101 protein-coding genes (1 of these 101 running past the window's edge) are annotated in these 112,154 nt (G+C 71.3%); 51 read left to right on the top strand and 50 right to left on the bottom strand.

Annotated features, from left to right (window positions below):
- The first annotated feature begins 678 nt into the window (after nucleotides 1-678).
- The 4 genes from F6X53_RS07170 to F6X53_RS07185 all read left to right on the top strand — a co-directional run bounded on the left by F6X53_RS07170 (nucleotide 679) and on the right by F6X53_RS07185 (nucleotide 5,065).
- Nucleotides 679-1,692, top strand: a complete 1,014-nt coding sequence (locus F6X53_RS07170; RefSeq protein WP_150998883.1) for a cytochrome-c peroxidase — start codon at nucleotides 679-681, stop codon at nucleotides 1,690-1,692.
- Nucleotides 1,693-1,759: 67 nt separating this feature from the next.
- Nucleotides 1,760-3,418, top strand: coding sequence for a methyl-accepting chemotaxis protein (locus F6X53_RS07175; RefSeq protein ID WP_191970732.1), 1,659 nt, complete (start codon nucleotides 1,760-1,762; stop codon nucleotides 3,416-3,418).
- 54 nt (nucleotides 3,419-3,472) lie between these two features.
- On the top strand, nucleotides 3,473-4,126 hold the full coding sequence (locus tag F6X53_RS07180; RefSeq protein ID WP_150999327.1) for a dihydrofolate reductase family protein: 654 nt from the start codon (nucleotides 3,473-3,475) through the stop codon (nucleotides 4,124-4,126).
- A gap of 186 nt (nucleotides 4,127-4,312) precedes the next feature.
- Complete coding sequence (locus F6X53_RS07185) at nucleotides 4,313-5,065, top strand: sulfite exporter TauE/SafE family protein (protein ID WP_150998885.1); 753 nt, start codon at nucleotides 4,313-4,315, stop codon at nucleotides 5,063-5,065.
- A gap of 169 nt (nucleotides 5,066-5,234) precedes the next feature.
- Here F6X53_RS07185 and F6X53_RS07190 read toward each other — a convergent pair whose 3' ends face one another.
- Nucleotides 5,235-6,521 carry an FAD-dependent monooxygenase gene (locus F6X53_RS07190; protein WP_150998888.1) on the bottom strand — a complete coding sequence of 429 codons (1,287 nt, stop codon included), beginning with the start codon at nucleotides 6,519-6,521 and terminating at the stop codon, nucleotides 5,235-5,237.
- Nucleotides 6,522-6,718: 197 nt separating this feature from the next.
- On the opposite strand from F6X53_RS07190, the gene tesB reads away from it, so the two are divergent.
- The 4 genes from tesB to F6X53_RS07210 all read left to right on the top strand — a co-directional run bounded on the left by tesB (nucleotide 6,719) and on the right by F6X53_RS07210 (nucleotide 11,181).
- Nucleotides 6,719-7,588: an acyl-CoA thioesterase II gene (tesB, locus tag F6X53_RS07195; RefSeq protein ID WP_150998891.1), complete on the top strand. Its 870-nt coding sequence runs from the start codon at nucleotides 6,719-6,721 to the stop codon at nucleotides 7,586-7,588.
- A gap of 347 nt (nucleotides 7,589-7,935) precedes the next feature.
- Nucleotides 7,936-8,274: a P-II family nitrogen regulator gene (locus F6X53_RS07200; protein WP_150962513.1), complete on the top strand. Its 339-nt coding sequence runs from the start codon at nucleotides 7,936-7,938 to the stop codon at nucleotides 8,272-8,274.
- An 83-nt stretch (nucleotides 8,275-8,357) separates the two neighbouring features.
- Nucleotides 8,358-9,860 (top strand): ammonium transporter, encoded by a 1,503-nt coding sequence (locus F6X53_RS07205; RefSeq protein ID WP_150998894.1) that lies wholly within the window; start codon nucleotides 8,358-8,360, stop codon nucleotides 9,858-9,860.
- A 319-nt stretch (nucleotides 9,861-10,179) separates the two neighbouring features.
- Nucleotides 10,180-11,181: a TorF family putative porin gene (locus F6X53_RS07210; RefSeq protein WP_244965535.1), complete on the top strand. Its 1,002-nt coding sequence runs from the start codon at nucleotides 10,180-10,182 to the stop codon at nucleotides 11,179-11,181.
- Between the two features lie 639 nt (nucleotides 11,182-11,820).
- Here the strand turns inward: F6X53_RS07210 and serA are convergent.
- From serA to trmD, 3 genes are all read right to left on the bottom strand, one after another.
- Nucleotides 11,821-13,413, bottom strand: a complete 1,593-nt coding sequence (gene serA, locus F6X53_RS07215) for a phosphoglycerate dehydrogenase (protein ID WP_150998897.1) — start codon at nucleotides 13,411-13,413, stop codon at nucleotides 11,821-11,823.
- 233 nt (nucleotides 13,414-13,646) lie between these two features.
- Nucleotides 13,647-14,816: a phosphoserine transaminase gene (locus F6X53_RS07220; RefSeq protein ID WP_150998900.1), complete on the bottom strand. Its 1,170-nt coding sequence runs from the start codon at nucleotides 14,814-14,816 to the stop codon at nucleotides 13,647-13,649.
- A gap of 163 nt (nucleotides 14,817-14,979) precedes the next feature.
- Complete coding sequence (trmD, locus tag F6X53_RS07225; RefSeq protein ID WP_150998903.1) at nucleotides 14,980-15,720, bottom strand: tRNA (guanosine(37)-N1)-methyltransferase TrmD; 741 nt, start codon at nucleotides 15,718-15,720, stop codon at nucleotides 14,980-14,982.
- A 73-nt stretch (nucleotides 15,721-15,793) separates the two neighbouring features.
- Between trmD and F6X53_RS07230 the strand changes: the two genes are divergently transcribed.
- Nucleotides 15,794-16,540, top strand: coding sequence for a class I SAM-dependent methyltransferase (locus tag F6X53_RS07230; RefSeq protein ID WP_150998906.1), 747 nt, complete (start codon nucleotides 15,794-15,796; stop codon nucleotides 16,538-16,540).
- Nucleotides 16,541-16,565: 25 nt separating this feature from the next.
- Here F6X53_RS07230 and rimM read toward each other — a convergent pair whose 3' ends face one another.
- Genes rimM through F6X53_RS07250 form a run of 4 tightly spaced genes read right to left on the bottom strand, consistent with a single transcriptional unit; the run spans nucleotide 16,566 to nucleotide 19,595 of the window.
- Nucleotides 16,566-17,297, bottom strand: coding sequence for a ribosome maturation factor RimM (rimM, locus tag F6X53_RS07235; RefSeq protein WP_150998910.1), 732 nt, complete (start codon nucleotides 17,295-17,297; stop codon nucleotides 16,566-16,568).
- 12 nt (nucleotides 17,298-17,309) lie between these two features.
- Complete coding sequence (rpsP, locus tag F6X53_RS07240; RefSeq protein WP_150998912.1) at nucleotides 17,310-17,672, bottom strand: 30S ribosomal protein S16; 363 nt, start codon at nucleotides 17,670-17,672, stop codon at nucleotides 17,310-17,312.
- A gap of 56 nt (nucleotides 17,673-17,728) precedes the next feature.
- Complete coding sequence (gene ffh / locus F6X53_RS07245; protein WP_150998915.1) at nucleotides 17,729-19,312, bottom strand: signal recognition particle protein; 1,584 nt, start codon at nucleotides 19,310-19,312, stop codon at nucleotides 17,729-17,731.
- 37 nt (nucleotides 19,313-19,349) lie between these two features.
- Nucleotides 19,350-19,595, bottom strand: a complete 246-nt coding sequence (locus tag F6X53_RS07250) for a glutathione S-transferase (protein WP_150998918.1) — start codon at nucleotides 19,593-19,595, stop codon at nucleotides 19,350-19,352.
- Between the two features lie 277 nt (nucleotides 19,596-19,872).
- Between F6X53_RS07250 and F6X53_RS07255 the strand changes: the two genes are divergently transcribed.
- Complete coding sequence (locus tag F6X53_RS07255) at nucleotides 19,873-20,394, top strand: hypothetical protein (protein WP_150998920.1); 522 nt, start codon at nucleotides 19,873-19,875, stop codon at nucleotides 20,392-20,394.
- Nucleotides 20,395-20,713: 319 nt separating this feature from the next.
- Here F6X53_RS07255 and F6X53_RS07260 read toward each other — a convergent pair whose 3' ends face one another.
- Complete coding sequence (locus F6X53_RS07260; protein WP_150998923.1) at nucleotides 20,714-21,586, bottom strand: transporter; 873 nt, start codon at nucleotides 21,584-21,586, stop codon at nucleotides 20,714-20,716.
- Between the two features lie 328 nt (nucleotides 21,587-21,914).
- Here F6X53_RS07260 and F6X53_RS07265 point away from each other — a divergent pair, with 328 nt between their 5' ends.
- The 3 genes from F6X53_RS07265 (at nucleotide 21,915) to F6X53_RS07275 (ending at nucleotide 25,921) form a co-directional block, all read left to right on the top strand.
- On the top strand, nucleotides 21,915-22,961 hold the full coding sequence (locus F6X53_RS07265) for an aromatic ring-hydroxylating oxygenase subunit alpha (RefSeq protein WP_150999331.1): 1,047 nt from the start codon (nucleotides 21,915-21,917) through the stop codon (nucleotides 22,959-22,961).
- 92 nt (nucleotides 22,962-23,053) lie between these two features.
- Nucleotides 23,054-24,115 (top strand): MBL fold metallo-hydrolase, encoded by a 1,062-nt coding sequence (locus tag F6X53_RS07270; RefSeq protein ID WP_150998926.1) that lies wholly within the window; start codon nucleotides 23,054-23,056, stop codon nucleotides 24,113-24,115.
- A 105-nt stretch (nucleotides 24,116-24,220) separates the two neighbouring features.
- On the top strand, nucleotides 24,221-25,921 hold the full coding sequence (locus F6X53_RS07275) for a methyl-accepting chemotaxis protein (protein ID WP_150998929.1): 1,701 nt from the start codon (nucleotides 24,221-24,223) through the stop codon (nucleotides 25,919-25,921).
- 146 nt (nucleotides 25,922-26,067) lie between these two features.
- Here F6X53_RS07275 and ppa read toward each other — a convergent pair whose 3' ends face one another.
- Nucleotides 26,068-26,604, bottom strand: coding sequence for an inorganic diphosphatase (gene ppa, locus F6X53_RS07280; RefSeq protein ID WP_150998930.1), 537 nt, complete (start codon nucleotides 26,602-26,604; stop codon nucleotides 26,068-26,070).
- A 122-nt stretch (nucleotides 26,605-26,726) separates the two neighbouring features.
- Nucleotides 26,727-27,236 carry a GNAT family N-acetyltransferase gene (locus F6X53_RS07285; RefSeq protein WP_150998933.1) on the bottom strand — a complete coding sequence of 170 codons (510 nt, stop codon included), beginning with the start codon at nucleotides 27,234-27,236 and terminating at the stop codon, nucleotides 26,727-26,729.
- Between the two features lie 228 nt (nucleotides 27,237-27,464).
- Here F6X53_RS07285 and F6X53_RS07290 point away from each other — a divergent pair, with 228 nt between their 5' ends.
- Complete coding sequence (locus tag F6X53_RS07290) at nucleotides 27,465-28,190, top strand: tyrosine-protein phosphatase (RefSeq protein ID WP_150998935.1); 726 nt, start codon at nucleotides 27,465-27,467, stop codon at nucleotides 28,188-28,190.
- A 42-nt stretch (nucleotides 28,191-28,232) separates the two neighbouring features.
- On the opposite strand, the gene F6X53_RS07295 is transcribed toward F6X53_RS07290, so the two are convergent.
- Nucleotides 28,233-29,090 carry a prephenate dehydratase gene (locus F6X53_RS07295; protein ID WP_150998938.1) on the bottom strand — a complete coding sequence of 286 codons (858 nt, stop codon included), beginning with the start codon at nucleotides 29,088-29,090 and terminating at the stop codon, nucleotides 28,233-28,235.
- Between the two features lie 44 nt (nucleotides 29,091-29,134).
- Nucleotides 29,135-29,878: a 3-deoxy-manno-octulosonate cytidylyltransferase gene (locus F6X53_RS07300; protein WP_150999334.1), complete on the bottom strand. Its 744-nt coding sequence runs from the start codon at nucleotides 29,876-29,878 to the stop codon at nucleotides 29,135-29,137.
- A gap of 337 nt (nucleotides 29,879-30,215) precedes the next feature.
- Between F6X53_RS07300 and F6X53_RS07305 the strand changes: the two genes are divergently transcribed.
- From F6X53_RS07305 to F6X53_RS07335, 7 genes are all read left to right on the top strand, one after another.
- Nucleotides 30,216-31,142, top strand: a complete 927-nt coding sequence (locus F6X53_RS07305; RefSeq protein WP_150998941.1) for a c-type cytochrome — start codon at nucleotides 30,216-30,218, stop codon at nucleotides 31,140-31,142.
- 436 nt (nucleotides 31,143-31,578) lie between these two features.
- The gene (locus F6X53_RS07310) at nucleotides 31,579-31,779 is read left to right on the top strand and encodes a hypothetical protein (protein WP_150998944.1); all 201 of its coding nucleotides are present in this window, start codon (nucleotides 31,579-31,581) and stop codon (nucleotides 31,777-31,779) included.
- Nucleotides 31,780-31,962: 183 nt separating this feature from the next.
- Nucleotides 31,963-33,885 (top strand): extracellular solute-binding protein, encoded by a 1,923-nt coding sequence (locus tag F6X53_RS07315; protein ID WP_150998947.1) that lies wholly within the window; start codon nucleotides 31,963-31,965, stop codon nucleotides 33,883-33,885.
- Nucleotides 33,882-35,774, top strand: a complete 1,893-nt coding sequence (locus tag F6X53_RS07320) for an extracellular solute-binding protein (protein WP_150998949.1) — start codon at nucleotides 33,882-33,884, stop codon at nucleotides 35,772-35,774. The genes F6X53_RS07315 and F6X53_RS07320 overlap by 4 nt, the downstream gene beginning before the upstream one ends.
- Nucleotides 35,775-35,782: 8 nt before the next feature.
- Nucleotides 35,783-36,886, top strand: a complete 1,104-nt coding sequence (locus F6X53_RS07325; protein ID WP_150998952.1) for a microcin C ABC transporter permease YejB — start codon at nucleotides 35,783-35,785, stop codon at nucleotides 36,884-36,886.
- A 109-nt stretch (nucleotides 36,887-36,995) separates the two neighbouring features.
- Entirely contained in the window at nucleotides 36,996-37,502 is a 507-nt protein-coding gene (locus F6X53_RS07330) for a GNAT family N-acetyltransferase (RefSeq protein WP_150998955.1), read from the top strand.
- Nucleotides 37,503-37,615: 113 nt separating this feature from the next.
- Nucleotides 37,616-38,506, top strand: coding sequence for an alpha/beta fold hydrolase (locus F6X53_RS07335; protein ID WP_150998958.1), 891 nt, complete (start codon nucleotides 37,616-37,618; stop codon nucleotides 38,504-38,506).
- 40 nt (nucleotides 38,507-38,546) lie between these two features.
- Here F6X53_RS07335 and F6X53_RS07340 read toward each other — a convergent pair whose 3' ends face one another.
- The 4 genes from F6X53_RS07340 to F6X53_RS07355 are packed head-to-tail and all read right to left on the bottom strand — an operon-like array spanning nucleotide 38,547 to nucleotide 45,424.
- Nucleotides 38,547-40,628 carry a hypothetical protein gene (locus F6X53_RS07340; RefSeq protein ID WP_150998961.1) on the bottom strand — a complete coding sequence of 694 codons (2,082 nt, stop codon included), beginning with the start codon at nucleotides 40,626-40,628 and terminating at the stop codon, nucleotides 38,547-38,549.
- A 31-nt stretch (nucleotides 40,629-40,659) separates the two neighbouring features.
- Nucleotides 40,660-43,491 carry a DUF4159 domain-containing protein gene (locus tag F6X53_RS07345; protein ID WP_150998965.1) on the bottom strand — a complete coding sequence of 944 codons (2,832 nt, stop codon included), beginning with the start codon at nucleotides 43,489-43,491 and terminating at the stop codon, nucleotides 40,660-40,662.
- Between the two features lie 10 nt (nucleotides 43,492-43,501).
- On the bottom strand, nucleotides 43,502-44,416 hold the full coding sequence (locus F6X53_RS07350) for a DUF58 domain-containing protein (protein ID WP_150998968.1): 915 nt from the start codon (nucleotides 44,414-44,416) through the stop codon (nucleotides 43,502-43,504).
- Between the two features lie 3 nt (nucleotides 44,417-44,419).
- On the bottom strand, nucleotides 44,420-45,424 hold the full coding sequence (locus F6X53_RS07355) for an AAA family ATPase (RefSeq protein WP_150998971.1): 1,005 nt from the start codon (nucleotides 45,422-45,424) through the stop codon (nucleotides 44,420-44,422).
- Nucleotides 45,425-45,662: 238 nt separating this feature from the next.
- On the opposite strand from F6X53_RS07355, the gene F6X53_RS07360 reads away from it, so the two are divergent.
- Genes F6X53_RS07360 through F6X53_RS07380 form a run of 5 tightly spaced genes read left to right on the top strand, consistent with a single transcriptional unit; the run spans nucleotide 45,663 to nucleotide 49,038 of the window.
- Nucleotides 45,663-46,157 carry a PaaI family thioesterase gene (locus tag F6X53_RS07360; protein WP_150998974.1) on the top strand — a complete coding sequence of 165 codons (495 nt, stop codon included), beginning with the start codon at nucleotides 45,663-45,665 and terminating at the stop codon, nucleotides 46,155-46,157.
- Nucleotides 46,158-46,215: 58 nt separating this feature from the next.
- Nucleotides 46,216-46,800, top strand: coding sequence for a DUF1285 domain-containing protein (locus F6X53_RS07365; RefSeq protein ID WP_150998977.1), 585 nt, complete (start codon nucleotides 46,216-46,218; stop codon nucleotides 46,798-46,800).
- Entirely contained in the window at nucleotides 46,797-47,468 is a 672-nt protein-coding gene (locus F6X53_RS07370) for a CoA pyrophosphatase (protein ID WP_238296075.1), read from the top strand. Before F6X53_RS07365 ends, F6X53_RS07370 begins: the two co-directional genes overlap by 4 nt.
- A gap of 38 nt (nucleotides 47,469-47,506) precedes the next feature.
- Nucleotides 47,507-47,764: a DUF6111 family protein gene (locus F6X53_RS07375; protein ID WP_150998980.1), complete on the top strand. Its 258-nt coding sequence runs from the start codon at nucleotides 47,507-47,509 to the stop codon at nucleotides 47,762-47,764.
- A 38-nt stretch (nucleotides 47,765-47,802) separates the two neighbouring features.
- Nucleotides 47,803-49,038 carry a CCA tRNA nucleotidyltransferase gene (locus F6X53_RS07380; protein WP_150999337.1) on the top strand — a complete coding sequence of 412 codons (1,236 nt, stop codon included), beginning with the start codon at nucleotides 47,803-47,805 and terminating at the stop codon, nucleotides 49,036-49,038.
- 57 nt (nucleotides 49,039-49,095) lie between these two features.
- Here the strand turns inward: F6X53_RS07380 and F6X53_RS07385 are convergent, their stop codons facing one another.
- The 7 genes from F6X53_RS07385 to F6X53_RS07415 all read right to left on the bottom strand — a co-directional run bounded on the left by F6X53_RS07385 (nucleotide 49,096) and on the right by F6X53_RS07415 (nucleotide 56,001).
- Nucleotides 49,096-49,497 carry a F0F1 ATP synthase subunit epsilon gene (locus F6X53_RS07385; RefSeq protein ID WP_150998983.1) on the bottom strand — a complete coding sequence of 134 codons (402 nt, stop codon included), beginning with the start codon at nucleotides 49,495-49,497 and terminating at the stop codon, nucleotides 49,096-49,098.
- Between the two features lie 113 nt (nucleotides 49,498-49,610).
- A complete protein-coding gene (gene atpD / locus F6X53_RS07390) occupies nucleotides 49,611-51,071 on the bottom strand; it encodes a F0F1 ATP synthase subunit beta (RefSeq protein ID WP_150998986.1) in 1,461 nt (486 codons plus the stop codon).
- A 45-nt stretch (nucleotides 51,072-51,116) separates the two neighbouring features.
- Entirely contained in the window at nucleotides 51,117-52,004 is an 888-nt protein-coding gene (locus tag F6X53_RS07395) for a F0F1 ATP synthase subunit gamma (protein ID WP_150998989.1), read from the bottom strand.
- Between the two features lie 95 nt (nucleotides 52,005-52,099).
- Nucleotides 52,100-53,629, bottom strand: a complete 1,530-nt coding sequence (gene atpA, locus F6X53_RS07400) for a F0F1 ATP synthase subunit alpha (RefSeq protein WP_150998992.1) — start codon at nucleotides 53,627-53,629, stop codon at nucleotides 52,100-52,102.
- 65 nt (nucleotides 53,630-53,694) lie between these two features.
- A complete protein-coding gene (locus F6X53_RS07405) occupies nucleotides 53,695-54,267 on the bottom strand; it encodes a F0F1 ATP synthase subunit delta (RefSeq protein ID WP_150998995.1) in 573 nt (190 codons plus the stop codon).
- Nucleotides 54,268-54,543: 276 nt separating this feature from the next.
- Nucleotides 54,544-55,239, bottom strand: coding sequence for a DsbA family protein (locus tag F6X53_RS07410; protein ID WP_150998998.1), 696 nt, complete (start codon nucleotides 55,237-55,239; stop codon nucleotides 54,544-54,546).
- Nucleotides 55,240-55,374: 135 nt separating this feature from the next.
- Nucleotides 55,375-56,001, bottom strand: a complete 627-nt coding sequence (locus F6X53_RS07415) for a 2-hydroxychromene-2-carboxylate isomerase (RefSeq protein WP_150999001.1) — start codon at nucleotides 55,999-56,001, stop codon at nucleotides 55,375-55,377.
- Nucleotides 56,002-56,190: 189 nt separating this feature from the next.
- On the opposite strand from F6X53_RS07415, the gene F6X53_RS07420 reads away from it, so the two are divergent.
- Nucleotides 56,191-57,432 (top strand): argininosuccinate synthase, encoded by a 1,242-nt coding sequence (locus F6X53_RS07420; protein ID WP_150999004.1) that lies wholly within the window; start codon nucleotides 56,191-56,193, stop codon nucleotides 57,430-57,432.
- A gap of 47 nt (nucleotides 57,433-57,479) precedes the next feature.
- Here the strand turns inward: F6X53_RS07420 and F6X53_RS07425 are convergent, their stop codons facing one another.
- Nucleotides 57,480-58,070: a hypothetical protein gene (locus tag F6X53_RS07425; protein WP_150999007.1), complete on the bottom strand. Its 591-nt coding sequence runs from the start codon at nucleotides 58,068-58,070 to the stop codon at nucleotides 57,480-57,482.
- A gap of 110 nt (nucleotides 58,071-58,180) precedes the next feature.
- Nucleotides 58,181-58,951, bottom strand: coding sequence for a monofunctional biosynthetic peptidoglycan transglycosylase (gene mtgA / locus F6X53_RS07430; RefSeq protein WP_280526006.1), 771 nt, complete (start codon nucleotides 58,949-58,951; stop codon nucleotides 58,181-58,183).
- Between the two features lie 48 nt (nucleotides 58,952-58,999).
- Here mtgA and F6X53_RS07435 point away from each other — a divergent pair, with 48 nt between their 5' ends.
- Both F6X53_RS07435 and leuB read left to right on the top strand, forming a co-directional pair.
- Entirely contained in the window at nucleotides 59,000-59,962 is a 963-nt protein-coding gene (locus F6X53_RS07435) for a polyprenyl synthetase family protein (protein ID WP_150999013.1), read from the top strand.
- 91 nt (nucleotides 59,963-60,053) lie between these two features.
- On the top strand, nucleotides 60,054-61,163 hold the full coding sequence (gene leuB, locus F6X53_RS07440; RefSeq protein ID WP_150999017.1) for a 3-isopropylmalate dehydrogenase: 1,110 nt from the start codon (nucleotides 60,054-60,056) through the stop codon (nucleotides 61,161-61,163).
- Nucleotides 61,164-61,297: 134 nt separating this feature from the next.
- On the opposite strand, the gene F6X53_RS07445 is transcribed toward leuB, so the two are convergent.
- Together F6X53_RS07445 and F6X53_RS07450 are read right to left on the bottom strand one after the other, a co-directional pair.
- Nucleotides 61,298-61,714 carry a hypothetical protein gene (locus F6X53_RS07445; protein WP_150999020.1) on the bottom strand — a complete coding sequence of 139 codons (417 nt, stop codon included), beginning with the start codon at nucleotides 61,712-61,714 and terminating at the stop codon, nucleotides 61,298-61,300.
- Nucleotides 61,715-61,860: 146 nt separating this feature from the next.
- Nucleotides 61,861-62,766 carry a hypothetical protein gene (locus F6X53_RS07450; protein ID WP_191970734.1) on the bottom strand — a complete coding sequence of 302 codons (906 nt, stop codon included), beginning with the start codon at nucleotides 62,764-62,766 and terminating at the stop codon, nucleotides 61,861-61,863.
- A gap of 382 nt (nucleotides 62,767-63,148) precedes the next feature.
- Between F6X53_RS07450 and F6X53_RS07455 the strand changes: the two genes are divergently transcribed.
- The 10 genes from F6X53_RS07455 (at nucleotide 63,149) to truB (ending at nucleotide 74,601) form a co-directional block, all read left to right on the top strand.
- On the top strand, nucleotides 63,149-64,183 hold the full coding sequence (locus F6X53_RS07455; RefSeq protein WP_150999022.1) for an aspartate-semialdehyde dehydrogenase: 1,035 nt from the start codon (nucleotides 63,149-63,151) through the stop codon (nucleotides 64,181-64,183).
- Between the two features lie 412 nt (nucleotides 64,184-64,595).
- On the top strand, nucleotides 64,596-65,192 hold the full coding sequence (locus tag F6X53_RS07460) for a hypothetical protein (protein WP_150999025.1): 597 nt from the start codon (nucleotides 64,596-64,598) through the stop codon (nucleotides 65,190-65,192).
- Nucleotides 65,176-65,334, top strand: a complete 159-nt coding sequence (locus tag F6X53_RS32215) for a hypothetical protein (protein ID WP_191970735.1) — start codon at nucleotides 65,176-65,178, stop codon at nucleotides 65,332-65,334. The genes F6X53_RS07460 and F6X53_RS32215 overlap by 17 nt, the downstream gene beginning before the upstream one ends.
- A gap of 187 nt (nucleotides 65,335-65,521) precedes the next feature.
- On the top strand, nucleotides 65,522-66,313 hold the full coding sequence (gene rimP, locus F6X53_RS07465; RefSeq protein ID WP_150999028.1) for a ribosome maturation factor RimP: 792 nt from the start codon (nucleotides 65,522-65,524) through the stop codon (nucleotides 66,311-66,313).
- Nucleotides 66,314-66,403: 90 nt separating this feature from the next.
- Entirely contained in the window at nucleotides 66,404-68,023 is a 1,620-nt protein-coding gene (gene nusA, locus F6X53_RS07470) for a transcription termination factor NusA (protein WP_150999030.1), read from the top strand.
- A 20-nt stretch (nucleotides 68,024-68,043) separates the two neighbouring features.
- The gene (locus F6X53_RS07475; RefSeq protein WP_150999033.1) at nucleotides 68,044-68,853 is read left to right on the top strand and encodes an RNA-binding protein; all 810 of its coding nucleotides are present in this window, start codon (nucleotides 68,044-68,046) and stop codon (nucleotides 68,851-68,853) included.
- Nucleotides 68,854-71,790: a translation initiation factor IF-2 gene (infB, locus tag F6X53_RS07480; RefSeq protein ID WP_150999035.1), complete on the top strand. Its 2,937-nt coding sequence runs from the start codon at nucleotides 68,854-68,856 to the stop codon at nucleotides 71,788-71,790.
- A 188-nt stretch (nucleotides 71,791-71,978) separates the two neighbouring features.
- Nucleotides 71,979-72,854 carry a hypothetical protein gene (locus F6X53_RS07485; RefSeq protein ID WP_150999039.1) on the top strand — a complete coding sequence of 292 codons (876 nt, stop codon included), beginning with the start codon at nucleotides 71,979-71,981 and terminating at the stop codon, nucleotides 72,852-72,854.
- A 179-nt stretch (nucleotides 72,855-73,033) separates the two neighbouring features.
- On the top strand, nucleotides 73,034-73,459 hold the full coding sequence (gene rbfA / locus F6X53_RS07490; RefSeq protein ID WP_150999042.1) for a 30S ribosome-binding factor RbfA: 426 nt from the start codon (nucleotides 73,034-73,036) through the stop codon (nucleotides 73,457-73,459).
- Between the two features lie 110 nt (nucleotides 73,460-73,569).
- Nucleotides 73,570-74,601 (top strand): tRNA pseudouridine(55) synthase TruB, encoded by a 1,032-nt coding sequence (truB, locus tag F6X53_RS07495; protein WP_150999044.1) that lies wholly within the window; start codon nucleotides 73,570-73,572, stop codon nucleotides 74,599-74,601.
- On the opposite strand, the gene F6X53_RS32220 is transcribed toward truB, so the two are convergent.
- The 21 genes from F6X53_RS32220 to bchF all read right to left on the bottom strand — a co-directional run bounded on the left by F6X53_RS32220 (nucleotide 74,592) and on the right by bchF (nucleotide 97,029).
- Nucleotides 74,592-74,747 carry a hypothetical protein gene (locus F6X53_RS32220; protein ID WP_191970736.1) on the bottom strand — a complete coding sequence of 52 codons (156 nt, stop codon included), beginning with the start codon at nucleotides 74,745-74,747 and terminating at the stop codon, nucleotides 74,592-74,594. The genes truB and F6X53_RS32220 overlap by 10 nt on opposite strands.
- Nucleotides 74,744-74,905, bottom strand: coding sequence for a hypothetical protein (locus F6X53_RS32225; protein ID WP_191970737.1), 162 nt, complete (start codon nucleotides 74,903-74,905; stop codon nucleotides 74,744-74,746). Before F6X53_RS32225 ends, F6X53_RS32220 begins: the two co-directional genes overlap by 4 nt.
- Nucleotides 74,902-75,993: a phytoene/squalene synthase family protein gene (locus F6X53_RS07500; RefSeq protein WP_373875954.1), complete on the bottom strand. Its 1,092-nt coding sequence runs from the start codon at nucleotides 75,991-75,993 to the stop codon at nucleotides 74,902-74,904. Before F6X53_RS07500 ends, F6X53_RS32225 begins: the two co-directional genes overlap by 4 nt.
- Nucleotides 75,974-77,512 (bottom strand): phytoene desaturase, encoded by a 1,539-nt coding sequence (locus F6X53_RS07505; protein ID WP_150999050.1) that lies wholly within the window; start codon nucleotides 77,510-77,512, stop codon nucleotides 75,974-75,976. Before F6X53_RS07505 ends, F6X53_RS07500 begins: the two co-directional genes overlap by 20 nt.
- A 61-nt stretch (nucleotides 77,513-77,573) precedes the next feature.
- A complete protein-coding gene (bchO, locus tag F6X53_RS07510; RefSeq protein WP_150999339.1) occupies nucleotides 77,574-78,491 on the bottom strand; it encodes an alpha/beta fold hydrolase BchO in 918 nt (305 codons plus the stop codon).
- A gap of 14 nt (nucleotides 78,492-78,505) precedes the next feature.
- Entirely contained in the window at nucleotides 78,506-80,320 is a 1,815-nt protein-coding gene (locus F6X53_RS07515) for a magnesium chelatase subunit D (protein ID WP_150999053.1), read from the bottom strand.
- A complete protein-coding gene (bchI, locus tag F6X53_RS07520) occupies nucleotides 80,317-81,330 on the bottom strand; it encodes a magnesium chelatase ATPase subunit I (protein ID WP_150999341.1) in 1,014 nt (337 codons plus the stop codon). The genes F6X53_RS07515 and bchI overlap by 4 nt, the downstream gene beginning before the upstream one ends.
- Before the next feature lie 122 nt (nucleotides 81,331-81,452).
- Nucleotides 81,453-82,670 carry a 5-aminolevulinate synthase gene (gene hemA / locus F6X53_RS07525; protein WP_150999056.1) on the bottom strand — a complete coding sequence of 406 codons (1,218 nt, stop codon included), beginning with the start codon at nucleotides 82,668-82,670 and terminating at the stop codon, nucleotides 81,453-81,455.
- Nucleotides 82,671-82,715: 45 nt separating this feature from the next.
- A complete protein-coding gene (gene puhE, locus F6X53_RS07530) occupies nucleotides 82,716-83,543 on the bottom strand; it encodes a putative photosynthetic complex assembly protein PuhE (RefSeq protein WP_150999059.1) in 828 nt (275 codons plus the stop codon).
- Between the two features lie 9 nt (nucleotides 83,544-83,552).
- On the bottom strand, nucleotides 83,553-84,641 hold the full coding sequence (acsF, locus tag F6X53_RS07535) for a magnesium-protoporphyrin IX monomethyl ester (oxidative) cyclase (RefSeq protein WP_150999061.1): 1,089 nt from the start codon (nucleotides 84,639-84,641) through the stop codon (nucleotides 83,553-83,555).
- The gene (locus F6X53_RS07540; RefSeq protein ID WP_150999065.1) at nucleotides 84,638-84,943 is read right to left on the bottom strand and encodes a hypothetical protein; all 306 of its coding nucleotides are present in this window, start codon (nucleotides 84,941-84,943) and stop codon (nucleotides 84,638-84,640) included. Before F6X53_RS07540 ends, acsF begins: the two co-directional genes overlap by 4 nt.
- Nucleotides 84,940-85,407: a photosynthetic complex assembly protein PuhC gene (puhC, locus tag F6X53_RS07545; protein ID WP_150999068.1), complete on the bottom strand. Its 468-nt coding sequence runs from the start codon at nucleotides 85,405-85,407 to the stop codon at nucleotides 84,940-84,942. Before puhC ends, F6X53_RS07540 begins: the two co-directional genes overlap by 4 nt.
- Nucleotides 85,408-85,423: 16 nt before the next feature.
- Nucleotides 85,424-86,080 carry a photosynthetic complex putative assembly protein PuhB gene (gene puhB, locus F6X53_RS07550; protein WP_150999071.1) on the bottom strand — a complete coding sequence of 219 codons (657 nt, stop codon included), beginning with the start codon at nucleotides 86,078-86,080 and terminating at the stop codon, nucleotides 85,424-85,426.
- Nucleotides 86,077-86,850: a photosynthetic reaction center subunit H gene (gene puhA / locus F6X53_RS07555; protein ID WP_150999074.1), complete on the bottom strand. Its 774-nt coding sequence runs from the start codon at nucleotides 86,848-86,850 to the stop codon at nucleotides 86,077-86,079. Before puhA ends, puhB begins: the two co-directional genes overlap by 4 nt.
- 17 nt (nucleotides 86,851-86,867) lie before the next feature.
- Nucleotides 86,868-88,316, bottom strand: a complete 1,449-nt coding sequence (locus F6X53_RS07560; RefSeq protein ID WP_150999077.1) for a BCD family MFS transporter — start codon at nucleotides 88,314-88,316, stop codon at nucleotides 86,868-86,870.
- Nucleotides 88,313-89,056 (bottom strand): magnesium protoporphyrin IX methyltransferase, encoded by a 744-nt coding sequence (gene bchM, locus F6X53_RS07565; RefSeq protein WP_150999343.1) that lies wholly within the window; start codon nucleotides 89,054-89,056, stop codon nucleotides 88,313-88,315. The genes F6X53_RS07560 and bchM overlap by 4 nt, the downstream gene beginning before the upstream one ends.
- Before the next feature lie 25 nt (nucleotides 89,057-89,081).
- Nucleotides 89,082-89,975: a ferredoxin:protochlorophyllide reductase (ATP-dependent) iron-sulfur ATP-binding protein gene (gene bchL, locus F6X53_RS07570; protein WP_150999081.1), complete on the bottom strand. Its 894-nt coding sequence runs from the start codon at nucleotides 89,973-89,975 to the stop codon at nucleotides 89,082-89,084.
- The gene (locus tag F6X53_RS07575) at nucleotides 89,972-93,682 is read right to left on the bottom strand and encodes a magnesium chelatase subunit H (protein ID WP_150999083.1); all 3,711 of its coding nucleotides are present in this window, start codon (nucleotides 93,680-93,682) and stop codon (nucleotides 89,972-89,974) included. Before F6X53_RS07575 ends, bchL begins: the two co-directional genes overlap by 4 nt.
- Nucleotides 93,657-95,234: a ferredoxin:protochlorophyllide reductase (ATP-dependent) subunit B gene (bchB, locus tag F6X53_RS07580; RefSeq protein ID WP_150999086.1), complete on the bottom strand. Its 1,578-nt coding sequence runs from the start codon at nucleotides 95,232-95,234 to the stop codon at nucleotides 93,657-93,659. The genes F6X53_RS07575 and bchB overlap by 26 nt, the downstream gene beginning before the upstream one ends.
- 2 nt (nucleotides 95,235-95,236) lie before the next feature.
- Complete coding sequence (locus F6X53_RS07585) at nucleotides 95,237-96,526, bottom strand: ferredoxin:protochlorophyllide reductase (ATP-dependent) subunit N (protein ID WP_150999089.1); 1,290 nt, start codon at nucleotides 96,524-96,526, stop codon at nucleotides 95,237-95,239.
- Nucleotides 96,523-97,029, bottom strand: coding sequence for a 2-vinyl bacteriochlorophyllide hydratase (gene bchF, locus F6X53_RS07590; protein WP_150999092.1), 507 nt, complete (start codon nucleotides 97,027-97,029; stop codon nucleotides 96,523-96,525). The genes F6X53_RS07585 and bchF overlap by 4 nt, the downstream gene beginning before the upstream one ends.
- 277 nt (nucleotides 97,030-97,306) lie before the next feature.
- On the opposite strand from bchF, the gene F6X53_RS07595 reads away from it, so the two are divergent.
- The 12 genes from F6X53_RS07595 (at nucleotide 97,307) to F6X53_RS07650 (ending at nucleotide 111,471) form a co-directional block, all read left to right on the top strand.
- Nucleotides 97,307-98,197 (top strand): cobalamin B12-binding domain-containing protein, encoded by an 891-nt coding sequence (locus F6X53_RS07595; protein WP_238297022.1) that lies wholly within the window; start codon nucleotides 97,307-97,309, stop codon nucleotides 98,195-98,197.
- A gap of 35 nt (nucleotides 98,198-98,232) precedes the next feature.
- Nucleotides 98,233-99,675, top strand: a complete 1,443-nt coding sequence (ppsR, locus tag F6X53_RS07600) for a transcriptional regulator PpsR (RefSeq protein ID WP_150999095.1) — start codon at nucleotides 98,233-98,235, stop codon at nucleotides 99,673-99,675.
- A gap of 147 nt (nucleotides 99,676-99,822) precedes the next feature.
- Nucleotides 99,823-100,707, top strand: coding sequence for a chlorophyll synthase ChlG (gene chlG / locus F6X53_RS07605; protein WP_150999098.1), 885 nt, complete (start codon nucleotides 99,823-99,825; stop codon nucleotides 100,705-100,707).
- Nucleotides 100,707-102,053, top strand: a complete 1,347-nt coding sequence (locus F6X53_RS07610) for a BCD family MFS transporter (protein ID WP_150999101.1) — start codon at nucleotides 100,707-100,709, stop codon at nucleotides 102,051-102,053. The genes chlG and F6X53_RS07610 overlap by 1 nt, the downstream gene beginning before the upstream one ends.
- 5 nt (nucleotides 102,054-102,058) lie before the next feature.
- Nucleotides 102,059-103,249, top strand: a complete 1,191-nt coding sequence (locus F6X53_RS07615) for a geranylgeranyl diphosphate reductase (protein WP_150999103.1) — start codon at nucleotides 102,059-102,061, stop codon at nucleotides 103,247-103,249.
- Entirely contained in the window at nucleotides 103,246-103,740 is a 495-nt protein-coding gene (locus F6X53_RS07620; RefSeq protein WP_150999105.1) for a TspO/MBR family protein, read from the top strand. The genes F6X53_RS07615 and F6X53_RS07620 overlap by 4 nt, the downstream gene beginning before the upstream one ends.
- A gap of 3 nt (nucleotides 103,741-103,743) precedes the next feature.
- Nucleotides 103,744-104,100 (top strand): hypothetical protein, encoded by a 357-nt coding sequence (locus F6X53_RS07625; protein ID WP_150999111.1) that lies wholly within the window; start codon nucleotides 103,744-103,746, stop codon nucleotides 104,098-104,100.
- A gap of 40 nt (nucleotides 104,101-104,140) precedes the next feature.
- Nucleotides 104,141-105,721 (top strand): c-type cytochrome, encoded by a 1,581-nt coding sequence (locus F6X53_RS07630; RefSeq protein ID WP_150999116.1) that lies wholly within the window; start codon nucleotides 104,141-104,143, stop codon nucleotides 105,719-105,721.
- A 199-nt stretch (nucleotides 105,722-105,920) separates the two neighbouring features.
- Nucleotides 105,921-106,727, top strand: a complete 807-nt coding sequence (locus tag F6X53_RS07635) for an SDR family NAD(P)-dependent oxidoreductase (RefSeq protein ID WP_150999120.1) — start codon at nucleotides 105,921-105,923, stop codon at nucleotides 106,725-106,727.
- Nucleotides 106,728-106,776: 49 nt separating this feature from the next.
- Nucleotides 106,777-108,180, top strand: coding sequence for a dihydrolipoyl dehydrogenase (locus F6X53_RS07640; RefSeq protein WP_150999124.1), 1,404 nt, complete (start codon nucleotides 106,777-106,779; stop codon nucleotides 108,178-108,180).
- Between the two features lie 142 nt (nucleotides 108,181-108,322).
- Nucleotides 108,323-110,890, top strand: a complete 2,568-nt coding sequence (locus tag F6X53_RS07645; protein WP_244965536.1) for a histidine kinase dimerization/phosphoacceptor domain -containing protein — start codon at nucleotides 108,323-108,325, stop codon at nucleotides 110,888-110,890.
- Entirely contained in the window at nucleotides 110,887-111,471 is a 585-nt protein-coding gene (locus tag F6X53_RS07650; RefSeq protein WP_150999134.1) for a biliverdin-producing heme oxygenase, read from the top strand. The genes F6X53_RS07645 and F6X53_RS07650 overlap by 4 nt, the downstream gene beginning before the upstream one ends.
- Nucleotides 111,472-111,578: 107 nt before the next feature.
- On the opposite strand, the gene gmk is transcribed toward F6X53_RS07650, so the two are convergent.
- Nucleotides 111,579-112,154, bottom strand: partial view of a guanylate kinase gene (gene gmk / locus F6X53_RS07655; RefSeq protein WP_244965540.1) — the 3' portion only. It continues 99 nt past the right edge of the window; 576 of the gene's 675 nt are visible here — the last part of the coding sequence; its start codon lies beyond the right edge, outside the window; the stop codon is at nucleotides 111,579-111,581.

Here is a 112,154-nt window from a genome sequence, read left to right on the forward strand (position 1 = left end):
ACCCACGCTCACCCCCGGGCTTGGTGTCCCTTGGGAGCAACGGTCTTCCGCCTGCCACCGCACCCACGACCATACCAGAGGCAGCGGAATTCAAGTTACAAGGGATGAGCGCCTTCAGGATGGAGCATGCGGTCGTATCGCCGGCTGGGCGCCGATCGGGCGCACCTCGTTCTGAAAGGTCTCGACCCTCACCCTGTCCCTCTCCCGCACGGGAGAGGGGATCCGCGCCCGCGTCAGCACGGGCCCGGCCGACGGTCCCGTCGCAACGCGATCGGGAACCGCTCTAGCCGAGCCGGCCTCCGAGCCTGAGCCGGACCCGCGCCGCTCGGGCGACGGGCCCCCGACGCGCGATCCGGCGGGCCGCGGCCCGTGAGCCGGCGGATGACCGCCGCGCCCGTGCGGGCTCGCGCCTGCTCCGGCAACGGACGCCAGAACGCTCCGCCGAATTGGGGGCCGGTTCGGCGCTGGGCAGCGCATAACATCGAAGATTGAGAGATGTTCTTGATTACAACCTGATCCGGCGCGGCCATGATGAGGCGTGTGTTATTTTATCAATACAATTAATACGTGTGTACTGACGAATCTACGTAGTTAACCAAGATTTCACCGGTCTCTGGTGTACTTTCCCCCGTCTTATCAGTTATGGCGGTCGCGGATCGCCCTCGGGGTTGATCCACCATGCTGCTGAAACTCGGACGCGCGGCGTCGGTGCTGGTTCTGGCAAGCCTGTGCCTGCCGGCACGCGGGACGGAGGACGGGATCGCGGCGCTCAAGGCCCAGTATCGGCGGCCCATGCAGGTGCCGTTTCCGGACGAGGCGCCCTACTCGCCCCAGATGGCGACGCTCGGCAAGATGCTGTTCTTCGATCCGCGCCTGAGCGGGATGCAGCACATGAGCTGCGCGAGCTGCCACAACCCTTCCTTCGGCTTCGAGGTGCCGGTGCCCGGAGCGATCGGGTCCACCAACAAGCCGCTGCCGCGCAAGGCCCCGACCGTGCTGAACGCGGCCTGGCTGCCGGTTTTGTTCTGGGACGGGCGCGCGCCCAATCTCGAGATCCAGGCGCAGGGCCCGATCACAACCCCGGCCGAGATGGACGGCAAGTTCCCGGAGATCGTCGCCCGGCTCAAGGGCATCCCCGAATACCGGGCCTGGTTCGGCAAGCTGTTTCCGCAGGAGGGGGTGACGCAGGACACCCTGCTCACCGCCATCGCCACCTACGAGCGCACCGTGGTCTCGGGCTGGGCGCCGTTCGACCGCTGGGTCGAGGGGGATGAGGCCGCCCTCTCGCCGGCGGCCCGGCGGGGTTTCGTCCTGTTCAACGGCAAGGCCGCCTGTGCCGGCTGCCACACCGGCTGGAACTTCACCGACAACAAGTTCCACGACATCGGCATCTCCACCCAGGATCTCGGCCGTGCCGCCTTCGACCCCGACAACCCCCTGGCCCGGCACGCCTTCAAGACGCCGGGCCTGCGCAACCTCACCCACCGGGCGCCGTTCGGGCATGGGGGCCAGTTCGCCGACCTCGACGCGATCGTCACCTTCTACGAGAGCGGCGGCATGAACCGCCCCTCGCGCTCGCCCCTGATGCGGCCGCTCGCCCTGACCCGGGCCGAGCACGAGGACCTGGTGGATTTCCTCAAGTCGCTGACGGCCGAGAAGACCGAGACGGCCCTGCCGAACCTGCCGAACTGACCGGCCCCGAACCCCAACCGAACCCGGCCGCGCTGCGGCCCCTTCCCAGGCTGCGGCGGAGCCGTCGATGTCGATTCGCATAAAGATCCTTCTGCCGATGCTGGCCTTCCTGCTCTTCGCGGCGGCGCTCGCCGCGGTGACGGGCCTCCGGGGACAGGCGGCCTTCACCGGGATGGCGACCCTGGCGGACCGCAATATCGCGGCCGACGAGGCCAGCCGCGGCGCAAGGCTGCTCTTCGAGCGGGGCGATCGCCTGATGGCCCGCGTGCTGGCCATGACGGACCTGATCGAGCCGGAGGCGATCGCGACGGAGTTCGGGGCGGTGGTGGCCGGGCTCGAGGCCAACATCGCGAAGCTCGGGGCCTCGGCGGTGTCGGCGCGCATTGCGGAGGTCGCCCGGGAGACCGGGGCGGCGGCGGCGCGCTGGCGCGACGATGCCGAGATCCTGCTCGGCATCCGCAAGGGCGCCGCGATCCCCACCACCGAGCTGATCGGGCGCCACAGCGAGCAGCTGCGCCGCCGGCTCGACGAGGCCATGGACCTCGCCGGCACCGAGGCGAAGGCCGAGATCGCCGCCGCGGGCCAGCGCATCGAGGACCAGATGCGGATCACGCTCGGGGTCGCCGGCGTGCTCTGCGCGCTCGGCGGCGCGGTGGCGGTGTGGCTCGCGGGCCATCTCTCCAAGCCCCTGGCGCGCCTCGCCGCCGATGCGGGCCGCCTCGCCGCCGGCGACCTCGACGTGCCGCTCGCGGGCGGCACGCGGCGCGACGAGATCGGCGCCATGGCGGCGGCCGTCCAGGTGTTCAAGGACGGGCTCCTGCGGGCCCGCGCGCTGGAGGCGGAGACCGCCCTCGCCCGCGCCGGGATCGACGCGCAGCGCAAGGCCGGGATGCGCGAGATGGCGGACCGGTTCGAGGCCGCGATCGGCTCGATCGTGGGCGGCGTCTCCTCGGCGGCGCTCCAGCTTCAGGAGACCGCCACCCATATGAGCCGCACCGCCGGGGACACGGCCGAGCGGTCCGGGGCGGTGGCGAGCGCGGCCGAGGCGGCGGCCTCCCACGTGGCCCGGGTGGCTGGGGCGGCCGAGGCCCTCGGCACCTCGGTGCAGGCGGTGGGGCGCCAGGTCGAGGATTCGGCGGGGCTCGCCCGCAGCGCGGTGCGGCAGGCCGACGAGACCGGCCGCCTGGTCCAGGCGCTGAGCGAGGCCGCCGACCGCATCGGCAGCATCGTGAGCCTGATCTCCAAGATCGCCGGCCAGACCAACCTGCTGGCGCTGAACGCCACCATCGAGGCGGCCCGGGCCGGCGCGTCCGGACGGGGCTTTGCCGTGGTGGCCACCGAGGTGAAGGATCTGGCGAGCCAGACCGCCCGCGCCACGCAGGAGATCTCCGCCCAGATCGGCGCGATCCAGGGCACGACCGATCAGGCGATCGGGGCGATCGACGCCATCGCGGCCCGGATCCGCGAGATGAGCGGCCTCGCCACCGCCATCTCGGCGGCGGTGGGAGAGCAGGGCGCGGCCACCCAGGCGATCGTGCGCAACGTCGCCGACGCGGCGTCCGGGGCGGGCGACGTCACCGGAAACATCGCCGGCGTGGCGCGGATTGCGGAGGATACCGGCGCCGCCGCCGGCCAGGTGCTGAGCGCGGCTTCCGACCTGTCCGGCCAATCCGGGCACCTGCGCGCCGAGGTCGACCGCTTTCTCGCCAGCGTGCGCGCCGCCTGATTGCAGACCCTGGCCTGCCGAGGCAGCATGGTGCGCGCATTCGGGGAGGCCGGGGTGGGACGTGTCAGAGTCGCGGGGTTTTCCGTGTCGCTCGATGGGTTCGGGGCGGGCCCGGAACAGAGCCTTCAGGATCCCCTGGGCCGGCGTGGGCCGGAGCTCCACCAATGGTTCTACGGAACGAGGACCTTCAGGGCCATGTTCGGCAAGGGCGGCGGCTCGGAGGGCGTCGACGAAACCTTTGCCCACCGCGCGATGGACGGCTTCGGTGCCTTCATCCTCGGCCGGAACATGTTCGGTCCCGTGCGCGGGGCATGGCCGGACGACAGCTGGAAGGGCTGGTGGGGCGACAATCCACCCTACCACGCGCCGACCTTCGTTCTGACGCACCATGCGCGCGCGCCGATCGTGATGGAGGGCGGCACGACGTTCCACTTCGTCACGGACGGGATCCACGCCGCGCTCGATCGCGCACGCGAGGCCGCGGGCGGACGTGACGTCAAAATCGGGGGTGGCGTCGCGACCATTCGCCAATACCTGCAGGCCGGCCTGATCGACGACCTGCACCTTGCGGTCACGCCTGTCCTGCTCGGGCGCGGCGAGGCGATGTTCGAAGGCCTGGACCTCCCCGGCCTCGGCTACCGCGCGGTGGATTCCACGCCCACCGACCTCGCGACGCATATCGTGCTCGGGCGCTCGCAGGACCCATGACCTCCGGGTCCGTGGGTTTGGCGCCTGACGCTGCCGGGGCCGCAGGCCATCCGTCGCGGAGACGGCTGATGCGCCGGCCGTGACGCGCTATTCCAGGCCGTGCCATGACGACGCCGAAAACAGGGGCGACGCCGGGAACAGGGGCGACGCCGACTGAGCCTCACGCATCTGGATCTTGCGGTCACCATGCCCATCGCGCTCGAACCCTTCCCCCTTGCGGTCGCGGGCTTCGCCTTCTTCCTCGCCGGGTTCGTCAAGGGCGTGGTCGGGCTTGGATTGCCGCCCGTGGCCATGGGGTTGCTCAGCCTCGTCATGATGCCGGCCCAGGCTGCCGCGCTCCTGGTGGTCCCGGCCTTCGTCACCAATGTCTGGCAGCTCGCGGCCGGTCCGCGCTTCGCCGCAATGGTGCGCCGCCTCTGGCCGATGCTCGCGGCGAGCACCGTCGGGACCCTGGCGGCGGCCGCCCTCCTTCACGGGGCGTTCGGGGGTGGGGCCATCGTGGCCCTGGGATTCGCCCTGATCGCCTCCGCGATCCTCGGGCTTGCTGCCCCGCGCCTCCGGGTGTCGCCGGGCACCGAGCGGTGGCTCGCGCCCCTCGCCGGGGCGGCGACAGGGTTGGTGACGGCGGCAACCGGCGTCTCCTCGATCCCGGCCGCGCCCTTTCTCGGGGCCCTGGGCTTCAACCGGGAGGACCTCATCCAGGCGCTCGGGCTCTCCTTCACGGTCTCCACCGTGGCGCTTGCCCTGGCACTCGCCGGCAGCGGCATTCTGAGCGTCGGCATCGCGGGCGTCTCGGCCCTGGCGCTGGTGCCGGCCCTCCTCGGCATGCGGTTGGGCGGCTGGATGCGCGGCCGGGTCAGCGAACCGGTCTTCCGGCGCTTCTTCTATTTCGGGCTCCTGGGGCTCGGGCTTCACCTCGCGGCCCGGGCCCTGGTCTGACGCGAGGCCCGCCGCGTTCTCCCGGGTAGCCGATCGCGATCCGGTCACCCTGCTGGCTGAAGGCCCGCTTGCCCGGTCCGACGTCCGGGACAGTCTGTCGCGCTCCCCAAAGCCGATCGATGCGAATCCCCAGCCTTCCGATGTCAGCGGATCGGCGCGCGAACCAACCTCACAGCGCCTCCCCGCGCATCAGCCGCGGCTGCGGCCCGCGCAGGCCCGCCGCCTCGTCGATGAAGAAGCGCTTGAGCCCCGGCATCCGGTCGACGAGGCCGAGGCCGAAATCGCGGGCGAGGCGGACCGGAAGCACGTCGTTCGAGAACAGGCGGTTGAGTCCGTCGGTGGCGGCCGCCATCGCCAGGGTGTCGAAGCGGCGGGCGCGCTCATAGGCCCGCAGCACCTCGGGGCCGCCCGGGTCCATGCCGAGGCGCAGGGCCTCGGTGACCGCCTCGGCCAGCGCCGCCGCGCTGGTGAGGGCGAGGTTGAGCCCCTGGCCGGCGAGCGGGTGGATGACGTGGGCGGCATCCCCCAGCAGCGCGAGGCGCTCGGCCCGGAAGCTGCGGGCGATGCCGAAGGCGAGCGGGTGGGCGCTCGGGCCGGCCTCGAGGGCGATCCGGCCGAGATTGGGGGTGAAGCGCCGCTCGACCTCAGCCAGCACCTCGGCCTCGCCGCCGCCGAGCAGCGCCGGCACGTCGGCCTCCCGCTCCGTCCAGACGATCGAGGCGCGGTGGCCGAGCGCGCCGCCCGGGGCCAGCGGCAGCATCGCGAAGGGGCCGCCCGGCAGGAAATGCTCGTAGGCCCGGCCGCCATGGTCGCGCTCATGCGCGATCGTCGCGACGATGCCCGATTGCGGGTAGCGCCAGCCGACCCAGCCGATCCGGGCGGCCTCGCGCAGGCGCGACCGCGCCCCGTCCGCCGCCACGACGAGCGAGGCCCGGAGCACCCTCCCGTCGTCGAGGATCGCCCGGATCGCCCCCCGCTCCGGCTCGGCCCGGCGGATCCCGGTGGGTTCGAGCACGATCCCGGCCGCGCCCGCCGCCGCGATCAGGGCCTCGACCAGGGGCTCGGCCTCGACCATGTGGGCGAAGGGCGCGGGCTCGCCGGCGCCCTTCGCGCCGGCGTCGTGGGCGGCGCCTTCCTGCGAAAAGGTGAGGAAGACCGGGCGGATTGGGTCGGCGAGGCGGCTGTCGCTCACCACCATGTCGGTGATGGGCTGGCGCGCCCCCGCGATACGCTCCCAGATCCCGAGCCGCTCGAACAGGTGCCGGCCCCCCGCCGCCACAGCGTAGGCGCGCCCGCGCTGGCGCGCGTTCCCGGCTTTGAGGCCCGGATCGCAGATCGTGACGGTTAGGGCCGCGCCGTGCGCCTGTTTCAGGGCGAGCGCCAGGGCGAGCCCCGGAATGCCGCCGCCCGCCACCACCAGGCTGCGGGCGCCCGCGCGCGCTGTCGAACCCACCACGCGTCCCACTCCCTCGTGCCCCGGCCTTGCCCCGCCGCAGGATAGGGCGCGCGGTGGCGCGAGACCAGCGCCGAGACCAGCGCCGAGACCAGCGCCGCCTGCGGGCGTGGCCTCCCGGGCGAAGCCTGCTATGTGCTGCCCCGCAGGCCAGACTGGCGCCGGCTCCGGCCGCCGCGCCTCGGAGCATTCGTGAGCGCATGACCGGAATCGTCGCCGAACTCCTCGACATCCTCGACCTCGAGCGCCTCGAGGTCGACCTCTTCCGCGGGGTCAGCCCGAATCTCGGCTGGCCCCGGGTGTTCGGCGGGCAGGTGGTGGCGCAGGCGCTCGTGGCCGCGACCCGGACGGTGCCGAGCACCCGGCCGCCGCATTCGCTCCACGCCTATTTCCTGCTCGGCGGCGACCCGAAGGTGCCGATCATCTACGAGGTCGAGCGCATCCGCGACGGGCGCAGCTTCACCACGCGCCGGGTCAAGGCGATCCAGCACGGGCGCGCGATCTTCGCCATGTCGATCTCCTACCAGGACCAGGAGGACGGCCACGCGCATCAGGCGCGGATGCCCGATGCCCCCGACCCCGACACCCTGCCGGAGACCCGCGCGCTGGTGGCGGCCGGGGGCGCCGGCATCCCGGCGGCGGTCGCGGCCTATTTCGCCCGCGAGCGCCCGATCGAGCTGAAGCCCGCCTCGATCAAGCGCTACCTCATCCGCGAGCCGCGCGATCCGCGCTGCCAGGTCTGGCTCCGCGCCGCCTCGGCCCTCCCGGACGATCCGGCGATCCACCAGGCCGTGCTCGCCTACGCCTCCGACATGACCCTCCTGGACGCCACCCTGATCGCGCATGGGCGGACCGTGTTCGACCCCGAGATCCAATCCGCGAGCCTCGACCACGCCCTCTGGTTCCACCGCCCGTTCCGGGCCGACGAATGGCTCCTCTACGCCCAGGACAGCCCCACCGCCGCCGGCGCCCGGGGCTTCGCCCGCGGCCAGATCTTCAACCGCGCCGGCGAGCTCGTCGCCTCCGTCGCCCAGGAAGGCCTGATCCGGCCGCGCGACGACCGGGCCTGAGGCGGGGCGCGAGCCGCCGGCGAGACCCGGCCCCGCCCTGCGACGATCCCACCCGAGGGCGTCGATTGTCGCCCGCATTGACTGCATAATGGCGTGCATTGCGCCTGAATGCTCAACAGATGGGCATTTTCCGTCGCGCCGGCGCCGATTGGCGCGGCAGGCGGCGTCCAATCCGTGGGCAGAACGGGCAGGTCCGAAAAGGTTCCGGCCGTCGCGGTGCTGGCATAGTCCTTGAATGAGGCCGGGCGAACGCGGGGCCATTCCGGCCGCGCGGGCAATCCGGACCGAGACGTCGCGCTCAAGACGGCTCCGGCAGCCGGCTCTCATTCCACAAGGGGGCGCCGCCCATGAAAATCGTGATGGCCATCATCAAGCCGTTCAAGCTGGAGGAGGTGCGCGACGCCTTGACCGGGATCGGCGTGCACGGCCTGACCGTGACCGAGGTGAAGGGTTACGGCCGGCAGAAGGGCCACACCGAGATCTATCGCGGCGCCGAATACGCCGTGAGCTTCCTGCCCAAGCTCAAGATCGAGGTCGCGGTCGCGGCGGACCTGACGAGCAGCGTCATCGACGCCATCGCGGGCGCCGCCCGGACCGGCCAGATCGGCGACGGCAAGATCTTCGTGATGCCGCTCGAGAAGGCGGTCCGCATCCGCACCGGCGAGACCGACGCCGACGCCCTCTGAGGGACAGCGCCGGGCCGCGCCGCCCGCCTGCCCAGAACACTCAAAAAACCGAACATCGCATCGCGATCAGGAGTCCCGTGTCCATGAAACTTCGCCATCTCCTCGCGCTCGGCTTGGGAGGCGCGACATTCGCCCTCCTCCTCGCCGAGCCGTCCCTCGCACAGTCGCCGGTGCCCGAAGCCGCCGCCGTGCCCGCCGCCGCGCCGGTGCCCGCCAAGGGCGACACCGCCTGGATGCTGATCGCCACCGCCCTCGTGCTGCTGATGACCGTGCCGGGCCTGGCCCTGTTCTACGGCGGCCTCGTGCGCACCAAGAACATGCTCTCGGTGCTGACCCAGGTCTTCGCCATCGCCTGCATCGTCTGCCTGATCTGGGTGTTCTACGGCTACAGCCTCGCCTTCACCAATGGCGGCGGCCTCAACGACTTCGTGGGCGGCTTCTCGAAGGCCTTCCTCAAGGGCGTCGACCCGAACTCGACGGTCGCGACCTTCTCGAACGGCGTCGTGATCCCCGAATACGTCTATATCTGCTTCCAGATGACGTTCGCGATGATCACCCCGGCCCTCATCGTCGGCGCCTTCGCGGAGCGGATGAAGTTCTCGGCCCTGATCGTGTTCACGATCCTCTGGGTCACGCTGATCTACTTCCCGATGGCCCACATGGTCTGGTACTGGGGCGGCCCGGACGTGGTCGGCAACGCCGCCAAGGCGCTTGCGGCGGCCACCGACGAGGCCTCCAAGAAGGCCGCGCAGGACGCCCTCGACGCCGTCAACGCCGATGCGGGCTTCCTCTTCAAGATGGGCGCCCTCGATTTCGCCGGCGGCACCGTGGTGCACATCAACGCGGGCATCGCGGGCTTCGTCGGCTGCCTGATGATGGGCAAGCGCATCGGCTACGGCCGTGACCTGCTCGCTCCCCACTCGCTCACCATGACGGCCATCGGCGCCTCGCTCCTCTGGGTCGGCTGGTTCGGCTTCAATGCCGGCTCCAACCTCGAGGCCAACGGCTCGACGGCGCTCGCCATGATCAACACCTTCGTGGCCACCGCCGCGGCCGCCGTGTCCTGGCTGTTCGTCGAGTGGGCGCTCAAGGGCAAGCCCTCGCTCCTCGGCATGCTGTCGGGCGCGGTCGCGGGCCTCGTGGCCGTCACCCCGGCGGCGGGCTTTGCCGGCCCGATGGGCTCGATCGTCCTCGGCCTCGTGGCCGGCGCGGTCTGCTTCATCATGTGCTCCACCGTGAAGAACGCGCTCGGCTACGACGACAGCCTCGACGTCTTCGGCGTGCATTGCATCGGCGGCATCCTGGGGGCGCTCGCCACCGGCATCCTGGTCAGCCCGGCGCTCGGCGGCGTCGGCATCCCGGACTACACCACGAAGCCCGGCGAGCTCGTGGTCGGCGCCTACGACATGACGGCCCAGCTCATCATCCAGGCGAAGGCCGTCGGCCTCACCCTGCTCCTGTCGGGCATCGGCTCGGCGATCCTGTTCAAGCTCGTGGACCTGACCATCGGCCTGCGCGTCACCCAGGAGGAGGAGCGCGAGGGCCTCGACATCGCCGATCACGGCGAGCGCGCCTACAACTACTAAGAGCATTCGCTCGTCGGCGGGGCCCCCGGGTCCCGCCGCTGAAGGCCCCGGTTCAGGCGAACCGGGGCCTTTTTTGATTCGCCGGCCCCACCCGCCTGGATTGAAATTTTCCGCCCGGCGGCCCGCCCGAGCGTACGTATGCCCGCGGGCGGCGCCCGGCTCAGTACGGCCACAATGTGGTCTCGATGCAACAACCCGAGGGCATCGCCACGGCCAAGCCTGAAATGCCTACAAACTGGGCAAATGCTCGAAACTTGGTTTTGCGATGCCTGGGCATTTTCGGCACCTTCCTCTCATCAAGAAAAAGGGGCTGATTTCCATGATCTCGAAGCTGTTCAAGCAGGGCGCCGCGGCGTCTCTCGCCACGTTCCTCTGCCTCGGACAGGTCCAGGCCGCCGACATGCCGGCTCCTCCCAAGGAGATGCCGCCGGAGGCCAAGGCACCGGATCCGCTGATCGGCTTCGCGTTCTACTCGCAATACGCCTCCGACTACAATTTCCGCGGCGTTTCGCAGTCGAACCTGCAGGGTAGCTACCAGACCTTCTTCGAGGCGCAGTTCTTCAACAACTTCGCCTATGCGGGCCTCTATACCTGGCAGACCCGCCTGCCGACCCGGCCCGACTTCGAGTTCGATCTCGTCGCCGGTATCCGGCCGACCTTCGACAAGCTCTCCTTCGATCTCGGGGTGATCTACTATTATTACCCGAACGAGCAGCGCATCTTCAACGCCGCGAACCTGGCCAGCGGCATCGGCAACCCCTTCTACACGACGGCCAACACCGACTTCATCGAGTATGCCGGCAAGGCGCTCTACCAGGCGACGCCCGAGCTCGCGATCGGCGCCAACGTCTTCTACGCCCCGAACTATCTCGGCCAGCACACCAACGGCACCTACACGTCGGGCACCCTCGCCTACACGCTGCCCGCCACGCTGTTCCCGTTCCTGCCGGAGGCCTATGCCGGCGGCTTCTCGATCTCGGGCGAGGGCGGCCACTACTTCCTGGGTGCGGCCAAGACCTCGGTCACGGGTCTGATCGACGGGACGAACCGCTTCGCCGCCGTGAACCTGCCGAGCTACAATTACGGCAATGTCGGCATCTCCTACACCTACAAGAACCTGCTGCTCGACTTCCGCTTCCACACCACCGACCTGACGCCGACCCAGTGCTATACGCTCACCGGCGATTATCGCGGCGCCATCAACGGCGGCACCTCCCGCTGGTGCGGCGACGCCTTCATCGGCTCGATCCGCTGGCAGGCCTCGACCGCCAGCCCCGGCGTCTACGCCGAGCCCGGCGGTTTCCTGAACCTCTTCAAGTAAGCCCGGCCCGCACGGCCCCCGAGAAGCCCCGGAGCGATCCGGGGCTTTTTCCTTGGGCGCCTTGCCACCGCGTCGGGGGTCCGAAACGGCGGCTCTGAGCGAGGTGCATCCCACTTTTCCCGTCCGGGAGCGGTCGAGTCGGCGCGAGCCGACCGGGTGAGGGGTGCGGCCTTTCCGGAGAGCGCGCACCCCTCACCCCAACCCTCTCCCGCACGGGAGAGGGGGCCGGTCGCGGCATCAGGGCTGGTTCTGGCGGCCCACGCATCCTGAGCTCGCCTCCCGCCCCCCGGAACGACGGTGGCGCTGAGCGAGGTGCGCATCACCTCTCCCGTCCGGGAGAGGTCGAGTCGGCGCCAGCCGACCGGGTGAGGGATGCGACTTCTCCGGATAATGCGCACCCCTCACCCCAACCCTCTCCCGCACGGGAGAGGGGGCCGGTCGCGGCATCAAGGATGGTTCTGGCGGCTGTTTGCGCGTCGCTGCCGATCGCGCGCACGCTCACCTCTCCCGTCCGGGAGTGGTCGAATCCGCGACAGCGGAACGGTGAGGGATGCGGCCTCTTCGGACAACGCGACCCGGAAAGAGCCGGCCCCGCTCGCGCGAAACCGGCCCCGGCCGTGGCGGCTTCGTCGGATCGGGTCAGAAGCTCACGGCCCGGACCCGCTTCACCTGCGGGATCGCGGCGATCTGCTCCAGCACCGCCGGGGAGACCGGCCCGTCCACCGCCACGAACGCGATGGCGTTGCCGCCCTCCTGCTCGCGGCCGAGATTGAACGTCGCGACGTTGACGCCGGCCTCGCCGAGCACCGAGCCGAAGCGGCCGATGAAGCCCGGCTTGTCGTGGTTGCGCACGTAGAGCATGTGCGGCGCGAAGGCCGCGTCGATCTCGATGCTGCGGATCTCGATCACCCGCGGCTTGCCGTCGTGGAAGACCGTGCCGGCGGCGTCGCGCGGCATGTCCTCGGCCTCGACCGTGATGCGCACCACCGATTCGTAATCGCCGTTGCCGCCCGCGCGCTTGACCTCGTCGATGACGATGCCGCGCTCGCGGGCGATGGCGGGCGCCGAGACCATGTTGATGTCGGCCAGGAACGGCCGCAGCACGCCGGTGACGGCTGCCGAGGTGAGCGCCCGGGTGTTCATGCCCGCCACCTCGCCCTCGTAGGTGATGCGGATGCCCTTGATCGGCGCGTCCGTGAGCTGGCCCAGGAACGAGCCGAGCTTGTCGGCGAGCGCCACGAAGGGCTTGAGGCGCGGCGCCTCCTCGGCCGAAATCGACGGGAAGTTGATGGCGTTGGTGATGGCGCCGCTGAGGAGGTAATCCGCCATCTGCTCGGCCACCTGCAGGGCGACGTTCTCCTGCGCCTCGTTGGTCGAGGCGCCGAGATGCGGCGTGCAGATCACGTTCGGGTGGCCGAAGAGCGGGTTCTCCCGCGCCGGCTCCTCCACGAAGACGTCGAAGGCCGCCCCCGCCACGTGGCCCGAATCGAGGGCCGCGCGGAGGGCCGCCTCGTCCACGAGGCCGCCGCGGGCGCAGTTGATGATGCGCACGCCGGGCTTCGTCCGGGCGAGCGCCTCGGCCGACAGGATGTTGCGGGTCTTGTCCGTCATCGGCACGTGCAGGGTGATGATGTCGGCGCGGGCCAGCAGCTGATCGAGCTCGACCTTCTCGACGCCGATCTCGAGGGCGCGCTCGGGCGACAGGAAGGGATCGTAGGCCACGACCTTGAGCTTCAGCCCGATGGCGCGGTCGGCCACGATCGCCCCGATATTGCCGCAGCCGATGACGCCGAGCGTCTTGGCCGTCAGCTCGACGCCCATGAAGCGGTTCTTCTCCCACTTGCCGGACTGGGTCGAGGTGTCGGCCTGCGGGATCTGGCGGGCCAGCGCGAACATCAGCGCGATGGCGTGTTCGGCCGTGGTGATCGAGTTGCCGAAGGGCGTGTTCATCACGATCACGCCCTTGGCGGTGGCGGCCGGGACGTCGACATTGTCGACGCCGATGCCGGCCCGGCCGATCACCCGCAGGCGGCTGCCCTGCGCCAGGATCTTCGGGGTGACCTTGGTGGCGGAGCGGATGGCGAGGCCGTCATAATCGCCGATGATCGCCGCGAGGGCGTCCTTGTCCTTGCCGAGTTCGGGACGGAAATCGACGTCGATGCCGCGGTCGCGAAAGATCTGGACGGCAGCCTCCGACAGGGCGTCGGAGATGAGAACCTTGGGAGCGGGCATGGGAGCCTCCGGCTCGTGAGGAATGGGAATGGGTGTGAGGCGGCCCCGTGGAGGCGGGCGCAGAACGCCGCGAGGCCGGCCAATCGCGTGATGCTCGGGCAGCGCAGCGCGCCCCCTCTCCCGAGCGGGAGAGGGCCGGGGTGAGGGATGCGACATCTCCGGAGAGGTCGCCCCCCTCACCCGTTCCGCTATCGCGGATTCGACCACTCCCGGACGGGAGAGGTGGGCCGGTCTCAGGCCGCCTGCGCGAGCTTCGCCTTGGCCTCGGCGAAGGCCCAGTCGAGCCAGGCCGTCAGGGCCGCGAGGTCGGCCTCCTCCACCGTGCCGCCGCACCAGATGCGCAGGCCGGGGGGCGCGTCGCGATAGGCGCCGATATCGAGGGCGACATTCTCGCGCTCGAGCAGGTCCCCGATATCCTTGGCCACCGACGCCACCGCCGCGTCGCCGCGGGCGAGCACGTCCGGGTCGGTGATGACGAGGCACACGCCCGTGTTCGAATAGGTGGCGGGATCCACCGCGAGATGGTCGATCCAGGGGGTGCGGGCGACCCAGTCGTGGATCACCCGCGCATTCGCATCGGCCCGGGCGTGGAGCGCGTCGAGGCCGCCGATCGCCTCGGCCCAGCGCAGGGTGTCGAGGTAATCCTCCACCGCCAGCATCGAGGGCGTGTTGATGGTGTCGCCCTTGAAGATGCCCTCGATGAGCTTGCCGCCCTTGGCGAGGCGGAACACCTTCGGGATCGGCCAGGCCGGAACGTGGCTCTCGATCCGCGCCACGGCGCGGGGCGACAGGATCAGCATGCCGTGCGCGGCCTCGCCGCCCATCACCTTCTGCCAGGAGAAGGTGACGACATCGAGCTTGTCCCAGTCCAGCGGCTGCGCGAAGGCGGCCGAGGTGGCGTCGCAGATGGTGATGCCCTCGCGGTCGGCCGCGATCCAGTCGCCGTTCGGCACCTTCACGCCGGCGGCGGTGCCGTTCCAGGTGAAGATGACGTCGTTGTGCTTGGTGTCGATCGCGGCGAGATCCGGCAGCACGCCGTAGGGCGTCTGGTGGATGCGCGGGCTGATCTTGAGTTCCTTGAGGGCGTCCGTGACCCACTCGGCCCCGAAGGCCTCCCAGGCCGCGACCTCGACGGTCTTCGGGCCGAGCATCGTCCACATCGCCATCTCGACGGCGCCGGTGTCGGAGGCGGGCACGATGCCGATGCGGTAATCGGCCGGCACGCGCAGGACCTTGCGCGTCAGGTCGATCGCGTCCTTGAGCTTGCCCTTGCCGAGGGGGGAGCGGTGCGAGCGACCGAGGGCGGCACCCGAGAGCGCATCGAGGCGCCATCCTGGGCGCTTGGCGCAGGGGCCGGACGAGAAATTGGGCACGCGGGGGCGCGTGGTGGGCCGGTTCATCATGTGATCCATCCTTACAGATGGGCGCTCCTCGTTGGGGAGGAGTGTCCCGCCGATGGGGATGCTCGCTCTCGCCCCCGAAAGCAAGAGCCAAAACTGTCAAAGTCTTGGCTTTCTCTCGCGGGACGCCGGGTTTGGCAGTTGTTATGTGTTTTGCATCACGGAGTTACGGATCTTTCCGCGCATCCGGTGCGAGAAGATCCGGCCCGAGAAGATCCGGGCGCCGCGCGCGGGTCAGGCGCAGGGATTCGGCGGCGCGCCAGCGGGCGATGGCGGCGTGGTTGCCGCCGGTCAGCACCTCCGGGATGGAATGCCCCTCCCAGTCCCGGGGGCGGGTGAAGTGCGGATATTCGAGGCGTCCGCCCTCGAAGCTCTCCTCGACGCCTGAGGCCTCCTTGCCCATCACGCCGGGCAGCAGGCGCACGCAGGCATCGACCAGCACCATCGCGGCGATCTCGCCGCCCGAGAGCACGTAATCGCCGATCGAGACCTCCTCGAGGCCGCGGCCCGCGATGACGCGCTCGTCCACGCCCTCGAACCGGCCGCAGACCACGACGAGGCCGGGCCCTCCCGCCAGCGCCCGCACCCGCGCCTGCGTCAGCGGGCGCCCGCGCGGCGACATCAGGAGGCGCGGGCGCGGGTCGTCGGGCGCTGCGGCCGAATCGATCGCCGCCGCCAGCACGTCGCAGCGCAGGACCATCCCGGCGCCCCCGCCCGCGGGGGTGTCGTCGACGCTGCGGTGGCGCCCGAGCCCGTGGTCGCGGATGTTGCGGGCCTCGCAATCCCAGGCGCCCCGCGCCAGCGCGTCGCCGGAGAGCGACAGGCCCAGCGGCCCGGGGAACATCTCGGGATAGAGCGTGAGGATCGTGGCCCGCCAGGGCGCCGTCGGGGTCAGGGCCGTCGTCATGGCGCTTGATGGCGCGGGCCCGGGGGCGCGGTCAATCGCCGGCACCATCCGGCCCGCCGCCCGTTGTCAGCCCATGTTCCGTCATCCCCTCCTCGCGGCCCTAGTCCTTCTTGCGGCGCCTGCGCTGGCGGCGGGCCCCCTTGGGCCGCCCGGTGCGCCGGCCTCGGCCTTCCCCAAGCCCGACCGGCCGGTGGCCGAGATCGTGGCGGCGCAATGGGCGCTGGAGAAGGAGCGCGAGAGGGCCGACGAGTTCGGGCAGGTGGCCCGCCTGATGCGGATCGCCCCGGGTGAGACGGTGGCGGATATCGGGGCGGGGAGCGGCTACTACGCCCTGCGCCTGTCGCGCCGCGTCGGGCCGGGGGGCCGGGTGCTCGCCGAGGACGTGACGCCCCGCTACCTGGCCGATCTGGAGGCGCGCATCCGGAAGGCGGGGCTCTCGAATGTCACGGTGGTGCGGGGCGAGCCGCACGATCCCCGCCTCCCACCGGCCTCGGTCGATGCCGCCCTCCTGGTCCACATGTATCACGAGATCAGCCAGCCCTACGGGCTCCTGCACAACCTCGCGGCCGCCATGAAGCCGGGGGGCCGCGTCGGCATCGTGGATGCGGACGACGTCCCGTCGCGCCACGGCACGCCGCCGGCGCTCCTGCGCTGCGAGCTCGCCGCCTCGGGTTATCGCGAGACCGGGTTCAGCACGCTCACGGGCGGGGTCGGGTACCTGGCCCTGTTCGAGGCGCCGGCCCCGGAGCGCCGGCCGGACCCCGGCACGATCAAGCCCTGCCGGGACGCGGAAAGCCGGGCCGCGCCGGCGGCGCGCTGAGCGCGGGCGCGCCGCGGGAACGGCTCTAGCCCGGCGCGTCGGCGGGCTTCGGGCCGGGGGGCGCGAACAGGTCCTCGGGCGGATCCACGACGATGCGGCGGTTCGGGATGTCGAGGCCCGGCACGAAGGCCTTGGTGAAGGGCAGGAGCGCGGTCGGGCCGCCGGCCTCGGGGCGGATCTCCAGGAGGTCGCCGCCGCCGTAATTCGGCACCGCCGTGACGGTCCCGAGCATCGTGCCCGCTCCATCCACCACCGCGAGGCCGACGAGGTCGGCGGTGAAGAACTCGTCCTCCTCCGCGGCCTCCCCGAGGCGGGCGCGGGGGACGTGCAGCGCGAGCCGGTTCAGGGCCTCGGCCTCGTCGCGGTTCCGGACGCCCTTCACCCGGACGACGAGGAGATCCGGGGCCGAGCCCGGCGCCGGCCGCGCGTCGGTGATCTCGATCGACCGGCCGTCGCGGGTGAGGAGCGGGACGTAGCGGGCGATCCCCACCGGGTCCGCCGTGTAGGATTTCAGCCGGACCTCGCCGTTGAGCCCGTGCGCCCGCCCGAACTCGCCCATGAGGACGAAATCTTCGGGAAGGACCGGCATCGCGCCGGCCCCCTCGGGCTGCGCCGACGGCTCCGCAGCTGCAGACCCATCTTGCCGCGCAGACCGATCTTGCCGCGCCGAGGTCTCGGCCGCCGGCGAGAGGCGGCCGGGCCGGGCGAGGCGCGCGCCGTCCTGGCGGGGTGGATGTCCTCCGGGACGGCGCGCCATGCTCGCCGGTCCTTAGGCCGCGGCATCCTCGGCCGGGGCGGCGGCCGCCTCGGCGCGCTTGGCCGCCCGCTCCTTGGCCTTCTCGCCGGGCTCGGCCTTCTGCGGGTTGTTGCGGGCCGGGCGCTTGGCGAGGCCGGCGGCGTCGAGGAAGCGGAGCACGCGGTCGGTCGGCTGCGCGCCCTTGGCGAGCCAGGACGTGATCTTGTCGGTCTCGAGCTGGACGCGGGCCGGATCGTCCTTGGGCTTCATCGGGTCGTAGACGCCGACCTTCTCGATGAAGCGGCCGTCGCGCGGGGAGCGGGCATCGGCGACGACGATGCGGTAGTACGGGCGCTTCTTGGCGCCGCCGCGGGTGAGGCGAATCTTGAGGGACATCGGTTTCTCCTAGGCTGTCAGTGTCGTGTGGATGGAGGGGCGCGCGACCGGCCCGCTCACTTCTTCTTCCCGAACGGGAACCCGCCGAGACCGGGCAGGCCCGGTCCCTTCGGTCCGCCCAACCCCGGAAGGCTCGGCATCTTTCCGCCGCCCGGGCCTCCGAGGCCTGGCGGCATCGGCGGCAGCTTGCCGCCGAATTGCTTCTGGATCTGCTCGATCTGCTCGGGCGTCGGCTCCGGCATCCCGGGCGGCAGCCCCGGCATCCCGCCGGGCATTCCGCCCATGCCCCCGCCCCCGCCGAGGCCGAACATGGAGCCAAGCGCCTGGCCGATGCCGCGCTTGCCCGAGCCCATCGCCTTCATCATGTCGGCCATGGTCCGGTGCATCTTGAGGAGCTTGTTGATCTCCTCGACCTTGACGCCGGACCCGGCGGCGATGCGCTTCTTGCGGGAATTCTTGAGGAGATCGGGATTCTTGCGCTCCTGCGCGGTCATCGACGAGATGATCGCCCGCTGGCGCCGGAACATCTTCTCGTCGAGATTGGCGCCCTCGACCTGCTTCTTGATCTGTCCCATGCCCGGCAGCATGCCCATCAGGCCGCCGATGCCGCCCATCTTCTCCATCTGGCCGAGCTGCATCGACAGGTCGTCGAGGTCGAACTTGCCCTTGCGCATCTTCTCCGCGGTGCGGAGCGCCTGCTCGTGGTCGATGGTCTCGGCCGCCTTCTCCACCAGGGAGACGATGTCGCCCATGCCGAGGATGCGGTTGGCGACGCGGGCCGGGTGGAACTCCTCCAGCGCGTCGACCTTCTCGCCGGTGCCGACGAGCTTGATCGGCTTGCCCGTGACGGCGCGCATGGAGAGCGCCGCGCCGCCGCGGGCATCGCCGTCCATCCGGGTCAGCACGATGCCGGTGACGCCGAGGCGCTCGTCGAAGGCCCGCGCCGTGTTGACGGCGTCCTGGCCCGTCAGCGCGTCGGCGACGAGCAGCACCTCGTGGGGCCTGGTCGCCGCCTTGACCTCGGCGGCCTCCGCCATCAGCGCCTCGTCGAGGGTGGTGCGGCCGGCGGTATCCAGCATCACCACGTCGAAGCCGCCGAGGCGGGCGGCGTCCATGGCCCGCCGGGCGATCTGCACCGCCGACTGGCCGGCGATGATCGGCAGGCTCTCGACCTCGACCTGGGCCGCCAGCACCGCGAGCTGCTCCATCGCGGCCGGGCGGCGGGTGTCGAGGGAGGCCAGCAGCACGCGCCGCTTCTCGCGGCTCGACAGGCGGCGGGCGATCTTGGCGGTGGTGGTGGTCTTGCCCGAGCCCTGCAGGCCGACCATCAGGATGGCGACCGGGGCGGGCGCGTTCAGGTCGATGATCTCGGCCTCGGCGCCGAGCATCGCCACGAGCTCGTCATTGACGATCTTGACGACCATCTGGCCAGGGGTGACGGACTTGAGGACGACGGCGCCCACCGCCTTCTCGCGCACCCGCTCGGTGAAGCCGCGCACGACCTCCAGCGCCACGTCGGCCTCGAGCAGCGCGCGGCGGACCTCGCGCATCGCGGCCGTGACGTCGGCCTCCGTGAGGGCGCCGCGGCGGGTCAGCCCCGAGAGAATGCCGGAGAGGCGGTCGGACAGGCCTTCGAACATGGTCAGGCGATCCCGTGCGGGCGCGTCTTCGGGCGCATCACTGGTGGAGACCCGCCTTCTCGACGCGGCGGGCCTGGAGCGCGTCCTCGAAGGCCTGGACGGCGCGGGCGAACTTGTCCCGGCATTCGGGCTTGCAGAACCCCACCACCGCGCCGCTGTAGAGCGTCAGCGAATCGGCCGAGATCGGCTTGCCGGACCACGGGCAGACGTCGTTCACCGCATCCTCGATGCGGAGGGCCTGTCCGGGCGTGGTCGCGTCTGCAGACGTGTCTGGCGGCGTCATGGCGTCTCTCAGCCGGGCGGGCCGGCTCGGGGACGGGACGAGGCCAACGCGGAACACGCCCGAGGGCGCGAACGCGCTGTCGGGCGTTGACCTCCGGCCTCGTGGGACCGGGCGGCTTCCAGGTTGACGTCGTCGCGTCGGATCGGGAGGGCGGGCCTTAGGCGCGCCCGGGGGAAAAGTCAAATTCTCGGCGCGGCACGCACCATCTTCGTTAAGATTTACGCTTCATTAAGCCTAACCTGATCGGATCGTCCTCGAGATCGCAAGGACGCCCGCCATGTCGGAACCCGCCCGTCACTACCCGCCGTCCGAGGGCGGCAGCCGTCCCACCCCCGGCCCGCTGCGGGATTGGCTCGCCGCCATGAAGGCGCACGCGCCGGCCGCCCCCTCCCCGCCTCCCGGCGCCGAGGCGCGGGTCCAGCGCCAGGATTATTCGCGCCAGGATCTGTCGCGCCAAGATCATTCGCGCCAAGATGCGTCGCGTGCCGAGGCGCATCGCCCGGCCGAGTCGAGCCCGAGCTGGGCGCCCCGCGTGGTGCAGCCCGCCGAGGCCGTCATCGGCGGCGTCGAGGCCGAGGACGTCTCCGAGCTGATGGCCGAGAACCTGATGCTGAAGGCCCAGCTGCGGCAGGAGACCGACCGCTACGCCGAGCTCCAGGCGATGCTGGCTCAGGAGATCCGCGACCTCCGCAAGCACGTCCAGGACGAGATGAGCGAGCTGCAGGCGATCCGCGAGGAGCGCGATCTCTGGCAGGCCCGCTGCGAAGCCCTGGCCCAGCCCCTGTTCCAGAAGCGCTGAGGCCGCGCCGCCGAGGCCGTCCCCGCCCCCCCGAAAAGCCGAAGGGCCGCCCCATGAGGGCGGCCCTTCCATTGCCGAACCGCGGTCCGGCCGAAACTGTCTCGCGTGCCTATAGCGCTTAGAGGAAAGCGCCGGAGGCGACGGTCCAGGTCCGGTGAGCCGACGACCGCGGCTGATGACAATGAGACACTGGATCACCTCCTTCCGTTTGTTGCTGGGATCCCGAAAGTAGGGAGCCGGACGCTGGATGAAAAGCCCCCGGCCTGCGCCCTCTCGCCGCTCCCCCGGCCGGCGGCCGTGGCGCCAGATCGGATTGCGGTCAGAACCGGCGCACCAGCGGGCGGGGCGCCTCCGCCGCCGGCTCCGTCGCGATCGGCACGATCGGCACGATCAGGCGCAGCCAGCCGCGGGTTTCGAGGCCGCCGTAATTGCGCTGGACCACGTCGCGGGTGACGTAGGCCTGGAGGTTCACAGGCCCGAAATTGTAGCCGACGAGCCCGCCCACCGCGAACTGGCCCTGGCGCCGGTAGGTCGGGTTCCGGGTCGGAAGGTCGGTCGAGCCGAAGGCGACGGGGCCGACCTCCCACTTGCCGAACTTCTTCGTGGCCGTGAGGTCGAGGTTGAGGAAGTCGGGATAGAAGGTCCCGCTCGGCGAGGTCGTGTCGAGGAGCGTCCCGTACAGGATATTCGCCGTGAGGTTCCAGCCGCCGCCGTTATAGGTGACCGCGAAGCGCTGGTGCAGCACCGGGTTCTGGATCACGATCCTGGTGTCGCTCGGCAGGTAGGCGCCGAGCAGGTAGCTGACATTCAGGTCTCTCCCGAGTTTCCAGGCGACCTGCGCGGCCAGCAGCGTCTGGCCGAAGCCGCTCTGGTAGGCGGCGCCCCGGGTGCTCGACGCGGTGATCGGCTGCAGCACGACGAATTGCAGGCGCCCTTCCGCGATGCTCCAGGGGGTCGCCCAGATGAAGGACGGCAGGTTGACGTTCGAATCCGTCGATCGGGGCCGGATGTCGCGGGAGCCGAAGCTCGACGTGTCGATGAAGGTCAGGCCGATCGGGAGCGGCGCGCCGGCCGGCAACCCCACCGTCTGGCCGGGCTGCGCCGAGGAGGCGGCCGAGGCCTGACCCGCCGCGAGCCCGAGGCCGATTCCGCACGCGGCCGCGAGCCGCAGGCCCACGCGCCTGGCCGTCATTCGAACGCGTCCCATCTCGACACCCTGCGCCGCACCGGAGCCCAGGCCGGCGCCAAAAGCCGGCGCCAAAAGCCGGCGCCCCGACCATGCACGCGCGGTGCCGCCCGCGCGCCCTCCTGTGTTGTGCGCCGCGCGAATGCTCCGGGGCCGTGGCGGCGCGGGCACAGCCGGGAGGCGGACCCGGGAGGGGCGGCGTCTGGCCAGGGCGGGCGCCGGGGCGTATGAGGGCGCCTTGCCCCCATCGGATCGCCGGAAGCCCGTGTCGCACGCTCCCCTGCCGAACCCGCGCGATCCGGCCGCGGACGCGGACGCCCTCGATCCGGAGGCCATGCGCCAGCCGCTCGGCAATGCCTGGTACTGCGTCGGCCGCAGCGCCGCGTTCGCGGGCGGGGGCCGGGCCAGCGCCAAGACCCTCCGGGCGGTCGAGCTCAACGGTGAGCAGATGGTGGTCGGCCGCGACGCGGAGGGCGCGCTGTTCGCGCTGCGCGACCGCTGCCCGCACCGGGGCATGGCCCTGTCCAGGGGGCGCTTCGACGGCGAGGCCCTGACCTGCCCGTTCCACGGCTGGCGCTTCGGCACGGACGGGCGCTGCCGGGACGTGCCGACCTTGTCCGCATCCGATGCCGCCGATTTCTCCCGCATCGCGGTCCAGCGCTTCCCCGTGCGCGAGAGCGCCGGCTTCGTCTGGGTCAATCCTTATCTCGGTCCTCCGGGCCTCGCCGACGTGCCGGCTCTGCCCGCCCTCGATTTCGAGGCGGCGGGCGCCTGCGTGGTGGAGCTCGAGGTCGAGGCCTCCTTCGACCTGACGACGCTCAGCCTCGTCGATCCGGGCCACGTCGCCTTCGTGCACGATTCCTGGTGGTTCCGGCCCTCCAAGGCTCTGCGCGAGAAGGTGAAGCACTTCGCCCCGACGCCGCACGGCTTCACCATGACGAGCCACGCCACCACGACGAGCTCGCCGGTCTACCGGCTGCTCGGCGGCGCGCCGGCGGTGGAGATCGAGTTCCGCTTGCCGGGCGTGCGGCTGGAGCGCATCGCGGCGGGGGCCAAGCGCGTGGCGAACTACACCTACGCGACGCCGATGAGCCACAACCGGACGATGCTGACCAACGCGCTCTACTGGAACATGCCGGCCCTGAACCTGCTGAAGCCCATCGCCCGGCCGCTGATGCGCCAGTTCCTGACCCAGGACCAGCAGGTGCTCCAGCACGCCCAGAAGGGCCTCGACCGCAAGCCCACCATGGTGCTGTTCGGCCAGGGCGACCTGCCCTCGCAATGGTACTTTCGCCTGAAGCGGGAAGCCCTCCAGGCGGCGCGCGAGACCCGCGCCTTCCACAACCCGCTGGAACCGCAGATCCTGCGCTGGCGCTCGTGAGCGCAATTCTGCGCTGGCGCGCGTGAGCGAATCCCTGCGTCACGGGCGCGCCGCGGCTTGACTGCGCCGGCGCCCCCGCCATCTCCGCGGCGATGAAACGGCGAAGCCTCCTCACGGCCGTCAGCGCGGCCACGGTGATGACCCTCGGGGGCGTCGGCTACGCCGCGCATCGGCGGGGCAACAACCCGTATTATTCCGGGCCGAAGAGCGACCATTTCGACGGGCTGCGCTTCCACAGCCCCGGTCAGGCCGCGGACAAGGACCTGGTGGACGTGATCCGCTGGCAATTCGCCCGCAAGGGCGAGGCCTGGCCGAAGGCGTTCCCGAGCCCCTTCCCGGCGGACACGCCGCCGGAGCGGGTCGCGGGCTTGCGGGTCGTGCTGATCGGCCATGCGAGCTACCTGTTCCAGGTGGCGGGCCGCAACATCCTGGTGGACCCGGTCTTCGCGCGCCGCGCCAGCCCCCTGCGCTTCGCCGGGCCCAAGCGCGTGAACCGCCCCGGCATCGCCTTCGCGGACCTGCCGCCCATCGACGCGGTGCTGATTACCCACAACCACTACGATCATCTCGACGGGCCCGCTCTGGCCCGGCTCTGGCAGGCGCATCAGCCGCTGATCGTCGCTCCGCTCGGCAACGACGCCATCCTGCGCAGCTACGACGAGACCATGCACGTGGAGAGCCGGGACTGGGGCGAGTCGGTCGATCTCGGCGACGGGCTGACGATCCACCTCGTGCCGGCGAACCACTGGTCGGCGCGCGGCCTGAACGATAAGCGCATGGCGCTCTGGTGCGCCTACGTCATCACCTCGCCCTCGGGCGTGCATTACCATGTGGGCGATACAGGCCTCGGCGACGGAGCGATCTTCCGCGACGTGCGCGCCCGGTTCGGGGTCCCGCGCCTCGCCACCCTGCCGATAGGCGCCTACGAGCCGCGCTGGTTCATGCGGCCGCAGCACATGAACCCCGAGGATGCCGTGGCGGCGGTCGAGCTCCTCGGCAACCCGCCGGCGCTCGGGCACCATTGGGGCACCTTCCGGCTCACCGACGAGGGCGTGGAGCGCCCCGCCGAGGCGCTGGCCGCCGCGCTCGCGGCCTCGGGCCGGACGCCCGAGAGCTTCCTGGCGCTGCGGCCCGGCCAGGTCTGGGAGGCCTGACGGCCGCGCCGGATCGTTACTACCGTCGCGTGCATTTAAGCGAAGCGTAAGGGCTTGAGCGTCATTGTGCGGAACGATTCCAATGTTCCCCCGACGAGCCGCCCCATGCATCGCTTTCGCAGCCTGACCACCAAGATCATCCTTCTCGCCGGCGCGGCCATCATCCTCACGGTCGGGGTTCTCTTGGCGGCGACCAGCCGCGAGATCTGGTCACAACTGGAGGCGAAGCAGCGCGCGGAAGCCGAGATGCACATCCGCACCCTGGCCCTCGTCTTCGGCGCGAAGGTACCGGGCGCGGCCGTGAGCCTCGACGGTCCCCACCTCGCCCGCGTCGTCGCCCCCGATCTCGGTGCGCTCAGCGACCTCTCGGTGGTCGACGACGTCACCGCCTATATCGAGGGCAACGCCACCGTCTTCGCCTTCGACCGGGGCAGCGACCGCTTCGTGCGGCGCATCACCAACGTCAAGAAGGAGAACGGCGAGCGGGCGGTGGGCACCGCCCTCGCCCCCGACAGCCCCGCCAACGCGGTGGTGCGCGCGGGCCAGGCCTATTCGGGGGCCGTGACCCTGTTCGGCCGCCCGTTCTGGACCGTCTACCACCCCACCGTCGACGCGGCGGGCCGGGTCAACGGCGTCCTGTATGTCGGCATCCCGCTGGAGCGCTACTACGCGGATTACAGCGCCACGATGGGCACCATGGCGCTGACGAGCCTCGTCGTGGCCCTGCTCGCCTGCCTGGTGATGGTGCCGATCGGCCTGCGCCTGTTCCGGCCCCTCACGGAGATCGCGGCCCGCACCACCCGCCTCGCCGAGGGCGACCTCGACAGCCCGATCCCCTCGCAAGGCCGCCGCGACGAGATCGGGGCCGTGGCCCGGGCCCTCGACGCCCTGCGCGGCACCAGCCGCCACGCCCGCAGCCTCGAGGCGGACCGGCACGAGACCAGCGCGGGCGAGCGCCGGCGCCGCCTCCACCTCGATGCCGAGGTGGAAGGCTTCCGCGTCGCGGTCCAGCGCTCGATCGCGGTGTTCAACGCCCGCACCGGCGAGATGCGCGAGCGCGCCGCCGCGATGTCGGCCCTCTCGGCCGAGGCGACGAGCGCGATCGCGGGGGCCTCGACGGGTTCGCGCGAGACCTCCGCCAACGTGCAGACCGTCGCGAGCGCGGCCGACGAGCTCGCGGCCTCCGTGGCGGAGATCCATGGCCGGATCGACCGGGCGAAATCGGATGTCGAGGGCGCCTTCGGGGAAGCGGCCGCCATGAACGCGCAGGTCGGCGACCTCACCGCCTCGGCCCAGCGCATCGGCGACGTGGTCGGGATGATCCGGGCGGTGGCCGAGCAGACGAACCTGCTGGCGCTGAACGCCACCATCGAGGCGGCGCGGGCCGGAGAGGCCGGGCGCGGCTTCGCGGTGGTGGCCGCCGAGGTCAAGGCGCTGGCGAGCCAGACCGCCAACGCCACCGACGAGATCGCCACCCAAGTCTCCCGGGTCCAGACGGCCACGAACGTCGCCGTCGAGGCGATCGGCCGGATGACCGAGCGCATGGGCATGATCAGCACCACCACCGCCGATCTCTCGGGCGCCGTGGCGGCGCAGGGGGCGGCCACCGACGAGATCTCCCGCAACGTCAACGCGACCGCCCAGACGAGCGTCGCCATCGCGCGCGACCTCTCGACGGTGGCGCAGGCCGCGCAGCGCACCGCCGAGGTGGCGGCGAGCGTCGAGGCGGCCGCCACCTCGGTCGAGGACGTGGCCGCGAGCCTCGAGGCCGAGATCGGCCGCTTCCTGCAGGCCGTGGCGGCCTGAACCGCCCCTCCGAAACGCCAGAACCCCGGACCGCTCGGGCGGTCCGGGGTTCTTTTTTCGTCTTCTCGCGGCGAGCCAGGCCTCGCGGCGAGGCAGGCTTCGCGGGGTGTGTCAGGCTTCGCGGGGCGTCAGGTCTTGCCGGCGCGTCAGGCCTTGGCGCCCTTGGCCCGCTCGACGCCCTCGAGGATCAGGCGCTGCGCCTCGGCCTTGTCGCCCCAGCGCACGACCTTGACCCACTTGCCGGGCTCCAAATCCTTGTAGTGCTCGAAGAAGTGCTGGATCTGGCTCAGGGTGATGTCGGGCAGATCGGTGTAATTCTCGACGCGGTCGTAGCGCATCGTCAGGTGGCGGGACGGGACCGCGATGATCTTCTCGTCCTCGCCGGCATTGTCCTCCATCACGAGAACGCCGACGGGCCGCACGCTCATGATCGCCCCGGGCGCCACCGCCCGGGTATTGGCCACGAGCACGTCGCAGGGGTCGCCGTCGCCCGAGAGGGTGTGGGGGATGAAGCCGTAATTGCCCGGATAATGCATCGCCGTGTAGAGGAAGCGGTCGACCACGAGGGCGCCCGACTCCTTGTCCATCTCGTACTTGATCGGTTCGCCGCCGAGCGGAACCTCGATGACGACGTTGACGTCATGCGGCGGATTCTTGCCGATCGAGATGGCGTCGATGAGCATCTGTCAGTCTCCCGGAGATCGGGGCGAATAAGCCCCGTTATGCGGGTCTCTTAGAGGTGTTGCGGCGCAAAGAAAATCACGCGCGCCGCGCCGTCGCGACGATTGCGGGGAAACGTCGCAAATCAACCGAAGCGGTAGCCGACCTTGGCGAGGGGCACGCCGGCGACGCGGTCGAGGCTCCGGGGGCCGGCAAGCCCGCCGAGGCTCTCGTAGAAGCCCGCCGCCCGCGTGTTGTCCTCCAGCGTCCAGACGCCGAGGCGGGTGAGGCCGTGGTCGCCGAGGTCGTTGCGCACGGCCCGGAACAGGCGGCGGCCGAGCCCGATGCCCTGGTATTCGGGGGTGAGGTAGAGCTCGTCGATCTCGCCCTCGGCCTTGAGCAGGTTGCTGCGGGCCCGCCCGTAGGCGGCGTATCCGACCACCGACCCGGCGGTCTCCACCACGGCGATCGGCCGGCCCCGCCGCAGGGCGCCGCGCCACCAGCGGGCATCGCGCTGCGCGATCAGGCGCTCCAGGGCCACGCCCGGGATCACGCCCCGATAGGCCTCGCGCCACGCCGCATCGAACACGCCCGAGAGCGCCCCCGCGTCGGCGTCGCGGGCCCGGCGGATGCTGGTCGTGCTGCGCGTGCTCATGGGCCGGATCCCTTTGCTTCGGAAGGTGTCTCGCGTCGTTGCCGGTCGGGTAACTGCCGTAGGGAGCCTCAGGTTCTGCCCCGATCCCGGCAAAGAGAAGGCAAAGCTGATGCCGCGGCGCGGATGGCAGGCGCCGGTCGCGCGCCCGGCTCCGGGGTGAATTGCCGGGATTCCGCCGGGCTGTTAGAGCCTCCTGCCCCGCTGCCCGAGCCCCGGCCTGCCCGAACCGTGTTCAAACGCTTCCTCAAGCCCGAGACCCGCTATGCCCGCCGGATGGCGCGCATCGCCCGGTTCGAGAAGCCGATCGCGGGGCGCCGCGCCCGGCTGATGGCCTGGGCCAACATGCTGCTGGTCGATCACGGGGTCTTCCGCCTCGCCTATCTCAACCGCCACCGGGTCGGCGCCGGCGCGCTCTGGCGCTCGGCCCAGCCGAGCCCGGGCGACCTCGCCCGGTTCCACCGCGACGGGATCCGCACCGTCGTGTCGCTGCGCGGCGGGCGCGAGCACGGCTCCTGGCCCCTGCAGCGGGAGGCCTGCGAGCGGCACGGGCTGCAGCTCGTGGAATTCGTCCTGCGCTCGCGCGAGGCTCCCTCGCGGGAGACGATCCTGGCTGCCAAGGCCTTCTTCGCCGGGATCGAGTACCCGGCCGTGATGCATTGCAAGTCGGGGGCGGACCGGGCGGGCCTCGCCGCCGCCCTCTACCTGATCCTGCACGAGGGGCGCCCCGTGGCGGAGGCCGCCCGGCAGCTCTCGGCCCGCTACGGCCATTTCCGCTTCGCCAAGACCGGCATCCTCGACGCCTTCTTCGCCCTCTACCTGCGGGACGGCGAGGCGAAGGGCCTCGATTTTCTGACCTGGGTCGAGACCGCCTACGATCCGGAGGCGCTCAAGCGCGATTTCCGGCCGGGATTCTGGTCGGACCTGATGGTCGACCGGGTGATCCGGCGGGAATAGCCGCGCCCCGAGCGCGCGAACGCCTCGGAGCGGGCGTCGCCCTCACTCCGCCGCGAGGCGGGTCGTCTCGCGGAACGGGTGGGCCGGGTAGATGCCGATGATCTTCAATTCGCGCGAGAAGTAGCGCAGCTCGTCGAGGGCGCGGGCAAGGCCCGGATCCTCCGGATGGCCGTCGACCTCGGCGTAGAACTGCGTCGCGGTGAACTGGCCCTCGACCATGTAGCTCTCGAGCTTCGACATGTTGACGCCGTTCGTGGCGAAGCCGCCGAGCGCCTTGTAGAGCGCCGCCGGGATGTTGCGCACCCGGAAGATGAAGCTCGTCACCATCGGCCCGTCGCCCGGCGCGGCGGGCACGGATTCGGGCGCGAACACCACGAAGCGGGTGGTGTTGTGGGCCTCGTCCTCGACGTCACGCGCCAGGATGTCGAGGCCGTAGACCTCTGCGGCGAGCGCCGGCGCCAGCGCCCCCCGGCTCGGGTCGCCGGCCTCCGCCACCTCGCGGGCCGCCCCCGCCGTGTCGCCCGCCACTACCGCCCGCAGGCCGAGGCGCCGGATGATGCGGCGGCACTGGCCGAGCGCGTGGACGTGGCTGTGCACGCTCCGGAGCGCCTCCACGGGGGTGCCGGGGAGCGCCATCAGCTGGAAATGGATCGGCAGGAAATGCTCCGCCACGATGTGCAGCGGCGAGGTCGGGATCAGGTGGTGGATGTCGGCGACCCGCCCGGCGATCGAGTTCTCGATCGGGATCATGGCGTGCGAGGCCCGCCCCTCCGTCACCGCCGCGAAGGCGTCCTCGAAGGTCGGGCAGGGCAGCGGCGTCCAGTCCGGATAGGCCTGGGCGCAGAGGATGTGCGAGTTGGCGCCGGGCTCGCCCTGGTAGGAGATGGTGCGGTTCGTCATCGCTGGCTCGGTCCGGGCTCTCTTCGTCAATGCGGGCGGAGGGGTCAGTTCAGGCGCCGCGCCGACATGACCGCGCGGGCGCGTTCGAGGTCGGCGGGGGTGTCGACGCCGAGCGGCAGGTCCTCGACCACGACCGCGTCGATGCGCATCCCGGCCTCGAGGGCGCGCAGCTGCTCCAGCTTCTCGCGGGTCTCGAGGGTGCCGGGGGGCAAGGCCATGAATCGGGCGAGCGCGGTGCGCCGATAGGCGTAGAGGCCGATATGGTGGAACAGGGGCCCCTCCCCCCAGGGCGCCTGAGCCCGGGTGAAGTAGAGCGCCCGCAGGCGATTCGGGCCGACCGGGTGGCCGACGATCTTCACCACGTTCGGGTCCGTCCGCTCCTCGGCCCGCGTGATCTCGGCGCAGAGGGTCGCGATATCGACGGCGCGGTCGGCGAGCGGCGTGATGGCCGCCCCGATGATCCGCGGATCGATGGTCGGCAGGTCGCCCTGCAGGTTCACCACCACGCTGTGGCGGCCCTCCGGGTCGACGATCTCCAGGGCCTCGGCGAGGCGGTCGGAGCCGGAGGGGTGGTCGGCCCGGGTCATCACCGCGACGCCGCCCACCGCCTCGATCGCCTCCGCGACGGCGTCGCTGTCGGTGGCCACCACGACGGGGCCGATGCCGGCCTCGACGGCGCGGCGCCAGACATGCACGATCATGGGCTCGCCCGCGATGTCGGCGAGCGGCTTGTTCGGGAGCCGCGTCGCGGCGAGGCGCGCGGGGATCAGGACGAGGGGGTCGGACATGATCTCTGTGGACTTCGGCTCGCGGGCCGGGTGCTTAACAGGCGCCGGGCGTGTTGTCATGGCGGCGCCCAAGGCGAAGTTCGAGGCGAGCTTCGGGGTGCGGGCGCGGCAGGATCCTGAGGCGGGTCCGGGCCGCGGATCGGGTGCGAGCCTGTCCTGGACAGGTTTCATGGGGGGCTCTGCGACTACGCGGACGTCACGTCCGCCATTGTCAAGATCGGGGCAGAGCGGCTAAGGCACCCTCGAATATTTCCAAGGTCCGGCGCTTCGATCCGCCGGTCGCTGCCATGCGCTGCCGGGAACCGTCTCCCGGACAGGCGCGCCGGAGTTGTCGAGAATGGACTCGTTCGAGCTGAACAAGGTTGCCGGTGCCGTGCTCGGAACCTTGCTGTTCGCCCTTGGATCAGGATTCGTGGCCGAGCTCATCTACCACCCCAAGCCCGCGGGCAATGCCGGGTACGAATTGCCCGAGCCGCAGGCCGAAGCCGCCGGGGCCGCCCCCGCCGTCAAGGCCGAGCCCATCGCGGTGCGCCTGGCCAGCGCCAATCTGGGCAAGGGCGAGGCCGGCACCAAGGCCTGCCATGCCTGCCACAGCTTCGACAAGGGCGGCCCCAACAAGGTCGGCCCCGGCCTCTGGGACGTGGTCGAGCGCAAGAAGGCCGGCCACGAGGGCTACGATTACTCGGCCGCCATGAAGGAGAAGGGCGGCACCTGGACCTACGAGGATCTCGACCACTTCCTCGAATCGCCGAAGGGCTACGTGAAGGGCACCAAGATGGCCTTCGCGGGCATCGCCTCGCCGCAGGAGCGGGCCAACGTCGTCGCCTACCTGCACTCGCTCTCCGACAGCCCCAAGCCGCTGCCGGCGGCCGAGAAGGCCGAGGCCAAGCCTGCCGACGCCAAGCCGGCTGAGGCCAAGCCCGCCGAGGCTTCCGCCGAGAAGCCGGCGGAGGGCAAGCCCACCGCCGAGACCCCCGCCACCGGCAAGCCCTCGCAGGGCAAGGACAGCCCGGCCAAGCCCGCCGATACCGGGAGCGCCAAGCCCGTGGGCGCGAAGCCCGCCGGCAGCGTCGAGGGCCACAACGAGGTCGATCCCAAGCAGGCGCCCGAGGCCAGCGGCCCGACCCCGACCGACGCCGCCAAGACCGCCCCGACCGCTCCGCCGGCCGCGGCCACCAAGGAAGCGCCGGCCCAGGCCGATCCGGCCGCCGAGCAGAAGGCGAACAGCCTGGAGATCAACAAGGACAAGCCGGCCCAGCAATAGGCCGGCCGAGCGGGCCATCCGCTTAGAGCTGTTCCCGATCGCGTTGCGCCGGGACCGTCGGCCGCGCCCGTGCCGAAGCGGGCGCGGATCCCCTCTCCCGTGCGGGAGAGGGACAGGGTGAGGGTCGAGACCTTTCAGAACGAGGTGCGCCCGATCGACGCCCAGTCGGCGATACGACCGCATGCTCCATCCTGACGGCGCTCATCCCTCACCCCAACCCTCTCCCGCACGGGAGAGGGGGTTCGTCGCGCCGAACCGGACCGGGGCTGCGTATTTTCCAGCCCGTTGCAACGCGATCGGGCGCGGCACTAAGGCCGCAGCCCGATCCGCAGGATCGCTTCTCGAAGGCCGGGCCGTTGCGCCCGGCCTTTTTCGTGCGCGGCGCGCTTTAACCCACGTGAATGCGGGGTTTGGCGGCCGGCGGCACAGAAGGGGGATGCGAAAGCTTGAGCAGCCTCCCCGCCTCGATCTGGCCTTCCAGGCGCGTACGGACCGCTCGCTCGCCCTGACGAAGCTCGCGGTCCAATCGAGCCGCGCCTGCATCGACGCCTCGATGAAGCTGCTCGTCCGCGTCGATCCCCACAGGAACGGGGAAGCCCCGCCCCCCAGCCCGTCCGGGACGCCCCGCCCGCGTTGAGGCTTGGGGCCCGGTCGCGCCGCTCTCCGCCTAGGTCGCGCGCTTGGCGCCAAGTCTGCCTCGATCGCGCGCTTGGCGCGCAGGCGCCAAGTCTGGCGTGCGTGCCCCGTCCGTCCTAGAACGGCCCACGCCGCCTCGCCCGGCGGCGCCAGCCCTGGACCGGATACGGGAGATCGCCACACCGTGAGAGCCAATGCCGTGATCGGACGCCTTCTCGCCGCGACGCTCAGCCTCGCCGTCCTCGGGCTTCCGGCCAGGGCCGCCCCCGCGCAGAATGCTGCGCCCGCGGAGACCGCGGCCCCGGCGGCCCTCACGGCCTCGACCGGCGAATGGACCCACGCCATCACGCTGATGGGCGAGCCCAAATACCCGGCCGGCTTCGCGCATTTCGACTATGCCGACCCGAAGGCGCCGAAGGGCGGCCTCGTGCGCCTCGGGGCGCAGGGCGGCTTCGACAATTTCAACCTGATCGTGTCGGGCCTGAAGGGCGATCTCGAGGGCGGGATCCTGTCGATCTACGACACGCTGATGACCGAATCCCTCGACGAGCCCTTCACCTCCTACGGGCTGCTGGCCGAGGCGGTGCGGGTGGCGCCCGACCTGTCCTCCGTGACCTACCGCCTGCGCGAGAACGCCCGCTGGCACGACGGTCAGCCGGTCACCCCCGAGGACGTGATCTGGTCCTTCCACATCCTGAAGGACAACAGTCCCTTCTACGCCGCCTATTACCAGACCGTCTCGAGCGCGGAGGCGACGGGCCCGCGCGAGGTGACCTTCCGCTTCTCCGAGACGGGCAACCGCGAGCTGCCGCAGGTGCTGGGCCAGATCCGCGTCCTGCCCAAGCATTGGTGGACGGGCAAGGACGCCGCCGGCAAGACCCGCAACCCGACCGAGACGACCCTGGAGATTCCCCTCGGCTCCGGCCCCTACCGGCTGGCGAAGTTCGATCCCGGCCGCTCGGCGACCTATGAGCGCGTCGCCGATTACTGGGGCAAGGATCTGCCGGTGAATGCGGGGCGCTCCAACATCGCCACCCTGCGCAACGAGTATTTTCGCGACGCGACGGTCCTGGTCGAGGCGCTGAAGGGCGACCTCTACGATTTCCGGGCGGAGAACATCGCCCGCAACTGGGCCACCGCCTATGACGACTTCCCGGCCGTCAAGGAGGGCCGCCTCGTCAAGGAGGCCTTCCCGGACCGGGGCAGCGGAAACATGCAGGCCTTCGTGTTCAACCTGCGCCGGGACAAGTTCAAGGATGAGCGCGTGCGCCGCGCCTTCAACCTCGCGATGAATTTCGAGGAGATGAACCGGGCCCTGTTCTACGGCCTCTACAAGCGGATCGATTCCTACTATTTCGGCTCCGAGCTCGCCTCCTCCGGCCTGCCCGAGGGCGAGGAGAAGACGATCCTGGAGAGCCTGAAGGACAAGGTCCCGGCTTCGGTCTTCACGCAAGCCTACCGCAACCCCGTCAACGACACGCCCGACGCCGTGCGGGCCAATCTCCGCGAGGCCGCGAAGCTCCTGCGCGAGGCCGGCTACGAGTTGCGCGGCGGCAAGATGGTGAATGCCAAAACGGGCGAGCCCCTCACGGTCGAGTTCCTCGAGTTCCAGAACGTGTTCGAGCGGGTGATCCTGCCCTTCGCGGCGCAGCTCCGGCTCATCGGCATCGATTCGACCCTGCGGGTGATCGACCAGGCCCAGTACCAGAACCGGATGCGGGGCTTCGATTTCGACATCACCACCAGTTCCTGGCCGGAATCGCTCTCGCCCGGCAACGAGCAGCGCGAGTTCTGGGGCTCGGCCGCCGCCGACAAGCCGGGGGCGCGCAACATCGCGGGCATCCAGGACCCGGCCATCGACGCGCTGATCGAGAAGGTCATCTTCGCCAAGGACCGCGCCGGCGTGCTGGCGGCGACGCACGCCCTCGACCGGGTTCTCCTCGCCCACAATTTCGTGGTGCCGCAATGGGCCTCGAACGTCTCCCGGACGCTGCGCTGGAACCGCTTCGGCCACCCGCCGACCCTGCCGCGATACGGCAGCTCCGGCTTCCCGACGACCTGGTGGTACGACGAGAGCCTCGCGGCCAAGACCGGAGCCCCCCGTTGAGCGGCGCCCCCACGCGCCGCACCCTCCTCCTCGGCGCCGGATGGCTCGGGGCCGGGACGCTCGCTGGCGTGGGCGGCCTGCCCCGCGCCGGCCGGGCGCAGGCGGCGCCCCCCCCCGAGGCGCGCATCGCCCACGGCCTGTCGAGCTTCGGCGAGCTGAAATACCCGGCGGGGTTCCAGAATTTCGACTACGTGAACCCGGCGGCCCCGAAGGGCGGCCGGTTCTCGGCGCAGCTCGCCGCGACCTTCGGCAACCAGGCCTCCGATACCTTCAACACGCTGAACGTCTACGTCCTGCGCGGCGAGGGTGCTGCCGGGATGAACCTCACCTTCGACACCCTGATGGTGCGGGCCCTGGACGAGCCGGACGCGCTCTACGGCCTGCTGGCCCGCTCAGTGGAGATCAGCCCCGACGGCCTCACCTACACGTTCCGGCTGCGGCCGCAGGCGCGTTTCCACGACGGCACGCGGCTGACCGCGCGCGACGTCGCCTTCTCGCTGAAGCTCCTGAAGGAGAAGGGCCATCCCGAGATCGCGCAGGTGATCCGCGACATGGCGGATGCGGTGGCGACCGACGACGCGACCGTCACGGTGACCTTCGCGCCCGGCCGCAGCCGCGACCTGCCCCTCGTGATCGCGACGCTGCCGGTCTTCTCCGCCGCCTATTACGCGGGGCGCGACTTCGAGGCCTCGACGCTGGAGCCGCCGCTCGGCTCCGGCCCCTATCAGGTCGGACGCCTCGATGTCGGGCGCTTCATCGAGTTCGAGCGGGTGCGCGATTACTGGGGCGACGATCTGCCGGTGACTGCCGGCCAGAACAATTTCGACGCCATCCGGTACGAGTATTTCCGCGATCGGCAGGTCGCCTTCGAGGCCTTCAAGAGCGGCGCCTTCACCTTCCGGGAGGAGTTCACCGCCCGGGTCTGGGCCACGGGCTACGATCTCCCGGCCGTCGCCGAGGGCCGCATCGTGCGTGCCACCATCGCGGACGCGACGCCCTCGGGCACGCAGGGCTGGTGGATCAACACCCGCCGCGAGGCCTTTCGCGATCCCCGGGTGCGCGAGGCGATCGGCCTCTGCTTCGATTTCGAGTGGACGAACCGCAATCTGATGTTCGGGGCCTATACCCGCACCGCCTCGTTCTTCGAGAATTCCGACCTCAAGGCGACGGGCAAGCCCTCGGCGGAGGAGCTCGCCTTGCTCGACCCGATCCGCCAGAACCTGCCGGCCGAGGTCTTCGACGACGCCTGGACGCCGCCTGTCTCGGACGGCTCGGGCCAGGACCGGGCGCTCCTCAGCCGCGCCGTGGCGCTCCTGCGCGAGGCCGGCTGCACCCGCGACGGCGGCACCCTCCGGCTCCCCGGCGGCAAGCCGCTCGAGATCGAGTTCCTCGACTCCGATCCGGCGCTGGAGCCGCACACCCACCCGTTCATCCGCAATCTCGGGCTGATCGGGATCAAGGCCGCGATCCGCAACGTCGACCCGTCGCAATACCAGTCGCGCCTGAAGGATTTCGACTTCGATCTCACGGTGCGCCGCTTCTCGAACGGGATGACGCCGGGCGCGGAGCTGCGCGAGGCCTATGGCTCGGGCTCGGCCGGGACCCAGGGCTCGAACAACCTCGCGGGCGTGGCGAGCCCGGCCATCGACGCCCTCCTCGACCGGATCGCCGACGCCGCCTCGCGCGCCGACCTCGTCAGCGCCTGCCGGGCCCTCGACCGCTGCCTGCGGGCGGGGCGCTACTGGGTGCCGATGTGGTATTCGGCCTCGCACCGCATCGCGGTCTGGGACGTCTATGGCCGCCCGGCGCTCGGCCCGAAATACGGCCTCGGCGTCCCGGGCGTCTGGTGGTACGAGGCAGACCGGGCCCGCAGGATCGGCCGGAACTGAGGGGGCCCATGCTCAGCTACGTCCTGCGCCGCATCGCCCTGATGATCCCGACCCTGTTCGGGATCATGCTGATCACCTTCGCGATCGTGCAATTCGCTCCCGGCGGGCCGGTCGAGCGCGTGCTGGCCCAGCTCCAGGGCCAGGGCGACGGCGCGCTCTCGCGGGTCACCGGCGGCGCGGGGGATCTTGGCGGCGGCGGCGCCAACCGGGCCGGCGGCGAGACGAATGCGAAGTATCGCGGCGCGCAGGGGCTCAGCCCGCAATTCATCGCCAAGCTCGAGCAGCAATTCGGCTTCGACAAGCCGGCGCCCGAGCGCTTCGCCAAGATGCTCTGGGACTACGCCCGGTTCGATTTCGGACGCAGCTATTTTCGCGACGTCACGGTGCTGCAGCTCATCCGCGAGCGCCTGCCGGTCTCGGTCTCGCTCGGCCTCTGGATGACGCTCCTGTCCTACGCGATCTCGATCCCGCTCGGCATCCGCAAGGCCGTCAAGGACGGCTCCCGCTTCGACCTCTGGACCTCCTTCGTGGTCATCATCGGCTACGCGATCCCGGGTTTCCTGTTCGGCCTGATGCTGATCATCCTGTTTTCGGGCGGCTCGTTCTTCCAGATCTTCCCCCTGCGCGGCCTCACCAGCGAGGGTTGGGAGAGCTTCAGCCTGGCCCAGAAGATCGCTGATTACGCCTGGCACATGGTGCTGCCGCTGACCGCCCTCGTGATCGGCGCCTTCGCGACCTCGACGCTGCTGACCAAGAACTCCTTCCTGGACGAGATCCGCAAGCAATACGTCATGACCGCCCGGATGAAGGGCCTGAGCGAGCGCCGCGTCCTCTACGGGCACGTCTTCCGCAACGCCATGCTGATCGTGGTGGCCGGCTTCCCCGGCGCCTTCATCTCGGCCTTCTTCACCGGCTCGCTCCTGATCGAGACGATCTTCAGCCTCGACGGCCTCGGGCTGCTCTCGTTCCAGTCCATCGTCGGGCGCGACTACCCGGTGGTGTTTGCTACCCTCTACATCTTCTCGCTGATGGGGCTCGCGGTGAACCTCCTCTCCGACATGATCTATGTCTGGATCGATCCGCGCATCGACTTCTCGGCCCGGGCGACCTGAGGCGGGGCTCGCGGCCGCGCCGCCCCGGAACGACCCGGCGCGCAACGCCCGATTTGCAGGCCATCGCCCCCGCTGCTATCGGGCGCCTCTCCCGCCTCGGAACTCGCGCGTGTCCCCGCTCTCCCTCGTCATCCGGCCCGAGCACCCCGACGACGGGCCGGCCATCGAGCGCCTCCATGCCCGCGCCTTCGGGCCGGGCCGCTTCGCCCGCACCCCCTACCGCCTGCGCGAGGGCGTGGGGCACCTGCCCGATCTCAGCTTCACGGCGCTCGTCGGCACCTATCTGGTCGGCTCGGTCCGGATCGGGCCGGCTTTGGCTGGGGCGGAGCCGCTCCTCGTCCTCGGGCCGCTGACGGTCGATCCGAGCTTCGACGGGCGCGGCATCGGCGCCGGCCTGATGCGCGCGAGCCTCGACGCGGCGCGCGCCGGCGGCCACGGCCTCGTGATCCTGGTGGGCGACGCCCCGTATTATACTCGGTTCGGCTTCACGCCGGTGCCGCCGGGGCACCTGACCCTTCCGGGGCCCGTCGACCCTGCCCGCTTCCTCTGGCTGGAACTGACCGCGGGGGCCTGCGCCCGAACCCGCGGGAACGTCGCGGTCGCCCTCGCGCGTTGAGCCTCGGCGCGTTGAGGCCTGACGCCCCGATCCCTGGCGCCCCGATCCCTGGCGCTTTGATTCCTGGCGCGTTGAGGCTTGGCGCGTGGGCGCCCGAACCGGAGACCGACGCGATGGCGGGGGAGATTCGGCACGAGACGGTCGAGGCCAACGGCGTGCGCCTCCACGTCGCCAGCACGGGGCGCGGCGCGCCCCTGGTGTTCCTTCACGGCTGGCCGGAATTCTGGCTCACCTGGGAGCCCGTGATGGCGCGGCTTGCCGGGCGCTTCACCTGCATCGCCCCGGATTTCCGCGGCTTCGGGGCCAGCGACAAGCCCGATCCGCACTCCTCCGATCAGGTCGGCGCCGCGGTGCACGCCGCCGATATCGTGGCGCTCCTCGATCGGCTCGGCCTCGCCCGCGCCGGCTTCGTCGGGCACGATGTCGGAGCCTACGTGGCCCAGGAACTCGGCCGCGCGGCGCCGGAGCGGATCGCGGGGTTGTTCTTCTTCAACTGCCCCTATCCGGGCATCGGCCCGCGCCTCGGCGTACCCGGGATGCTGGCGGAGATCTGGTACCAATCCTTCCACCAGAAGCCCTTCGCGGCCGCCTTGGTGGGGTCCTCGCGAGAAGCCTGCCGGCTCCATATCGGGCATTTCCTGCGGCACTGGGCCGGCGGCAACCCGGCGGCCTTCGACGACGTGCTGGAGGCCTTCGTCGACAACTTCCTCCAGCCCGGCAACCTTCAGGGCGGCTTCAACTGGTATTGCAGCCAGAATGCGGGGCGCCTCGCGATGATCCGCGGCGAGGCCCCGCGCCTGCCCCCGATCACCCGGCCGGCCTGCGTGCGCTGGGGCGTGCGGGACCCGCTCTTCCCCTATGCCTGGACCGACCGCCTCGGCGTGACCTTCGCGGATCTCGACCTCGCGCCGTTCGAGGGCGCGGGCCATTTCCCGCACCGGGAGAGGCCGGACGCCGCGGCGGCCGAGATCGCGCGGTTCTTCGAGGGCGCGGGACGGATCTGAGGCGGGGGCCGAGCCTACGCCACATCCGCGACGGGGCGCCCTACGCCATCCGGCCCCGGCGCCCCTCCACCAGCCACATGGCCAGCACCGCGGCCGCGAGCGCGGCGAGGGCCGCGAGGCCGAGCGCCAGCGGGTAGACCTCGACGCCCCGGATGTTGGCGCTGTCGCTCGGGCGGAAGCCGATCCAGTCGGCACCGCCGAGGCGGCCGCTGCGCACGCTCTGCAGGCGCGGCACGACCGTGCCGCCGGAATCCGCGACCCGGCGGATCGAGCCGCCCGTCGCCTCGCTCAGGGCCTTCATCCGCTCGGTGTCGCTGAACACGTCCGAGAGCTCGCGCGGATTGGCCGGCCCGACGCTGACGAAGGCCACGAGGCTGCCCGAGCGCAGGGTGTGGAGGCCGAGCTCGCTCGCCTCGAAGGTGGCGGAGAACTGGCCGGGCTCCGTCTGGCTGAGGGTCAGGGTCCGGCTGGTGCCGGTCGGGCCCGTGACGGTGACGGGCTCGGCGCTGTCCGCCATGGTCTGGCGCTCGACCCGGACCTCGCGCCCATGGCCCGTCATCTGGGCGCGCAACGCCTCCTCCTCGAGGGCCGGCTCCTTCATCAGCCAATGCGCAAGGCGGCGCAGCAGGTCGAGATAGGGGCCGCCCTCCTGGTAGCCGCGGGCCCAGAGCCAGGCATGGTCGGACAGCAGCAGGGCCACCCGGCCCTTCTCCTCGCGGGAGAGCGCCAGGAGCGGCAGGTTGTTGGCGCCCGACAGGATCGGCTGGATGCCGGGCCGGGTCTGGGCCGAGACGATGCGCAGCCAGTCGCCCCAGGCGGGGGGCGTCGCCTCCGAGCCCGGCAGGGCCCGGGTGACGGGATGGCGCGCGCCCGTGCCCGTGAGCGTCGCCTTGTAGGGCCGCTCGACCACGCGCCCGTTCGGATCGCCCGGGAGGATCGAGGACAGGCGCGTGCGCGCGAGGCTCGCCGACGAGGCGAATTCCGGCCCCGCCGCGATCAGCAGCGCGCCGCCGTCCTGAACGTAGCGGACGATGTTGTCGAAATAGGCCGAGGGCAGCACGCTCTGGTTGGCGTAGCGATCGAAGATGATGAGGTCGAAATCCTTGATCTTCTGGACGAACAGCTCGCGCGTCGGAAAGGCGATCAGGGAGAGCTCCGAGATCGGTGTGCCGTCCTGCTTCTCGGGCGGGCGCAGGATGGTGAAGTGCACGAGGTCGACATTGGCGTCGGATTTCAGGAGGTTGCGCCAGGTGCGCTCGCCCTGGTGCGGCTCGCCCGAGACGAGCAGCACTCGGAGCTTCTCGCGGATGCCCTCGATCGGCAGCACGGCGCGGTTGTTGACCGTGGTGAGCTCGCCCGGAAGCGGCTCCACCTCGATCTCCACGACGTTGGGCCCGCCATGCTCGATCTTGGTGGTCAGGCTGAAGGGCTGTCCGGTGGGGAAGCTGCGCCGCCCGATCTGCTCGCCGTCGCGGCGCACGGTGACGACCGCGTTGCCGGTGCCGCCGCGCTCCATCACCTCGGCGCGGATCGTCAGGTCGCGCCCGACGATGCCGAAGCGGGGGGCTTCGAGCAGCCTGATCTGCCGGTCGCGCTCGTCGGCATGGCCCGTCACCAGGACGTGGAGGGGCGCCTTGATGCCGAGCGCCGCGAGCGTCGGCGGGATGTCGTGCACGACGCCGTCGGTGAGCATCACGACGCCCGCGAGCCGCTCGGGCGGCACGTCGGCCAGCGCCTGGGACAGGGCCGTGAACAGCTTCGTGCCGTCGTCGCCGTCGCGGGAATCCGGCACGTCGATGAAGCGCGGCTCGATGTTGGTGAGCGCGCCGAAGCGGCGCTGCAATTCGGCCCGCACCTGATCGGTCATGGCCGGGCGGTCGCCGAGGGCCTGCGAGCCCGAGCGGTCCACCACCACGGCGGCGATGTCCTTCACGGGCTCGCGATCCTCGCGCACGAGCGAGGGGTTGGCGATGGCCGCGAGCACCAGTGCCAGAACCAGGGCGCGCAGGAAGGCCGTGCGGCCCCGGGCCACGAAGGCGAGGACGATGAACAGCGCGACCAGCACCGCGAAGGCCGCGATGGCCGGCCAGGGCAGGAGCGGGGTGAAGCTCAGGCTCAGCATGGGAATGCGGCCTCGGCGGGCATGAGCGGAATCATTGGCCGAGGCGCTCCAGGAGGGCCGGCACGTGGACCTGATCGGCCTTGTAGTTCCCGGTGAGCGTGTACATCACGATGTTGATGCCGCCGCGGAAGGCCATCTCGCGCTGGCGCTGGTCGCCGCCGACCACGGGATAGAGCGCCTCGCCCCGCCGCCCGACCGCCCAGGCGGCGGCGAGGTCGTTGCTCGTGATCAGGATCGGGCTGACGCCGTCGCCGGCCCGCGCGGGGCGGCGCTCCGCGCCCTCCGCGGCGGGGGGCAGCGCCTCCACCCAGGTCTGGCCCGTGGCGTAGCGGCCCGGGAAGGTGTCGACGAGGTAGAAGGCCTTGGTCAGGACGTGGTCGATCGGCACCGGCTCCAATTCCGGCACTTCGAGGGTGCTCAGCATCTTGCGCAGATAGGCGGCTTCCGGTGTCGGGGGCGCGCCCGGGCGGGCGGTCAGCCCGTCGCGGGTATCGAACAGGACCGTGCCGCCGTTGCGCATGAAGGCGTCGATGCGCCGGATCGCGGCCTCGCTCGGCTGCGGGCGGCCCGGCGCGATCGGCCAGTAGATCAGCGGGTAGAAGGCGAGCTCGTCCTTGGTCGGGTCGAGGCCGGCCGGCTCGCCGGGCTCCAGGGCCGTGCGGGTGGCGAGCATCTGCGTCAGGCCGGTGAGCCCGGCCCGGCTCGCCTCGTCGATCGCGGCATCGCCCGTGATCACGTAGGCGAGGCGCGTCACCAGGGCCGATTCGAAGCCGTTGGGGCGGTTGGCCGGGGGCTCCTCCGCCCGGGCCGGGCCGGGGCCGATGAGGGCGGCGAGCGCCGTCACCGCGAGGGCGAGCGCCGCGCCCCGGCTGCCGAGGCGCCCGATCAGGCCGCCGGAGGACCGGCTCAGGAAGCCGCCGAGCCAGAGGCCGGCCAGCGTGTCGAGGATGAGCAGCATCAACGCAAGGGTGAAGAGGAAGGCGCGCAGGTCAAGGGTCTCGGCCCCCGCGAGCGAGCCGATCCGGGCGCCCGCGAGGCTCGCGAGGTCGAGGGCCTTGAGGCGGTCGTCGGGCTTCAGCGCGTTGACGGCGATGCCGCCGTCGGCCGGTCCGTAGAAGCCCGGCGGGTGGTCATGCGTCGCCCGGTCGCCGTAATCGGCCGAGACCGCGGTGGCGCCGGCGGGCGGGCTGCCCAGGGCCCCGAAGCCGTCGAGGGTGAGGCGCGGGGCGAGGATCGCGGCGGCAGGGCGCGGACCGCCCTCGGTGACCGGCGCCGCGGCGCTTCCGGCAAGGCCCACGACCCGACGCAGCATGTCGATGAAGAGCCCCGACAGCGGCAGGTTCGACCACGTGGTGTCGGCGGTGACGTGGAACAGGACCACCAGCCCCTGGCCCCGCTTCTCGGCGGTGACGATGGGCGTGCCATCCTGCAGCGAGGCCCAGGTCCGGCTCGGCAGGTCGCCGTCAGGCTCCGCCAGGATCTGGCGGCGCACGCCGATATCGGCCGGCGGCACCAGCCCGGCGAAGGGGCTCTCGGGCGCGAAGGCCGCCAGCGTCTTGGGGCTGTCCCAGGACAGGGTGCCGCCGAGCGTCCGGCCGCCTCGGCGCAGGCGCACCGGCACCAGAGGATCGTTGCCGGCGGCGAGGCGCGGGCCGGCGAAGCGCAGGAGCAGGCCGCCCGCATCGACGAACGCCGTCACCCGCGCGCGGGTCTGCTCGTCCAGCGCCCCGACATCGGCGAGCACCAGCACCGAGACCTGATTGTCGAGGAGCTGCGCGATCGACTCGGCGATGCCCTTGGCGCCGCGCGGCTCCTGCACGTCGGCGAACGGCGTCAGCGCCTTGGCCAGGTAGTAGGTCGGCGCCAGCAGCGGCTGGGCCTGGTCGCTGGTGCCCCCGAAGACGAGCCCGACCCGGCGGCGCTTGCCGCGCTCATCCATCAGGGTCACGGCGCCGGCCGAGCGCTCGCCGGCGATCTCCAGGCGGGCGATGCTGTTGCGCAGCTCCACCGGCAGGTCGAAGCCGATCTCGCCCTCGGTGGCGCCGGCGGCGAAGCGGAAATCGTGCTCGGCCAGCGGCAGGCCTTTCTGGTCGAGGGCCCGGACGAGGCCGGTGTCGCGGCCGTTCGGGCCCGCGCGCAGGACATGCGCGGTCAGGCGCCCGCCGGATTCCGCCCCGGTGATCGCCAGGGCCGGGGGCTGATCGGCCTTGAGGATCGTGAGCGCCGCCCCGTGCTTCGTGGCGAGCGCTTCGAGGTCCTTGGCGAAGCCGCCCTCCCCGGTCCCGGAGACGCCGTCGCTGATCCAGATCAGGGCGGCGCCCGGCACGCGTTCGAGGAAGCTCGCGATCGCGGACAGGTGCACGCCCCGGTCGCCGAGATGGGGCCGTGGCGCGACGGCGCGGAGCCGCTCCAGGGCGGCGGCCGGGGTCTTGGCCTCGAAGGCTGCCGCCGGATCGGCCGTCGGCAGGAGCGCGACCGGCCGCCCGTCGCGGGCCGCCCCCTCGATGGCGTCGACCGCGACCCGCATGCGCGCGCGCCAGTCATTCGCGGCCGCGAAGCCGTTGTCGATCAGGACGAGGAGCGGCGTGCGCCCGCCCGACGCGCCGATCCCGGCCGGATTCCAGACCGGGCCCGACACCGCCAGGATCAGGGCGGCGGCGGCGAGCATGCGCAGGATCAGGAGCCAGGGCGGCGTGCGCGCCGGGGTCTCGCGCTGCGGCAGCAGGTCCGCCACGAGCTTCAGCGGCGGGAAGTCGATCCGGCGGGCGCGCGGCGGGGTCACCCGCAGCAGGAACCACAGGGCCGGCAGGGCGATCAGCGCGGCGAGCGCGAAGGGGGCGGCGAAGGTCAGCGGTCCGAGCACGTCGCCCTCCTCAGCCGGTGCCGCGGGCGGCGGAGACGAGGGTGAGGAGGCGAAGCGCCGCCTCGCTCGCCGGCCGGTCGGTGCGGTGCAGGGTCAGCGTCCAGCCCTGGTTGCGGGTGATTTCCGCGAGGCCCGCGCGGTGCGCGGCGATCCGGGTGCGGTAGACCTCGCCCCAGGCGGCCGCATCGCCGACATCGAGGCTGAGGCGCGATTCGAGATCGTGCAGCACGGCCTGGCCCGCGAACGGGAAGGTCTCCTCAACGGGGTCGACGACGACCACGAGGTGGCCGCGCGTGCCCTGCCCCGCGAGGCTGCGCACGGCGCCCGCGACCGCCTCCAGCGGCGACAGGAAATCGCTGATCAGGATGGCCTCGTCGAACCGGCCGGGCGCGGCGCGGGGGGGCAGGTCCGCTTCGAGGCCGGCGGCATCGCCGATAAGCGCCTGCGCCATCGTCTCGACGATCCGGCGCGAGGCCGTCGCGCGGGTGAGGCCGAGGAGCCCCGTCCGCTCGCCGCCTTCGACCAGGGTGTCGGCCAAAGCGAGGCCGAGGACGAGCGCGCGCTCGACCTTCGGGGCGAGCGCGAGGTCCGAGGCGAAGCCCATCGAGGCGGAGCGGTCGATCCAGAACCAGATGTTGTGGGCGGCCTCCCACTCGCGCTCGCGCACGTAGAGCCGGTCATCCCGGGCGGAGCGACGCCAGTCGATGCGCGCGGCCGCCTCCCCGGTGACGAAGGGGCGGAACTGCCAGAAGCTCTCCCCGGGCCCCGCGCGGCGGCGGCCGTGCAGCCCGTGCGCCAGGGTGGTCGAGACGCGCCGCGCCTCGAGGACGAGGCGCGGCATCCGCTCGGCCAGCGAGAGGGCGCTCTCGGTCTCGCGCCGGCCGGGCGCGCGCTCGGTGGCTGCGGAGATTCGCGCGGCGGCCATCCGCTAGAGCTTGCCCGCGAGCTGCTTGATCAGCCCCGGCACGGTCTCGCCATCGGCGCGCGCCGCGAAGCTCAGGGCCATGCGGTGCTTCAGGACCGGCTCGGCCAGGGCCTTCACGTCGGTGATCGAAGGGGCGACGCGGCCCTCGATCAGGGCGCGGGCGCGCACCGCCAAGGTCAGCGCCTGGCTGGCGCGGGGGCCCGGGCCCCAGAGCAGCTTGCCCTTCACGAGGGGATCGCCGCTCTCGGGGCGGGCCGAGCGCACGAGGTCGAGGATCGCATCGACCACCGCCTCGCCGACGGGCAGCCGCCGCACGAGGCGCTGCGCGGTGAGGAGGTCGTCCGTGCTCATCACGGATTTGGCGCGTTGCTCCTCGACGCCGGTCGTCTCGATCAGGATGCGGCGCTCGGCCGCCCGGTCGGGATAGCCGACATCGATCTCGAGGAGGAAGCGGTCGAGCTGCGCCTCGGGCAGCGGGTAGGTGCCCTCCTGCTCGATCGGGTTCTGGGTCGCCAGCACGTGGAAGGGGCGCGGCAGGTCGTGGCGCTCGCCCGCCACCGAGACGAAATGCTCCTGCATCGCCTGGAGCAAAGCCGATTGGGTGCGCGGGCTCGCCCGGTTGATCTCGTCGGCCATCAGGAGCTGGGTGAAGACCGGGCCCTTCACGAAGCGGAAAGAGCGGCGGCGCTCCGCATCCTCGTCGAGGATCTCGGTGCCGAGGATGTCCGAGGGCATCAAATCCGGGGTGAACTGCACCCGGCGCGCATCGAGGCCCAGCACGGTGCCGAGGGTCTCGACGAGCTTCGTCTTGGCGAGGCCGGGCAGGCCGACCAGGAGCCCGTGCCCGCCGGCCAGGATCGTCACGAGGGCGAGGTCGACGACCTGCTCCTGGCCGAAGATGACCCCGTGGATCGCCTCGCGGGCGCGGCCCACCGCGGTGAGGCAGGCTTCTGCGGCCGCGACGATGCCGTCGTCGAGGCTGGTGGCCGGGGCGGAGCCCTGCGTCATGCGTATCGTGTCCCGTTTGTCGCGGCCAAGATGGGCCGCGCCCGAGGTTGATAGGCCGCGCCCGAGGTTGCGCCCGAGCGAACGATCGAAGGGGCGGCAAGGGGCTGAGTGTGGCGTCCTTTGAGGCGGGCTGGCAAGGTCGGTGTCGCCGCAGGCCTCTCGCGCCCTTGGGCGGGGCACCCGGCGGCTCCCTGGTGCCCGTGTTGATCGCGGCCCGGCGCCGCCCTAACGAGGGGCCATGCCCGTGTCCGAACAAGCCCTCGCTGAGCGAGCCCTTTCTGACCAAGCCCTTGCTGACCGAACGCGCGCCGGCGCGACGCCGCCCGCCGACCCGGCCCGGGAGGGCTGGGCCGTCGTGCCCGATTGCGGCTTCGTCGACCTCGTCGGGCCGATCTATCTCCGCGCCTCGGACGGGGCCTACGCCTTCGCGGCCGAGGGAAAGCACCGGAACCTGATCGGCGTCGTGCAGGGCGGGATGCTGATGACCTTCGCCGACCGGGCGCTCGGGGTCACCGCCATGGCGGCGGCCGACGGGGCCAATTGCGTCACCATCGAGATGCAGATGCACTTCATCGGCGCTGGCCGGATCGGCGACTGGATCGTTGCGCGCCCGCAGGTCACCCAGCGGACCGGCTCGCTGGTGTTCATGCGGGCCGAACTGACGGCCGGGGACCGCCTCGTCGGCACCGCCACGGGCGTCTGGAAGATCCTGCGTCGCAGGCCCGTCGCGTGAGGCGGGCCGGGTTGTCGGGCCGTTTGCAAGACGGCCCGCAGCGCTATCTGATGCGCTCATGACGGACCCTGATGCTCCCGACCCGACCCTGGCGCGCCTCAGCGCGGCGCTCGGCGATCTGCCCAAGCGCGGCCTGCCGCCCTTGGAGGCCTGGAACCCGCCCTATTGCGGCGAGATCGACATGCGGATCGCCGCCGACGGAACCTGGTTCCACAACGGCGCGCCGATCCGCCGGCCGGCCTTGGTGAAGCTCTTCGCCACGATCCTGCGGCGCGAGCCCGATGGCCGCATGGTCCTGGTGACCCCGGTGGAGAGCGTCGGGATCCAGGTGGAGGACGCCCCCTTCGTGGCCGTCGAGATGGCGGTCGAGGGAACCGGCGAGGCCCGCCGCATCGCCTTCCGGACCAATGCGGACGACCTCGTGCCCCTCGACGCGGAGCACGCGCTGCGCTTCGAGGAGGATCGGGAGGGTGGGTTCCGCCCCTATATCCACGTGCGCCGGGGCCTCTGGGCGCTGCTCACGCGGGCGCTCGCCTACGATCTCGCGGAGATGGGCGAGGAGCGCGAGATCGACGGCGCGCGCTGGTTCGGCCTCGCGGCGGCCGGCAGCTTCCACCCCATCGCCCCGGCCGAGGCCGCATGAGCGCGGCCCATGCGGCGATGCAGCCGCGCGCGCCGGCGCCCGACGCTCTCGCGGATTTCCTGGCGCGGGCGTCCCGCCTCTCCGCCGCTCCGCCCGGCCCCGGGGGCCCGCTCTCGAATCCGGGCGGCGACCACAGCCTCGACCCGGCCGGGAGCGCCGTCGCCCCGCCCCTCCCGCACCGGCAGGCCGCCGTGCTGGTGCCCATCGTCGCCCGCGACGACGGCCTGTTCGTGCTCTTGACCAAGCGCGCCCTGCACCTGCGCGACCATTCGGGCCAGGTCGCCTTCCCGGGGGGCAAGATCGACCCGGCCGACCCCTCGCCCCTCGCGGCCGCCCTGCGGGAGGCCGAGGAGGAGATCGGGCTGGCGCCCACCGCCGTGCGCCTCCTCGGCTATCTCGACCCCTATCTCTCGGCCACCGGGTTCCTGGTGATTCCGGTGATCGGGCTGGTCGAGGGCCCGCTCGCGCTCGCGCCGAACCCGGAGGAGGTCGCGGAGATCTTCGAGGTGCCGCTGGCGCATCTGATGGACCCGGCGCAGTACCACCTGAAATCCCGTCCCTGGCAGGGACGGGTCCGGTATTTCTACGCCGTCCCGTTCGGCGAGAAGCTGATCTGGGGTGTCACCGCCGGCATCCTGCACAATCTCTACGAACGTCTATCTGAGTGAGCGGCGGCTCGACCGCCCTGGCCAATGAATCGGGTCTCATGCTGCGTCGTGTTCTGGAGGAGCTGGCCCTCTTCCTCGTGCCCTTCGTGCTGTTCTTCGGCTACCTCTTGCTCGTCGGCCGCAACCCGCTGCAGCGGGTGCACTGGGACGCGCAGCTCTTCCGGCTCGTCCTGGCGGGCCTCGGCATCGTGATCGCCTCGCTGGTGCTCACCGGCCTGTTCTCGGAGCGCCATCCGGACGGCTACGTGCCGGCGCATATGGAGAACGGGCGCCTGGTTCCGGGCCAGTTCCGGTGACGGCGCGTGAATCCGATCCCGCCGCGCTCGACCGGGCGATGCTCGAGCGGCTTCGCTCGCGTCCTGAGGTCGTGGCGCTCCTGGCCGCCCTCGACGGGCCCGGCGAGGAGACCCGGCTCGTCGGCGGCTGCGTCCGCGACGCGCTCCTGGGGCGGTCGGTCTCGGATATCGATCTCGCCACCACCCTCCTGCCCGAGGCGACCCGCGCGCGCGCCACGGCCGCGGGCCTCAGGGCGATCCCGACCGGGATCGAGCACGGCACCATCACGGTGCTGGTCGCCGGCGAGGTCTTCGAGGTCACGACCCTGCGCGAGGACATCGAGACCGACGGGCGGCATGCGGTGGTGCGCTTCGGCCGCGACTTCGCGCGGGATGCCGAGCGGCGCGACTTCACCATCAACGCCCTCTCGGTCGGGGCCGATGGCCGGCTGCACGACACCACGGGCGGGGTCGCCGACCTGGCGGCGCGGCGGGTGCGCTTCATCGGCGAGCCCGCCACCCGGATCCGCGAGGATGCCCTGCGGATCCTGCGCTTCTTCCGCTTCCACGCCCGTTACGGCGCGGGCGCGCCCGATCCGGACGGGCTCGCCGCCTGCATCCGGGCCCGCGACAGCCTCGACGGCCTCTCCCGCGAGCGGGTGCGGACGGAATTGCTGAAGCTCCTGATGGCGCGGGGGGCCGTCGACGCGGTCGGGACCCTGAGCGAGACCGGGCTCCTGGGACGCCTCACCGGCGGGGTCGGCGATCTCGGGCGGCTCGGGCGCGCGGTCGCGGCCGGGGCCTCCGAGATCGAGCGCCTCGCGGCCCTCGGCGTCGCGAGCGCGGTCGATGCCGACCGCTTGCGCGAGGCCCTGCGCCTGTCGAATCCCGAGCATGCCCGCCTCCTCGCCCATGCGGGCGCGGTGGGAGCACTTCGCGACGCCGGGACGATCGGGGTCGAGGCCCTGCGCGGGCTCGTCGCCGAGCACGGGGCGCCGATCCTCTCCGCCACGATCCGGATCCTTGCCGGTGAGCCGCGCCCGGCCCTGACGCCGGAGGCGCGACTGATGCTGGAAAGCCTGCTCGATCCCGCCGCCGAGAAGCCGGTCTTCCCCGTGACGGGAGCCGATCTCGTGGCCCGCGGGATCGCCCCCGGTCCCCGGATCGGCCGGGCCCTGGCGGCTTCCCGCAAGGTCTGGCTGGCGCGGGGCTGCCCGATGGATGCGCAGGCCCGCGCCGCGCTTCTCGCCCTCGCCCTCGAGGCCGCGCACGAAAAACCCGCCGGCTCCGCCTGAGGCGGGGCCGACGGGTTCAGGCCGGACGGATCCGGCGCAGGTGCGAGACGGTCAGCGCTAGAAGTTCAGCGTCGCCTTGGTTTCCTGAAGCTGCGTGATCTGGGCGTTCAGATCCTCGCGCTTCTGCAGGTCCTCGGTCGCGTCGCGCTGGAGCTCGGCGGCCTCGATGTCCCGGTCAATCGAGGCGGGGGTGACCTCCTCGATCGGCGCGGCGCGCTCGGCGATCACGGTCACGCCGGTCGGCCCGATATCGGCGAAGCCGCCGCGGACCAGGATGCGCTTGCCGCTGTTCTGGCGCTCGGTGACGACGATGACCCCGACCTTGAGGGAGGTCAGGACCGGGGCGTGGCCCGGCAGGACGGTCATCTCGCCCTCGGTGCCCGGAAGCTGCACGGCCTCGACCTGGCCGGAATACAGCGTCCGCTCGGGACCGACGAAATCGAACTGGAAGGTGGCCATCGGATCGGGATCTCTTCAGAAGCTCTCCTCCCCCTTGCGGGGAGGAGCCGGAGGTGTGGTGGATCGGCGATCCCCCTCTGCCCCCTCCCCGCGCGGGGAGGAAGGCTTGGCCGTCAGGCGGCGGCCGAGAGCTTCTTGGCCTTCTCCTTGGCCTCCTCGATGGTGCCGACCATGTAGAAGGCGGCCTCCGGAAGGTCGTCGAACTCGCCGTTCACCAGGCCCTTGAAGCCCTTGATGGTGTCCTCGAGGGCGACGAGTTTGCCGGGCGAGCCCGTGAACACCTCGGCCACGTGGAAGGGCTGGCTCAGGAAGCGCTCGATCTTGCGGGCGCGGGCCACCGACAGCTTGTCCTCTTCCGAGAGCTCGTCCATGCCCAGGATCGCGATGATATCCTGGAGCGCCTTGTAGCGCTGCAGGGTCTGCTGGACGCGGCGGGCGACCTCGTAATGCTCCTCGCCCAGGATCGCCGGGGAGAGCATGCGCGAGGTGGAGTCGAGCGGATCCACCGCCGGGTAGATGCCCTTCTCGGCGATCGAGCGCGACAGCACGGTCGTGGCGTCGAGGTGGGCGAACGAGGCGGCGGGCGCCGGGTCGGTCAGATCGTCGGCCGGCACGTAGATGGCCTGGACCGAGGTGATCGAGCCCTTGTTCGTCGTGGTGATGCGCTCCTGCAGGGCGCCCATGTCGGTGGCGAGCGTCGGCTGGTAGCCCACCGCCGAGGGGATGCGGCCGAGGAGCGCCGAGACCTCGGAGCCGGCCTGCGTGAAGCGGAAGATGTTGTCGACGAAGAACAGCACGTCCTGTCCCTGGTCGCGGAAATCTTCCGCGATGGTCAGGCCGGTCAGCGCGACGCGCGAGCGGGCGCCGGGGGACTCGTTCATCTGGCCGTAGACGAGGGCGCATTTGGAGCCCTCGGCCGAGCCGTTATTCTCCTTCGGGTCCATGTTCACCTTGGACTCGATCATCTCGTGATAGAGATCGTTGCCCTCGCGGGTGCGCTCGCCGACGCCGGCGAACACCGAGTAGCCCGAGTGGGCCTTCGCGATGTTGTTGATCAGCTCCATGATCAGCACGGTCTTGCCGACGCCGGCGCCGCCGAACAGGCCGATCTTGCCGCCCTTGGCGTAGGGGGCCAGCAGGTCGACGACCTTGATGCCCGTGACGAGGATCTGCGCCTCGGTGGACTGGTCGGCGTAGGAGGGCGCCGGCTGGTGGATGGCGCGGAAGCTCTGGGCCTCGATCGGGCCGGCCTCGTCGATCGGCTCGCCGATGACGTTCATGATGCGGCCGAGGGTGTTCGGGCCCACCGGAACCTTGATCGGCTCGCCAGTGTCGGTGACGGTCTGGCCGCGGACGAGGCCCTCGGAGGTGTCCATGGCGACGCAGCGCACGGTGTTCTCACCGAGCTGCTGGGCGACTTCCAGCACGAGGCGGGCGCCGTTGTTCTTGGTCTCGAGGGCGTTGAGGATCTCCGGCAGGTGGCCGTCGAACTGAACGTCGACGACCGGGCCGATGACCTGCGTGATGCGGCCGACCGAGGTGGCGGCGGTGGTGGGGGAAGCGGTGTTCGCCATGATCTTGCGTCCTTCGGATGTGTGCGGTCAGAGCGCCCGGAGACTTTAGAGAGCCTCGGCGCCCGAAATGATCTCGATCAGTTCCTTGGTGATCATGGCCTGACGCGTGCGGTTGTAGATCAGCGTCTGCTTCTTGATCATCTCACCCGCGTTGCGGGTGGCGGAATCCATCGCGCCCATGCGCGAGCCCTGCTCGGAGGCCGCGTTCTCCAGGAGCGCCCGGAAGACCTGGACAGTGAGGTTGCGCGGCAGCAGCGTCGCCAGGATCGCCTCCTCGCTCGGCTCGAATTCGAGCGCGGAATCGGCCGGGGCGCCGGTGGTGCTCGCGGCCCCTTCGGGAAGCTCGGCCGGAATCAGCTTCTGGGCCGTCGGGATCTGCGAGATGACGGAGCGGAACTCGGAGTAGAACAGCGTCGCCACGTCGAACTCGCCGGCGTCGAAGCGCGCCAGGATCTTCTCGGCGATCTCGGCGGCGAACTCGTAATCCACCGGCTTGTTGCCGCGGATGTCCATCGCCTCGATGATCTGCGGGCGGAACTGGCGCCGCAGGATGTCGTGGCCCTTCTTGCCGACGGTGAAGATCTTCACCGTCTTGCCCTCCGCCATCAGGCGGTTGGCGTGATCGCGCGCGAGGCGGGCGATCGAGGAGTTGAAGGCGCCGCAGAGGCCGCGGTCGGCGGTGCAGACCACGAGAAGGTGGGTGCGGTCCTGGCCGGTGCCCGAGAGCAGCTTCGGCGCGCCGACGCCGCCCACGAGGTTCCCCGCGAGGTTGCCGAGGACCGAGGCCATCTTCTCGGCGTAGGGCCGCGCGCTCTCGGCGGCGTTCTGGGCGCGCCGCAGCTTCGCGGCGGCGACCATCTGCATCGCCTTGGTGATCTTCTGCGTCGCCTTCACCGAAGTGATGCGGTTGCGCAGATCCTTCAAACTCGCCATCGGGGAACTTCCAACTGGGGCGCGGGCCGCTCAGGGTCGGGCGCCCGCGTGGCGGGCGCCCGGGCGCGATGATCGATCGGGCTCGGGACGACCGCTCAGGCGACCGACTTGGCCACGCTCTCGACGACGCTCTTCAGCTTGCCGGCATTCTCGTCGGAGAGGTCCTTCGAGTCGCGGATCGCGCCGAGGAGGTCCTGGTGCTTCGCGCGCAGCGTCGAGAGGAGCTGGTCCTCGAAGGGCCGGACCTTGGCCAGCGGCAGCTTGTCGAGGTAGCCGTTCACGCCGGCATAGATCACCGCGACCTGCTCTTCCATCTTCAGCGGCGAGAATTGCGGCTGCTTCAGGAGCTCGGTGAGCCGCGAGCCGCGGTTCAAAAGCTGCTGGGTCGAGGCGTCGAGATCCGAGCCGAACTGCGCGAAGGCGGCCATCTCGCGGTACTGCGCGAGCTCGCCCTTGATCTTGCCGGCGACCTTCTTCATCGCCTTGGTCTGCGCGGCCGAGCCGACGCGCGACACCGAGAGGCCGACATTCACCGCCGGGCGGATGCCCTGGTAAAACAGGTCGGTCTCGAGGAAGATCTGCCCGTCGGTGATCGAGATGACGTTCGTCGGAATGTAGGCCGAGACGTCGTTCGCCTGGGTCTCAATGACCGGGAGCGCGGTGAGCGAACCGTTGCCGGCCGCGTCACCCATCTTGGCGGCGCGCTCGAGCAGGCGGCTGTGGAGGTAGAACACGTCGCCCGGATAGGCCTCGCGGCCCGGCGGGCGGCGCAGCAGCAGCGACATCTGGCGGTACGCCACGGCCTGCTTCGAGAGATCGTCGTACACGATCACGGCGTGCATGCCGTTGTCGCGGAAATACTCACCCATGGCGCAGCCGGCGAAGGGCGCGATGAACTGCATCGGCGCGGCGTCGGAGGCGGTCGCCGCGATGACGATCGAGTATTCCAGAGCGCCCTGGTCCTCGAGCACCTTCACGAACTGGGCGACGGTGGAGCGCTTCTGGCCGATGGCGACGTAGACGCAGTAGAGTTTTGCCTTCTCGTCGGTGCCCTGGTGGGCGGCCTTCTGGTTGAGGATGGTGTCGAGGGCGATCGCGGTCTTGCCGGTCTGGCGGTCGCCGATGATCAGCTCGCGCTGGCCGCGGCCGACGGGGATCAGGGCGTCGATCGCCTTGAGGCCGGTGGCCATCGGCTCGTGCACGGACTTGCGCGGGATGATGCCCGGCGCCTTCACGTCGACGCGGCGGCGCTCCGTGGTCACGATCGGGCCCTTGCCGTCGATCGGGTTGCCGAGGCCGTCCACGACGCGGCCCAAAAGGGCCTTGCCGACCGGAACGTCCACGATCGCGCCGGTGCGCTTGACGGTCTGGCCTTCCTTGATCTCGCGGTCGGAGCCGAAGATCACGATGCCGACGTTGTCCTGCTCGAGGTTCAGGGCCATGCCGCGCACGCCCGACTCGAACTCGACCATCTCGCCGGCCTGGACGTTGTCGAGGCCGTAGGCGCGGGCGATGCCGTCGCCGACGGACAGGACCTGGCCGACCTCGGTGACCTCGGCTTCCTCGCCGAAGTTCTTGATCTGCTCTTTCAGGATCGCGGAGATCTCGGCGGCGCGGATGTCCATCGTCGGGCCTCTTTAATGCAAACGAGTGTTGTCAGGGACGGGAGCGGCGTCGGCGCCTGCGGCGCTTACCGGGCTTCCCGCATCGCAAGGCGGATTCCGTTGAGCTTGGTGCGCAGGCTCGCGTCGACCATGCGGCTGCCCATCTTGACGACGAGGCCGCCGATCAGGCTCGGATCGACCTGGAGGTCGACCTCGATCTCGGACTTGGCGACGTCGCGCAGGGAGGCGCGGATCTCCTCGAGCACCGCGTCGGAGGGCTTCTCGGCGACGCGCACCTCGGCGCGGACGATGCCCTTCGATTCCCGCACCAGGGTGCGGAAGGCACGGATCATGTCCGGCAGCGCGAACAGGCGGCGGTTCGCCGCGGCGAGCCGGATGAAGTTGGCGGCAAGACCCTGGATGCCGGCCTTCTCGAGGACGGCCCCGATGGCGGCGACCTGCTCCTCGCCGGTGAAGACCGGACTGCGCACCAGGCGGCTCAGGTCGGCGCTCTCCTTGAGGAGCGCGCCGAAACGGTCGAGGTTCTCGGCGACGCTGTCGACCTGCCGCTCGTCGCGGGCCAGCTCGAACAATGCGGATGCGTAGCGGCCCGCTACGCCTGCAACCAGAGGACCCGCTTCGGAACCGTTTTGCGCCACCCGCCGCTCTCTCTTATGTCCTTGCCCGGTGGTTCCGGCCGTTCCGCGCCCGTTCTCGGCGCTCGGCACTGGGACCGTGGGTATTGGGAATGTGACGGCGTTCCGGAGCCCCAAGGACCCCTTTGCCGACGCGGCGACCGCCTAGCATGGCAACCCGGAGCGCGCAAGGCGACGCGACCGACGCCGTGTTGCGACGCGGTGCAGCCGATGCGGCCGCGTTGCCTGATGCGGAACGGTGGCGAAGGTGAGGCATTCCGGACTCCCGCGGCCGGCGCGTCAGCAGGCGATCCGGTCGCATCGGCGCAGGGCCGCGATCATCTTCGCGAGGGCGTTCACGCCCGGATGGCCGAGGATGCCGGTATTGCCCAGCACGTAGGACGGGGTGGCGTAGAGGCCGAGATCGGCCGCCATCCGCATATGGCTCTTGAGGGCGAGGCGCACCTCCTCGCTGTCGGCGATCGCCTCGATCTCGGCGGCCGGGACGCCGAGGCCCGCCGCCGCCGCCAAGGCCCCCGGGCCGTCGATGCGGCCGGGCTTGCCGAGCAGCTGCCCGTATAGGCTCCAGGCCGCGGCCGAGCCGAGCTTGCGCTGGACGGCGAGCGCCACCTTCGCGGCCTGGGCCGATTGCACCGACAGGATCGGGTTGTGGACAAGGCCGATGCGCAGGCCGCTGTCGCTGGCGCCGAGCGAGGCGACATCCGCCGCCGCCTTGCGGCAATAGGGGCAGTTGAAGTCGAAGAACTCGTAGAGGGTCGTCTCGGCCTCGCGCGGGCCCAGATAGGTGACGCCCCGCAGGGCCTGGATCTCGCCGGTGATCTCGCCGGGAAGCCGCATGTTGGCGACCGGGCGCCCCTCGTCGCCCGTCACCGCGAAGGCCTGCCCGTAGCCCTGCGCCGCGGCGGGGCCGGCGGTCCCGAGGCTCGTGGCGAGGCCCGCCGAGACGGCGAGGAAGCGGCGGCGGTCGAGGAGCATCGGCGATCGGTCCTATGGGCGGGGGCGTGTTCTAGAACCGAACCGGGCGGGACGAAAAGGCTCGGCCGGGCCGAGACAGCCCGGGCGGCTCAGCCGAGGAAGCCCCGCGGGCTCAGCCGAGGAAGCCCCGTGGGCTCAGCGAAGCGAGCCGGGCCGCTCGCCGCCGGCCCAGGCCAGCGCCTGCTCCAGGCGGTCGTTGCCCCAGAACAGCTCGCCGTCATCCGTCAGGAAGGTCGGGGCCCCGAAGATGCCGCGCGAGCGCGCCTCCTCGCCATTGACCCGCAGGCGCGTCTTGTTGGCCTCGTTCGAGGCGGCCTTGAGGATCTGGACGCCGTCGAGGCCGAGGCGATCGAGGATCTGGCTGACGGCGTTCGGCTCGGCGATGGACTGCCCCCGGGCGAAGGAGGCTTCGAACACGGATTTCGAGAACGGGATCAGCCAGTCCTGGTCCGCCCCGTAGGTCGCGGTCCGGGTGGCGCTGAGGCTGTTCTGCGGGAACGAGGCGGGGCGCGTCACCGGCCCGAGGCCGAGGCGCGCCGCCTCGCGCTCGAGGTCGCGCCACATGTTGCGGCCCTTGGTCGGGTAGATGTTGAAGGGCGAGGAATTCCAGCCCTGCGCGGCGAAGATCGGCCCGAGCAGGAAGGGACGCCACCGGATCTCGACCCCGGCCGCCTCCGCCAGCGCCTCGATCCGCATGGCGGCGAGGTAGGAATAGGTGGAGGCGAACTCGTACCAGAATTCGAGGGTCGGCCGACGTGCCATGTCGTGCAATCTCCGGTACGCGTGTGGGGGTGCTGTCTGGGGCCGCACCGTGTCGGCGATATGGCGGCGGGCTCTCGACGGACGGCGCGGTGCCCCTCTCGGCGAACGCCCGATGCGGCACGCCGGTTGCAGGTGAACCGCCACCGCGATAAGCCGCCGCGATCCCTCGAAGCGAAGTCCCGGAATCCCATGTCCGACGCCAGCAAGAAGCCCGTGCAGAAGGTCGTGCTCGCCTATTCGGGCGGCCTCGACACCTCGATCATCCTGAAGTGGCTCCAGACCACCTATGGCTGCGAGGTGATCACGTTCACGGCCGATCTCGGGCAGGGCGAGGAGCTGGAGCCGGCGCGCCGCAAGGCCGAGCTTCTCGGGATCAAGCCCGAGAACATCTTCATCGAGGACCTGCGCGAGGAATTCGTGCGGGACTACGTCTTCCCGATGTTCCGGGCCAATGCCCAGTACGAGGGCGTCTATCTCCTCGGCACCTCGATCGCCCGGCCCCTCATCGCCAAGAAGCAGATCGAGATCGCCGAGCGCCTCGGCGCCGACGCGGTCTGCCACGGCGCCACCGGCAAGGGGAACGACCAGGTCCGGTTCGAGCTTGGCTATTACGCCCTCAAGCCCGACGTCACCGTCATCGCGCCCTGGCGCGAATGGGACCTCAAGAGCCGCGAGCAGCTGATCGCCTTCGCGGAGCAGCACCAGATCCCGATCGCCAAGGACAAGCGCGGCGAGAGCCCGTTCTCGGTCGACGCCAACCTCCTGCACGCCTCCTCCGAGGGCAAGGTGCTGGAGAACCCGGCCGACGAGGTGCCGGATTACGTCTACTCGCGCACCCTCTCCCCCGAGGAGGCGCCCGACCAGCCGACCGTCATCACGATCGGCTTCGAGCGGGGCGACGCGGTCTCGATCGACGGCGAGGCGCTGTCGCCCGCCACGCTCCTGGCCAAACTGAACCAGCTCGGCCACGACAACGGCATCGGCCGCCTCGATCTCGTCGAGAATCGCTTCGTCGGCATGAAGAGCCGCGGCATGTACGAGACGCCGGGCGGCACCATCCTGCTGCCGGCCCACCGGGCCATCGAGTCGATCACCCTCGATCGCGGCGCGGCGCATCTCAAGGACGCGCTGATGCCGCAATATGCCGAGCTGATCTATAACGGCTTCTGGTTCTCGCCCGAGCGCGAGATGCTGCAGGCCCTGATCGACAAGAGCCAGGAGATGGTGACCGGGACGGTGCGGCTGAAGCTCTACAAGGGCGGGGTCCACGTCATCGGCCGCGAGAGCCCGAACTCCCTCTACGACCAGGACCTCGTGACCTTCGAGGAGGGCGCGGTGGCCTATGACCACCGGGACGCGGCGGGCTTCATCAAGCTCAACGCCCTGCGCCTGCGCACCCTCGCCCAGCGCAAGAAGACGCGCGGCGCCTGAGGCCCGGCGGCGCGCGCCTTCCGGGACGCCGCGCGGCCGGGGCCGCCCTACCGGTAGAGGCCCGGCGCGATGTCGGCGTAGCGCAGGAAGATCTGCAGGGCCGGCTGCATCTCGTGGTGGAGCCGGTCGAGCCGGCCCTCCTCCCCCGCCGCCGCGATGCCGAGGTGGCCGGCCATCGCCTCCGCGAGGTCGGCGCCGCCCCCGTAGGGCCGCGCGGCCTCGACCGCCGGGACGGCGCGGGCCTCATCCCAGATCACCGCGAGATGCGGGATCAGGGCGAGGTGCTCGGGCGTGACGTCGAAGGTGATCTGCGCCGGCGAGCGGCCGCCGTCCCGGAACACGTCCTCGAACTCCGAGAGATCGAGCTTCTCCAGAGGGTTGTGGTAGGTGAAGCGGCCGGCCTTGAGGGTCGCGTGCCGCACGAAGGCCTTGAGGGCCTCGCCGACCGCCCGGTGCTCCTCCTCCGCGCCCTCGTCGTCGCCCGTGACGTTGGCGATGTCCTCGTCCCAGGCCGTGCTGCCGTAGGGCGCATCCGGATGGATGATCGGGGCGCCCTGCCCCTCCCCGTTCCACGCCACGACGAGGCGGCGAATCAGCGCGATCCGCTCCAGCGTGACGTCAATCTCCTGCCCGTTCATGAAACCTGTCCCGCGATCCGATGGGGCTCACTAGCCGATTTCGGCGCGCCGGAAACCCGCCCAGGCCGCCGCATCTCCGAAAACCGGCCGCCGCCGGCGCGTGGGCGGGCTCAGCGCCGGAGGCAGCCGAGCAGGCCCTCGACCTGGCCGGTGCGGTTCTGGATGCGGCCCGCCGCGGCCCGCACCCCGCGCGAGGGTTTGCCGGCGCTGCGGGCGATCGGGTTCGGCAGGGTGGCGGCGAGGAGCGCCGCCTCGCCGCGGCTGAGGTCGCGCGCCTCCTTGCGGAACCAGTGGCGGGCGGCGGCCTCCGCCCCGTAGATCCCCTCCCCCCACTCGGCGACGTTGAGGTAGATCTCGAGGGTCCGGCGCTTGCCCCAGACCGCGTCGGCGAGAAGCGCCAGCGGGATCTCCAGCGCCTTGCGGATGTAGGAGCGGCCCGGCCACAGGAAGACGTTCTTGACCGTCTGCATGGTGATCGTCGAGGCGCCGCGGCTCGGGCCCTCCTCATCGTCCACCACCGTGCGGAGCGCCGCCCAGTCGACGCCGTCATGGGCGCAGAAGCGCTGATCCTCGGAGGCGATCACGGCTTGCACCAGGAAGGGCGAGACGGCGTCGAGGCCCACGGCGGTGCGCTGGACGGGCTGGCCCGTCAACCATCGTCCGAGCATCAGGGTTGAGGGCGGCGTCACCGCGCTATAGACGAGCGCCAGCATGAGCGTGAGGACCACAACCCCGATGGGGAGGAGCAGGACCAGGCCGGCGAGCCGCCGCGGCCGCCAGCGCCGGCCCGTCGGCGCCACCCGTTTCAGCGGACGCCCCCGCTCGCCCGCGCGCGGCGGCCCGGCCCCGTCCGGCTGCCGGCTGAGATCGTCCCCGCGCACCGCGTCGCTTCCATTCCGGACCAAGGCCACGTTTCGATGAGTCCCTCGATGACCTCAACGCAAGCTTCCCACGCTTCGGTCAAGGCGGATGCCCCCGCGGATGCTTTTACACACAAGCTTGCCGCGGTGGCGGATGCGGTGGAAGCGTTCCTGGCCGATCGCCTCGCGCCCGAGACGCAGGCCGGCGAGATCACCCGCCCCCCGCGCCTGATGGAGGCGATGCGGTACGCGGTTCTGGGCGGCGGCAAGCGGCTGCGCCCCTTCCTGGCGGTCGAGGCGGCCCGGATGCTCGGCGGCTCGGAGGCCGGCGCCCTCGCGGCGGGGTCCGCGATCGAGCTCGTGCATTGCTACTCCCTCGTCCACGACGACATGCCGGCCATGGACAACGACGACCTGCGCCGCGGCAAGCCGACCGTCCACAAGGCCTATGACGAGGCGACCGCGATCCTGGTCGGCGACGCGCTCCAGACCCTGGCCTTCGAGATCCTGGCCGATGCGGCCTGGCAGCCCGATGCAGCGATCCGGGCGGACCTCGTCCTCGGCCTCGCCAAGGCGTCGGGCCTCGGCGGCATGGTCGGCGGACAGCTCCTCGACCTCGGGGCGGAGGGCCGGTTCGGCCCCGTCTCCCTCGGGGTCGACGACACGCTGCAGCTCCAGGCGATGAAGACCGGCGCCATCCTGGCCTTCTCGGTCGATGCCGGCGCCATCGTGGGCGGCGCCAGCGCGGACGAGCGGGCGGCCCTGCTGCGCTACGGCCTCGCCCTCGGCCAGGCCTTCCAGATCGCCGACGACATCCTCGACCGCGAGGCCTCGCCCGAGGCGATGGGCAAGGCCACCGGCAAGGACAAGGAGGCCGGCAAGGCGACCCTCGTCGACCGGCTCGGCCTCGACGGCGCGCGCGCCGAGTGCGACCGCCTCGTCGGCGTCTGCGAGGAGGCGGTGTCGCGCTGGGGCGCGCGGGCCGAGACCCTGCGCGAGGCCGCCCGCTTCACGGTGGCGCGCAAGGCCTGATCGCGGCCCGATTCGGTCGCTGGATCGCCGCTTGCCAACACCCCGACGCCGCCGATAGAGCGGCGCGTCTCAACCCTGAGCGAGTTCCGCCATGCCCACCTACAAGCTCCTGCTACTGCCCGGCGACGGGATCGGCCCCGAGGTGATGGGGCAGGTGCAGACGGTGATCGGCGTCCTCGCCGAGACCGGGATCGCCACCTTCGAGACCGAGACCGACCTCGTCGGCGGCGCGGCCATCGACGCGCACGGCAAGCCGCTCGCCGACGCGACCCTGGCGCGGGCGGATGCGGCCGACGCGATCCTGCTCGGCGCGGTCGGCGGGCCGAAATGGAACGGCGTCGCCTACGACATCCGCCCCGAGGCGGGCCTGCTGCGCCTGCGCAAGGATCTCGGCCTGTTCGCGAATCTGCGCCCGGCGATCTGCTACCCGGCGCTCGCCGAGGCCTCGGCCCTCAAGCGCGAGCTCGTCGAGGGGCTCGACATCATGATCGTGCGCGAGCTCACGGGCGGCGTCTATTTCGGCGAGCCGAAGGAGATCACCACCCTGCCGGACGGCAGCAAGCGGGCCGTCGACACGCAGGTCTACACCACGGGCGAGATCGAGCGGATCGCCCACGTGGCCTTCGACCTCGCGCGCAAGCGCTCCGGCCGGGTGGCCTCGGCCGAGAAGAACAACGTGATGAAGTCCGGCGTCCTCTGGAAGGAGGTCGTCACGCAGGTCCATGCCGCGCATTATGCCGATGTCGCGCTGGAGCACGTGCTCGCCGACAATTGCGCCATGCAGCTGGTGCGGCGCCCGAAGCAGTTCGACGTCCTGGTGACCGACAACCTCTTCGGCGACGTGCTCTCGGACGTGGCCGCGATGCTGACCGGCTCCCTCGGGATGCTGCCCTCGGCCTCCCTCGGGGCCGTCGACGCGCGGGGCACCCGCAAGGCGCTCTACGAGCCCGTCCACGGCTCGGCCCCCGACATCGCGGGCCAGGACCTCGCCAACCCGCTGGCCATGATCGGCTCGCTCGCGATGGCTTTGCGATACTCGTTCGGGCTCGGCGAGGCCGCCGACCTCCTGGACGGCGCCATCACGGACGCGCTGGCGGGGGGCGCCCGCACCAAGGACATCGCGGGCGACGGCGCCAAGGTCCTGGGCACGGCCGGCATGGGCGAGGCGGTGGTCTCCGCCCTCAGGGCGCGGATGCGCTGAAACGAGAAAATGGCGCGGATGCGCTGAAACGAGAAAAGGGCGCGGATGCGCTGAAACGGAAAACGAGCGCGGATGCGCTGAAACGAAAAAGGGGCGCCCGCGGGCGCCCCTTCTCAATTCCGATGGGCCGCGCCTCAGTACGGGTTGCCGTAGCGCGAGACGTAGGAGGTCGGGTCGATCGCGTCGAAGCCCGAGAGATCGACGTTGCGGATCGCCGAGGAGCGCGCGCCGATGAACGGGCCGTTGGTGATCGGGTCGGGCAGGATGCCGGAGCCGAAGCGGTCGTTGCGGCCATAGGGCGGGTTCAGCAGGCCGGAGGCCGCGATCAATTGCGGGTTGGTGGCGGGGTTGCCGAGGCCCGCGACCGTGCTGCCGGGCTCAACCACGTTGCCGGCATCGAGCCAGCTGCGCGGACGGATGCGGATCGGCAGCGGGCCGCTGACGCGGTAATACCCGCCGGGCGCGTAGCGGCCCTGGGCATCGGCGGCGGTGCTGAGGCCGAAACCGGCCAGAGCGATGGCACCCATCAGGGCAATCTTGAGCGAGCGCATGAGGCACCTTGTTGAAAGCGGGGATGAGGCTGGCACCGACTGATTAAGATTCTTCGGTATCCCGGTCGTGTCTGCGGGGTAGACGTGCCAGCTGGGCTGTGGTTCCCCTATACGGCACAGCTTGTACGTTTTGCCGCAATTGTGCCTCATTTCTTCGTGTGCGCCCGCCGCGTCGGCCCGAGCGAGCCGGTCTGAACCGCCGGGTCGGGGGCGGAGACCTGCTTCGAGGCGGGGCGGCAGCCAGGATCGCGCCGGGCCTCCGCCTCGCGGAACACCGCCTCGGTCGCGGGATCGGCGGGCCCGTCGAGGCCGAGTCCGTCGAGGGCGCAGACGAGGGCGCGGGGTTCGGGCGGCTGGCCGAGGGGCGCGCAGAGCCAGCCCTCGATCCGCACCGGCGCGGATTCGAGGCTCGCGAAGCCGGTGCAGATGCGGCTGCCGGCCCCGACGAGCGTCGCCTCCAGGGTCTCCATCGCGCCGAATTTGGTCGCGATCCGGCCGCGCTCCCCCGTGCGGGTGACCGACAGGCCGGGCCCGTCGGCGGCGCGGCGCGCGATCGCCACGAACAGGCTCGGATTCGGCTCCGCCCCGACGCCCTCGGTGATCGTCAGGCGCAGATGCGCGGCCTCGATGGCGGAGAAATCCCCCCGGCTCAAGGCATCCTCGCGCAGGCCCGTTGCCGGGTTGTACCGGGCGGGCTCGGCCCGGACGGGGTCGATCGCCCCGGCCTCGCTCAGGCGGAAGCGCGGGCCGCCGGCCGCGACCGGCACGGCCGGACGCACCGGAAGCGCCGAGATCGGCACGTAGGCGACGGCCAGCGGCGCCTCGGGCGCTGGGACTGGCGCAGGCCCCCGCAAGGATTCGCGCGCCACCAGGCTGAGTCCCGCGATGACGGCGGCGGCGCAGACCATGCGGGTGGCCATCCGGGCCGGGCGCAGCCCGGCGCGGCGCGGCGCCGGGCCCGCGTGACCCGTCGGCCGGTCGTGGGGATCCGCGACCGGATCGTGGATCGGCCGGGTGGTCTCGAAGCGCGGTTCTCTGCGGTCTCGCTGCATCGTTCCTGCGGTGGCTGGCGAGGGGAGGCCCCTCCGGTCGCCGGCCACGATGGCCCCCGTCCCTCCCCAACCGGTTGAGGCCGCGGGCGGAAGGCGGGGCTTTCTCGGGTCTCGGTAAACCGAATCTTAGCCGTCCGGAGTCTCTGGCCGGGGCTTGACAGGCGGGAACACGGGGCGTCTTGCTCCCGCGCGCCGGAGGACCCACCTGCGTCGTGTCGCCTGCGGGTCGGAAGGCTCCCCCGGTTCGGGGGTCGAGAGGCCGTCAGCGGCGGGCCGCCCACACCCAATCCGTGTGGAGCTTCGCCCGAAGGCCCCGGGATGCGAGCAAGGGCGCGGATGCGCGCGCGCCGCCCGGGCATGGGATCCAAGCGGAGTCGGAGAGATGGGTTACAAGGTCGCCGTCGTCGGTGCCACGGGCAATGTGGGCCGCGAGATTCTGGACATCCTGGCCGAACGGGCCTTCCCGGCCGACGAGGTCGTGGCGCTCGCCTCGCGCCGCTCGCAGGGGCAGGACGTCTCCTTCGGCGACAAGATCCTGAAGGTCAAAGCCCTCGACACCTACGATTTCTCCGATACGGACCTCTGCCTGATGTCGGCCGGCGGCGAGACCTCCAAGGAATGGTCGCCCCGCATCGGCGCCCAGGGCTGCGTCGTGATCGATAATTCCTCGGCCTTCCGCTACGACCCGGACGTGCCGCTGATCGTGCCCGAGGTGAATGCCGACGCGGTCGTGGGCTTCTCCAAGAAGAACATCATCGCCAACCCCAATTGCTCGACGGCGCAGCTCGTGGTGGCCCTCAAGCCGCTGCACGAGGCGGCGACGATCCGGCGCGTCGTGGTGGCGACCTACCAATCCGTCTCCGGCGCCGGCAAGGACGCCATGGACGAGCTGTTCAACCAGACCCGCTCCGTCTTCACGGCGGGCGAGGTGAAGGTCGAGAAGTTCACCAAGCGGATCGCCTTCAACGTCATCCCGCATATCGACGTGTTCATGGAGGATGGCTCCACGAAGGAAGAGTGGAAGATGGTCGCCGAGACCAAGAAGATGCTCGACCCGAAGATCAAGCTCACGGCCACCGCCGTGCGCGTGCCGGTCTTCATCGGGCATGCCGAGGCGGTCAATGTCGAGTTCGAGCGTCCGATCTCGCCCGAGGAGGCCACCGCGATCCTGCGCTCGGCGCCGGGCGTGATGGTGGTCGATAAGCGCGAGAACGGCGGCTACATCACGCCCCACGAGGCGGCGGGCGAGGATGCCACCTACGTGTCCCGGATCCGGGCCGATTCGACGATCGACAACGGCCTCTCGTTCTGGTGCGTCTCGGACAACCTGCGCAAGGGTGCGGCGCTCAACGCCGTGCAGATCGCCGAGGTGCTGATCAACCGCAAGCTCCTCACCAAGGCGAAGCAGGCGGCCTGACGCGGCCCACGCGTCCCCCTCCCGGTCCTGTCAGCGCCGTCCCGCTCCGCGGGGCGGCGTTTTTCATGGGCGGATCCCGAGACCGGCACCGTTTGATCAAAGCGGCCGCCCCGGCAAGCCCGCGCGGCGCCTGAGCGAGGCCCAAATCCGCCATCCCGACGGGATCGCCCAGATCTGGAACTGAATCACGCGCAGTTGATATGACAACAGACCTAGGAATGTTCACTGAACAAGAACAGAGAGTGAACGCAGAAGTGCGCAATGGCGCGACGTAATGCACGAGCCGCAGATCGGCCGGATCCACCACGCGCTGGCGGGCCTCGCCTCTGATGGCAACCTCTTTCCGTGAATTTGCAGGCAAAACCGGATGATCGTCATTCAGTGAAATCCCACTATGAGGATCTGAAGATCGATGACAACCAAACGGCAATTTAAAAGTCTGATTAAAGGAATAATAGAGCCAGGAGGAGAGCTTCAGGCCATCCAGGATTTTGTGATCTGGCACTTTTCCATACGTCATGTGGCGCTGACGCTCGTGATCGAACGGCGTCGTTGCAAGACATATTTTTTGGTCCAATGGGGTATGGAGAGCATCTATGCGCCGGATTACCGACCGGTGCGCTACTCAGGGCACTTCGACGCGCTCCTCTACAGGCCCAATTATGAGCCTAATCCCGGTCAGTACAAGCTCTGGGTCTGGGAGGATCCGGCGTTAAAACAAGCATTCCGAAACTGCGTCGAATCCGAAGTTCTGCCCCTGATGCGTTCCCTGGCTTCAGCGCGAGCTTCGGTCGAGTACATCCGTGGCAGCGAGCATGGGATGATCTGCTATGGCTACGATTGGCACGCCGTCACGTCGATCGCGCTCGGGGAGTTCGAAGGCGGCCCGCGCCCACTGGCTCCCCCATGCCGATCAGTATGTCAGGGGCAGAACCGTATCGCCCTATCATCAGCGGACCTACGACCGGCTCTGCGAACTCGGCGAGCCGCTCATGGCCGACGATCGTGACGCGCTCGCGCGGCTTCTCCACCGCTGGGAGGCCGAGAACGTCCGCGGCACGGCCATCGAGCCGCACTGGCAGCCATCGCCCTTCCCCTTCGAGGAAGCCGGCGCGCCGGGCCTCGGGCCCGGGCCCCGTCCGGCCGGCTGATCGGCCGGCCGCGACGAAATTGTCTTGAATTCGCGGCGTTTCGGCGTATATGCGGGTTCAACAGTTCTGGTTGCAGTCGTGAGGCTGCGGTTCGGGAGTGGGCCCCACCGGGTCCGCTCTTTTTTATTGCCGCGACGCCCGATGGCCGGAACCGACCGAACCCACCTGTCGGACCCTTGAGCGCAGCATGGCGGAGCCCTCCGAGAAACGTCTGGTCACCGAGAACGGCGTCGCGGCGCGCGTCGCGCGGGTCGTCGAGGCTCCGATCGAGGGGCTCGGCTATCAGCTCGTGCGGGTGAAGGTGTCGAGCGCCAATGGCTGCACGGTGCAGATCATGGCCGAGCGGCCGGACGGCACCATGACGGTGGAGGATTGCGAGGTGGTGAGCCGGGCGATCTCGCCGATCCTCGATCTCGACGATCCGGTGGGCACGGCCTATTACCTCGAAGTCTCCTCCCCCGGCATCGACCGGCCGCTGGTGCGGGTCTCGGATTTCGCCCGCTGGGCCGGGCACGAGGCCAAGCTGGAACTGGCGGTGCCGCTCGACGGGCGCAAGCGCTTCCGCGGCCTCATCGGAACCCCGAGCCCGGACGGCGCCACGGTGCCGGTCGACCTGCCCGACGTGAAGGAGGGCCTGCCGAGCCGCATCGCCGTGCCGCTGCGCGACCTCGCCGAGGCGCATCTCGTGCTGACGGACGAACTCGTGCGCGAATCGCTCCGGCGCGGCTCCGCCCCGCCGCAGGACGGCGAGGACGAGGAGGATCGCGATGCGGACGCGATCGCGGACGACGCCCCACGCCCCGCCGCCCCGCCGGCACGCCCCAAGAAGGCGAGCCGGCCCGGCAAGGCGAAGCAGACGAAGCCCCCCAAGGACAAGGCCGTGAAAGACCGGCCCGCCAAGGATCGGCCCGTGAAGGACAAGGACAAGCCGGTCGTGACGAAGTCCGTCCGGCTCAAGGAAACCGGAAAGCTCCACTAGGCCCCCGGCGCGGGGCGCCCGATCCCGGCGCCGCGCCACGAAGATTCCATCGCAACACCCCTTGCGAGACGAAGAGAAGGACCGAAACCGATGGCCGTCGTCAGTGCCAACAGGCTCGAACTCCTGCAGATCGCCGACGCGGTGGCCCGCGAGAAGGTGATCGACCGCTCCATCGTGATCGACGCGATGGAGGAGGCGATCGCCAAGGCCGCCCGCTCGCGCTACGGCGCCGAGACCGACGTGCATGCCGAGATCGATTCGAAGACCGGCGCGCTGCGCCTGTCGCGCCACCTGCTGGTGGTCGACCTCGTCGAGAACGACGCCCGCGAGATCACCCTCGACCAGGCCCGGCGCTACAATCCGGCGGCCCAGGTCGGCGACGTCATCTCCGACACCCTGCCGCCCTTCGATTTCGGCCGCGTCGCCGCGCAATCGGCCAAGCAGGTCATCGTCCAGAAGGTCCGCGACGCCGAGCGCGACCGGCAATATGACGAGTACAAGGACCGCATCGGCGAGGTCGTGAACGGCCTCGTCAAGCGCGTCGAGTACGGCAACGTCATCGTCGATCTCGGCCGCGGCGAGGGCATCGTGCGGCGCGACGAGATGATCCCGCGCGAGACCTTCCGCCCCGGCGACCGCATCCGCTCCTACCTGTTCGACGTGCGCCGCGAGGTGCGGGGGCCGCAGATCTTCCTGTCGCGCTCGCACCCGCAATTCATGTCCAAGCTCTTCGGCCAGGAAGTGCCCGAGATCTACGACGGCATCGTCGAGGTGAAGGCGGTGGCCCGCGATCCGGGCTCGCGCGCCAAGATCGCGGTGATCTCCCGCGACGGCAGCATCGATCCGGTCGGCGCCTGCGTCGGCATGCGGGGCTCGCGCGTCCAGGCGGTCGTCGGCGAGCTGCAGGGCGAGAAGATCGACATCATCCCGTGGTCCGAGGACCAGGCGACCTTCATCGTGAACGCGCTGCAGCCGGCGGAAGTCGTGAAGGTGGTGCTCGACGAGGAGGCCGACCGCATCGAGGTGGTGGTGCCCGACGACCAGCTCTCGCTGGCCATCGGCCGCCGCGGCCAGAACGTGCGCCTGGCCTCGCAGCTCACGGGCTGGGACATCGACATCCTGACCGAGGCCGAGGAATCCGAGCGGCGCCAGAAGGAGTTCGCCGAGCGGACGCAGGTCTTCATGGAGGCGCTGGACGTCGACGAGACCGTCGGCCAGCTGCTGGCGGCGGAAGGCTTCCGCTCGGTGGAGGAGATCGCCTTCGTCGAGCCGCAGGAGCTCTCCGGCATCCAGGGCCTCGACGAGGAGACCGGCACCGAGATCCAGGCCCGCGCCCAGGACCACCTCGCCCGCGTCGAGCAGGAATACGATTCGCGCCGCCAGGAGCTGGGCGTCGCCGACGAACTCCGCGAGATCGAGGGCATCACCACCCCGATGCTGGTGGCGCTCGGCGAGAACGACGTGAAGTCGGTCGAGGATCTCGCCGGCTGCGCCACCGATGACCTCGTCGGCTACACGGAGGGGCGTGGCCCCGACGCCGTGCGCCACGCGGGCTATCTCGACGGGTTCGAGATGTCCCGCGCCGAGGCCGAGGCCATGATCATGGCCGCCCGCCTCAAGGCCGGCTGGATCGAGGCGCTGCCGGAGCCGGAGGCGCCCGAGGGCGAGGAAGCCGAGACCGAGGCCGAGACCGAGACCCGGGCGGGCTGAGCACGGGGACCGGCATCGCCATGAGCCGAGCGGGCACAGGGACGGCCGAGGGGCCGGCGGAGGGCGTTCCCCTCGATGCCGGCCCCTTGAGCGGCCGCCACGGGGCGGAGCGCACCTGCATCGTCACCCGCAGGGCGCAGCCGCCGGCCAACATGGTCCGCTTCGTGCTCGGGCCGGACGGCCGCGTGGTGACCGATCTGCGCGCACGGCTCCCCGGCCGGGGCGCCTGGATCACGGCGAGCCGCGAGGCCGTCGCGGAGGCGGTGAGGAAGCGGCTCTTCCAGCGGGCCTTCAAGACCAAGGACGCGGCGGCCGAGGCGGATCTCCCGGAGCGGGTCGCCGCGGGCCTGCGCGACGACCTGCGCCAGGGGCTGGCGCTCGCCAACAAGGCCGGGTGCGTGGTCGCGGGATTCGCCAAGGTGGAGGCCGCGATCGGCGACCGCACCGGCGTCGCGGCGGTGATCCAGGCGGCCGACGGGAGCCCCGATGGGCGCCGAAAGATCGTCGCGGCATTGCACCGGCGCCATGGCGATGCCATATCCCGCGTACCGATCATCGACGACCTGTCCAATGAAGAATTGGACATGGCCTTGGGTCGGGATCATGTGATACACGCTGCGCTCGTCGCAGGAGTCGGGGCTGCCGGCTGCCTGTCCCGCTGGCGTCGGTACCGCTCCTTCCAGGGCGTTGCCGCGACGACTGAGGAGCCCGGACCCGCCCGCGATGGCGAGACCGTCTCCCCTCTGCTTGATGACGATGTGACGGATCTGACCGGCACCCCGCAGGTTGCCGGTTCACGGGACGATGGAAACCCTCAGGGTTTGGGCTGAATGAGCGATACGAACAATCCGGGCGACAAGACTCTGGCGAAGGGACCCTCGAAGCCGCTGTCCTTGAAGCGTCCGATCGAGCAGGGCACCGTGCGCCAGAGCTTCTCCCATGGCCGCTCCAAGCAGGTCGTGGTCGAGACGGTGAAGCGCCGTGTCATCGGTGCCACCCCCGGCACGCCGCCGCCCCGCGAGGCGGCGCCCGCCGCGGCGCGGCCCGCCCCGGCAGCGCCGTCGGCGCCCGCCCGGCCGGCGCCGACGCAGCGCTCGTCCTCCGGCGTGGTGCTGCGCACCCTGAGCGAGCAGGAGCAGGGCGCCCGCGCCGCCGCCCTCGCGGATGCTCAGCGCCGCGAGCAGGAGATTCGCCGCCAGGCCGAGGACGAGGTGCGCCAGCGCCGCGAGCGCGAGCTTGCGGAGCAGCGTGAGCGCGAGGCCGCCGAGGCCCGCAAGCGCGACGAGGAGGCCCGCCGCCGCCAGGAGGACGAGCACCGCCGCCACGCGGCCGAGGAAGCCCGCCGCCGCGCCGATGCCGAGCGCGCCGAGGCCACCGCCGCGCCGGCCGTCGCCCCCGTGAATGCGGCTGCGCCCGCCCCGGCTCAGGCCGCGGCCCCCGCGGCCCAGCCTGCTGTCGCCCAGACGGCGGCGCCCGCCGCGCCGCGTCCCGCCGCACCGGCTCGCCCGGCGGCCCCCGCCCGCCCGGCTCCCGCCGCCGCGGCGCGACCGGCCACCGCCGCGCCCCGCCCGCCGCTGACCCCGCGCCCGCCGACCGGCGAGCCGCGCAAGACCATCACGGCGGACGTGCGCAAGCCGCGCGACCTCAGCTTCATGGCCAAGCCCACTCCGGCGCCGGAGCCCGAGAAGGCCCCGAGCGCGGCCACGGCCGCCCGTCCGGCGGGCGCCGCCGGAGCCGCGCGCCCGGCCGGGCGCTCCACCGCCACCGCGGCCGAGGAGGAGAGCGAGACCAAGCGGGTGATCCGGCGGCCCGGCATGCCGCTCAAGATCATCACGCCGCCCAAGACCCCGAAATCGCCGGGCGGTGACCGCAACCGCGGCCGCCTCACCATCGCGAACGCCACCTCGGGCGAGGATGAGCGCACGCGCTCCGTCGCCTCCTTCCGCCGCCGCCAGCAGCGCATGAGCGGGCACCGGCAGGCGGAGCAGAAGGAGAAGCTGTCCCGCGAGGTGACGATCCCGGAGACGATCACCATCCAGGAACTCGCCAACCGCATGTCGGAGCGGGCCGTGGACGTCATCCGCCTGCTGATGAAGCAGGGCGAGATCCACAAGATCACCGACGTCATCGACTCGGATTCGGCGCAGCTCATCGCCGAGGAGATGGGCCACACCGTTCGCCGCGTCGCCGAGTCCGACGTCGAGGAGGGCCTGACCTCCGACGAGCCGGATCTGGACGAGGATCTCGATCCCCGGCCCCCGGTCGTCACCATCATGGGCCATGTCGACCACGGCAAGACCTCGCTCCTCGACGCGATCCGCAAGGAAAACGTGGTCTCGGGCGAGGCCGGCGGCATCACCCAGCATATCGGCGCCTACCAGGTGGCGGCGCCCTCGGGCGATCTCGTCACCTTCATCGACACCCCCGGCCACGCGGCCTTCACCTCCATGCGCGCCCGCGGCGCCAAGGTGACGGACATCGTGGTGATCGTGGTGGCGGCCGATGACGGCGTCATGCCCCAGACCGTCGAGGCGATTCAGCACGCCAAGGCGGCGCATGTCCCGATGATCATCGCGATCAACAAGATCGACAAGCCGGATGCCAATCCGCAGCGGGTTCGCACCGAGCTGCTGCAGCACGACATCCAGGTTGAGTCGATGGGCGGCGAGACCCTGGAATTCGAGGTCTCCGCCAAGACCGGCGACGGTCTGCCGGACCTGCTCGAGGGCCTGCAGCTTCAGGCCGAGATCATGAACCTGCGCGCCAATGAGAAGCGCGACGGCGAGGGCACGGTCATCGAGGCCAAGCTCGACCGCGGCCGTGGCCCGGTGGCGACCGTGCTGGTCCAGCGCGGCACCCTGTTCACCGGCGACATCGTCGTGGCGGGCGCCGAGTGGGGCCGCGTGCGCGCCCTCATCGACGACCAGGGCGAGAACATCCAGTATGCCGGCCCCTCTGTGCCGGTGGAGATTCTCGGCTTCAACGGCACCCCGGATGCCGGCGACCGCGTCATCGTGGTGCCGAACGAGGCCCGGGCCCGCGAGGTCACCGAGTACCGTGCCCGCACCAAGCGCGAGCGCCAGAATGCCCGCACGGGCGGTGCCAACCGCTCGCTCGTGGACATGATGCGCGACCTCAAGGAAGGCGCCGGCCGCAAGGAACTGCCCGTCATCATCAAGGCGGACGTGCAGGGCTCGGTCGAGGCCATCTCGGGTGCGCTGGAGAAGCTCGGCAACGACGAGGTCTCGGCCCGCATCCTGCTGGCGGGCGTCGGCGGCATCACCGAGTCCGACATCACCCTGTCGCAGGCCTCGAAGGCCGTCGTCATCGGCTTCAACGTGCGCGCCCACAAGGAAGCGCGCGAGGCCGCCGACCGGGCCGGCACCGAGATCCGCTACTACAACATCATCTACGACCTCGTGGACGACATTAAGTCGACGATGTCCGGGATGCTGCCCCCGACGCTCCGCGAGGAGCGCCTGGGCGAAGCCCTCATCCAGGAGGTCTTCGAGGTCTCGAAGGTCGGCAAGGTCGCGGGTTGCCGCGTCACCGACGGCATCGTCGAGCGTGGCGCCCATGTCCGCCTGATCCGCGACAACGTCGTGATCCACGAGGGCAAGTTGAAGACGCTCAAGCGCTTCAAGGACGACGCGAAGGAAGTCACCTCCGGCCAGGAATGCGGCATGGCCTTCGAGCATTTCGAGAACATGCGCGCCGGCGACGTGATCGAGTGCTACCGCGTCGAGGAGATCCGCCGCACCCTCTGACGGGTCCGCGACGGAGGCGTTTCGAAAAAAAGGGCCGCAGCCGCGCTGCGGCCCTTCTTCGTTCGCGCGGCCGGTTAAGATTGCGGGCAAGTTTCCCCGGGGTTTCGCCCTGCCCCTGACGGACGGATGCGCCGCGCCGCTCTAGTGTGCGGAGCAACGAACCCTCCTCAGCCGCGGCAGAGCCCTCGATGTTGCAATCCTACGCCCTGCGCCGGGCCCTGACGGACGGGAAGTACCGCAAGATCTTCGTCGAGCGGCTGACCGAGCCCCTCCACCTGAACCTGATCTCGGCGGGCGTCGCCCTGTTCGGCAGCTATCCGGCCAAGGTCGCCTTCGACCTCGTGGTGCGCCAGCAATACGCCTTCCCGATCCTGTTCGCCGCCGAATCCGCCCGGGCGCTCGGCCTCAAGCGGATCGCCGTGCTCGAATTCGGCGTCGCCACGGGGGCGGGCCTCCTCAACATGTGCGAGCTCGCCGCCCGCACGGAGGCCGCCACCGGCATCGCCATCGAGGTCGTCGGCTTCGACACCGGCACCGGCATGCCGCCGGCCGTGGACCATCGCGACCTGCCGGAATATTTCCAGGAGGGCGATTACCCGATGGATTTCGAGGCCCTGCGCCGGTCGCTGCCGGGGCGCTGCCGCCTGCTCATCGGGGACGTCGCCGACACGATCCCGGGCTATCTCGCGAGCGTCGGCCCGGAGGCGCCGATCGGCTTCGTCTCGGTGGATGTCGACTATTATTCCTCCACCGTGCGGACCCTGCCCGTGCTCGACGGCGTGCCCGATCAGTACCTGCCCATCGTGCCGATCTATCTCGACGATGTCGGCATGGATGGCTGCAACCCGTGGAACGGCGAACTCCTGGCGGTCGCGGAGTTCAACGCCGCCCACGCCCTGCGCAAGATCGCGCCCTTCAACCTGCTGCGCTCCAAGCGCATCTTCAAGAACGCCCAGTGGATCGACCGGATGTTCGCCGCGCATCTTCACGACCACCCGTCCCGCAACCCGGCCACCGCGAAACGTGCGCAACAGGCCTATATCCAGAACGAGTATTTGCGCTAAGAGAGGCGCCTTCGAGATCCGCTTCGGTCCTGCCGGCTTCCGTCTCCGTACGGCGGCGCATCGTTGCTCCGTACCAGCGCGCCTGGCTGGCGGCCCCCCCTTCCCCCTCTCGCCCCGAGACGGGCGGACGGGAGACCGGCCGCCATCCGGCCGTTCCGACAAGACGATCAGAACCGTTCATGGCCCAGAGACAGACCCCAACCGGACCGACGCAGCGCCAGCAGCGCGTGGCCGAGCTGATCCGCCACGCCATCGCGGAGGTGCTTCAGCGCGGCGACATCCAGGACCCGGTGCTCAGCGCGCATGTCATCACCGTGCCGGAGGTCCGCATGTCGCCCGACCTCAAGCTCGCCACGGCCTACATCATGCCGCTCGGCGGCCAGGACGAGGCGCCGGTGATCGCGGCGCTGGAGCGCAACCGGAAGATCCTGCGGCAGGAGGTCGCCCGGCGGGTGAACCTCAAATACGCGCCCGAGCTGCGCTTCCGCCGCGACGAGACCTTCGACGAGGCGGCCCGGATCGACGCGCTCCTGCGCAGCGAGCGGGTGCAGCGCGACCTCGACAGCGCGCCCGGCACCGAACCCGAGGACGAGCCCGGGCATTGATCCCGGGCGGCCGGACGAACCACAACCCTTTTTGACGTGCCGAACGGGCGCGGGACGGTGGCGGCGAGCCCCGGTTCCGCGCGGCCGTTCCGTGATCGACCGAGGATTCCATGAACGACCTTCCGCCGACCGAGCAAAACCCGCCCCTGGCCGAGATGCCGCGCGGCGGCGACCGCAGGCCGCCGGAGGCCCGGCGCCAGCCCCGTGGCGGTCCCCGCCCCGACCGGCCGAAGAAGCGCGACGTCAGCGGCTGGGTGATCCTCGACAAGGGCGTCGGCATGACCTCGACCCACGCCGTGGCAGTGGTCAAGCGCGCCTTCAACGCCAAGAAGGCGGGCCATGCCGGCACCCTCGACCCGCTGGCTTCGGGCATCCTGCCGATCGCGCTCGGCGAGGCGACCAAGACCGTTCCCTTCGTGATGGATGGCCGCAAGGCCTACCTGTTCAGCGTCACCTGGGGCATCGAGACCGACACCGACGACGCCGAGGGGCGCCCCGTCGCCACGAGCGAGGCACGGCCGGAGCGCGCGGCGGTGGAGGCCGCTCTTCCGAACTTCGTCGGCTCCATCGAGCAGGTGCCGCCGCGCTTCTCCGCCATCAAGATCGCGGGCGAGCGCGCCTACGACCTCGCCCGCGACGGCGAGGTGGTGGAGTTGCAGGCCCGCCTGGTCCAGATCGACCACCTCTCGGTCGTCGAGCACACGCCCGAGCGCACCGTGATCGCGGCCGAGTGCGGCAAGGGCACCTATGTGCGGGCGCTCGCCCGCGACCTCGGCCGGATGCTCGGCTGCTACGGCCACGTCTCGGCCCTGCGGCGCACCCGCGTCGGGCCTTTCGTCGAGGCCGATTCCTGCAACGTCACGGCCCTCGAGGCGGCGGGCCCGGATGGCAACCTGCCGCATCTGCGCCCGGTCGAGACCGCCCTCGACGCGATCCCGTCGGTGGCGATCTCCCGCGACATGGCCCTGCGGCTGATGCGGGGCCAGCCCGTGATCCTGCGCGGGCGCGACGCGCCCGTGGAGGGCAAGATCTTCGCGACCTGCGGCGGCATCCTGGTGGCGGTCGGCGACGTGGAGCGCGGCGAGCTGGTGCCCCACCGGGTCTTCCATCTCGGCGGAACCGCCGGCGGCCGTCAGGCCTGAGGCCCGGGCGCGTCCGGCGCCCGCCCGGGCGCGTTTGGCGCCCGCTCGGCCTTCTCCCGGTCGGCCCGGATGCTGCGGCGGACCACCACGAGCTGCCAGGCCGCGAGGCCGATGAGCAGGAGTTCGAGGGCGGTCGAGGCGATCACGGCGGGCCGCCGTCGCGCCCTCGTTCCTCGGCGGCCTGCGCCGCCGCGCGGTCGCGCCGCAGGCCGCGCTTGAGCACCACGAGCTGCCAGATCGCGAGGCCGAGGGCGAGCGCGAAGACGAGGCCGATATCCAGGAAGGCGAAGAGCGGGTCGGTCACGAGGCTTCGTGGCCGAGCGATTCGCGCGCCAGGGCCGCGTGGCCCAGGCTCTCGCGCTCCCGCAGCACCTCGATCATGTCGAGGACCCGGACCGCCTGGCCGGCGATGTCCCACCAGGCCGGGCGCCGCATCCCGCCGTGATCCGCGACCGCCTCCACCAGGAAGCGGGTCTCGCGCAGGGCCGGACCCGACGGCCCGGCCAGGGCCGGGCGGGGCGCCGCCGCGCGAAGCAGCAGCAACGCCTTGCGCGATCCCGACACGCGGGCGCGCCGGGCGACCGGATCGAGACCGCCCCGTTCCAGTTCCCGGCCGATCTCCGCGTAGATCAGGCGTGCGGCCCGGATCGCCGGCCGGCAGGCCAGGGGCAGGCCCGAGATCCCGGCCTCGGACCGGGCATAGAGCCCGTCCGCGACGCCGAGCAGCCGGGCGACGAGGCGTGCCAGGGCCGGCGAGGCTTCGGGCGCGGCCAGGAAGGCCTCCGGATCGATGCCCTCCGCCCGCAGCCAGGCGAGCGGCAGGTAGAGGCGGCCCGCGCGGGCATCCTCGCCGACGTCGCGGGCGATATTGGTGAGCTGCATCGCCACGCCGAGATCGCAGGCCCGCGCCAGCACGGCGGGATCGCGCACGCCCATGATCAGCGTCATCATGGCGCCGACCGACGCCGCCACGCGCGCCGCGTAGGCCCGCAGGTCGGACAGGGTCTCGTAGCGGCGCCCCTCCGCGTCCCAGGCGAGCCCTTCCAGGAGGGCGGCAGGCAGCGCCCGCGGAATCGCGTGGGCCGACACGATGTCGGCGAGCGCCCGGTCGGCGGGAGAATCGGCCGGCGCCCCCGCATAGGCTCGGGCGAGGCGGGCTTCGAGCCGGGCGACCGTTCCGGCGCGGGTATGGGCCGCCGCATCGTCCACGGCGTCGTCCGAGTAGCGGCAGAAGGCGTAGAGCCCGTAGGCCGCTTGCCGGACCGAGGGCGGCAACAGAAGCGAGGCGGCGTGGAAGCTGCGCGAGCCGGCCCGGATCGCGGCCCGGCAGGCGGCGTGATCGGCGGGAATGGCGTGCAGGCCGGGGGCGGCGTCAGGACGTTCTGGCGACAACGCGTGCATCCGGCACCACCCGATCGAGAACCTTGGCCGAGGAGAGGACGCCCGGCAGCCCGGCGCCCGGATGCGTGCCCGCCCCGACGAGGAAGAGGTTGCGGACATCCTCCGAGGCATTGTGCGGCCGGAACCAGGCGGATTGCGTCAGCACCGGTTCGAGGCCGAAACCCGAGCCGCGGAAGCTCAGGAAGTCGTCGGCGAAATCCTGCGGCGTCGTCACCCGCGAGGTGACGAGGCTCTCGGACAGGCCCGGCAGCACGCTCTCCGAGAGGGCGAGCTCGATCGCCTGCCGATAGGGCTCGGCGCAGGCCGCCCAATCCTGCCCACCGGCGAGGTTCGGGACCGGCGACAGCACGTAGAAGGCATCGCAGCCGGGCGGCGCCAGCATCGGGTCGGTCTCGGTCGGCCGGTGGAGGTAGAGGCTGAAATCCGCGCTGAGCCGCTTCGTCCGGAAGATGTCGTCGATCAGCGCGCGGTAGCGCGGCCCCATCAGGATCGTGTGGTGGGCGACGTCCGGGTATTTCCGGCGCGTGCCGAAATACCAGACGAACAGCCCCATCGAGGAGCTGGCCCGCGCGACCCGGCGCGCGCTCCAGCGCCGGCGCGCGGCGCCGGGCAGGAGTTGCGTGTAGGTGTGGGCCGAATCGGCGTTCGAGACCACGATCTCGGCCGGGAGATGCGCGCCGCCGCGCAGGACCACGCCCGTCGCCGCGCCGCCCTCGACGACGATGCGCTCGACCTCGGCATCGCAGCGGACCGCACCGCCCTGCCCCCGGATGAGATCCACGAGGCCGTCGACCAGCCGGCCGGTCCCCCCCATGGCGAAGTGCACGCCCCACCGGCGCTCCAGGAAGGCGATGAGGCAGTAGATGGCGCTCGCCCGAAAGGGGCTGCCGCCGATCAGCAGGGGATGGAAGCTGAAGATGGTGCGCAGGCGCTCGTCCCGGATATGCGACGCCACCACGTCGTAGACGCTGCGGTGCCCGCCCAGGCGCACGAGATCGGGCAGGATGCGCAGCATGTCGGAGATCGAGGAGAACGGCACGTGGCCGAGCTTCTCGAAGCCGACGCGGAAGATCGCCTCGCTGCGCGCCATGAAGCGCTCGTAGCCGGGGACGTCGTCGGGGGAGAAGCGGGCCACCTCCGCCCGCATCGCGGCCTCGTCGCCGCTGTAATCGAAGGTGGCGCCGTCCGCGAAGCGGATCCGGTAATAGGGCCGCATCGGCACGAGGTGGACGTCATCCTCCAGCCGGCGGCCGCACAGCGCCCAGAGTTCCTCGAACAGGAAGGGCGCCGTGACGATGGTCGGACCGGCATCGAAGGTGAAACCGTCCTGCCGGTGCACGCGCGCCCGCCCACCCGGTTGCTCCAGCCGCTCCAGCACGGTGACCTGGTAGCCGCGCGCCCCGAGTCGGATCGCCGCCGCGAGGCCGCCGAAGCCGCTGCCGATCACGATGGCGCGCGGCCGCGATCCGGCGTCTGTGTCTAACTCTATTGACGCGTCCAGTGTCAACATAACCTGACATTAGGACTGCGAGCCGCCGCGAGGCAAGGCGGATTTCGCGGTCCGTGCCGGGTTAGCGCGAAGAATCCGCCGGGTTCAGCACGCCGAGCGCCTCGGCCTCGCGCAGAATGAGACCCGCCACCCGGTCCGGCGCTTCCTCATGCGCGAGGTGGCCGAGGCCGCGCACCGTCTCCACCCGGGCATCCGGCAGGCGGTCGCGCACCGCGAAGGCGGTGTCGGGGAGGATCGCCTTGTCGTTGGTACCCACGATGAGGAGGACCCGGCCACACAGCTTGGGCAGGTCGCGGTCGAGGGCGTCGAGCTGCCAGTTCGCCATCATGCCGAGCGCGCCGGCGATGTGGCCGGTCTTGCGGAACAGCCGGCGATAGAGGTCGAGCCCGGCCCGATCGAGGCTCGACCCGGTGCCGCGGATCAGGCGCTCCACCGCCGCCGTGTCGGCCGACCACGCGAACAGGCGCGGGGTGACGGGGTTCAGGAACAGGATCCGGGCCATGCCGGGGAAGAGGATCCCGGCCATGCCCGGGAAGGGCTTGAGCGCGCCGTTGATCGAGACGAGGAGGCGCGGGTCGATGCCGCCGTCGAGGGCGAGGCGGGCCAGGATCGCGGCGCCCGCCGAGTGGCCGATGGCGACCTGCGGCGCGCAGCCGAGATGGCGCAGGAGTTCGCCGAGGGCCGCCGCCATGCCGGGCAGCGAGAGGCGCCCCTGAGGCAGCGGGTCGCTGAAGCCGTGGCCGGGCAGATCCGGCGCCACGACCCGGAAGCGCTCGGCGAGGCGCGGCATCAGCCCGCGCCAGGAATGGGTCGCCGCCCCGGTCCCGTGCACGAGGACGATGGCCGGGGCCTCGGGCGGCCCCATCTCCTGAACATGCCAGCGCAGGCCCGAGGCCTGAACGAAGCGGCTCGCCGCTCGGTTCGGCCAGTCGCGGCTCTCGCGCTCCCAGAGCGGGCGATCCTCGGGGCGGCTAAACATCGCTTCGGTCTCGCTCACGCGGCCCTTCCGGCGTCGCGCACCGCGACGCTGAGGGTGCCCGCATCGGCCTGCGGCAGCGGCAGGTAGCGCGCCGCCATGGCGGCGGCAAGCCGGCGGGCGGCTTCCTGCGGGCGCGGCGCGGTGTCGATCAGGATGGCGCGCTGCCCGGCGGCCCGGAAGGCGCGGGCGGCGGCCAAGGCGTCCTCGCCGGCGCGGGCGCGCCCCGCCTCGCCGGAGCGGGCGATGTTGGCGCGGCCATCGGTGAGGAGGACGACGACCGGGGTCCCGCCGCCCCTGCGCACCGCCTCGGCGATGTCGAGCGCGGCGTCGAGCCCCGCGGCGAGCGGCGTGCCGCCCCCCCCGGGCAGGCCTGCGAGGCCGCGCTTCGCCCGCACCAGGGAGCGGGTCGGGGCGAGCACCAGATCGGCGCCGCGGCCCCGGAAGGCCACGAGGGCGACGCGGTCGCGGCGCACGTAGGATTCGGCGAGGAGCAGCTCGACGGCGCCCTTCGCCTCGGCGAGCCGTTCGAGGGCCGCCGAGCCGGACGCATCGACCGCGAAGATCGTGGTGGTCTCGGTGCGCTGCCGGTAGCGCGCGATGCGGACATCCTCCGGCCTGACGCGGATGCGCGCGGGGCCGACATCATTCACCCCGCCGCCGCGCAGGCGCTGCCAGGGCGCTGCCGCCCGCAGGGTCTCGACCAGGGCAAGCCGGCCCCGGCGCGGATCGCCCGGCCGGCTGCCCGCCGGGCGACCGGCCCGCGTCGAGGCCGCGACCGCCCCCGCGCGCCCGGCCTGCGCGGAGCGCGACCGGGTCTGCTCGCCGGCGAGGAAAGCCAGGAGCCCGACCGGGATCGCGGCGCGCGCGGCCTCCAGCACGACCTCTTCGAGAGCCCGGCCCGATTCGTCCGTGCGGTCCGTCTCCGGATCGCCGGTCTCTTGCGTCTCCGGGAGATCGCCGGGGCGGGGGTCGCCCGGCACCGCCTCCGGACCCGTCTCCGGAGCCTCCTCGCCCGGTGGCAGGCGGGTCGCGCGGGGTGCCAGGACGAGGCGCGCGGCCTCGCTCACCTGCGCCTCGCCGAGCGGGTCGCCGCTCAGGCCGGCCGCGAGGCGGGCAACGCGCAGGGCCAGGATCGGCGCGCGGATCGAGCCGATCCCGAGCGCCTCCGCGGCGGCGCAGAGGGCGGTGGCCGCCGCCTCCGCGGATGCCGGCGGAGTTGGTCGCTGCAGCTCCGTGGCGGCCGGTGCGGGCACAGGTGGGGAGAGGTCGCGCGGGGCAAGGTCGCGTGGAGCGAGGTCGCGCGAAGCGAGGCGCGAGAGGTCGAGGTGGAAGGCGAGCCGGTCGGTGAGCGCGCGGGGGGCCGCCTCGTCCTCCACGGCCTCGTCGAGGAGGATCAGGCCGAACCGGGCCGGGAGCTGCGTCGCGAGACCCTCGCGCGCCACCGCGACCGCGCCGGTATCGAGGGCGGCGGCGAGGCGCGCGGCGGTGCCGGCACCGAGGCGCTCGGCCATCGGCACCACGACGAGGCCGCGATCGGCCTCCGCCATCAGCCCGCGCTGGACCACCGGCCGGCCGGCGGCCAGCGTCGCCGTCAGATCGAGCCCCCCGAGCAGGCGGTCATCCGCGATGGCGGTGGGCATCCGGCGCGAGGGCGCGCCCGGCGGCAGGGCCGCTTGCAAAGCGGCCAGGAATGCGTCGCGGACCGGGCCGGGGCCGGCCTTGAGCCAGATGCCGCCGCAGCCATGCGGGTCGGCCCCGGCCAGCGCCGCGATCCGGAGGGCATCGGTCCAGAGGGCGCGGCCGGGCTCCGGATCGGAGCCGAGCGTCACGCCAGCACCTCGGCCACGGCGCGGGCCACGCGGGCGGTGGAGCCCGCCTCGTCGAGGGGGTTGCGGCGCAGGCGATGGCGCAGGGCCGCCGGGGCGATGCGGCGCAGATGATCGATCTCCGCAATCTCGCCGCCGTCGAGGGCGGCGAGAGCCCGGGCCGTGCGCATCAGCGTCAGCTCGCCGCGCAGGCCGTCGGTGCCGAGGGCGAGGCAGAGCCGGGCGGCGGCTTCGAGCGTCGCGTCCGGCACGGCGACGCGGGCGAGGCGCTCGCGCGCGGCCAGGATCCGCCGCTGCAAGTGGCGCTCGGCCTTGGCGTGGGCGGCGACGAAGCCGGCCGGATCGCGCTCGAAAGCGTCGCGGCCACGGACCACCGCGATGCGGGTCGCGATCTCGGTGGGCGTCGTCACCTCGACGGCGAGGCCGAAACGGTCGAGCAGCTGCGGGCGCAGCTCGCCCTCCTCAGGATTGCCGCTGCCCACGAGGACGAAGCGGGCCGGGTGGCGCAGGCTCAACCCCTCGCGCTCGACCGTGTTCACCCCGGAGGCCGCGACGTCGAGGAGGAGGTCGACGAGGTGGTCCTCGAGGAGATTGACCTCGTCGATGTAGAGGAAGCCGCGATTCGCCCGGGCGAGCAGGCCCGGCTCGAAGGCCTTGACGCCGGCGGTGAGCGCCCGCTCCAGGTCGAGGGCCCCGACGACCCGGTCCTCGGTGGCCCCCAGCGGCAGGTCGACCACCGGCACGGGCACGCGGTGGCTGCGCCGTGGCGCGCTCTGCCCGCTGCAATGCGGGCAGGCGCCCGCGGAGCTCGCGGGATCGCAGGCATAGGGGCAGCCCGCGACGGCCCGCATCGGCGGCAGGAGGGCCGCGAGTGCCCGGATCGCCGTGGATTTACCGGTGCCGCGATCCCCGAAGACCAGAACGCCGCCGACGCTGGGATCCACCGCCGCGATCAGGAGCGCCTGCTTCATCTCGTCCTGGCCCACGATGGCCGAGAACGGGAAGACGCTCACGCCGCCCGCGCGCGGCTCCGCCGCCGGCGCCCCGCGGCGGGCGGGCGCCTCGCTCGCCGCGCCGGGATCCGGCGCGGGGGACGGAGGTTGATCCGGGTTCCGATCATCGAGGGTCATGCGCCCTACTCCGCCGCGACCTTCTCGAGCCCGATGCGCCGCCAGATCGTGCTCAGGGCCTCGACCAGATGGTCGATGTCGGCATCCGTGTGCAGCGGCGACGGGGTGATGCGCAGGCGCTCGGTGCCGCGCGGCACGGTCGGGTAGTTGATCGGCTGCACGTAGATGCCGAACTCGTCGAGCAGCGTGTCGCTGATCGCCTTGCAGAGCACGGGGTCGCAGACCATCACCGGGACGATGTGGCTCTCGTTGGGCAGGTAGGGGATGCCGACGGCGTCGAGATGGGCCCGGACCTTGGCGACGCGCTCCTGGTGGCGGGCCCGCTCCGCGCCGCTCGCCTTGAGGTGGCGGATGCTCGCCGCCGCGCCCGCCGCCACGGCCGGGGGCAGCGAGGTGGTGAAGATGAAGCCCGAGGCGAAGCTGCGCACGAAGTCGCAGAGCCGGGCCGAGCCCGTGATGTAGCCGCCATGGACCGCGAAGGCCTTGCCGAGGGTGCCCTCGATGACGTCGAGGCGGTGGGCCAAGCCCTCGCGTTCGGAGATGCCGCCGCCGCGCGGGCCATAGAGCCCGACCGCGTGGACCTCGTCGAGATAGGTGAGCGCCCCGTGCGCCTCGGCGACGTCGCAGATCTCCGCGATCGGCGCGATGTCGCCATCCATCGAGTAGACGCTCTCGAAGGCCACGAGCTTGGGCCGTCCGGGCTCGATCAGCGACAGCTTGCGGTCGAGGTCCTCGGGGTCGTTGTGGCGGAAGATGTGGCGCTCGGCCCGGCTCGCCCGGATGCCCTCGATCATCGAGGCGTGGTTGCCCTCGTCGGAGAGCACGACGCAGCCCGGAAGCCTGCCCGCGAGGGTGCCGAGCGCCGCCCAGTTCGAGACGTAGCCCGAGGTGAAGAGAAGTGCCGCTTCCTTGGCGTGGAGGTCGGCGAGCTCGCGCTCGAGCAGCACGTGGTAATGGTTCGTGCCCGAGATGTTGCGGGTGCCGCCCGCGCCCGCGCCGCAGCGCTCCAGCGCCTCGTGCATCGCGCCGAGCACCGCCGGGTGCTGCCCCATGCCGAGATAATCGTTCGAGCACCAGACCGTGACGGGGCGCTCCCCGTCCGGGCGATGATGGACGGCGTGGGGGAAGCGCCCCGCTTGGCGCTCGAGATCCGTGAAGACGCGGTAGCGGCCCTCGCGATGGAGACCGTTGAGCTCGGCACCGAAGAACGCTTCGTAATCCATCGCAGGCTCCCCTTCCGTTTCGCGCGGTTTCTCGTCGTCCGCGGTTCAGGCCGCGTCCCGGGTCGGGCCGATCTCGGCCGGTTCGGGCTTCGTGATGGTGATGGGTGCGGGCGCCCCGCGCCCCGGCAGGCTCCATTGCCACAGGGCCGCCGAGGGCAGCGGCAGCATCAGGAACCAGTGCTCCAGGGTGGCGAGCGCCATCAGGGTGGTGAGGATCGTGAAGCCCACGATCTCGAAGGCCGCGCTCTCCTCGGCGAGCGCGGCGCGCCCGAGCAGCGCTACGATCACGGTGGCGATGCTGACCGAGAACGGGAACAGCAGGTTCATCGGCTTCTTGGTGAGATAGCAGCCGAGATAGCCGAGATGGTCGGGCAGGAACTCGGCGTTGAGGTTGCGCACGCCGAGGAACATGTTGAGCCGGGCCGAGAGGTTCATTCCCCAGAGGACGAGGTAGGTCCAAAGGGCGAACCGGTTCGGCTCGTCCCAGGTCAGGCCCAGGATCGCGGCGGCCCCGGCCACGATCGCCGCCTCGTGCCACAGGCTCGTGGCCGTCGCCGCCCGGAACCGCGCGAGACCCCGCGTCCCGGGCGGGCAGGCCCGGGGCCGCGGGCCGGAGACGAAGCCCATATAGTAGCCGATCTCCTGCCAGCCCCAGACCAGAAGGGCCGCCGTGAAGGCGGTGTACGCCCCCGCCTCGCTCGTATCCCCGGCGCTCGCCCCGATCCCCCAGAGGGAGAGGGCGAGGACGATCGTGGCCCCCGCCATGCTCCACGGGAAGGTGCGGCGCGGCAGGTGATCGAGCAGGATGATCAGCCCGGTGGAGAACCACCAGATCGCGACCGCGTAGAGGGCGGGGACGGCGTAGGGCGACATGGCGGGGCGCTACCAGACCGGTTCGAGCCGGATCTCGGCCGGCATCGGGTTGTCGAGGGCGGGCAGGAGCAGGAGCCGCCCGAAGGTCAGCGCCGCCTGGGCGGCGTAGAGCCCGTGCTTGACGCGCCCCATCAGCCCGCCCTGCGCCCGCGCATCCGCGATCCCCTCGGAGCAGCGCAGCAGCGTGTCGAGGAGCGCCTTGAAGCGCGGATTCTCAAGGTCGAGGGTGAGCGGGAAGGTCTGGCGCGAGATCTCGGAAGTGATGCGGAAGACCTTGAAGTCGTAATCCGTCGGATCGACCCCGAGAGCCTCGTGGAAGGCCGGGCGGCAATGGTCGCGCACATACATCGTGGCGAAGACGGCGAGCAGGAAGAACTTGATCCAGTAGCGGTTCAAGCCGCTCGTCAGCTTCGGGTTCGCCCGCATCAGCAGCGCGAAGGCCTCGCCGTGGCGGAACTCGTCGTTGCACCACTTCTCGAACCATTTGAAGATCGGATGGAAGCGCCGCTCCGGGTTGCGCTCCAGCTCCCGGAAGATGGTGATGTAGCGGGCATAGCCGATCTTCTCGGAGAGATAGGTGGCGTAGAAGATGAATTTCGGCCGGAAGAAGGTGTATTTCTTCGACTTCGTCAGGAACCCCAGATCGACGCCGATGCCGAAATCCTTCAGCACGTCGTTGATGAAGCCGGCATGCCGCGCCTCGTCGCGGCTCATGAAGCCGAACAGCTCCTTGATGTCCGGATTCTTGGCGCGCTTGCGCATCTCCGCGTAGAGCACGCAGCCCGAGAACTCGGCGGTGATCGAGGAGACCAGGAAGTCGAGGAATTCCTTGCGCAACTCCGGATCGAGCCCCGATAGGTCGATGTCGAACTCGGCGTTGCGCGTGAAGTGGCGCTTGTTGGGATCGGCGCGCAGTTCGTCGATCAGCACATTCCACTCGGCCCGCACCGGCTCGACATTCGTGCGGTCGAGCTCCTCGAAATCCGTGGTGTAGAAGCGCGGGCTGAGAAACGTCGTCTCCTGCGCGGCCTTGGTCGATTCGTTGACCGGGACCTTGGGGGCGGGCTGGGAGAGCGGATGCTTGACGGGAGCGTTCACAGTCTCCTCCTCTCGGTAAAGCTGACTTCGTAGAGTTCGGTCAGTTCGAGGTGTCCGGCAAGCTTGGTCCAGAGGCGTTCCAGGCGGCCGGCGCGGGTCACGGTGGCCATGCGCTGCACCACGAGGCGCTCGCCGTAGGGCACCGAGGTCGGGGCGTCGTGCACCTGCACGGCGTCGCCCGGGCCGATATGGAAGGGCGCGTCGAGGCTGACATGGGCGTGCAGGCTTTCGGGGGTCTGCTCGATCTCCACCGTGCAGGGGACCTCCACGGTTTCGCGTCCGTTGAGCCAGGCGATGATCATCGGGTGATGCTCCCATCGGGCAGTAGCTTTGCGAAGGCCTCGGCATTCTGGGCGCCGAAGGCTTCGAGGTTGGTGCTGCGCCCGGTTGCCTCGTCGGTGAGCGTCAGCGTGCCGTCGGCGTGGCGGGTCAGCCGGAACGGCTGCTCCGGGGTGAAGCCCGCCCGCAGGCGGGCCTGGCCGAAGCTGCGCAGGGTCGCCCGGACGAAGCCGTCCCGGCCGGGCTCGACGGTGGCGAGCAGAGCCGCGCTGCCGGCCGCGCGCAGCAGCACCGCCCCGTCGGCCCGGTCCTCCACGATCAGCGCGAGGCTCGCGACGGCCGGCGCCTCCGGGCCATGTGCGAGGCCGACGCCGCCGGTGCGGCCGATGCCGACCGCGAGCAGCGTGAAGCCGATCAGGACGCCCGCCCCGATCAGGGCCGGCTTGGCGACTGCCACCTCGTCGTGTTCGATGCTGGCTCGGGTCATGCGATCGGCCTCCGGTTCAGCCGGCTTCCGCCACCGCGAGGCGCGGCGGACGGCCTTGAATCTGCGGGCGCTCAAACACCACCGGCCGGGCGCTCTCCTCGGGCGTGCGCTCGGCCGCGATGGCGGCGGCGAGGATCCCGGCGACGTTGCGCGCCTCGGGCACCGCCCGCAGCATCGGCTGCGGCTCGGCCACGTGCCAGGGGCGGGCATGGGGCCAGAGATGCAGGTAGGCGATGCGGGTGCCGGCGCGCAGGCGCACGGGCAGGTCGCCGCTGCCGTCGGAGAAGAGCCGCAGGCCCGCATCCGACACCACCGCGAAGGGCAGGTTCAGGGTCATGGGCAGGGCGATCCCGACCCGCATGACGATCCGCCGGTTGGTGATCGTGTAGGTGGTGGTGCGGGCGGAGAGCCAGCCGAGGAACGCCACGAGGCCCATCGCCGCGCAGGCCGCCGCGAGGGTCGTCGCGGTGGCGCGGATGCCGGCGACCGGGCCGCCCGCCATCGCGGCCGGCACCCCGGACCAGAGGGCGAGGCCGCCAAACCACAGCCCGACGAGGCGCAGATGCAGGGCCCGGACCGCGAGGCCGGCGGCCTTCGGACGCCCCTGCCAGAGGATGCGCTCGCCCGGCGGCAGCGGCCCGGGAAGCCCCAGCGGCAGCTCCGGCGCGCTCACAGGATGGCCTCCGCGCGTGCCGGCGTGGCGTAGAGGGTGCCGGCGCCGAAATAGGCCATGATCTTCTCCTCCTCGAGAAGCGTCACCGAATCCGGATCCTTGGTGCCCGGGATGTCGGTGAATTGCCCGGCCAGGAGCGCCTCCGTCTTGACGGTGCGCGAGAAGCGGCCGGTGCGGCAGAAGGTGACCGGCATCAGCACCCGGCGCCCGCCCGCCCCGAGCTCGACCTCGTAGTAGCGCACGAAGCACTCGCCCCGGTCGACCCAGAGATCGGTGACGGTGCCGGCCACCTGCCGGTCGGCGCCGAACACCGTCATGCCGATCGGGTTCGGACCGTCCTCGTGGACTACGAAATGGGTGGCGACGCGCAGGGGCACGATCCGCTTCTGGCCGTCGAAGGTGTGGTCATGCGCGTCGTCGCGATGCACCCAGGACCCGGGGCCGACATGGTCCAGCATCGGGGTCGCGCCGGGCTCGAGGGGGGCGCCGGGCCAGGGCTCGCGCTTGTGCCCGACGAAGTTGCGGTCGGGCTTCATGTCGGTCTGCGGCGCGGTCTTCACCTTGCCGTCCGAGAGATGGAACAGCTTCGGCGTCGGAATCAGGATCGGGTCCGGGCGCTTCAGCCGCCCCGTCACCTCGGCCTCGAGGGGATAGCCCTCGCGCCGGTCCTCGCGGCGAATCCAGAAGACGAGGCCCGCGAAGAAGATCCAGAACGCGTAGAGGACCACCTGCGCGACATCGAGATAGCCTGTGATTTCACCCCTGGGCATGGCGGTTCTCCCGGGCCTCAGCTGAGGCGGTTGACGATGGCGTTGGGCGAGAGGACGCGGCCCCTCTCCGGCGTGCGGGCGCGGTCGGGCCGGGCATGCTCGCGCACGAGGGGGCCGATGGCGACGAGGGTCGCGAACAGGAGCGCGATCTCGATGTGGTAGACGATGAGGTAGCCGATGGCCGGGTCGTTCATGGCCTCGCCGAGGGCGCCCGAGACCGCGAGCGCCGAGCCGACGTCGCGCACGATGCCGCTCGCCGCGATGGCCAGCCCCGCCGCGCTCGCCTGCACGGCCCCCCAGGCGCCGAGGGCGAGGCCCGTATCCTCGGGGCCGGCCTTGGCCATGGAGGCCGTGAGGGTGCCGTGGGCGAAGAGCCCGCCGCCGAGGCCGATCAGCGTGACGCCGCTGGCAAAGAGCTGCGCCGAGGCGAGCGGCGCAGCGAAGACCACGGCCGAGAAGGCCATGATGCCCACGATCGCCCCCGCCGCCGCGACCCGGAACGGGTCGCCGCCCCGGTTCAGCCAGCGCGCGGCGAGCAGGAGGCCGAGCCCGCCGCCGGCCGCCAGCATGGCGGTCAGGGCCGTGGTGGCGCCGACCGAGAGGTGCAGGATCTGGCCGCCATAGGGTTCGAGCAGGATGTCCTGCATCGAGAAGGCGGCGGTGCCGAGCCCGGTGGCGACGAGGCGGCGCCGGGCGAGGCCGCTGCCCGCATAGGCGGCCCAGGACTGGGCGAAGCTCGGCCGGGGCGCATCCGCCGTGCGGGTGTGGTCGCGCGGCTCCTGCTTCCACAAGGCGAGGCCGTTCAGCACGATGGTGACGAGGGCCGCCCCCTGGATGACCTGGATCAGCCGCACGGCGGAGAACTCCGCCAGCAGGAGGCCGAAGGCCAGCGCGCTCACCATCATGCCGACGAGGAGCATCACGCAGAGGAGCGCCACCACCTTCGGGCGGGCATGGGCCGGGGCGAGGTCGGTCGCGAGCGCGAGCCCCACCGTCTGCGTGGTGTGGAGCCCGGCGCCGACGAGCACGAAGGCGAGCGCCGCCGCGAGCTGCCCGGCCCAGAGCGGGCCCGTGGTGTCGCCGGACAGCAGCAGCAGGGCGAAGGGCATGATGGCCAGCCCGCCGAATTGCAGCAGCGTGCCGAACCAGATGTAGGGCACCCGCCGCCAGCCGAGCACCGAGCGATGCGTGTCCGAGCGGAAGCCGACCAGCGCCCGGAGCGGCGCGAAGATCAGCGGCAGCGACAGCATCACGGCGACGATCCAGGCCGGCACTTCGAGCTCGACGATCATCACCCGGTTCAGGGTGCCGATGAGCAGCACCGCCGCCATCCCGACGGTGACCTGGAACAGCGCCAGCCGCATCAGCCGGCCGAGCGGCAGCTCCACCGTCGCGGCATCCGCGAAGGGCAGGATCGCCGGGCCGAGGCGCATGAGCGCGCCGGTGATGCGGGCGCCGGGCCTCATCGGGCGCCGCCCGCGGGGCCGGCGCCCCGGCGCGTCAGCGCGATCGCGTTTGAGAGATAGAACCCGCTATTGACCCGGTGCGTGCGGGCGAGCGCGAAATCCGCGAGATCCGGCTCACGGGCGATCCTGCGGGCGAGGCCCCGGATGGTGATCGGCACGATCGCGGGGGCCCGGTCCCCCTTCGGGAACAGCTTTCCGGCCGCGTGCATCACGGTGAGCAGCGCGGTGCGGGGCGCCACCGTGAAAACGACAGAGCCGCGCGTGCGCGCCCCGAGGGCCGCCAGCGCGCGCGCGATGTCGCGGCCGGAATAATGGATCAGCGAATCCATCGCGACCACGTGGTCGAAGGATCCGAGTTCCGGATCGAGCATGTCGCCGACCCGGAACGCGATGGAGCCCCGGCCCGGGACGGCACCGGTGCGCTCGCGGGCGAGCCCGATCAGGGTTGGCGAAACGTCGATGGCGACGACCGTGGCGCCGCGCCGGGCCGCCTCCAGGCTGAGGGCGCCGGTGCCGCAGCCGGCATCGAGGATGCGCAGGCCCGTGAGATCCTCGGGCAGCCAGGACAGCAGCGTGCCCCGCATGGCGTCGCGGCCGGCCCGTACGGTGGCGCGGATGCGGCTCACCGGCGCGTCCGAGGTGAGGCGCGACCAGGCCTCGACCGCGGTGCGGTCGAAATAGGTCTCGAGCTGCCCGCGACGGGCGTCGTAGCTCGGGCTCGTCAGGTTGGGGCTCGTCATGGTGGGGCTCGTCATGGGCACAGCCTCAATCGAACCCGAGGAACTCGAACAGGTCGCGATCCTTCATGGGGATCGCGTCGAGGGGCTTGCCGCCGGCCCAGAGATGGGCCGCCAGCCGCATGTACTCGGTCTGCACCGCCACGAGCTCGGGGGTCGGCTCCATCTCGAAGAGCGTCGACTTCTTGAGGCGCGAGCGCCGCACCACGTCGAGATCGGGGAAATGCGCGACCCGCTCCAGCCCGACGGCGGCGTTGAAGCGGTCGATCTCGTCGGTCTTCGCCGAGCGGTTGGCGATGACGCCGCCGAGGCGCACGTTGTAGTTCTTGGCCTTGGCGTGGATCGCCGCGACGATCCGGTTCATGGCGAAGATCGAGTCGAAATCGTTGGCCGTGACGATCAGCGCCTGGTCGGCATGCTGGAGGGGCGAGGCGAAGCCGCCGCAGACCACGTCGCCCAGGACGTCGAAGATGACGACGTCGGTATCCTCCAGGAGGTGATGCTCCTTGAGGAGCTTCACGGTCTGGCCGACGACGTAGCCGCCGCAGCCGGTTCCGGCGGGCGGGCCGCCGGCCTCGACGCACATCACGCCGTTGTAGCCCTCGGCCACGAAATCCTCGATGCGCAGTTCCTCCGAGTGGAACTGCACCGCCTCCAGGGCATCGATCACGGTCGGCGCGAGGCGCTTCGTCAGCGTGAAGGTCGAGTCGTGCTTCGGATCGCAGCCGATCTGCAGCACGCGCTTGCCGAGCTTCGAGAAGGCCACCGACAGGTTCGAGGAGGTGGTCGACTTGCCGATGCCGCCCTTGCCGTAGACGGCAAAGACCTTGGCGGTCCCGATCTTGACGTTCGGGTCGAGCTCGACCTGGACGCTGCCTTCCGGCTGGCGGGCGAGAACGGGATTGCGGATGGCGATGTTCATGCGGCGACCTCGGCGGTGATGCCTTCGAGACGATCTTCCAGCTCCTCCTCGGCCCGGTCGAGCGCTTCGCGCGTCGCCGCGTCGGGCGTCCAGAAGCCGCGCTGGTGCGCCTCGATCAGCCGATGGGCGACCTTGGCGGAGGCGGTGGGGTTCAGGGCTGCCATGCGCTCGCGCATGGCGGGGTCGAGCACGTAGGTCTCGGTGATGCGCTGGTAGATCCAGGGCGCGACCTGGTTGGTCGTCGCCGACCAACCGACCGTGTTGGTGAGATGCGCCTCGATCTGGCGGACGCCCTCGTAGCCGTGGCCGAGCATGCCCTCGACCCATTTCGGGTTGAGCATGCGGGTCCGGGTTTCCAGCGCCACCTGCTCCGAGAGCGAGCGCACGCGCCCCTCCCCGCGGGTCTGGTCGCTGATGTAGATCGGCACGCTCTCGCCCTTGGCGCGGGCGACCGCCCGGCCCATGCCGCCGAGACCGTCGAAATAGTGATCGACCGAGGTGACGCCGACCTCGACGGAATCGAGGTTCTGGTAGGCGAGGTCGACGGAGGCCAGCACGCTCTGCATCAGCGCCCGCTGCGGCGCGGCCTTGCCGGTGCGGCCGTACGCGAAGGACTTGCGCCGCGAGAAGGTCTCGCAGAGCTCCGCCTCGTCGTCCCATCGGCCGGATTCGACGAGGTGGTTCACGTTGGCGCCGTAGGCGCCCTCGGCGTTGGAGAAGACCCGCAGGGCCGCGGTCTCCAGGTCGATGCCGTGCTCGGCCTGGATCGCGAGCGCGTGCTTGCGCACGAAGTTCTGCTCGGCCGGCTCGTCGGCGGTCGCCGCGAGGTAGGAGGCCTCGGCGAGCAGCTTCGTCTGCAGGGGCAGCAGATCGCGGAAGATGCCCGAGAGCGTCACCACGACGTCGATGCGCGGGCGCCCGAGGGTGTCGAGGGGGATCAGGCTGGCGCCGCAGAGCCGGCCGTAGCCGTCGAAGCGGGGCTCGGCGCCCATCAGGGCGAGGGCCTGGGCGATCGGCCCGCCCTCGCTCTTCAGGTTGTCGGTGCCCCAGAGGACGAGGGCGATGCTCTCCGGCAGGGCGCGGCCCTCCTCGGCGTAGCGCGCCAGGATGCGCACGACCTGACGGGTCGCGTCCGCCACCGCGAAGGCGGAGGGCAGGCGGTAGGGGTCGAAGCCGTGGAGATTGCGCCCCGTCGGCAGCACGGAGGGGTTGCGCAGCAGGTCGCCGCCCGCCACCGGCGGGATGAAGCGGCCGTCGAGGGCGCGCAGCAGCGCTGGCATCTCGTGATCCTGCGCCAGCAGCCTGTCGGTCGCCTGCAACTCCGCAAAGGCGGCGCGATGGGTCTCGTCAAGGGGAAGGCCCGCCTCCCGCAGGGCATCGTCGACCCCGCCCCCGGCGGCCAGGAGCGCCATCGCGGCCCGCGAGGGCGTGAGCCCGCTCGAGGCTTCGGCGAGGGCGGCCAGAAGGTCGACGCGCTCCTCGGCGGGGGTGCCCTGGCCGACCACGTGCAGGCCGTGCGGGATCAGGGTGTGCTCCAGCTCGCTCACGGCCTGGCCGAGCGCCAGGATCGCGTGGCCGAGATCCTGGCTCCAGGCCGGCTCGGCCGGCACCAGGTCGAGGGCGGCGGCCTGGCTCTGGATCAGGGCCGCGAGGTCGCGCCGCTCCCCCGTCGCCTCGGGAGCGAGGCCGCGCCAGCGCTCGATCGAGGCCTTGAGCTCGACGAGACCGCGATAGAGGCCCGCCTGGGCGAGGCTCGGCGTCAGGTAGCTGACCAGCGTCGCGGCGGAGCGGCGCTTGGCGAGGGTGCCCTCGGAGGGGTTGTTGGCGGCGTAGAGATAGATGTTGGGCAGATCGCCGATCAGCCGCTCGGGCCAGCAGGCGGCCGAGAGGCCGGTCTGCTTGCCGGGCATGAATTCGAGGGCCCCGTGGGTGCCGAAATGCAGCACGGCATCGGCCGAGAAATCCTCGCGCAGGTAGCGGTAGAAGGCCGAGAAGGCGTGGGTCGGCGCGAAGCCCTTCTCGAACAGGAGCCGCATCGGGTCGCCCTCGTAGCCGAAGGCGGGCTGCACCCCGACGAAGACGTTGCCGAATTGCGCGCCGAGGACGAAGAGGCTGCTGCCGTCGCTCTGGTGGCGGCCCGGGGCGGGGCCCCATTGCGCCTCGATCTCCGCGAGGTGGGGCTCGCGGCGCACATGCGCGTCGGCGGGAATCCGGGCCTGGACGTTGGCCTGAGTGCCGTGGCGCGCCGCGTTGCCGGCAAGGATCCGGTTGCGAAGGCCGTCGACAGTCTCCGGCACCTCCACGGCGTAGCCGTCGGCCGCCAGGCCCTTCAGGACGTTGTGGAGGGAGGCGTAGACCGACAGGAAGGCGGCCGTGCCGGTGCTGCCCGCATTCGGCGGGAAGTTGAAGAGCACCACCGCGATCCGGCGCTCGGCCTTCGGCCGGCCGCGCAGGGCGACGAGGCGGGCGACGCGGGCGGCGAGTTGGTTCGCGCGCTCGGCGTGGACGCTCATGTCCCGGGCGCGGTCGGCGCCCGAGCGGGCGGAGCGGCCGCCGAACACCATCGGGCCCGTCGCCCCGTCGAGCTCCGGGATCGCCACCATCATGGTGGCCTCGACCGGCGAGAGGCCGCGATCGGAGGATTCCCACTGCTCGATCGTCTGGAACTCCACGGCTTGCGCGGCGAGGTAGGGCACGTCGAGTTCGCGCAGCATCGCCTCGGCCGCCGCCGCGTCGTTGTAGGCGGGGCCCCCGACGAGGGAGAAGCCGGTGAGCGACACGAGGGCGTCGATGCGGGTGCGGCCGGCCTGCCGGAAGAAGGCCTCGACGGCGGGCCGGTTGTCGAGGCCGCTGGCGAAGGCCGGCACCACCGCGAGGCCGCGGGCCTCCAGGGCCGCGATCACGCCGTCGTAATGGGCCGTGTTTCCGGCCAGCACGTAGGAGCGCATCAGCAGGAGGCCGACGCGGCCCCGCGCCGGCCCGGCCGGCACCGGCAGGCGGGCCACAGCCTCGCCGACGCGGCCCGGCATGCGCGGGTGGTAGAGGCCGGTCTCCGGATAGCTCACCGGGGCGGGGGCGGCCGCGATCTCGCGCCAGGCGGCGCGCGGGCCCGCCGCGTAGCGACCGACGAGGAAGCGCACCAGGCTCGTCACGTTCGCGTCCGAGCCCGAGAGCCAGTATTGCAGGGTGAGGAAATAGGCCCGCACGTCCTGCGCCGAGCCCGGGATGAAGCGCAGGATCTTGGGCAGCTTGCGGATCATCGCCATCTGGCGCGCGGCGTTGCCGTGGGCCGGGCCCTTGCCCCGCAGGCGCTTGAGGAAATCGAGGGCGCCGCGCTGCGACCCGTCCATGTTGAAGCGGTTGAGGCGCGTGGTCTTCACCACCTCCCCGGCCGAGAGGCAGCCGATCATGGCGTCGCAATGCGGCCGGCGCGCCAGGAGATCGGGCAGGATCGCCCGGACATGCTCGTCCATGAACAGCATGGCGGAGAGCACGATGTCGGCCCGGGCGATCTCCGCCTTGCAGGCCGCGAGCGTGGCCGGATCGGCCTCCCACTCGGCGGCGGCGTGGAAGCTGAGGGCGAGGCCCGGCATCTCGGCGGCGAGGCCCGTGCGCGCGCGCTCGACGGCGCTCGCCAGATGGTTGTCGAGCGTCACGATGACGACGCGGATGTCGGGCCGCTCAGCGACCGAAATGCGCTTTGGCATCGTACAGGGTCTCGACTGTGATGAGCGGCAGCGCCCGCTCGCGGGCGTAGCGCTCGGTGTTCGCGCGGGCCTTGCCCCGCACGAAGAACGGGATCTTCCTGAGTTCCTTCTCGGCCTCGGCGGCCCAGGCCACGATCTGGCCGGGCGCGAGGGTGACGGTGGTGACGGGTTCCGGCTCGGCGGCGGCGGGGGACCGCTCCGCCTCCGCGCGGGGCTTGCCGCCGAGATGCGAGGGCGCGGCGTCGCTGAACTCTCGGTCCTCGCGGAACATCCCGAGAAGATGCTCCTCCAGGCCCATCATCAGCGGGTGCACCCAGGTGTCGAACAGGACGTTGGCGCCCTCGAAACCCATCTGCGGCGAGGTGCGGGCCGGGAAATCCTGGACATGGACCGGGGCCGAGATCACCGCGCAGGGCAGGCCGAGGCGCTTGGCGACGTGCCGCTCCATCTGAGTGCCGAGAACGAGCTCGGGCTGGACCGCCTGGATCGCCGCCTCGACGTCGAGGTAATCGTCGGTGATCAAGGCCTCGATGCCGTGCAGCGCCGCCTCGGCCCGGACCTCGCGGGCGAATTCCCGCGTGTAGGTGCCGAGCCCGACCACCCGGAAGCCGAGCTCGGTCGCGGCGATGCGGGCGGCGCTGAGGGCGTGGGTGGCGTCGCCGAAGATGAAGACGCGCTTGCCCGTGAGGTAGGTCGAGTCGACCGAGCGCGCGTACCAGGGCAGCCGCGATGGGGCGCCCTCGAGGACCGGGCCCGGATCGACGCCCGCGAGTGCCGCCACCTCCGCAACGAAGCGGCGGGTGGCGCCGACGCCGATCGGCACCGTCTCGACCATGGGCTGGCCGAAGGTCTTCTGCAGGTGCTGCGCCGCCGCCCGGGCGATCTCGGGATAGAGCACAACGTTGAAATCGGCCTCCCCCAGCCGCCCGAGATCGGCCGGCGAGGCGCCGAGCGGGGCCGTGACGTTGACGTCGACGCCGAGGCGGCCGAGCAGGCCCGTGATCTCGGCGACGTCGTCGCGGTGCCGGAAGCCCAGGGCGGTGGGCCCCAGGATGTTACAGAGGGGGCGTCGGCCACCGGCGCCGGGGCGCGGGGCTCCCGGAGCGGGCGCCGGTCCAGACAGCGCACGCACCAGTCGGTAGAAGGTCTCCGAGGCGCCCCAGTTCTCCTTCTTCTGATAGGCGGGCAGTTCGAGCGGCACCACCGGGATCGGCAGGTCGAGGGCGCGGGCGAGGCCGCCCGGATCGTCCTGGATCAGCTCGGCCGTGCAGGAGGCCCCGACGATCATCGCCTGGGGCCGGAAGCGCGCATAGGCCTCGGCGGCCGCGCGCTTGAAGATCTCGGCGGTGTCGGCCCCGAGGTCGCGGGCCTGGAAGGTCGTGTAGGTCACGGGCGGGCGCTGGCTGCGCCGCTCGATCATGGTGAACAGGAGATCGGCGTAGGTGTCGCCCTGGGGGGCGTGCAGCACGTAGTGCAGGTCCCGCATCGCGGTGGCGACCCGCATGGCGCCGATATGGGGCGGTCCCTCGTAGGTCCAGACGGTGAGCTGCATCGCTAGACCTCCAGCCGCGTGCGGCGCAGGAGGGGGCGGGCGAACAGCTCCGCGAGGTCGCCGGCCTGGTCGTAGCCCTGGATCGGCGTGAACAGCAGCTCGATCGACCACTTGGTCGCGAAGCCCTCCGCCTCCAGCGGGTTGGCGAGCCCGAGGCCGCAGACCGAGAGGTCCGGCGCGGCGGCGCGCGCCCGGTCCATCTGGTCGTCGAGGCTCTGGCCCTCGACCACCTCGGTGCCGTCGGGCAGGAGCGCCAGCTCCTCGGCGAGATGGGTGCGGTGCAGGTAGGGCGTGCCGATCTCGGCGAGGCCCATGCCCATCTCGCGGGCGAGGAAGCGCGCCAGGGGCACTTCGAGCTGCGAATCGGGGAAGAAGAAGACCCGCTTGCCCGCGAGCGTCGCGCGGTGCGGCGCCAGCGCCTGCTCGGCCCGGCGCAGGCCCGGTGCCGTCACGGCGGCGAAGCGGGCGGGGTCGACGAGCCAGGCCTCGGCCGCGGCCTTGAGCCAGCGCGTGGTGCCCTCGGCGCCGAGGGGGAACGGGGCCGGCAGGCGCGTGGCGCCCCGCGCATCGAGGGCCCGCGCGGTCTCGGCCAGGAAGGGCTGGGCCAGCAGATAGGTGGTGTTCGGCCCCGCAGCGGGCAGCGCCCCGGCCCGGCGCGCGGGCAGGAAGTGCACCGGCCCGATGCCGAGCTCGGAGAACAGGCGGGCGAACTGGTCCTCGACCACATCCGCGAGGGCCCCGACGACGAGGAGCGCGGGCGGGGCGTTTGCGGCCTCCCGCGGCATCTCGGGCACGAGGGAGGCAAGGCAGGCATCCTCGCCCTGCGTGAAGGTGGTCTCGATGCCGCTGCCGGAATAGCTGAGCACCCGGACCGCTGGGGAGAGCTGGCGCGACAGGCGCATCGCGGCCCGGCCGAGGTCGAGCTTGATCACCTCGGAGGGGCAGGAGCCGACGAGAAATAGGAGCCGGATGTCGGGCCGGCGCTCGATCAGCCGGCCGACCACCCGGTCGAGCTCGTCGTTCATGTCGGCGAGCCCCGCGAGGTCGCGCTCGTCGATGATCGCGGTGGCGAAGCGCGGCTCGGCGAAGATCATCACGCCCGCGGCCGACTGGATCAGGTGGGCGCAGGTGCGCGAGCCGACGACGAGGAAGAATGCGTCCTGGATCTTGCGGTGAAGCCAGACGATGCCGGTGAGCCCGCAGAACACGGCCCGCTGCCCGCGCTCCTGGCGGATCGCGACGTCGCCGCAGCCGGCCTCGGTGGAACCCGGAAGGGGCGCGTGGGCGTTCATCGGGCCGCCCCCGCCTGGAGAGCCAGCCGGGACGGCGCCTGCAGCCGGGCGGCGCGCAGCTTCAGGACGAACTGCGTCGCGTTGGCCGCGTAGGTGAGGTAGGCGGCGAGTGCCAGCCACATCAGGCCGGCCGTGTCGAGGAGGCCGAAGCCGAGGGCCGCCAGGTAGGCGGTGTGGAGCGCCAGCACCGCCATGCTGACGACGTCCTCCCAGTAGAAGGCCGGCGCGAAGAGGTAGCGGCCGAATACCGCCTTCTCCCAGATCGAGCCCGTGACCATGATGGCGTAGAGCACGAGGGTCTTGGCCACGACCGAGAGATTGGCGGCGGCCTCCCCCTGCCCGGTTGCAAGCGTACGCATCACCAGGAACAGACTCACCAGGAACACGAGGAATTGCAGCGGGGCGAGGATGCCCTGGACCAGGGTCCAGCGCGTGGCATCGCGGCGCGCCCGCTCGGCGGTGGTGTAGAGCGGTGGTCGTGTCGGCTGGCCCGTCGGACCCATCGCGTACGCCCCAATCCTGCCCGTCGGCCTGCCTCTCCGTGGGCCGGCTCGACAGGAAGCCTAGGAAGCTCCTGGCCGAGTGTCAACCAAGCTTTACGTCAAGCAATGATGACAATTATCGGTGATGGGAGCGCGAGCGAGCATTGCCAACCGCCAGAGTTCCGCTATCGTCAGGCTTCAAGCTGCTCCGCCCATGAGTGCAGCAGGATGCGAATCGCCGTTCTCGACAATCGATCGACCCGAAGCGAGAAGCCGTCAGCAACATTGGGAGGAACCAATGGATGACGTGAGCCCGATCGGCGGATACTTCGCCCGTGGTTCGATGTCGCGTGAGCGCGGTGACACTTGCCCGCCCGATGCGCGTGACGCCCAACGTCAGGTTCGGCCCCCCGAGCGGCCGGTCTGCTGGCACGGAAACCTCGCCCGCGTGGTCGAGGCGGAGATCATCCCGCGCCTCATGCTGGTCCACCGCGCCCGCGCGCTGCCGGGCACACCCCGGAAGCCGACTCCGGAGGAGATCGCGATCTTCTCGGGCCTCGTCCTCGCGCCGTTCGGGGACGATGTGGAATCACGGATCGCCGTCCTGGTGGAAGGCGGCCTCTCCCTCGACAGCCTTCTCCTCGACCTCCTCGCCCCGACGGCCCGGCATCTCGGCGCCCTGTGGGAGGAGGACATGTGCGACTTCACCGAGCTGACCATCGCGATGGGCCGACTCCAGCGGATCATGCACGACATCTCGCTGCGCTACTGCGACGAGTCGGAGACGATCAGCCAGGGCCGCAGCATCCTGCTCGGCCCCTGCCCCGGCGAGACGCACCTGTTCGGCCTCTCGATGCTCGAGCGCTTCTTCAGCGACGCGGGCTGGGACGTGACCAGCACGGCCCTCGACCCCGAGATCCCGCTCCTCGACCGGGTCCGGTCGACCTGGTTCGACGTGATCGGCCTGTCGCTCGGCTGCGAGGTTCTCCTGCCGATCCTGGCCGAGACCGTGGCGGGCCTGCGCCGCGCCTCGCGCAATCCGAGCCTGCGGATCCTGGTCGGCGGATCGATCTTTGTGGAAAACCCGGGATACGCCAACCTCGTCGGCGCCGACGCCACGGCGGTGGATGCGCGCCGTGCCGTTCTTTCCGCCGAATGCTTGCTTGATCTGCGGGCCAGAGCCTGCTGAAAGACCTGTCCGACGACATCACAACGTGGTGATCATTGACCAGTCTGGCGAGCCCAGCCGCGCATAGACCGCTCGCGGCATTCCAAGAACTACTCGGTGCCCTCGACGGAGCGGCGGCGGGCCTCCTCGTTGCGGCCGCGACCGACCTGTCCCTCGTGATCGATGCCGACGGCATCATCCGCGACGCCTCCTTCAACGGAACGGACGCGACCGAGGAGGGCTGCGAGAACTGGCTCGGCCGGCGCTGGATCGACACCGTGACGGTGGAGAGCCGCCCGAAGATCGACGCCCTGCTGAAGGATGCGGCGCCGGGCCTGATCACCCGCTGGCGCCAGGTGAACCATCCCTCCAACAGCGGCTCCGACCTGCCGGTGCGCTACGCCTCGATGCGCCTCGGCGCGGGCGGCCCGATCATCGCGATCGGCCGGAACCTGCGCGCGACCGCCGCCTTGCAGCGCAAGCTCGCCGAGACCCAGCAGGCCCTGGAGCGCGACTACCTGCGCCTGCGGGGCGCCGAGACGCGCTACCGCACGCTGTTCCAGCTCGCGGGCGAGCCGGTTCTCGTCATCGACGCCGCGACGCGCCGGGTCACCGAGGCGAACCCGGCCGCGGGCCGCCTGATCGGCCGGCCGGAGAAGCGCATCATCGGCCAGGACGTGGTCGACCTGTTCGATTCGGGCAGCGCGCGCGATCTCGAATTGCTGTTCTCGGGGCTGCGCGTCACCGGCCAGGCCGAGGATCTCGTGGCTCAGCTCGGCAATGGCCGCGGCCAGGCGCGCGTCTCGGCCTCGCTCTTCCGCCAGGACAGCGCGGCCAGCGCGCTGCTGCGCCTCTCGGGCCTCGCCGAGGGCGAGTCGGAGCCGGGCCGGGCCGACGCCGCTCTGCTTCAGGTCATCGAGGCGCTGCCGGAGGGCTTCGTCGTCACCGATCCGTCGCGCCGGATCCTGGCGGCCAACGGCGCCTTCCTGGATCTCGCGCAGATCGCCACCGCGGAACAGGCCAAGGGCGAGCTCCTCGACCGCTGGCTCGGTCGCGAGGAGACGGAAGCCGCGGCCCTGTTCGCGACGCTCGCCGAGCACGGCGCCGTCCGGCATTTCGCCACCAGCCTGAGGGGTCAGCTCGGATCGGTCGAATCCGTCGAGGTCGCGGCGGTCTCCGTCCTGCAGGGTGACCAGCCCTGCCTCGGCTTCACCATCCGGGGGGCGCCGCGCCGGCCCGCCTCCGCGCTGGCGAGCGGCCATGAGCTGCCGCGCTCGGTCGAGCAGATGACCGAGCTCGTCGGCCGCGTCTCGATGAAGAACCTCGTGCGCGAGACGACCGACCTGATCGAGCGCCTCTGCATCGAGGCGGCCCTGCGCATCACCCGCGACAACCGGGCATCCGCGGCCGAGATGCTCGGCCTGAGTCGCCAGGGCCTCTACGCCAAGCTGCGCCGCTACGGCATCGGCGACCTCGACGGGACCGACACCGACGTCTGAGGGCTCGAGCGCCCGCCCTGCCCGCGCGAATCGCCTGACTCAGAGTCGCGCCTCACGGCTTTGACAACGCCGAAGTGTCACCTCTTTTGGTCACTTTCCGTGTCATCTCAACTTGACACCCGGGGTCGCAAAAAATAGCGTCCCGGTATGGCAACGCCGGCTCCCAGTGCACTCGTCGAGCTTCTGAAGCCGATCACGTGGTTCGCGCCGATGTGGGCCTTCGCCTGCGGCGTCGTTTCCTCCGGCCAGTCCCCGCACGGGCAATGGACGATGATCGCGGCCGGCGTCGTGCTGGCGGGGCCGCTGGTCTGCGCCACGAGCCAGGCGGTCAACGACTGGTACGACCGCCACGTCGACGCCATCAACGAGCCGAACCGCCCGATTCCTTCCGGACGCATGCCGGGGCGCTGGGGCTTCTATGTCGCCTCGGCCTGGACCCTCCTGTCGCTGGCGGTCGCGGCGGCCCTCGGGCCTTGGATCCTCGGGGCCGCCCTGTTCGGCCTCGTCCTCGCCTGGCTCTACAGCGCGCCGCCGCTCCGGCTGAAGCGCAATGGCTGGTGGGGCAACACCGCCGTCGCGCTCTGCTACGAGGGATTGCCCTGGTTCACCGGGGCCGCCGTGATGGCCGCCGCGATGCCGGACCGGCGGGTCCTGATGGTCGCGTTCCTGTACTCCGTCGGCGCCCACGGGATCATGACCCTGAACGACTTCAAGTCGGTGGAGGGGGACGCCCGCACGGGGATCCGCTCGCTGCCGGTCCAACTCGGCACCGACCGGGCCGCGCGCTTCGCCTGCCTCGTCATGGCGCTGCCGCAGGCCGTCGTGATCGCGCTCCTGCTCGCTTGGGAGCGTCCCTGGCACGCGGGCCTCGTGGCGGCCTTGCTCCTCGGGCAGATCCTCCTGATGGGGCGCCTCCTCGCGGCGCCGCGGGCGCGGGCCGCGTGGTACAACGGCACCGGCACCACCCTCTACGTGCTCGGAATGCTGGTCGCCGCCTTCGCGCTGCGTCCCCTCGTGCAGGGAGGCCTGTGATGGCCTCCTTCTCCTGGCTCCAGATCGTGCGGCTCGGCCTCGTCCAGACGGCGCTCGGCGCCGTCGTGGTGCTGATGACCTCGACGATCAACCGCGTGATGGTGGTGGAGCTCGCTCTGCCGGCCGTCGTGCCGGGGGGATTGGTGGCCCTGCACTACGCCGTGCAGGTGCTGCGCCCGCGCTGGGGCTACGGCTCCGATGTCGGCGGGCGCCGCACCCCCTGGATCGTCGGCGGCATGGCGGCGCTCGCGCTCGGCGGCTTCGGCGCCGCCGCGGCGACGGCCCTGGCCGAGACCCATCAGGTGGGCGGCCTCGCCCTCGCGGTCCTGTCCTTCCTCACCGTCGGGATCGGCGCGGGCGCGGCCGGCACCTCGCTCCTCGTCCTGCTGGCGACCGGCGTCGACGAGCGCCGCCGGGGTGCTGCCGCCACGATCCTCTGGGTGATGATGATTGCGGGCTTCGCCGTCACGGCGCCGCTGGCCGGGCATTTCCTCGATCCGTTCTCGGGCGCGCGCCTCGTCGCGGTCTCGGGCTGCGTCTCCGCCATCGCCTTCCTGGTCGCGATCCTCGCGGTGGCGGGGGTGGAGCCCGCCCGCGCGGACGACGAATCGGCACGGGCGCAGGAGCGCAAGCCGCCCTTCCTCACGGTCCTGGCGCAGGTCTGGTCCGAGCCGGCCTCGCGCCGCTTCACGATCTTCATCTTCGTGGCCATGCTCGCCTACAGCGCGCAGGAACTCATCCTCGAACCCTTTGCGGGCCTCGTCTTCGCGATGACGCCCGGGGTGACGACCAAGCTCGCGGGGCTGCAGCACGGGGGCGTGCTCGCCGGAATGCTCCTCGTCGCGGGCCTCACCATGGGGATCGGCGGGCCCTGGCTCGGATCGCTCAAGCTCTGGACCGCCTTGGGCTGCGCCGGCTCGGGCCTCGCCCTCGTGGGCATCGCGGCGGGCGGCCTGATCGGGCCGGACTTCCCCCTGCGAATCCTCGTCTTCGCCCTCGGGCTCTTCAACGGCATCTTCGCGGTCGCGGCGATCGGCTCGATGATGGGGCTGGCGGGGGTGGGCGGGGAAGCCGAGCGCGGCACCCGCATGGGCGTCTGGGGCGCGGCGCAGGGCGTCGCCTTCGGGACCGGCGGCTTCCTCGGCACGGTCGCGGTGGATCTCGCGCGCCTCGTCGCGCCGGATCCCGTCCACGCCTACGCGGCGGTCTTCATCGGCGAGGCTCTGCTCTTCGTCCTCGCCACCGGCATCGCCCTGCGCATCGAGCACGCGGCGGCGACCAAGATTCCCCGGGCGCAGCGCCGCAGGGCCGCGCCGATGCAATTCGAACCCCGTTTCGAGAGGTAGACGCCATGTCCGACCCGGCCGCGCGTGACATCTTCGATGTGGTCGTGGTCGGCGGTGGGCCTGCCGGCGCCACGGCCGCGACCGACCTCGCCCGGGCCGGGCGCCGGGTGCTCCTCCTCGACAAGGCGGGCCGGATCAAGCCCTGCGGCGGCGCGATCCCGCCGCGCCTGATCCGCGATTTCGCGATTCCCGACGACCTGATCGTCGCCCGCATCAAGTCGGCGCGCATGATCTCGCCGACCGAGAAGCGCGTCGACATGCCGGTGGGCGACGGCTTCGTCGGCATGGTCGACCGCGAGCATTTCGACCCGTGGCTGCGCAACCGCGCCGTGCTGGCCGGCGCCGAGCAGAGGGCCGGCACCTTCGAGCGCATCAGCCGCGACGGCGACGGCCTCGCCGGCGTGCATTACCGCGACGGGTCCGGCGCGGCCTCGGTGCGCGCGCGCCTCGTTATCGGGGCGGACGGGGCGTCCTCGCCGGTCGGCCGGGCCGAGATCAAGGGCCACGCCGCGATGCGGCAGGTCTTCGCCTATCACGAGATCGTGGAGCGCCCAGACGCCGGCGCCGATTTCGCCGAGACGCGCTGCGACGTGTTCTACCAGGGCAAGCTCTCGCCCGACTTCTACGCCTGGATCTTCCCGCACGGGCAGACGATCAGCATCGGCACCGGCTCGGCGCGAAAGGGCTTCTCCCTGCGCGGCGCCATCCGGGACCTGCGCGCCGCGACCGGCCTCGATGCCGGCCGGACCCTGCGGCGCGAGGGCGCTCCGATCCCCCTCAAGCCCCTGCGGCGATGGGACAATGGCCGCGACGTGCTGCTGACCGGAGACGCCGCCGGCATCGTCGCGCCGGCCTCCGGCGAGGGCATCTACTACGCCATGCTCGGGGGGCGCCTCGCGGCCGAGGCGGCGGAGGCCTTCCTGGCCACCGGCCGCGCCGCCGCCCTGGCGCAGGCGCGCCGCCGCTTCATGAAGCTGCACGGCCGGGTCTTCCTGATCCTGCGGATCATGCAGGCGGTCTGGTACCGCAACGACGCCCTGCGCGAGCGCTTCGTCTCGATCTGCCGCGACAAGGACGTGCAGCAGCTCACCTGGGATTCCTACATGAACAAGGAGCTGGTCCGGGCCAAGCCCGCGGCGCATGCCCGCATCTTCTTCAAGGATCTCGCCCACCTGTTCCGCTGGGTCTCCCCGTGAGCGATGCCGGTCTCGAGTGGCTGCCCGCCGCCGTCGCGGTGGCGGCCTGCCTCGTGGTCGGCGTCGCGGGCGGCGTGCTGACCGTGACCGGCCCCTGGTACCACGCCCTGCGCCGTCCGGGCTGGAAGCCGCCGGATTGGGCCTTCGGGCCGATCTGGACCACGATCTTCGCCCTCACGGCGATCTCGAGCGTGATGACCTGGAACGCGAGCCCGGATGCGAGCTTCCGCACTCTGCTGCTCTCGGCCTACGCGGTGAACGCCGTCCTGAACATCGCCTGGAGCGGCCTGTTCTTCCGCGCCGAGCGGCCGGACTGGGCCTTCGTCGAGGTGATCTTCCTCTGGCTCTCGATCCTGGCGCTGCTGCTGATCACCGCGCGCGTGTCGGCCAATGCGGCGGCTTTGCTGCTGCCCTACCTGATCTGGGTCGGGGTGGCGGCCTTCCTGAACCGCGCCATCGTGCGCCTCAACGGCCCGTTCGGGAGGGCCTGAGCCGTGGAGAGCCTGTTCGCGAGCGGTCGGATCGTCGAGCTCATCCTCGGGCTCGTGGCCCTGGAGGCCCTCGGGCTCATGGTCTGGCTCCGCCGGACCGGGCGCGGGACGCTGGCTCGCCCCATGCTCCTCAACCTCACCTCCGGTGCCGCCCTGATGCTGGCCTTGCGCGCGAGCCTCGTCGACGCGGGCTGGCCCGCGATCGCCGCGTGGCTCGCCCTGTCCTTCGCGGCCCATCTCGGGGAACTCGCCCTGCGGATGCGTGCGGCCGGATCCCTGCACTTCGGCCGCACCCAACGATTTCGTGAGCCAGGAACTTCGCGATCAGACGAGGCGTTCAACGCGCGATCCCTAACCTGACGAACGTTACGCTCCATCAATCCATCGGAGACCTGGCATCATGCGTCGATTTAACGCCCTCGCTGCCACCTCCGGTTTAATTTCCCTACTTGGGATTGCAGTGCCTCCTGCCGCGCGGGCGGCGGATCAGGATTTGATCAAGCGTGGCGAATACTTGGTCACGGCGGGTGACTGCGTCGCCTGCCATACCGGCCCGAGCGGCAAGAAGTTCGCGGGCAACTACGTGCTGGATACGCCGATCGGGAAGATCCGCACCCCGAACCTGACGCCCGACAAGGAGACCGGCCTCGGGAATTGGACCGAGGAGGACTTCTACAAGGCCTTCCACGACGGCATCAGCAAGGACGGCTCCTACCTCTACCCGGCTTTCCCGTTCGGCTGGTACACGAAGGTCACCAAGGACGACGTCAAGGCGATCTGGGCCTACCTGCAATCGCTCGAGCCCGTGAACGAGCCGCGCAAGGCCAACGAAATCCCGTTCCCGTTCAACATCCGCACGGCGCTCATCACCTGGCGCACCGCCTTCTTCACGGCGGGCGAGTTCCAGCCGGATCCGAATGCAAGCGCCGAGGTCAATCGCGGCGGCTATCTGGTCGAGGGGCTCGGCCATTGCGGCATGTGCCACAACGAGCGCAAGCTCGTCGGCAATAGCGGCCTCGCCGGCAAGCTCGGCGGCGGCGTCATCGACGGGTGGTACGCGCCCAACATCACCCCGAACGATCACCAGGGCATCGGCGCCTGGTCCGACGAGCAGGTCGTCACCTACCTCAAGACCGGGACCGCCCCCGGCAACATGCCCGGCGTCGCCGCGGGCCCGATGCGCCAGACCATCGAGGAGTCCCTCAGCAAGATGACGGAGGCCGACCTCAAGGCGATGGTCGCCTACCTGCGCACGCAGAAGGCCCGCGAAACCTACAAGGTGAAGGACCTGGAAGCCTTCAACCAGCCGAACGCGCCGGGCGCCGCCACCTATCTCAGCTACTGCTCTTCCTGCCACAAACCGGACGGCAAGGGCGTCGAGGGCGCGATTCCCGCGCTCGCGGGCAACACCTCGGTGCAGTCGGCGGGTCCGGAGACGGTCATCAACGTCATATTGGGCGGCCTCGCCGCCCAGAGCGGCTACGCGCCGATGCTGGCGATCGGCCAGGGCATGACCGACCAGGAGGTCGCCGACGTCACCGATTACGTCCGCAATTCCTGGGGCAACAAGGCCCCGGTCATCACGGATCGGGGGATCGTTTCGAAGAGCCGGGACAAGATCCGGACCATGCTGGCCGGCAACGCGCCCTGCGCCGAGATCGCGCAGCCGGAGATCGCCAAGGCGCTGCAGGACGCCGGGGCGGCCGACGCCTTGAGGAACATCAAGCAGGACGAGTTCATCCCGCGCCTCGACAGCTTGCTTCCCAAGATCAAGGCCGCGGTGCCCGGCGCGAAGGGCGACGACATCGTCAACGGCCTGACCACCGCCTTCTGCAAGGTCGCCAAGGACAACGACTTCTACCGGAACGCGCCCTGGCACACCGTCATCGGCAGCTTCAGCAACGTCACCTACAGCCAGTTGCACAACCCCGAGCGGCGCGCCGAGGCCCCCGCCCAGCCGCCGACGACGCCGCGCAACTGACCCATCGGCCCGGGATCGGCCCGGCCGCCTGCCCCATTGCCGCAGGCGGCCGGGCAGGCGGAACGATCCCGCCGAGCCGGTGTTGGCCCGCGACCGTCCGATCGGGAGTGCCGCTCGGGACCAGTCGCGGGCATCACGGACATCCGTCCGATGCTCCGTCGGAACGCGGTCAGCGGCATTTTCCGGACGGGGAAACGACATGGAACTCGGCATCAGCGGACGCGTGGCCGTCGTCACGGGCGGCGATTCGGGCATGGGCTTCGAGAGCGCGAAGTTCCTCCTCCGCGAGGACGTGAAGATCGTCCTCACCGATGTGGACGAGGCGGCCCTCCAGGCGGCGGCCAAGGAACTTGGCACGCTCGGCGACGTGCGGGCCGTGGCGGCCGACCTCAGCGGCATGCCGGGCGTCGAGACGCTCAAGGCCTTTGCCGACACGGCCTTCGCGCAGAAGCCGACGATCCTCGTCAACGCCGCCGGCATCACCGGAGCCACGGGCGACTTCCTCGAACTCAGCGACGACGACTGGCTGGAGACGATTCAGGCCGACCTGATGGTCGCCGTGCGGGTGACGCGCGCCTTCATCCCGGCCATGCGCGCGGCGGGCTGGGGCCGGATCGTGCTGTTCACCTCCGAGGACGCGGTTCAGCCCTATGTCGAGGAATTGCCCTACTGCGCCGCCAAGGCCGGCCTGATGAACCTCACGAAGGGCCTCTCCAAGGCCTATGGGGCGGACGGCGTGATGGTGAACTCGATCGCCCCCGCCTTCATCGCGACCCCGATGACCGACGCCATGATGGAGAAGCGCGCCAAGGAGAAGGGGGTGTCCTTCGATGCGGCGATCGAATCCTTCCTCGAGGAGAAGCGGCCCGGCATGGTGCGCAAGCGCCGCGGCAGGGCCGACGAGGTGGCGGCCGCCGTCGCCTTCCTGTGCTCCGAGCAGGCGAGCTTCATCACCGGCGAGAACCTGCGCGTCGACGGGGGCGCCGTGCTGACGATGGGCAGTTGAGGCGCGGGCCTACGGGGGCGCGGGTTCCGTGGCACGACAAGGGGACGCGATGCGTGAGCTGAGTTGCGACGTGGCGGTGATCGGGGCCGGCACGGCGGGCATCGCCGCGCACAGGGCCGCCCGGGAGGCCGGCGCCCGTGCCGTGCTGATCGAGGCCGGCCCCGGCGGCACCACCTGCGCGCGGGTGGGCTGCATGCCTTCCAAGCTCCTGACGGTGGCGGGGCGCGCGGCGCACGACGCGCGCGCGGCGCACCGGTTCGGCGTGCGGGTGCCCGAAGTCGCGGTCGACGGGCCGGCGGTGCTCGGGCACCTGCGCGCGGAGCGGGATCGCTTCGTGCGCCACGTTTTCGAGGGGCTCGAGGAATGGCCCGCCGACGAGCGGCTCGACGGCCAGGCCCGCTTCCTCGACGGCGAGACCCTCGCGGTCGCCGATCACACCCGGATCCGCTTCCGCGCCGCCGTGATCGCGACGGGATCGAGCCCGAGCCTGCCCAAGCCCCTCGAAGGTCTCGGGCCGGCCCGGGTGCTGACCACCGACACGCTCTTCGGGATCGCGGATCTCCCCGCCTCGCTCGCGGTCCTCGGCGGCGGGCCGGTCGGAATCGAGATCGCGCAGGCCATGGCGCGCCTCGGCGTCGCCGTCAGCCTGTTCGATGTCGGCCATGAACTGGCCGGGCTGACGCATCCCGCGCTGACGCGCGCAGCCGTCGAGATCTTCGGCGCGGAGATCGACCTGCATCTCGGCACGGAGGTTATGGGCGCGGAGCCCGACGGCGACGGCGTGCGCCTCAGCGTCAGGAACCCGGATGGCAGCCAGGGCTCGGTCCGGGTCGAGCGGGTCCTCGCCGCGATCGGTCGCCCGCCCAACCTCGAGGGCCTGGCGCTGGAGGCGGCCGGCCTGCGCCTCGGCGAGCATGGCCTGCCGGATTTCGACGCGCGCAGCCTGCTTTGCGCGGGCGGCCCGGTCTTCATCGCGGGCGATGCCAACGCGCTGCGTCCGGTCCTGCACGAGGCCACCCGCCAGGGGCGGATCGCGGGCCGCAACGCGGCGGCGCTCGCCGGGTCCGGCGCGGCGACGGCGCCCGAGCCCTGGACCGCGCTCGCGATGGTCTTCACCCAGCCCGGGACCGCCTCGGTGGGCGCGCCCTACGACGCGCAGGCCGAGGATGCCCGCGTGACGGGCGCGGCCGATTTCCCCGACCAGGGCCGCGCCAGGATCGAGCAGCGCAACCGCGGCGGTCTGCGGATCTGGGCCGACCGGCGCAGCGTGCTGCTCGGGGCCGAGATGATCGGACCCGACGTGGAGCACCTCGCTCATCTCCTCGCCTTCGCGATTCAGGATGGCGCGACGGCCGGGCGCCTGCGCGACCGGCCCTATTATCATCCGACCCTGGAGGAGGGCTTCGAGACGGCCCTCGCGGCGATCACGCGCGGGGGCGCCGGGACCGGCTGACGCCGCCAGCGGGATCGTGCGCGGCGCCGGGGGGCCCTGGCATTGCGCTCCGGTGCCCGGCCCGTCATACCGGATCGTGCATGATCACGTATCGCCTCTGATGTCGCCGAGCGCATCATCCGCCAAGGCACAGAGTGGCACCATGGATCTCGATGCGCTCTCCGCCGACGAGATCGATGAGCTCGATGCCGCGGTGATCGGCCTCGACGCGTCCGGGACCATCCGCACCTATAACCGCTCGGCCTCGATCCTGACGGGGATGTCCGCGCCGGCCGTGATCGGGCGCCATTACTTCCGCGAGGTCGCTCCGAGCACCAACGTGCCGGGCTTCCATGGGCATTTCCTGGCCGGGATCCGGCATGGCCATCTCGACGCGCAATTCGAATTCGTGTTCGGCCAGATGCCCCACCAGCCGCTGCGCGCGCGCATCCACATGGTGCAGGGCCGCGCCGGCTACTGGCTGACCATCCGGCCGCTCGGCCAGATCGCGCAGGGCCGGACCCGCGAGGCCGTGATGGAGGCGATCGGCCAGCGGGCGCGGGCGGAGCCCGTCGACCCGACGCTCTGCGAGCGCGAGCCGATCCACATCCCGGGCTCGATCCAGCCGAATGCCGTGATGCTGGCGGCCGATCCGGGGAGCCTCGCGATCCTGGCCCACAGCACCAACGTGTTCGACATGCTCGTGGATAACGGCACGCCCCTCCTGGGGCGCACCGTCGACGAGGTCCTGCCCAAGAGCTTCACCGACCTGATCCGCGCGCGCCTGGCCAGCCACACCCTGGATGACGGCCGCAGCATCCGGCGGATCCTGCGCCTGACGGGGCGCGACGGCCGGACCTATCACGCGGTGGCGCATGCCCATGCGGGGCGGGTCGTCATCGAGATGGAACTTGCTCCGGACCAGCCGGAGGATTTCGGCGGCGCGAGCCAGATCGACACCGAGCTCGCGGTTGCGCGCCTGCGCGCCGTCGAGACGCTGAGCGCGGCGGCCCGCATCGCCGCCCTGGAGATCCGGGCGCTGACGGGCTTCGAATGCGTCCTCGTCTACCGCTTCGATGCGAATTGGAACGGGGAGGCCCTGGCCGAGGACAAGGTGCCGGATTGGTCGAGGATCCTGCTCGGCCTGCATTTCCCGGCCTCCGACATCCCGGCCCAGGCGCGCGCCCTCTACACCAAGGCGAAGAGCCGCTTCGTGATCGACCGGGATTGCGTGCCGGTGCCGATCACCGCCGCCCCGGAGGCCGGCAACGCGCCGATCGACCTGACCTTCGCGCAGAATCGCACGCTCTCGCCGATCCACCTGGAGTACCAGCGCAATCTCGGCGTGAACGGCTCGATGTCGATCTCCATCATGGTGGAGGGCAAGCTCTGGGGCCTGATGATCGGGCATCATCGCCAGCCCCATTACGTCGCCCCCGAGACCCGGGCGGCCGCGACCATCCTGACCGACGCCTTCGCCATGCGGGTGCAGGAGATCGAGGGGCGCCGCCTCTGGGCCGAGCGGCAGGCGCATCTCGACACCGAGGGCCGCCTCGTGCGCGGGCTGACCCATGCGGAGGATTTCGTCGCCTCCCTGACCACGGGTCCCGTCACGCTCCTCGACCTGTTCGGTGCGACGGGCGCCGGCATCGTCTCGGGGGAGGCCGTCACGCTGATCGGCCGAACGCCCTCCGCCGCGCAGGTCCGCGCATTCGCGGCCTGGCTCAAGGACGCGCTGCCGGCCGGCAGCACGGCCTATGCCACGAACGCCCTCCCGGCAGCCTATGGCGCGGCGACGGATTTCCAGGAGATCGCCAGCGGCGTGCTCGGGGCCTTCGTCGACGCCTCGCGGGTGAACCTCATCCTCTGGTTCAGGCCGGAGGTGTCGAGCACCGTCAGCTGGGGGGGCGATCCGCGCAAGCCCGTGCTCGCGGGCAGCGGCAGCGTGGCGGTGCTGCCGCGCCGCTCCTTCGAGCGCTGGGTCGAGGAGCGCTCGGGCTTTTCCGCGCCCTGGCCGGAATGGCAGGTCTCGCTCGCAGTCTGTCTGGCGCAGGCCGTGGAGGGCGTGGTCCTGCGCCAGCGCCGCAAGATCGACGCGCTGACCGGGCTTCTCGCCGACAAGGAGAGGCTCCTGATCCAGAAGGATCTCCTGACCCGGGAGATCGACCACCGGGTCAAGAACTCGCTCCAGATCGTCTCGGCCTTCCTGCAGATGCAGCGCCGGCAGGTCTCGGACCCCGAGGCGCGCCAGGCCTTTGCGGAGACCGCCGCCCGGGTGATGAGCGTCGCGCGGGTGCATGACAGCCTCTATCAGGCCGAGAGCGTCGAGGAGGTGGATCTCGGCCAGACCATCGAGAACCTGTGCAGCGACCTCGCCGGGATGGCGGGCGAAGGCCACGCGGTCGATCTCGTGGCCGAGCCCGGCCTGATGGTGCCCTACCGCAAGGCGGTGGCGCTCTCGCTGATCGCCACCGAGCTCGTCACCAACGCCTTCAAATACGCGGGCAGCCCGGATGGCGGCCGGGTCGCGGTCACGGTCTCGGGCGACGGGGCGGGCGCCGTGCGGATGCGCATCTGCGACGACGGCCAGGGGCTGCCCCAGGGCTGGGCCGAAGCGAAGCCGCAGGGCACCGGGCTCGGGATGAAGCTCATTCGGGCGATGCTCGACCAGATCAACGCCCGCATCGAGGTCGTCAACGCGCCTGGCGCCTGTTTCACGATCACCGCGTGAGCCTGCATCAGCGCCTGCGCGCCGCGACCGCGGCGGCGCACGAGAATCTGGAACGCAGCCTCGACTGGGAGGCGCGCGTCGCCACGCTCGATGGTTACCGCGTTCTCCTCGCGCGGTTTCGCGGCTTCCACGCGGTCTACGAGCCGGCAATCGGCGCGGCGCTCGGCGACGAGGCGTTCTTCGCGCCCCGCCGACGGCTCGCGCGGCTCGACGCCGATCTGAGGCATCTCGGCGCGACGTCGGATCCCGATGCCCTGCCCGGGCCCCCGGCCCCGGCCCTGGCGGATCCGGCCTCGGCGATCGGCGCCCTCTACGTCCTGGAGGGCTCGACCCTCGGCGGCCAGATGATCGGCCGCCGCATCGCGGCCCTGCACGGCTTCGATGCCGAGACGGGCTGCGGCTACTACCTCGCCCATGGCCGCCGCACCGGCGCCATGTGGGCGGCCTTCCGGGCCCGTCTCGATGCTCTCGCGGAGGGCCCCGATGCCGAGGCCGCGGCGATCGCGGCCGCCGAGGCGACCTTCGACGCGCTGCGGCTCTGGCTCTGCCGGATGGATTGCACGGCCGGGGTTTCAGCCTGACCGCCTCGACCATTTTCCGTAATCCTTGGATCACGCAAAATGGTCTATCTCCTTGTGCAGTCGCATTTTCTTTACGCGAGCCGGCATCCACCTCGCTCGAAAATGCTTCAGAGGTGCTCCGCGGCTTCCTCGAGCAGGCCCTCGACGAAGCCGTCGAGGCCGGTCCGGCGCGTGCGGCGCAGGCGCTCGGCGGCCAGGATGCCCTGAAGCGACCTGAAGGCGTTCTGGAGGTCGTCATTGACGATGACGTAGTCGTACTCGCTCCAGCGCTGGATCTCCACGCGGGCATTGGCGAGCCGCTTCTCGATCGTGGCCGGCGAATCCTCGGCCCGGCGCTCCAGGCGCTGGCGCAATTCCCGCATGCTGGGGGGCAGGATGAAGACCGTGACGACATCGTCCGCGAGCTTCGCGCGCACCTGGCGGGTGCCCTGGTAATCGATGTCGAAGATCATGTCGCGGCCGGCCGACAGGACCTTCTCCACCGGGCGGCGCGGCGTGCCGTAGAAATTGCCGTGCACCTCGGCCCATTCGAGGAGGTCGTCGCGGGCGCGCAGGTCGTCGAAGGCCTCGCGGTCGATGAAATGGTAGTGCCGTCCGTCGATCTCGGAGGGGCGGCGCGCCCGCGTCGTCACCGAGATCGAGAGCTCGAGGCCCCAGCCGCCGTCCTGCGCGATGGCGCGGGT

This window comes from Methylobacterium soli (assembly GCF_008806385.1).
Taxonomy (GTDB): Bacteria; Pseudomonadota; Alphaproteobacteria; order Rhizobiales; family Beijerinckiaceae; genus Methylobacterium; species Methylobacterium soli.

What these genes read in the sequence shown, in the direction of transcription:
- F6X53_RS07425 (WP_150999007.1), bottom strand. Translation starts at nt 58,070, where the DNA reads ATGAACGGGCAGGAGATTGACGTCACGCTGGAGCGGATCGCGCTGATT.
- F6X53_RS07255 (WP_150998920.1), top strand. Translation starts at nt 19,873, where the DNA reads ATGTCGGAACCCGCCCGTCACTACCCGCCGTCCGAGGGCGGCAGCCGT.
- F6X53_RS07210 (WP_244965535.1), top strand. Translation starts at nt 10,180, where the DNA reads ATGATCTCGAAGCTGTTCAAGCAGGGCGCCGCGGCGTCTCTCGCCACG.
- hemA (WP_150999056.1), bottom strand. Translation starts at nt 82,670, where the DNA reads ATGGATTACGAAGCGTTCTTCGGTGCCGAGCTCAACGGTCTCCATCGC.
- serA (WP_150998897.1), bottom strand. Translation starts at nt 13,413, where the DNA reads ATGCCCGCTCCCAAGGTTCTCATCTCCGACGCCCTGTCGGAGGCTGCC.
- F6X53_RS07595 (WP_238297022.1), top strand. Translation starts at nt 97,307, where the DNA reads ATGGATGACGTGAGCCCGATCGGCGGATACTTCGCCCGTGGTTCGATG.
- F6X53_RS07170 (WP_150998883.1), top strand. Translation starts at nt 679, where the DNA reads ATGCTGCTGAAACTCGGACGCGCGGCGTCGGTGCTGGTTCTGGCAAGC.
- truB (WP_150999044.1), top strand. Translation starts at nt 73,570, where the DNA reads ATGAACGACCTTCCGCCGACCGAGCAAAACCCGCCCCTGGCCGAGATG.
- atpA (WP_150998992.1), bottom strand. Translation starts at nt 53,629, where the DNA reads ATGGACATCCGCGCCGCCGAGATCTCCGCGATCCTGAAAGAGCAGATC.
- leuB (WP_150999017.1), top strand. Translation starts at nt 60,054, where the DNA reads ATGCCCACCTACAAGCTCCTGCTACTGCCCGGCGACGGGATCGGCCCC.
- F6X53_RS07455 (WP_150999022.1), top strand. Translation starts at nt 63,149, where the DNA reads ATGGGTTACAAGGTCGCCGTCGTCGGTGCCACGGGCAATGTGGGCCGC.
- F6X53_RS07615 (WP_150999103.1), top strand. Translation starts at nt 102,059, where the DNA reads ATGTCCGACCCGGCCGCGCGTGACATCTTCGATGTGGTCGTGGTCGGC.
- F6X53_RS07640 (WP_150999124.1), top strand. Translation starts at nt 106,777, where the DNA reads ATGCGTGAGCTGAGTTGCGACGTGGCGGTGATCGGGGCCGGCACGGCG.
- F6X53_RS07575 (WP_150999083.1), bottom strand. Translation starts at nt 93,682, where the DNA reads ATGCCAAAGCGCATTTCGGTCGCTGAGCGGCCCGACATCCGCGTCGTC.
- F6X53_RS07385 (WP_150998983.1), bottom strand. Translation starts at nt 49,497, where the DNA reads ATGGCCACCTTCCAGTTCGATTTCGTCGGTCCCGAGCGGACGCTGTAT.
- F6X53_RS07230 (WP_150998906.1), top strand. Translation starts at nt 15,794, where the DNA reads ATGTTCCGTCATCCCCTCCTCGCGGCCCTAGTCCTTCTTGCGGCGCCT.
- F6X53_RS07360 (WP_150998974.1), top strand. Translation starts at nt 45,663, where the DNA reads ATGCCCGTGTCCGAACAAGCCCTCGCTGAGCGAGCCCTTTCTGACCAA.
- F6X53_RS07270 (WP_150998926.1), top strand. Translation starts at nt 23,054, where the DNA reads ATGAAACGGCGAAGCCTCCTCACGGCCGTCAGCGCGGCCACGGTGATG.
- F6X53_RS07585 (WP_150999089.1), bottom strand. Translation starts at nt 96,526, where the DNA reads ATGAACGCCCACGCGCCCCTTCCGGGTTCCACCGAGGCCGGCTGCGGC.
- bchL (WP_150999081.1), bottom strand. Translation starts at nt 89,975, where the DNA reads ATGAACATCGCCATCCGCAATCCCGTTCTCGCCCGCCAGCCGGAAGGC.
- bchO (WP_150999339.1), bottom strand. Translation starts at nt 78,491, where the DNA reads ATGTTTAGCCGCCCCGAGGATCGCCCGCTCTGGGAGCGCGAGAGCCGC.
- F6X53_RS07610 (WP_150999101.1), top strand. Translation starts at nt 100,707, where the DNA reads ATGGCCTCCTTCTCCTGGCTCCAGATCGTGCGGCTCGGCCTCGTCCAG.
- chlG (WP_150999098.1), top strand. Translation starts at nt 99,823, where the DNA reads ATGGCAACGCCGGCTCCCAGTGCACTCGTCGAGCTTCTGAAGCCGATC.
- puhE (WP_150999059.1), bottom strand. Translation starts at nt 83,543, where the DNA reads ATGTCGCCCTACGCCGTCCCCGCCCTCTACGCGGTCGCGATCTGGTGG.
- F6X53_RS07325 (WP_150998952.1), top strand. Translation starts at nt 35,783, where the DNA reads ATGCTCAGCTACGTCCTGCGCCGCATCGCCCTGATGATCCCGACCCTG.
- atpD (WP_150998986.1), bottom strand. Translation starts at nt 51,071, where the DNA reads ATGGCGAACACCGCTTCCCCCACCACCGCCGCCACCTCGGTCGGCCGC.
- F6X53_RS07505 (WP_150999050.1), bottom strand. Translation starts at nt 77,512, where the DNA reads ATGTTGACACTGGACGCGTCAATAGAGTTAGACACAGACGCCGGATCG.
- F6X53_RS07305 (WP_150998941.1), top strand. Translation starts at nt 30,216, where the DNA reads ATGGACTCGTTCGAGCTGAACAAGGTTGCCGGTGCCGTGCTCGGAACC.
- F6X53_RS07260 (WP_150998923.1), bottom strand. Translation starts at nt 21,586, where the DNA reads ATGACGGCCAGGCGCGTGGGCCTGCGGCTCGCGGCCGCGTGCGGAATC.
- bchB (WP_150999086.1), bottom strand. Translation starts at nt 95,234, where the DNA reads ATGCAGCTCACCGTCTGGACCTACGAGGGACCGCCCCATATCGGCGCC.
- F6X53_RS07485 (WP_150999039.1), top strand. Translation starts at nt 71,979, where the DNA reads ATGTTGCAATCCTACGCCCTGCGCCGGGCCCTGACGGACGGGAAGTAC.
- infB (WP_150999035.1), top strand. Translation starts at nt 68,854, where the DNA reads ATGAGCGATACGAACAATCCGGGCGACAAGACTCTGGCGAAGGGACCC.
- F6X53_RS07175 (WP_191970732.1), top strand. Translation starts at nt 1,760, where the DNA reads ATGTCGATTCGCATAAAGATCCTTCTGCCGATGCTGGCCTTCCTGCTC.
- F6X53_RS07630 (WP_150999116.1), top strand. Translation starts at nt 104,141, where the DNA reads ATGCGTCGATTTAACGCCCTCGCTGCCACCTCCGGTTTAATTTCCCTA.
- F6X53_RS07250 (WP_150998918.1), bottom strand. Translation starts at nt 19,595, where the DNA reads ATGACGCCGCCAGACACGTCTGCAGACGCGACCACGCCCGGACAGGCC.
- F6X53_RS07335 (WP_150998958.1), top strand. Translation starts at nt 37,616, where the DNA reads ATGGCGGGGGAGATTCGGCACGAGACGGTCGAGGCCAACGGCGTGCGC.
- rbfA (WP_150999042.1), top strand. Translation starts at nt 73,034, where the DNA reads ATGGCCCAGAGACAGACCCCAACCGGACCGACGCAGCGCCAGCAGCGC.
- F6X53_RS07355 (WP_150998971.1), bottom strand. Translation starts at nt 45,424, where the DNA reads ATGACGCAGGGCTCCGCCCCGGCCACCAGCCTCGACGACGGCATCGTC.
- F6X53_RS07205 (WP_150998894.1), top strand. Translation starts at nt 8,358, where the DNA reads ATGAAACTTCGCCATCTCCTCGCGCTCGGCTTGGGAGGCGCGACATTC.
- F6X53_RS07365 (WP_150998977.1), top strand. Translation starts at nt 46,216, where the DNA reads ATGACGGACCCTGATGCTCCCGACCCGACCCTGGCGCGCCTCAGCGCG.
- F6X53_RS07350 (WP_150998968.1), bottom strand. Translation starts at nt 44,416, where the DNA reads ATGGCCGCCGCGCGAATCTCCGCAGCCACCGAGCGCGCGCCCGGCCGG.
- F6X53_RS07375 (WP_150998980.1), top strand. Translation starts at nt 47,507, where the DNA reads ATGCTGCGTCGTGTTCTGGAGGAGCTGGCCCTCTTCCTCGTGCCCTTC.
- F6X53_RS07410 (WP_150998998.1), bottom strand. Translation starts at nt 55,239, where the DNA reads ATGCTCCTCGACCGCCGCCGCTTCCTCGCCGTCTCGGCGGGCCTCGCC.
- F6X53_RS07295 (WP_150998938.1), bottom strand. Translation starts at nt 29,090, where the DNA reads ATGACGAACCGCACCATCTCCTACCAGGGCGAGCCCGGCGCCAACTCG.
- F6X53_RS07370 (WP_238296075.1), top strand. Translation starts at nt 46,797, where the DNA reads ATGAGCGCGGCCCATGCGGCGATGCAGCCGCGCGCGCCGGCGCCCGAC.
- F6X53_RS07560 (WP_150999077.1), bottom strand. Translation starts at nt 88,316, where the DNA reads ATGAGGCCCGGCGCCCGCATCACCGGCGCGCTCATGCGCCTCGGCCCG.
- F6X53_RS07420 (WP_150999004.1), top strand. Translation starts at nt 56,191, where the DNA reads ATGTCCGACGCCAGCAAGAAGCCCGTGCAGAAGGTCGTGCTCGCCTAT.
- rpsP (WP_150998912.1), bottom strand. Translation starts at nt 17,672, where the DNA reads ATGTCCCTCAAGATTCGCCTCACCCGCGGCGGCGCCAAGAAGCGCCCG.
- F6X53_RS07415 (WP_150999001.1), bottom strand. Translation starts at nt 56,001, where the DNA reads ATGGCACGTCGGCCGACCCTCGAATTCTGGTACGAGTTCGCCTCCACC.
- F6X53_RS07275 (WP_150998929.1), top strand. Translation starts at nt 24,221, where the DNA reads ATGCATCGCTTTCGCAGCCTGACCACCAAGATCATCCTTCTCGCCGGC.
- puhA (WP_150999074.1), bottom strand. Translation starts at nt 86,850, where the DNA reads ATGCCCAGGGGTGAAATCACAGGCTATCTCGATGTCGCGCAGGTGGTC.
- nusA (WP_150999030.1), top strand. Translation starts at nt 66,404, where the DNA reads ATGGCCGTCGTCAGTGCCAACAGGCTCGAACTCCTGCAGATCGCCGAC.
- ffh (WP_150998915.1), bottom strand. Translation starts at nt 19,312, where the DNA reads ATGTTCGAAGGCCTGTCCGACCGCCTCTCCGGCATTCTCTCGGGGCTG.
- F6X53_RS07380 (WP_150999337.1), top strand. Translation starts at nt 47,803, where the DNA reads ATGCTCGAGCGGCTTCGCTCGCGTCCTGAGGTCGTGGCGCTCCTGGCC.
- rimP (WP_150999028.1), top strand. Translation starts at nt 65,522, where the DNA reads ATGGCGGAGCCCTCCGAGAAACGTCTGGTCACCGAGAACGGCGTCGCG.
- F6X53_RS07435 (WP_150999013.1), top strand. Translation starts at nt 59,000, where the DNA reads ATGACCTCAACGCAAGCTTCCCACGCTTCGGTCAAGGCGGATGCCCCC.
- tesB (WP_150998891.1), top strand. Translation starts at nt 6,719, where the DNA reads ATGACCGGAATCGTCGCCGAACTCCTCGACATCCTCGACCTCGAGCGC.
- ppa (WP_150998930.1), bottom strand. Translation starts at nt 26,604, where the DNA reads ATGCTCATCGACGCCATCTCGATCGGCAAGAATCCGCCGCATGACGTC.
- bchM (WP_150999343.1), bottom strand. Translation starts at nt 89,056, where the DNA reads ATGACGAGCCCCAACCTGACGAGCCCGAGCTACGACGCCCGTCGCGGG.
- F6X53_RS07200 (WP_150962513.1), top strand. Translation starts at nt 7,936, where the DNA reads ATGAAAATCGTGATGGCCATCATCAAGCCGTTCAAGCTGGAGGAGGTG.
- F6X53_RS07445 (WP_150999020.1), bottom strand. Translation starts at nt 61,714, where the DNA reads ATGCGCTCGCTCAAGATTGCCCTGATGGGTGCCATCGCTCTGGCCGGT.
- F6X53_RS07310 (WP_150998944.1), top strand. Translation starts at nt 31,579, where the DNA reads ATGCGAAAGCTTGAGCAGCCTCCCCGCCTCGATCTGGCCTTCCAGGCG.
- F6X53_RS07450 (WP_191970734.1), bottom strand. Translation starts at nt 62,766, where the DNA reads ATGCAGCGAGACCGCAGAGAACCGCGCTTCGAGACCACCCGGCCGATC.
- F6X53_RS07645 (WP_244965536.1), top strand. Translation starts at nt 108,323, where the DNA reads ATGGATCTCGATGCGCTCTCCGCCGACGAGATCGATGAGCTCGATGCC.
- bchF (WP_150999092.1), bottom strand. Translation starts at nt 97,029, where the DNA reads ATGGGTCCGACGGGCCAGCCGACACGACCACCGCTCTACACCACCGCC.
- F6X53_RS07220 (WP_150998900.1), bottom strand. Translation starts at nt 14,816, where the DNA reads ATGATGAACCGGCCCACCACGCGCCCCCGCGTGCCCAATTTCTCGTCC.
- F6X53_RS07285 (WP_150998933.1), bottom strand. Translation starts at nt 27,236, where the DNA reads ATGAGCACGCGCAGCACGACCAGCATCCGCCGGGCCCGCGACGCCGAC.
- F6X53_RS07340 (WP_150998961.1), bottom strand. Translation starts at nt 40,628, where the DNA reads ATGCTGAGCCTGAGCTTCACCCCGCTCCTGCCCTGGCCGGCCATCGCG.
- puhC (WP_150999068.1), bottom strand. Translation starts at nt 85,407, where the DNA reads ATGACCCGAGCCAGCATCGAACACGACGAGGTGGCAGTCGCCAAGCCG.
- F6X53_RS07300 (WP_150999334.1), bottom strand. Translation starts at nt 29,878, where the DNA reads ATGTCCGACCCCCTCGTCCTGATCCCCGCGCGCCTCGCCGCGACGCGG.
- F6X53_RS07185 (WP_150998885.1), top strand. Translation starts at nt 4,313, where the DNA reads ATGCCCATCGCGCTCGAACCCTTCCCCCTTGCGGTCGCGGGCTTCGCC.
- F6X53_RS07395 (WP_150998989.1), bottom strand. Translation starts at nt 52,004, where the DNA reads ATGGCGAGTTTGAAGGATCTGCGCAACCGCATCACTTCGGTGAAGGCG.
- F6X53_RS07635 (WP_150999120.1), top strand. Translation starts at nt 105,921, where the DNA reads ATGGAACTCGGCATCAGCGGACGCGTGGCCGTCGTCACGGGCGGCGAT.
- rimM (WP_150998910.1), bottom strand. Translation starts at nt 17,297, where the DNA reads ATGGCGCGCCGTCCCGGAGGACATCCACCCCGCCAGGACGGCGCGCGC.
- F6X53_RS32215 (WP_191970735.1), top strand. Translation starts at nt 65,176, where the DNA reads ATGGCCGACGATCGTGACGCGCTCGCGCGGCTTCTCCACCGCTGGGAG.
- F6X53_RS07540 (WP_150999065.1), bottom strand. Translation starts at nt 84,943, where the DNA reads ATGATCATCGCCTGGCTCAACGGACGCGAAACCGTGGAGGTCCCCTGC.
- F6X53_RS07475 (WP_150999033.1), top strand. Translation starts at nt 68,044, where the DNA reads ATGAGCCGAGCGGGCACAGGGACGGCCGAGGGGCCGGCGGAGGGCGTT.
- F6X53_RS07265 (WP_150999331.1), top strand. Translation starts at nt 21,915, where the DNA reads ATGCGCCAGCCGCTCGGCAATGCCTGGTACTGCGTCGGCCGCAGCGCC.
- trmD (WP_150998903.1), bottom strand. Translation starts at nt 15,720, where the DNA reads ATGACGACGGCCCTGACCCCGACGGCGCCCTGGCGGGCCACGATCCTC.
- F6X53_RS07460 (WP_150999025.1), top strand. Translation starts at nt 64,596, where the DNA reads ATGACAACCAAACGGCAATTTAAAAGTCTGATTAAAGGAATAATAGAG.